Below are 112,663 nucleotides of genomic sequence, written 5' to 3' on the forward strand. Positions count from 1 at the left end.
ACCTGACGCGAGGGCGCTCACGACTTGGGGTGTGCGGGTGAGCTGGTCGACGGCGGTCATGATGAGCTGGGTCGCCTTGTGCACCGACACCCCGAGCCGGGGTGCGACCAGCTCGGGGGCGTCGATGCGTTGGTGGCCCAGGCCGCGGTGTTCTTCGACCTCGGTGCCGTCCTCGAGCAGGCGCGGTTCGCGTGCGGACAGGTGGGCCAGGGCGATGGTGCGCAGTGCGACAGCGGTGTCGATCTCGCGTTGGAAGCCTTCTGCGAGGTCGAGCAGCTCGTCACTGGTGAGGGTGCTGGCGGCCTCGGCCAGCGCGGCACAACGCCCCTGGAGGGCGTCGGTGCCGGTGCTGGTGGTCATGCTCCCATGATACACGAACACCAGTTCGAGGCAAGGGTTTGTGGTGGTGAATTGTGTTCTGCTGCAAGCGAACTCGCGTATACATGATGGGTCTGACAGTGGCGGTTGGGGTGAACGAAATTGGCAATCAGTCCGATCGGAGTGGTCGAGACGAAGGTGCACCAGTGGGATGATGGCTTCAGGGGCAGGCGTTCCTGAACCTGATATTCGCCGGCGTGATGCCGGTCCTACTTCTGCGGGAGATGCACGGTGGTTGACACTGGTGAGTTGGGAGCCGCCGCGTGGTGGCCTGCGAAGCGATTCACTATCGGGCTCCCGGCTGAACGGGTTGACGGCGCGACCTTGGCCGACGTCTTCGACCACGTCGCGGACCGCCTGAAAGCCAATGACGCGATTGCCCTCGAGGATGTCGTCGCAGTCACGTTCGATGGTGAGGACTTCACGATCGTGTGGGACGACAGCGACGGTTCATGACTCGTCTAGGTGCGACACCGTTGGCCCCTGCATGCGCACTGAGCCCAATGAGTGGTGGGGCGGGGGTGAACGGAATCGGCAATCAGTGGTGGGACGGGAGCGCGGGATGGGCTGACGGCATACGAACGACGCATGCGAACTGTGCGCAATCAGGGGGGCGGTGAACGGAATCGGCGATCAGCGGTGGGGCGGGAGCGCCACGTGGGCGGACGGCCTACGAACGACGGAGGCGAGCTGTGCGCAATCAGTGGGGGGGCGGTGCACGGAATCGGCAATCAGTCGAGGAGTGTGGACGATCCTGACCGAGACCTGACTCGGTCCTGACCGTTTGCAGAGATTTCTTGGCATAGACAGAGAGGACGTGCCCGACAACCGGCACGAGTCCGAATCCCCTCAGGAGAAGAGGAACCCTCATGTCCATGCTTCGTCGCACTCTGGCCGCCGCTGCGGCAGCTGCTGCCGCTGTCACCGTGACGGCCGCCGCACCGACGGCGTCCACCGCCGCCCCGTCCACGGCGACCGTCGACACGGCAGCCGAGCGCTCGGCATACCTGCCGGGTTCGCTCGACAAGGAGACGAACGCCCGCCTGCAGGCCGCCATCGACAAGGCGATGGCCGAGGCGGTCAAGAAGGCGCAGAGCGGCGAGCGCAAGCCCGGCTCCCCGACCGCCGCTGCCGTCATCTACTACGACGACACGCGCGCCCCGACCTACGACTCGCTCATCGACCAGGGCGCCGCGATCTGGAACTCGCGGGTGAGCAACGTCCAGCTCGTCGAGCGCGACGGCAGTGCCGACCTCACCTACACCGAGGGCTCGGGCAGCGGCTCGTACTACAGCCCGCGCCAGAACCTCATCTTCCTCGACTACGCGCAGATGCAGCAGTACGCGCCGCTGCGGATCGTCACGCACGAGACCGGCCACGCGCTCGGCCTGCCGGACCGCTACACGCAGCCGTGCAGCAAGCTCATGTCCGGCGGTGGCCCCGGCCCGTCGTGCACCAACGCCTACCCGGACTCGGTTGAGGCCGCCGAGGTCGACGCCCTCTGGGCGGGCCGCTGACGCGCGCCTGACGAGCGGCTCACCAGAGCCGGCCACGACGTATGCCGCCCGCTCCCTCCTCGGGGAGTGGGCGGCATACGTGTGCGCGGCAAATGGCAGTCGGGCGCGCCGATAGCATTGGCGCGTGAGCGATACCCCGCACCTGTCCGATCGTCCGGTCCTCGTCGTCGACTTCGGTGCGCAGTACGCGCAGCTCATCGCCCGGCGGGTGCGTGAGGCCAACGTCTTCAGCGAGGTCGTGCCCTCGACGATGGCGGCCGACGAGATGCTCGCCAAGGAGCCGGCAGCCATCATCCTCTCCGGCGGGCCGAGCTCGGTCTACGAGGAGGGGGCGCCCTCGCTCGACCCGGCCGTCCTCGACGCGGGGGTACCGGTCTTCGGCATGTGCTACGGCTTCCAGGCCATGGTGCAGGCGCTCGGCGGCACGGTGGAGCGAACGGGGCTGGGGGAGTACGGCTCGACGCCCGCCCAGGTCTCCGACACGTCCTCGACGCTCTTCAACGGCCAGCCGAGCGAGCAGTCGGTGTGGATGAGCCACGGCGACGCGGTGACCGAGGCGCCCGACGGGATGCGGGTCACGGCCTCGACGTCGGGGGCGCCGGTCGCGGCGTTCGAGGACGACGAGCGGCGGCTCTACGGCGTGCAGTGGCATCCCGAGGTGATGCACTCGACTTTCGGCCAGCGGGTGCTCGAGAACTTCCTCCTGCGCGGTGCCGGCCTCGACGGGGACTGGACGGCGCACAACGTCGTGGAGGCGCTCGTCGAGCAGGTCCGCGAGACCGTCGGCGACAAGCGGGTGCTCTGCGCCCTCTCCGGTGGCGTCGACTCGTCGGTCGCGGCGGCACTCGTGCAGCGCGCCGTGGGCGACCAGCTGACGTGTGTTTTCGTCGACCACGGGCTGCTGCGCTCCGGCGAGGCCGAGCAGGTCGAGAAGGACTTCGTCGACGCGACCGGTGTCGACCTCGTCGTCGTCGACGCGCGAGAGCAGTTCCTCAGCGCGCTCGCCGGGGTGAGCGACCCCGAGACGAAGCGCAAGATCATCGGCCGCGAGTTCATCCGCGTCTTCGAGCAGGCCGCCCGCGACGTCGTCGGGTCGGCCGAGCGCGAGGGTCATCCGGTCGAGTTCCTCGTCCAGGGGACGCTCTACCCGGACGTCGTCGAGTCCGGCGGCGGCACCGGCACCGCGAACATCAAGTCGCACCACAACGTCGGCGGCCTCCCCGACGACCTCCAGTTCAAGCTCGTCGAGCCGTTGCGGCTGCTCTTCAAGGACGAGGTGCGCCAGGTCGGCCTCGAGCTCGGCGTGCCCGAGGAGATCGTGTGGCGCCAGCCGTTCCCCGGTCCCGGCCTCGGCATCCGCATCGTCGGCGAGGTCACGGCCGAGCGGCTCGACATCCTGCGCGCCGCCGACCAGATCGCCCGCCGCGAGCTGTCGGCTGCCGGTCTCGACCGGGAGATCTGGCAGTGCCCGGTCGTGCTGCTCGCCGATGTGCGGTCCGTCGGCGTCCAGGGCGACGGCCGGACCTACGGCCACCCGGTCGTGCTGCGCCCGGTGTCGTCCGAGGATGCGATGACCGCCGACTGGACGCGCGTCCCCTATGACGTGCTCGCGAAGATCTCGACCCGCATCACCAACGAGGTGCCCGAGGTCAACCGGGTGGTGCTCGACGTGACGAGCAAGCCCCCGGGCACGATCGAGTGGGAGTGACGCGGGAGTCATCTCGGGAGTGATCTCGGGAACGGGACCGGGCGCCGCATACAGTTGACCGGTCCGCCGACCACCGACTGACGCCCAAGAACTGAGGTCCCCCACGCATGAGCGGCATCGCCGGCCACCACGGACCGAGCGCCTCCGAGGCGCTCCTCGCGACGATGAACGCGGCGCAGGCGCACCGCGGCCCCGACGGCGAGGGCATCGTCGTCGACGGACCCGCCGGTCTGGCGCAGCGCGCAGGCGAGCCCTTCACGAGCGCCGACGGCCGCTTCGTCGTGGTCGTCGACGGCGAGGTGGACGCCCAGGGCGTCGCGGAAGCATTCGCGCGTGACGGGCGTGCGGCGTTCGCCGCGTTGGTGGGCGGGTTCGCCGTCGCGATCTGGGACCGCGATCAGCAGCGGCTCACCCTGGCGCGCGACCCCTTCGGGATCGCGCCCCTGCACGTATGCCGGGTGCCCGCCTCCGCGGGCAGCGATGCGGTCGCCGAGACACTCCTCTTCGCGAGCGAGATCGGCCCGATCCTCGAGTGCGGCCTCGTCGAGAAGCAACCGAACGAGCGCGTCATCCACCGCTACCTCACCTCCGGAGCGGTCGACGACGGCCCCGAGACGTTCTTCGAGGGCATCGAGCGACTCCAGCCGGGAGAGGTGCTCGAGGCCGACGCGGACGGCATCCGCCGCAGCATGTTCAGCCGGCTGCGTGAGGAGCTGGTCGAGCTCGCCCGTGAACAGCGTCCGTATGACCGCTCGGTCGCCGCGGAGCTGCGCGACCGCCTCGCCGAGGCGGTGCGTCGCAGGGTGCCGTCGGGCGCGCCGGTCGGCACCGACCTGACCGACGGGCTGGCGAGCGCCGTCGTCGCCGGGCTTGTCGCCGAGACCGCGAGCTCCGTTGGGGCACAGCCGAACTCGTTCGACGTGACCTTCCCTGAGGAAGGCGCAAGCGCCTCCGCGGCGGACAGCGCCGCCACCGGTGGCGCCGCCGTGCACACGGTCTCGCCCACCGCCAGCGACCTCAAGGCGGACCTGCGCGACTTCGTCCGAACGCACGAGGAGCCGCTGCCGTCGGCTGAGGCGTACGTCGAGTACCAGCTCATGCGCGACGCCGCGGCGAAGGGCGTCCGCGTTCTCTTCGGCGCGGCCGGTGCGGACGAGGAGCTGGGCGACCCGACCCCGCAGGCCGGTCGTGTGGATCAGCTGCGCAGCCGCGTGACCTCGGCCGTGCGCCGCCGCAAGGACGTCCCCGAGACCTCGCTGCTCGGCCGTGACTTCCGGGGGAGGTTCGCCGGTGAGACGGCGTCGGCGGTCACGACCGACCTCCGACAGCGTCTCGTCGCCGAGCTCTTCGAGACGACGCTTCCGGCCCGCCTGCGGGCGACGGACCGCAACGCCGCGCGGTTCGGCGTCGCCGCGCGGGCGCCATACCTCGACCGCGATGTCGTGCGCCTCGTGTTCGGCCTCGCCGACGACGCCCTCACCGACGACGGCGCGACCCAGCGCGTCCTGCGCGACGCCGCCGAGGGTTTGGTGCCCGAGGCCACCCGACGTCGCCAGGACGCGAGCGGCCCGGCCGCACCGCAGGCCGAGTGGTTCATGCGCCTGAAGAACCACTTCTACTCGATCTTCCTCAGCGAACCGTTCGCGAACCGGCCGTACGTCGACCAGACCGAGGTGCTGCACGCCTTCGAGGGCTGGATCAAGGGCACGAACACCACTGACGCAGAGACGTTCTGGCGGCTGGTGAACCTCGAGCTGTGGCTCGAGGAGTTCTTCGACGAGGGGCCGGTCGTCGACAAGGCCACCGTCCAGGCCGCGCCCAAGGCCGACACCGACGCCAATGCCGGCAAGCAGCTCGACCTCACGACCGAGCTCGGCGAAACCGTCCGCCGCTACCCCCTGCGCACCGAGCTCTTCGCCAAGGGGGACGACCTCGACGCCAAGGTGCTGGCCCGCATCGACGAGTTCTTCGAGACCCTCCCCGCGGCCGGCCCCGAGCACGACGCAGCAACGCAGGGACGCTGGTACCTCTTCATCTCCGAGAAGATCATCGCCATCACCCAGGGCCGTTCGTACTTCATCTGGGACATCAAGGTGGGTCGCCCGGCGCGTGTCCTCTCCAAGTACGTCACCCGCACGCCCGCGGGCATCGGTCTCGGGTCGCCCTTCACGATGCAGCTCGCCATCCAGGAGGCCGGCCTGCCGCGCGTCCTGTATGCCGCGGCCGGCGGCGCCGTGGGCAAGGCGATCGGTCGCAAGGGGCTCTTCTACGAGCTCGTCGGCAACCAGATCGCCGCCATCGACGGCCCGACCGAGTACTCCGCCTACCCGAGCAACGTCTCCGCGAAGCTCGCGCCCAAGGACCCCGACGAAGTGGCTGCACGCCTCTCGGCGGGCATCCGCGACCGGGTGCCCTCGGCATACAAGGACACCTTCGCCGGCACGATCGTCATGGACGCCAACGACATCGGTCGCAACGTCCTCGGCAGCGACGTGCCCGACGACGGCACGCGGTTCGAGGCGATGTTCGCCGACAACCCGCTCGGTCAGGGCAGCGAGCAGACGCCGATGGCGCTCGTTTTCATCCAGGACACCTGAGTCGGCCGCGCGGCGGCGCGGGGTGAGTTGTCCCTCGCTGCGCGGCGGCGCGTGGTGAGTCGTCCCTCGCTGCGTGAGTCGCCCCCTCATGGAGGGACGACTCACCAGGCAAGGTGCGACTCACCACGATGGGGACGAGCCAGACCTCCTAGGCGGGCGTGGCCTCGATCTCCTCGGGACTCGCCTTGGGGCTCATCGACCACACGAGCCACCCGAGGGCCCCGAGCGGAACCTCCATGAGGTGGGTGAAGATCGAGAAGAGGATCGCTCCGGTCAGCGCCGCGGTCCCGTCCGCACCCCACCCGACCAACGCGATGACCGTCGCCGACTCGGTCACGCCGAGCCCACCGGGAGTCACCCCGACGGCGGTGAGCAGGCGCCCGATCGCGAACGCTGCGAAGAGGATGCCGAGCGGCAGGAAGACGTCGACCGTGTGCATGATCAACACGAACAGCAGGTAGTAGAACCCGAAGAACCCGATCATCCCGAGGGTCATCTGGACCCAGCCGGTGCGCACGACCTCGTTGATGCGGACGCGCATGTCGGTGACGAGCTCGGCGACGCTCATCGTCCGTTCCCGCCGACGGAAGACCGGCGCGAGCAGCCGGTCGAGCCAGCGCCCGATGGACTGTGCCGCGCGCTCGCTCGCGAGGATCGCAACGAAGACGGCGAAGATCGCCACGCCCGACACCGTCGCCGCGATGGCCGCGTTGGTGAGCGCCGGCGGCAGGCCGTCGTGGCCGAGCCACAGCATCGCGATGGCCACGATGGGCAGGGCGATGCGCGAGAGGGTGTTCCAGACGCCGGTGACGATCGCGGACGTCGAGACGTCCCGGTTCGTGAAGCCCCACGAGCGCAGGATCGTGTAGGTCGCCGCGAGCCCGACGGCGCCACCACCGGGCAGCAGCTTGCTCACCGACGAACCGCAGATGTTGACGATGAAGGCCCGCCAGTGGCTCAGCCCCGGCAGCGACCCGGTGAACGTGAACGTGTAGCAGCCGAGCCCGAGCAGGACGAGCCCGCCGAACTCGAGCGACTGCCACCACGTGACCTTGCGCAGCTCGGCGAACACCTCCGTCCACGTCGTCTGTGCCAGGAGCGGGAAGCCCCACCCGAGCAGCACGACGGCCAGCCCCAGCCCGATGACGGTCCGCAGGACCTGCTTCGTTCGCCTGCTCACTCCAGCCCCTCGAAGACGTCGCTGCGTATGCCGTCCGCGGCCTTCGCGGCCGGGTCGCGGAACCACTCGCGGCCGAAGACGACGTCGAAGATCGGACGCGGGATGCGCAGGAACGCGGCGAGGGTCCGGGCCTCGCCCGGGGACCCGTCGCTCGACGCCTGCGGGGCATGCGCCCGCATCGAGGCGCGCTTCGCCGCGGCATACCGACGCACGTCGATCCGGTGCGTGATGTCGGCCCGCCGGGTGAACGCCCGCTCGAAGGTCGTCGGGTCGAACCCCGGTGGAGGGCGGCGGAGCGTGCCGACGAGGCGCACGACGCGGGCGAGGGTGTCACGGGGGACGGTGGCCTCGAGGACGCGCGCGGTGCCGGCGATCTGCGCCGCGCGAGCCCCGACCTCGTGCACGCGGACGTGGTCGCGGTGGCCGTAGCCGCCCTGGGCGTCATGGGTGAGGAGGACGTCGGCGCGTTCGGTGCGCAGGATCGCGGCGAGCCGTTCGGCGGCCTCCTCCACTGGTGCCCGTACGAACCGCATCCGCCCCGGCGGGTCGGGCGGCACGTCCCCGTCGAGGCCCGAGTCGGCGTAGCCGAGCCATTCGACCCGCGCGACCCCGAGGGCCTCGGCGGACGCCCGCGCCTCGTGGAGCCGCACGGCGGCGAGCCCATCCCCGTCGCGGTCGTCCCCGGTGACGTCCGCTGACGCGAGCCCGAGCGCACCGTCGGTCGCGATGACGAGGACGACGCGGTGCCCTTCGGCGGCGGCACGCGCCATGGTCCCGGACGTGAGGAGGGCCTCGTCGTCCGGGTGGGCGTGGAAGGCCACGAGCGTGCGCGTCATCGGGCCCATCCTGTCGCATGGCAGGCTGGGCGCTCATGAGGGTCGCCCTGTTGTCGGACTGCTACCTGCCGCGGCTCGGCGGGATCGAGGTCCAGGTGCACGACCTCGCCGGGCACCTCGCCGCGGCCGGGCACGACGTGGAGGTCTTCACCGCGACGCATGCCGACACCCGCGCGTGGACGCATGAGTACGAGGACGGTGTCCTCGTCCACCGGCTGCCGCTGCCGGTTCCCGGTGCGCCGCCGGTGAACCCGTTCGCCAGGGACGAGGTCCGGCGTCGTCTCGCGGCCGGCGGGTTCGACGTGGCCCACGGCCACATGGGCGTCGTCAGCCCCTTCGCCACCGACCTCATCGGCGTCGCGCTGGACGTGGGGCTGCCCACGGTGGTGACCTGGCACAGCGTCGTCAACCGCACCGCGCCGCTCTTCCGCGCCCTCGGTCACGCCCGGCGGTGGGGGAGGGCCGGCGCTGCGCTCACCGCGGTGTCGTCGATGGCGGCCGGCTGCATCGCGCGCATCAGCGACGGGGTGCCTGTGGAGGTGCTCGGCAACGGGATCGACGTCACCCGCTGGCAGCCGCCGGCCGGTCGGGTGCGCACGGCGGCGGACGAGGACGGCGTCGTCCGGGTCGTCGGCGCGATCCGTTTCATTCGCCGCAAGCGGCCCACCGCCTTCGTCGACGTGCTGCGCGACGTGCGGGCGCGGCTCGACGAGACGGTCCCCGGAGTGAGGCTCGAGGCGTCCCTGCTCGGTCTGGGGCCGCAGCGGCGGCTCGTCGAGGCCCAGCTGGCACGGCACGGCATCGACTGGATCTCGCTGCCGGGCCGGGTGAGCCGGGACGAGCTGCGCGAGCTGCACTGGCGCAGCGACATCTATCTCACGACGGCACGCAGCGAGGCCTTCGGCATCGCCCCGCTCGAGGCCCGCACCGCGGGCCTCGTCGTCGCGGCCTTCGCCGGTACCGGCGTGGACGACTTCATCACCGACGGCGTCGACGGCATCCTCGCTGAGAGTGACACCGGCCTCGTCGACGGCATCACGGCGCTCGCCGCCGACCCCGAACGGCTCGCGCGCATGCGGGCCCACAACGCGACGACCCCGCCGGCGCAGTCGTGGGACCGCATCGTCGAGGCGACCCTCGACGAGTACGAGCGGGCCCGCCACCTCCGTGCGGCGGCGCGATGATCGAGGTCGTTGCCAGGGATGGGGACCGTGAGGTCGCGCGGTTCGCGCTGGCCCATGGCGCCGACCCGACCGCGCAGCTCGCTCGGCTGGGCTGGACCGGTTCGCCGCGGTCGGCCGTGCGCACCTCATCGGACGACCTGCGGATCACGTATGCCGTCCGCGCGGCCGCCGCGCGGCCGGCACCGCACGAGGTGGACAGGTCCGTCGAGGTGCCGCGCGACGACGACCTCACGGCAGCCGACCTCGCGAATGTCGTTCCCCACCAACGTATTGCCGCGTATGCCGTCGTGCGCTCCTCGCGCGGCATCCTCCTCACCGAGCTCTCGTCGCGCACGAACGCGGCCGGGATGTGGAACCTGCCCGGTGGTGGTCTCGACCCCGGCGAGGAGCCCGTCGACGCCGTGGTGCGAGAGGTCCACGAGGAGACGAGCCAGCACGTCGTCGACGTACGCCTGTCGAGTGTGGCGACCCGTCACTGGGTCGGTCGAGCACCGCACGGACGGGCCGAGGACTTCCACGCCGTGCGGCTGTTCCACACGGCCCGCTGCCTCGAGCCGAGCGACCCGGTCATCCTCGACGTCGGTGGGTCGACGTCCGCGGCCCGGTGGGTGGACGAGACCGAGCTCGCGAGCCTGCCCCTCGCGAGCTCGGTCCCCGAAGCCCTCGCCGTCGCCGGCGTGCCGGTGTGAGCAGTCAGCCCCTGAACTGCTGCCCACGCAGACCCGCCAGTCCGAGGACGACGAGGAGGACGCCGGCGCCGACGACGGCGACGGGTCCGACGACACCCCAGCGGATGTCGAGATCGGTGGCCTGCCCGACGATGACCGCGATCGCGGTGAGCAGGCCGAGGAGGCCGATGACCGAGGTCGTCGGGGCCGGGCCCGACTTGTAGGCGGGCGCAGCGACGGCGGGAGGCTGGGCAACCGGAGGAACGGGAGCGGTCGGTTCCGGCGACGGGGCGGACCGGTGCTCCTCGGTCGGGATGACCGTCGTCTCGCCGCTGTCGCGACCGGTCTCGTGGTCGGCCTCGCCCGCGGGCAGAACCTGCGTCCGGTCCGGTTCGGGAGTGGGGTTGTCGTGCTGGCTCATCGCTCAGCCCTCCTTGATGGTGATCTCGCCGAAGCGGAGCTCGGCGTCGACGACGATGGTGGGTGCGCCCGCGCCGATGGAGACGGTGCGCTGCAGGCCGGGGCCGTTGCGGTCGGACTGGTCGTTCGCGAGGCCGGCGCCGGGCAGGCTGTCCTGGATCTCGATGTTGCCCATGCGGACCTCCGCCTCGACCCGCGCGTTCGCCGTGGACGGGACGATGACGGTGAGCTCACCGACCGTCTGGTCGACCGAGATCTGCTGCGGCGTGGCGACAGCTCCGGGGGCCGCCAAGCTCGCCGCGAGCGGGCGCAGGTCGAGGGTCACGTCGCCGCCACCGTGCTGGAACCTCTGTGGCTGCGACGAGATCGCCGGGGTGAAGGTCCGCGCGCCGCGCTGACCGTCCTCCCAGAGCCGGTCACCGACCGAGGCGCCCACCGTGCCGAGACCCAGCAGGACGACGAGGGCGGCGGACAGCAGGCTCCGGCGCCCGGAGAGGCCGATGGCCAGGGTCGTGAGCGCGGACGCCGAGAGCGCGACGATCATGCCGAGGAGCTCGGCCGACCCGCTGAACCCGACCGGCCCGTCGAGGAGGAAGCCCACGCCGTAGCCGACGGCGGCGATCCCGAGGGTGAGGGCCAGGCCCGCGAAGCCGGCCGTCCGACGACGGGGACGCGGCGGCGGCGGGGGAGCGAGCGGCATACCGGCCTGCGGCGGGAACGACGGCGGAGCCGGCGGCTGCCACTCCGGTGCCTGGCCGGGTACTGCCTGGTCCCCCGAGCCCGGATGCGGTGCGACGGTCGGCGCGGGTGCGCTCACGGCATACATCGAGCCGTCCGACTCCTGCGCGACCTGGCTCCGCTGGTCACTCGACTGGGTCCTGCGCCACACGAGCCAGCCGACGACGGCGATGGGCACGAGGACCCAGCCGGCGAGGAACCCGTTGTCGCCGAAGACGATGAGCGAGAACACGACGAGAGCGAAGACCACGAGGACGATCGCTCCCGTCGCCTCCGAGCCGCCCTGGCCCGAGACGGCGCTGCGGGCGAGGATCGTGCCGTCCTCGTCCGGCATGAACAGCCACGCGAGGATGTAGAGCATCACCCCGACCCCGCCGAAGATCGTCAGCGCGATGACGGCCGCGCGGATGAGCACCGGGTCGACGTCGAAGCGGCGGGCGAGGCCGGAGCACACGCCGGCGAACCACTGGCGCGATCGGTCGCGGCGGACGCCGGTGCGGAGGATGTCGTCCCACATCGAGTGCGCGGCGGCGCCGCTCGGCGGGGGAACGCCCGGTGTCTGGGTGGAGTCGGAGGTCTGCGTCATGCCATCCACACTGGTCCAGCGCGCCGGCCGCTGCCATGAGGGTCGACCCTGACGACCCCCTGAGGGGACCCCCACGCCACCCCGGCGACGGCCCGAACCCACGCGCGCTTGCGTCAGGATGGGGGTGTGCCGACTCCGTACGAACGCCCAGCGCTCGCAGACGCCCCCGTCATCGAGGGTCGTCCGCCGCTGACCCGACCCCGCCGGGGCCGGATGGTCGGCGGCGTGTGCATCGGCACCGCCAAGCACCTCGGCATCCCGGTGAAGTGGGTGCGGGTCCTCACGCTCGTGCTGCTCGTCGCGGGTCCGGGGCTGGTGATGTACCCGTTCATCTGGGCGGTCACGCCGTCCGGGCCGAAGGCCCACGTGGACGCCGCGTCGGACGCGAGCCGGCGCCCCGGCGCCGTGCGGGCGATGAGCACCCTCGACGAGAGCCCCTGGGGTCTGGTCATCGCCGGAGGCGCGGTGCTCGTCCTCCTCGGCCTCGTCGTCGGGCTCCAGCTCGCCGGCGTCGACGTGCGCGCCGGCGTCCTCATCCCGCTCCTGCTCATCGCCGCAGGAGTCACCGTCGCGTGGTCGAACCTCGACGACGCCGAGCGCACGAAGTGGCTGGGCGGCAGCCGCAGCGGCCGCGGGGCCATGCTCGTCCGCCTCGGTCTCGGCATCGGCCTCGCCGTCATCGGCATCCTCGTCCTCACCGTGCGCGGCGAGTCCATCACCGCCATCGGCGACGCCCTCCTCGCCACAGCGGCCGTGCTCCTCGGGGCGACGTTCATCGCGGCGCCGTGGGTCGTGCGGCTGTGGCGCGACTACCGCGACGAGCAGGAGGTGGCCGCCCGCGCCAACGAGCGTGCCGACATCGCCGCGCACCTGCACGACTCGGTCCTGCAGACCCTCGCGCTCATCCAGCGCCGCTCCCACGACCCGGCGTCGGTGACCCAGCTCGCCCGCGCCCAGGAGCGCGAGCTGCGCTCGTGGCTGTATGCCGGCCCGTCCGGTTCCGATGAGACCCTCGCCTCCGCGGTCACGGCCGCGGCGCACGACGTCGAGGACGTGAGCGGCGTCGTCATCGACCTCGTCGTCACCGGCGACCGGCCCCTCGAGGAGCACGGGACTGCCCTCGTGCGCGCGATGCGCGAGGCGATGCTCAACGCGACCCGCCACGGCAGGCCACCCGTGACGGCATACGTCGAGATCGGTCCCACGGGTGTCGAGGCGTTCGTGCGAGACCGCGGTGACGGGTTCGAGGTCGACGACATCCCCGAGGACCGGCTCGGGGTGCGGGCATCGATCCTCGGCAGGATGGAGCGACACGGTGGCACGGCCCGCGTCCGCCGCCGCGAGGACGGAACCGAGGTGGAGCTCACGCTGCCACCGCTCGAAGGAGACGAGTAGATGTCGCAGTCCCAGCCCGAGGCCCAACCGCCGACCCCAAGGGCGTCCGTCCGGATCGTCCTCGTCGACGATCACCGGATGTTCCGGGCGGGTGTCCGAGCCGAGCTCGCCGAGGAGGGTGGACCCGGCATCGAGATCGTCGGCGAGGCCCCCGATGTCGACACCGCAGTGAAGGTCATCCGCGACACGCGCCCCGACGTCGTCCTGCTCGACGTGCACCTGCCCGGCGGCAACGGCAACGGCGGCGTCGACGTCATCCAGGGCTGCGTCGGCGTCGAGACCGAGGCGGGTGCGCCCGTGCGGTTCCTCGCGCTCTCGGTCTCGGACGCGGCCGAGGACGTCATCGCCGTCATCCGGGCCGGCGCGCGCGGCTACGTCACCAAGACGATCACCGCCCGTGACCTCGGCACGGCCATCCGACGTGTCGCCGACGGGGACGCGGTCTTCTCGCCGCGGCTCGCGGGGTTCGTGCTCGACGCGTTCGGCGCGGCCGCCGGCGAGATTGCCGAGGTCGACGAGGAGCTCGACCGGCTCTCGGCGCGCGAGCGTGAGGTCATGCGGCTCATCGCCCGCGGCTACCAGTACAAGGAGGTCGCGAAGGAGCTCTTCATCTCGGTGAAAACCGTTGAGACACATGTGTCCTCGGTGCTCCGCAAGCTGCAACTGTCGTCGCGCCACGAGCTCACGGCGTGGGCCATGGGTCGCCGTCTCGTCTGAGGCCTGCGACAGAACCCGAAACGGCTCGCGAGCCGCCCCGTCATTCGCCAGCCGGATCGATCCGGCTGGCGAGTGATGACATGGCTCACGAGCCGTGCTGGGCCAGATAGCCTCTCGGGCATGGAGTTCCTCACGAACGTCGTCGTCCTGCTGCACCTGCTCGGCCTCGCCGCGATCGTCGGCAGCGCTCTCTTCGTCGCCCGCGGTGTGCCGACCCCGGCGCTCGTCTGGGGCGCCCGCGCCCAGATCCTCACCGGGCTCCTCCTCGTCGGCCTCAACCAGGCCGGTGACGACGAGGTCAACAACACCAAGATCGGCGTCAAGCTGCTCATCGCGCTCGCCGTCGCCGCCTGCGCCGAGATCGCCGCGGCGAAGGAGCGCAAGGGTCAGGGCAACCCGCAGCTCGTCACTGCCGCCGGGGTGCTCGCGGTCGTCAACGCCGCCGTCGCCGTCCTCTGGACCTGACCGCCCCCAGCGCCGCTCAGGGGACGAGCAGCAGCTTGCCTTGCGTGCGGCGTCCTTCGAGGTCGTCGTATGCCGTGCGCGCGTCGGTGAGCGGGTAGCGCCCGCCGATCGTCACCTCGACGTCGCCGGACTCGATCCAGCCGAACAGCTCGGACGCCCGCGCCCGCAGCTCCTCCGGCGTCGCGACGTAGGCGCCCAACGTCGGCCGGGTGACGTAGAGCGACCCGCCCTTGTTGAGCTCCTGGAGGTCGAAGGGTGGGACCTGACCGCTCGCGGCGCCGTAGACCACGAGTAGGCCGCGCGGCCGCAACGACCCCAGCGAGGCCTCGAAGGTGTCCTTGCCGACGCCGTCATAGACGACATCGACGCCGCGGCCGTCGGTCACGTCGCACACGGCTGCGGCGAGGTCGTCGACCTCGGCGTAGTTGATCGTCTCGTCGGCGCCGCGCTCACGAGCGGTGGCGAGCTTCTCCTCCGAGCCCGCGGTCGCGATGACGCGGCCGCCGAGGAGCTTGACCATCTGGGTGAGCAACTGGCCGACGCCGCCGGCGGCGGCGTGGACGAGGGCCACGGTGCCCTGCTGGACGGCATACGTGCTCGTCGCAAGGTAGTGCGCGGTGAGGCCTTGGAGCATCGCCGCCGCGGCAGTCTCGAGCTCGATGCCGGCGGGGACGTGGACGACGTTCGTCGTGTCGACGGCCGCGTAGGCGCGCGCTGAGCCGAGGCCCTGGCCCCACGCGACGCGGTCCCCGACGACCACGTCGCTCACGCCGTCACCGACCGCGACGACCTCGCCGGCACCCTCGTTGCCCGCGACGAACGGGGTGTCGATCGGGTAGACGCCCTCGCGCTGGTAGACGTCGATGAAGTTCACGCCGGCCGCGGCGACGCGCACGAGCACCTGGCCCTCGCCGGGCTCGGGGGTCGGCTCGTCGCGGACCTCGAGGACGTCGCTGCCGCCGTGGCGCGGGACGACGAGGGCTGGTGCGGACTCGGGCAGGGCGGAGTCGGAGGTCATCACCTCAGGCTAGAGGTCGGTGCCGGTGACGTGCAGGTGCACCTCGGTCGCCTTGACCGACAGGACAACGGCACTGCCGCGACGCAGGCCGAGCTCGGCGGCGGCGCCGGGCGTGATGTCGGCCGTGAGGGTGTCGGTGCGGACGCGCACGAGGTGGCCGTGCGGTTCGAGGTCGGTCACCGTCGCCGTGAGGGCGTTGCGCGGGCTGCCGTGTGGGTGGGTCAGGTGCACCCCGACGGCGGTGGGGGCGACGACGGCGGTGAGTCGGGCGCCGTCGTGGATGGGCACCGGTGGGTCCTCGCGCTCCTCGGCGAGGCCATGGAGGAGGCGACCGTCCGGCATACGCAACGCACCGGACTCGGCGACGCCGCGCACGAGGTTGAGGCCCGCGAAGCGCGCCCCGAAGTCGCTGCGTGGCCGACCGAGAACCCGTGCGGCCGGGCCCTCGTCGACGACGCGCCCGTGCTCCATGACCGCGACCCGGTCTGCGAGCAGCGCGGCGTCGACGACGTCGTGGGTCACGACGACAGCCGTGCGGTCGGCGAGGACCCGTCGCAGCAGGTCGCGCACGTCCGGAGCCGCCTCGACGTCGAGCGCGGAGAGCGGTTCGTCGACGAGGAGCACCCGCGGCTCGGTCGCGAGGGCGCGGGCGACGGCCACCCGCTGCTGCTGGCCGCCGGAGAGCTCGTGGGGCCGGCGGTGTGCGTATGCCGTTATGCCCACTTCCGCGAGCCAGCGCTCGCCCGTGGCGCGGGCACCCCTGCGCCCCGCGCCACGGGCCCGCGGGCCGAAGGCGACGTTGTCGAGGACGCTGAGGTGGGGGAAGAGCCGGGCGTCCTGGGCGAGCAGGGCGATGTCGCGGTCGTGCGCCGGGACCCACGTGTCGCCGGCGAGCACGCGGCCGTCGAGGGTGACGTGACCGGCGTCGGGACGCACGAGCCCAGCGAGGGCCGCGAGGACGCTCGACTTGCCGGCACCGTTGGGGCCGAGGAGCGCGAGGGTCTCGCCGTCGGCGACGGAGAGGGAGACGTCGACGGCGCGGTCGTCGAGGCGCACGGTGGCGTCGAGGGTCATGGCGTGCCTGCCGTGAGCGAGCTGCGGCGCGCTCGGGTGAGGCCGATGACGAGGACAGCGACGGCGACGAGGACGAGGGACAGCGCCACGGCGGCACGCGGGTCGCCCTCGCGTTGGAGGTAGATCTCGAGCGGCAGCGTGCGCGTCGTACCCTGGAGGCTGCCCGCGAAGGTGATCGTCGCCCCGAACTCCCCGAGACAGCGGGCGAAGGCGAGGATCGTCCCGGAGACGAGACCCGGCAGGGCGAGGGGCAGGGTGACGCGCCGCAGGGTGAGCGACGGCGCGGCGCCGAGGGTGGCCGCGACGTCCTCGAAGCGGGTACCCGTGCTGCGCAGCGCGCCCTCGAGGCTGAGCACGAGGAACGGCATGGCGACGAAGGTCTGGGCGATGACGACGGCAGTCGTCGTGAAGGCGATGTCGACGCCGAGGGCGGTGAAGCTGCCGCCGAGCAGGCCGCGGCGACCGAACGCCTGGAGCAGGGCGATCCCGCCGACGACGGGCGGCAGTACGAGGGGGAGAAGGACGACCGAGCGCAGGAGGGTCGCGGCTCGGCCGTGGGAACGGGCGAGCACGAGCGCGAGCGGGACGCCGAGGACGAGGCACAGCAGGGTGCTCACCGTGGCGGTGCGCAGGCTGAGCCACAACGCATCCCGCGACGGCTCGGACGTCACGAGCGACCAGAACTGGGACCACTCGACGGTGAGGGCCATCGCCACGACGGGGAGCGCGACGAGCGCCGTGCCGAGCGCCGCGGGCACGAGCAGCCACGGCACCCCGGCGACGCCGAGCCGGGCACCCCTCATGGCGTCGCCGGTGAGAACCCGGCATCACGCAGGACGCGCTGGCCGTCGGGGCTCGTGACCGCGGCGACGAACTTGATTGCGAAAGAGGCGTTCTCGCTGCCCTTGAGTGTGGCGATGGGGTAGGTGTTGACGGCCTTGGCGGCCTCGGGGAAGTCGATGCCGCGGACGGAGTCGCCTGCTCCGCGCACGTCGGTCACGTAGACGAGACCGGCGTCGGCCTCGCCGGAGCGGACCTTGCCGAGCACGTCGGTGACCGACTGCTCCTCGCTCACCGGGGTGATGTCGATGCCGGCGGCCTTCTCGACGGCGAGGCTCGCGGCGCCGCAGGGGACGGCGGGTGCGCAGAGGACGACCTTGGTCGCCGGGTCGGCGAGGTCGGCCAGGGCGTCGACCCGGCGTGGGTTGTCGGCGGGGACGGCGATCTGGAGGACGTTCGTCGCGAAGGGCCGAGGGGTCCCCGCGAGCAGCCCCGCCGACTCGGCCGTGGTCATCGTGGCCTCGTTCGCGGTGGCGAGGACGTCCGCGGGCGCGCCCTCGGTGAGCTGGGCGACGAGCCCGGACGACCCGCCGAAACCGAACCGCACCGTCGTCCCCGGGTTGGCCTCCTCGAAGGCCGCGCCGATCGCCTCGAACGGCGTCTGGAGGGAGGCCGCCGCGAAGACCGTGAGGGTGGTGTCTGCGGAGGTGGTGGCGGCGCCCTCACCGCTGGACGCGGGACCCGAACAGGCGACCAGCAGCGTGAGGCCGGTGACCGCGGCGCCGGCGCGGACGGCATACGACCGAGTGCGCGCCCACCGTGCGCTCACGGGGTCTCCACGATGACCGTCGTCGACTTCACGACGGCAACGGCAACGGAGCCGGGCTCGAGGCCGAGTTCCCGCACCGCTTCGCTCGACATGAGGGAGACGACGCGGAAGGGTCCGCACTGCAGTTCCACCTGGGCCATGACCGTGTCCAGGGTGATGTCGGTGACGAGGCCGACGAACCGGTTGCGGGCCGAGCGGCCCACCGACGACGGGTCGGCCGCGGCGCGGGACTGCTCGCGGGCGAGGAGGGCGACGGCGTGCCCGTCGACGACCTTGCGTCCGGCGTCGTCGGTCGTGGCATCGAGCGCGCCGCTGTCGACCCAGCGGCGCACGGTGTCGTCACTGACGCCGAGGAACCCGGCAGCTTCGGAGAGTCGCAGATGCGGCATGAGCGCAACAATACCGCCGCATCTGCGACTACCAGCCTGTCAAGGGGTGGTGCGGTCCAGCGTCAGGTGGCGTCCTTGCCCCACAGTCCGGTGACGGACTGCTCGTTGCCGTTGGCCGGGAACGAGCACGCGCCGCCCCCGAAGACGACCCACTTGGCCGTCATCCGCAGCTTGGTGGCACCGATGCCGGTGACGGTGTCGATCGACCACGTGACCTCGGTGCACGAGCCCACCGCGATCGGGGTCGTCGTGGTGATGGTGTAGGTCCGCGACGTCACCGGCCCGTCGGGGTTGAGGGTCACCGGATCGGACGGTGTCACCGTCGCCCCCGTGCTGGTCGGTGACGAGACGGCGATGTTCTTGTCGCCGCCCGGGTCGTTGGGGGACTTCTCGGCGGAGAGGACGACGGTGTACTGCGTCCCGACCGGGATGGGCAGGGTGCCGTTGTTGCAGATCCGCAGGGTGAACGTCCCGACGGTGTGTCCGTTGGTGCTCGTGGTGGTCGTGCTTCGGATCTGGAGGTCGGCGCTGTAGTACTTGCGGTCATCGACCGAGCAGGTGGTCGGCTCGGCGGGAACGGCGGCGACAACGGCGGGGATGGCCCACGCGCTGCCGACGACGAGATCACGTCGCTGGAGCGACGAGGACGGGAGGCTACCGGTGTTCAGGGGTCCCATGTCTCACGAACGTACGGAGGAGCGCAGCAGGTCGCGACCCGAGCGGCAAAGATGGTTCGGATGGGCTACCGATAGGAAACTTCTGGCCTAGTCATCCGACCTCAGGTCCTCGAGCAGGTCGTCGAGCATCGCCGGCGTGAGCTTCTTCGTGTACGTGTTGTGCGGGCTCACGTGGTAGCAGCCGACGAGCCGCACGGGGTGGCCGGTGGGCGTGTGCAGGGTCGCCTCGGCGCCGTGGCCGAACTTCGGGCGCGGTCGGGGGACGGTCCAACCGAGCGACGTCGTGGCCGCGAGCACCCCCTTCCAGCCGATCTCGCCGAGCGTCATGATGACCCGCAGCCGGTCACCGAGGAGGTCGAGGTCGCGTCCCAGCCAGGTCGCGCAGGTCGCGCGCTCGGCCGGGGTGGGCGCGTTCGCGGGCGGCGCGCAGCGCACGGCGGCAACGATCCGTATGCCGGTGAGGGCCAACCCGTCGCCCGCGCCGACCGAGGTCGGCTGGTTCGCGTACCCCGTGCGGTGGAGCGCGGCATACAGGAAGTCGCCGGAGGCGTCCCCGGTGAACATCCGGCCGGTGCGGTTCGTGCCGTTGGCCGCGGGCGCGAGGCCGACGATGAGGGTGTCGGCGTCGGGGTCGCCGAAGGACGGGCCCGGCCTGCCCCAGTAGGGCTGGTCGGCGAAGGAGGCCCGGCGCCCTTCTCGCGCAACGGTTTCGCGCCAGTCGACGAGGCGCGGGCAGGCGCGGCAGACGGAGACGCGGGCATCGAGCTCGGCGAGGGTTGGGGCGGTCGCGGCGAGCTCGACGACCTCGGCCGCGTCGTGGGCGATGGGGGTGTCCCGGGAGCCCGGGTCGGTGGGCCAACCGCTGCCGGGCGGGACGGGTGAGGGGAACAGCTGGCCCGTCACCGGGTGGGGGTCGAGGGGCTCGCCGGTCATGAGTGGCCGGTCACGCGTCGTCCGGCTCGGACTCGGGCTCGGGCTCGGGTGGCGGCTCGGCACCCTTGGCCTCGTCGCGCTCGGCCCACTCGAGCAGCGGCGTGAGGTCGAAGACGTGGTCGTCGATGTCGGCGTGCAGGTCGCCGAGCTCGGCGAAGCGCGCCGGTACGGTGGCGATGGTCAGCTCGCGCGGCTCGACGTCGTCGACCTCGTCCCAGCGGATCGGCGTCGACACCGTCCCGGCAGGGTTGCCGCGGACCGAGTAGGCGCTCGCGATCGTGTGGTCGCGCGCATTCTGGTTGAAGTCCAGGAAAACCGCGGCGGGGTCGCGATCCTTGCGCCACCACGTCGTCGTGACGTCGTCGGGGGCGCGCCGCTCGACCTCGCGGGCGAAGGCGAGGGCGGCGCGGCGCACGTCCGCGAACTCGTGGTCGGGCTCGATCCGGACGTAGACGTGCAGGCCACCCCCGCCGCTCGTCTTGGGGAACCCGGTCGCGCCGAGCTCGTCGAGCACTTCGTGGGCGACGTGCGCGACCCGGCGCACCCGGTCGAACGGCGCGTCCGGCATCGGGTCGAGGTCGATGCGCCACTCGTCGGGGCGGTCGACGTCGGCGCGGCGGACGTTCCAGGGGTGGAACTCGACGGTGCTCATCTGCACGGCCCAGACGATCTCGGCGAGGTTCGTCGGGCACAGCTCGTCGGCGTGCAGCCCGTAGCGCGGGAAGTGCAGCCGCACGGTCTCGACCCAGGGCGGGGCGCCCCGGGGGAGGCGCTTCTGGTGGACCTTCGGCCCGTCGACGCCGTCGGGGAACCGGTGCAGCATCGTCGGCCGCTCGCGCAGGGCATTGACGATGCCGTCGCCGACCGCGAGGTAGTAGTTCGCGAGGTCGAGCTTGGTCTCGCCGCGCTCGGAGAAGTAGGGCCGGTTCGGGTTGGAGATCCGCACCTCGTGCCCCGCGACGTCGAGGAACACCGGTTCGCCGAACTCACCCTTCTTCGAGGCCATGGAGTCACCGTATGCCGTCCGCGCGCCGACTCGTGGGCGACGTCGGGCGTCAGGCTGCGGATGCCGTGTCGTTCCGATGCTCTGATCTTGCGTCGTCCTTTGGGCCACGGGCTGGTCCAAAGGACGACGCAAGATCAGAGCACTGCGCACCGGGACTACGGCCGCCCACTAGTTGACATTGCTATCTAGGTTGCGCAACGATCGAGCCGTGCCACGCAGCAGGGGAACGCGCGAGGACCGCCAGAGCCAGTGGCTCAAGGGCGTCCTCGACCTCGCGGTGCTCGCGGCCCTCGCCCGCGAGCGGACGGCATACGGTTACACGCTCATGGCCGCGCTCGCCGACCGCGGCTTCGACGGGCTCAAGGGCGGGACGATCTACCCGCTCCTCGGCCGGCTCGAGGACGACGGGCTCGTCGAGAGCACGTGGGGCGACGGAGACGCCGGCCCGCGCCGGAAGTACTTCTGGCTCACCGACGCCGGGCGAGCTGAGCTCGCGGCCGGACGCGAGGGCTGGCGCGCCTTCGCCAAGAGCATGAACGACGCACTGGAGACCGACTGATGCCTAGCCTCCTCAGAAGGAGATGACGATGTCCGACACCAGCCCCGGGCCTGCTCCCATGCCGCCGCTGCGCCTCCCCGACAGCGACTACGGGTCGGTACTCGCCGACCAGCTCCGCCTCAACGGGATGCCGGAGGCGAAGGTGCGCGAGGTCGTCGCGGAGGTCGAGGACCACGTCGCGACGACCGGGCAGGACCCCGTCGAGGCCTTCGGACAGCCGGTCGACTACGCCGCCCAGTGGCAGCCCTTCAGCTGGCGCCACGGCCTCACCCAGATGGCCGTCGGCATCGGCGTCGCGGCCGCCGGGGGGTCGGTGTTCGCTGCGGTGTTCACCGGGGTCCTCGAGCCGGGCCCCTGGACCAACCCGGTCCTGCTGAACAGCACGACCCTGCTCCTGTTCGGGCTCCTCGCCCTCAACCTCGGCGTCATCCCGTGGACCCTCATGGCCCTGGCCGTGCGACGCGAAGGCCGCTGGCTCGGCACCGGCCGGCCGAAGTACGACTGGACGCTCCGACTCGGCGGCGGCGTGCTTGCCGGTGTGGGGTTCGGCCTGTTCGTGTGGTGGGCGGGGTCGTGGGACGTGGGATCGGTGCACGGACCGCCCCGGTGGTTGACCCTCGTGGCCGGCCTGCTCCTCGCCCCGCTCGCGCTGAGGCTCGGTCCCAAGCCCGGTGACCGCCGGCGACCGTCACCACCGGGGATACCGCCGCAGCCGTGGTGGCGTCAGGCGTGGCGGGCCCTCCGCGGGAGAGGATGACGCCATGGAAGTTGTCATCGTCGACTCACCCGAGCAGATCGGCGTCCTCGGCGCGCAAGCGGTCGCCGACACCGTCACCGCCAAGCCCGACGCCATCCTCGGCCTCGCCACCGGCTCCAGCCCGCTCGCGATCTACGACGAGCTCGGGCGCCGCGTCGCCGCCGGCGAGCTCACTCTCAAGGACTGCACCGGCTTCAACCTCGACGAGTACGTCGGCCTGCCCGACGACCACCCTCAGCGCTACCGCAACGTCATCGAGGACGAGTTCGTCACCAAGACCGACATCGACACCGCCAACGTCCACGGCCCCGACGGGTCCGCAGCCGACATTCCCGCCGCCTGCGCGGCATACGAACGCGCCATCACCGACGCCGGCGGCGTCGACATCCAGATCCTCGGCATCGGTAGCGACGGGCACATCGCCTTCAACGAGCCCGGGTCCTCGCTCGCGTCACGCACGCGCCTGAAGACCCTGACCCACCAGACGCGTGTCGACAACGCCCGCTTCTTCGACGACGACGTCGACGCGGTCCCGGTGCACTGCATCACCCAGGGCGTCGCGACGATCATGGAGGCCCGGCACATCGTCCTCGTCGCCGCGGGCCGCCACAAGGCGCAGGCCGTGCACGAGCTCGTCGAGGGACCGATCTCGGCGATGTGGCCGGCGACCATCCTGCAGATGCACCCGAACGTCACCGTCATCGTCGACGAGCCGGCGGCCTCCCGGCTCCAGCTCGCGGGCTACTACCGCGAGACGTATGCCGCGAAGCCGGCTTGGCAGGGCTTCTGACGCGAGCTCCGACGCACCATTTCTGCGCCGTTGGCGCCACCGGCGCAGAAGCTGGTCAGGGGCGCATCGATGGCCGCGCCCCTGGTCACGCTCTGCGCCGCTGGTAGCGAGAGTCAGCGGGCGGCGATGCCCTGGACGATGAGGATCACCCCGAAGACGAGGAACGCGACGGCCGCGCCGTACTTGATGACCTTCTCGGGCAGCTTCTTGCCGAGCAGGGCGCCGACACCGATGGCGAGCGCGTCGGCGAGGACCATTCCGAGCGTCGAGCCGACCCACGTGCCGAACCAGCCCTCCTGCGTGGCGAGGGTGATCGTCGCGAGCATGGTCTTGTCGCCGAGCTCGGCGAGGAAGAACGCGACACCGACGGCGACGATCGCCTTGCCGGTGCTGCGGCGGGCCTTGTCGGCCTCCTCCTCGGTGAGCTCGTCACCGCGCAGGGTCCACGCCGCGAAGATGAGGAACGCGACGCCGGCGGCGATCGAGATGATCCACTGGCTCTGCGCGAAGCTGTTGCCCACCCACGCGCCGATCGCGACCGAGAACAGGTGGACGATGGCCGTCGCGATGGTGATGCCGATGAGCACCTGGCGCACGGTGTAGCGAGTGGCGAACGTCATCGCCATGAGCTGGCTCTTGTCACCGAGCTCGGCCACGAAGATGACCGCGGTGCTGAGCAGGAACGCGTACATGTGGAGCTTCTCCTCGCTGCCTGACCGAGGAGCGCCGGGGGACGTCCTTCGACCAGGACGCCGGTTGATGGGTCGTCGTACTGGTCGAAAGTCTCGTCCGCCACGCCTGTTCGCTCGAACTGCGGTGGCCGGCCGCACCGGACCCGGAGGTCAGTGTGTCGATGCGGCTGTTGGGGACTACTCCCTTTCGCGTCCGCAAGGTTACCGGTATGCCGTCCGCGCGCCGAATCGGGTCCGTCACCCGGACGTCGGGCCCGTCCCTGTAGGGGGCATGACGGGCTCGGGGCTGTGGGTGCCACGACGTAGGGTTGAGGCAACCATGAGCACCCTCTTCGACGGCCTTCCGCTCGGCGAGCCGCACGCCGACCCCGCCACCCACGACAGCGCCCACGCGGCGCTCGTCAACGCTGCCGGCGTGCCGACGTGGGCGACGTCCGACGACGCCGACGGCGCGCCTGCTCCGGCGTGGGGCCCGGGCAGCAGCGAGGGCGCGGCCGTGCGTTCGACGGACCCCGATGTGCTCCTCGAGGGCCTCAATGACGAGCAGCGCGAGGCGGTCCTGCACGAGGGCAGCCCGCTCCTCATCATCGCCGGTGCCGGCTCGGGCAAGACCCGCGTCCTCACCCACCGCATCGCCCATCTCCTCGCTGCGCGCGGGGTCCAGCCCGGGCAGATCCTCGCGATCACCTTCACCAACAAGGCCGCGGCCGAGATGCGTGAGCGCGTCGAGGCCCTCGTCGGCCCGCGCGCCAAGGCGATGTGGGTCATGACGTTCCACAGCGCGTGCGTGCGGATCCTGCGCCGCGAGGCCGACAAGGTCGGCATGAAGTCGACGTTCTCCATCTACGACGCCGCCGACAGCCAGCGCCTCATGTCGATGGTCATCCGCGACATGGACCTCGACCCCAAGCGCTACAACCCGCGCACCTTCAGCCACCAGGTGAGCAACCTCAAGAACGAGCTCGTCGACGAGGAGACCTACGCCGCGCGTGTCGGCGGCGAGCCGAGCGCCGAGAACCCCGGCGGCACGCATACGGAACGCCTTCTCGCACAGGCCTACACGGCATACCAACGCCGGCTGCGGCAGGCGAACGCCCTCGACTTCGACGACATCATCATGCTCACCGTGCACATGTTCCAGGCGTTCCCCGACGTCGCGGAGCACTACCGGCGACGGTTCCGGCACGTCATGGTCGACGAGTACCAGGACACGAACCACGCGCAGTACCAGCTCATCCGTGAACTGGTGGGTACCGAGCCCATCCAAGCCGAGAACGAGACGTATGCCGTGCCGCCGAGCGAGCTCGTCGTCGTCGGTGACGCGGACCAGTCGATCTATGCCTTCCGGGGCGCGACGATCCGCAACATCATCGAGTTCGAGGAGGACTACCCCGACGCGCGCACGATCCTCCTCGAGCGCAACTACCGCTCGACCCAGACGATCCTCACCGCCGCCAACGCCGTCATCTCGCGCAACGCCTCACGGCGCAAGAAGAACCTCTGGACCGACTCCGGCCAGGGTGCGCCGGTCGTCGGCTACGTCGGTGATAACGAGCACGACGAGGCGAGCTTCGTCGCCCGCACCATCGACACGCTCGGCGACGAGCACGGCGTGCGCCCCGGCGACGTCGCCGTCTTCTACCGGACCAACGCGCAGTCGCGTGCCCTCGAGGAGGTCTTCGTCCGGGTCGGCCTGCCCTACAAGGTCGTCGGCGGCACCCGGTTCTACGAGCGGCGCGAGGTCAAGGACGCGCTCGCCTACCTCCGCGTGCTGTCCAACCCGGCGGACACGGTCAACCTGCGCCGCATCCTCAACGTGCCCAAGCGCGGCATCGGCGACCGGGCTGAGGCGGTCATCGCCGCGCTCGCCGAGCGCGAGCGGATCCCGTTCGTCGCGGCGCTCGGCCGGCCCGAGGACGCCCCCGGCATCGCGACCCGCTCGGTGACCGCGGTGAAGGGCTTCACCGCGCTCCTCGAGGAGCTCGGCAAGGTCCGTGACGACGAGGACGCCGGCGTCGCCGATCTGCTCGAGGCGATCGTCGAGAAGTCGGGCTACCTTGCCGAGCTGCGCGCCAGCCACGACCCGCAGGACGAGACCCGCATCGAGAACCTCGCCGAGCTCGTCGCCGTCGCGCGCGAGTTCGACGAGAGCCGCGCCGCGACGGGTGAGGTCATCAGCCTCGAGGACTTCCTCGAGCAGGTCTCCCTCGTCGCCGACGCCGACGAGATCCCCGACTCGGCCGAGGCCGAGGAGCAGGGCGTCGTCACGCTCATGACGCTGCACACCGCGAAGGGCCTGGAGTTCCCGGTCGTCTTCCTCACCGGCATGGAGGACGGGACCTTCCCGCACCTGCGTTCGCTCGGCGACCCCAAGGAGCTCGAGGAGGAGCGACGGCTCGCCTACGTCGGCATCACCCGTGCGCGCGAGCGGCTGCACCTGTCGCGGGCCGCGGTCCGTTCGGCCTGGGGTGCTCCGCAGTACAACCCGCCCAGCCGCTTCCTCGACGAGATCCCCGGCGAGCTCGTCGAGTGGGAGCGTGAGCTCAGCGGTGCCGCGGCGATCGGCCACCGCGGTCAGCGGCCGGCGGTCGCGACCTTCGCGGCCCGGCCCGGGGTGCGCTCGCCCGGCAACCGCCCGATCATCGCGCTCTCGCCCGGTGACAAGGTCACCCACGACACCTTCGGGATGGGGTCGGTCGTGCGCACGATGGGCGAGGGCGACAAGACGCAGGCCGAGGTCGACTTCGGCGGCGACACCGGGGTCAAGCGCTTCCTGCTCCGGTTCGCGCCGCTCGAGAAGCTCTGACGGACGAGCGGCTCGCCGGCGACCACACGGCATACGCAGGACACACGGCATACGCAGGACACGGCATACGCACGAAGCGGCACCCCGATCGGGGTGCCGCTTCGTCGTGGGTGTCCCTGGGATCAGGTCCCGGCCGTCAGGCCAGGCTCACTGCAGGCCCTTCTTGCGCAGCCACGGACCCGGGTTGATCGGGTTGCCGCCGCCGGGCGGGGTGATCTCGAGGTGGAGGTGCGGGCCGGTCGAGTTGCCGGTGTTGCCGGAGCGGCCGACGATGTCACCGGGCATGACGGTCTCGCCCTCGTAGGTGGAGAAGCTGTTCATGTGCGCGTAGGACGACTGCGTGCCGTCCCAGTACTCGATGACGACGTTCTTGCCCTTGTTGCCGTTCCAGCTGGCGAGCTTGACGACGCCCTTGGACATCGCGCGCAGCGGGGTGCCCGTGGGGACGCCGAAGTCGTTGCCCCAGTGCATCCGGCCCCAGCGCATGCCGTAGCCGGAGGTGAAGCGGGCGCCCTCGATGGGCTGCACCCAGCGCTTGCCCTCGCGGCGGGCCTTCTCCGCGGCGGCGGCCTCGGCAGCGGCCTTCTCCGCCTCGGCCTTGGCCTTCGCGGCGGCAGCGGCCTTGGCGGCCGCCGCGGCACGAGCCTTGTCCCGGGCGATGCGCTGCTGCTCGGCGACGCGGCCCTGGAAGGCGGCGGTCTGCATCGACGCCTGCTGGCGGCGCGAGGAGAGGTCGGCCTGCTGGGCGGTCTCGGTCGCGGCCTGCTCGCGGGCCGTCTGGGCCTGGGCGGCGGTGAGGTCCAGCGTCAGCGGCGCGGACTCGGCGACGGAGGCGCCGGTGGCGGTGACGACCAGCGCCGCAGCGGCGGCACTGGGCAGGACGAAGCCCGGGTGGAGGGCGCGCGGGACGCGGTTCGCAGCAGGCTTGCGGTGCTTGCCACGGTGGCGCCCTTGATACGAAGAGCTCAAGGGAGGAGAACCTCACGTGCAGGGGACACGGGAGGCACCACCGTAGCGTGACCTGACCGTTATACAAAGCCGATCGTGGAAATTGCCACCGAGGTCGGGTGGGTATGCCGTCCGCTCGCCTCCCGCGCTCGGGCGCGTCGCGGGCCCGGGATCAGCATGTTTGCCGGGTCGCCCCGCCGCGCGGGCGTCGCGTTGGCGCGCGCCGTGTGAAGCGGGTCACACGGGCGGGCGGGACCGGCCGATCGAGGTGACCCCACGGGTCACCGTGAGGCCGTCCGGGTCGAGCTCGGCGAGCGCCGTCGAGATGCCGTGGACGACGTCGCCGACCATCGCGAGCGAGATGTGGCCGACCCCGTGGAGGCGGATGTTGCGCACCGAGAGGTCGGGGTGGCGCAGGGCGCCTCCGGTCTGCGGGACGATGAGCAGGTCCGTGTCGGACCAGTAGCAGATGAACCGGGTCGAGCACCCCGGCGCCGGCTCGTCGAGCTCGCGCAGGAAGCCGCTGCCGGGACGCATCTGGCTGATGAGGCGCGTCGGCGCGGCATACGAGACGTACGTCCCCTGGTGGGGCGTGCCGAGGGTGACGAGCGTGTGCACGTGCTCGTCGCCACCGAGGCGGGTGACGTAGTAGCGCGCGATGAGGCCGCCGAGGCTGTGGCCGACGACGTGGATCTTCTCGTAGCCGGTCTCCTCGACGATCGCCTCGATCTCGGCGCCGAGCTGCGCCGCGGCAGTGCGCACGTCCGCGGTGAAGGGCGAGTAGTTCATCGCGTAGACCGAGTCGAAGCCGCGCCGGCTCAGCCCCCGTCGCAGGAGCGTGAAGATCGACCGGTTGTCGACGAGCCCGTGCACGAGCAGGATCGGTGTGCCGGCTGCCTCGACATTGGAGATGAGCAGGCCACGCTGCACCGGCGCCAGATGCTCGATGCGATAGCCCCGCTCGCCGCGAGCGCGGTCCTGGAAGATGCCGAGCGGGTAGGTCGCGAGGTGGGTGGTGAGCCACGCGCCCTCGATCGCCATGCCGGCGACCGCGCGCGCCGTGAAGAGCGGCTTCAGCCCCTGGACGACCGTGGCGCCGGCCGCGACGGCGCGGGACATGCGCCCGAGCCGAGAGCTGCCTCCGGTGGCTCGGGCGGCGGCTGTGGCAGTGGCGCGGGCGGCCGTCGAGCCGGACGGTCCGCCGGCCGGGGTGCGTCCCCGTCGCGAAGGATGCGTGCGCGTCGGACCGTCCATGGTCTCGTCACGGTATCTCGGCGCCTGTCGCCCCGCCTGTCGTGACGCGTGGTGTCGCCAGAATCACGGGGCTCGGGACTGTCGCTGCCACGGCCCGCGGGTGTGGGGTGGTGGAGGCAGGGCTAGGCTCGGCCCGACGGACCACCGGTCATCCGAAGCGATGGCGAAACGAACAACGTGAGGACGGAACGAATCCGTGGATCTTTTCGAGTACCAGGCACGCGACGTGTTCGAGAAGCACGGGGTTCCCGTGCTCGCCGGCGCGGTCGCCGCGACGCCGCAGGAGGCCCGCGCGGCCGCTGAGACCATCGGCGAGAAGAGCGGCGGCGTCACCGTCGTCAAGGCGCAGGTCAAGACCGGCGGTCGCGGCAAGGCCGGCGGCGTCAAGGTCGCCAAGAGCGCCGACGAGGCCGAGCAGCTCGCCGAGCAGATTCTCGGCATGGACATCAAGGGCCACACCGTCCACCAGGTGATGATCGCCCAGGGCGCGCAGATCGCCGAGGAGTACTACTTCTCGATCCTGCTCGACCGCACGAACCGCTCCTACCTCGCCATGTGCTCGAAGGAGGGCGGCGTCGACATCGAGACGCTCGCCGTCGAGCGGCCCGAGGCGCTCGCGAAGATCGAGGTCGACCCCAACGTCGGCATCGACGAGGCCAAGGCGCAGGAGATCGTCGACGCGGCCGGCTTCGACGCCGAGACCGGCGCCAAGATCGTCCCGGTCCTGCAGAAGCTCTGGGACGTCTACCAGGGCGAGGACGCGACCCTCGTCGAGGTCAACCCGCTCGTCAAGAGCGAGGCCGGCGACATCATCGCCCTCGACGGCAAGGTCACCCTCGACGGCAACGCCGACTTCCGCCACCCCGACCACGAGGCGCTCGAGGACAAGGCTGCCGCGGACCCGCTCGAGGCCAAGGCCAAGGAGAAGGACCTCAACTACGTCAAGCTCGACGGCCAGGTCGGCATCATCGGCAACGGCGCCGGGCTCGTCATGTCCACGCTCGACGTCGTCGCCTACGCCGGCGAGCAGTTCGGCGTGAAGCCCGCGAACTTCCTCGACATCGGTGGCGGCGCCAACGCCCAGGTCATGGCCGACGGTCTCGACGTCATCCTGAACGACGAGCAGGTCAAGAGCGTCTTCGTCAACGTCTTCGGCGGCATCACCGCCTGCGACGAGGTCGCCAACGGCATCAAGGGTGCACTCGAGATCCTCGGCGACGAGGCCACCAAGCCGCTCGTCGTCCGCCTCGACGGCAACAACGTCGAGGAGGGCCGTCGCATCCTCGACGAGCTGAACCACCCGCTCGTGACCCAGGTCGACACGATGGACGGCGCTGCGGCCAAGGCCGCCGAGCTCGCCGCCAAGTGACCCGCTGACAGCAGACGAACCAAAGGACCAGCACACCAATGTCAATCTTCCTCAACGCTGACAGCAAGATCATCGTCCAGGGCATGACCGGCGGGATGGGCTCCAAGCACACCGCGCTCATGCTCGACGCCGGCGCCAACATCGTCGGCGGCGTCAACGCCCGCAAGGCCGGCACCACGGCCACCATCGGCGGCAAGGACCTGCCCGTCTTCGGGTCGGTCAAGGAGGCCATGGAGGCCACCGGCGCCAACGTGTCGGTCGCCTTCGTGCCGCCGAAGTTCGCCAAGGACGCCGCGATCGAGGCCATCGACGCCGAGATCCCGCTGCTCGTCGTCATCACCGAGGGCATCCCGGTCAAGGACACCGCGGAGTTCTACAACTACTCCAAGGGCAAGTCGACCCGGATCATCGGCCCGAACTGCCCCGGCATCATCACGCCGGAGGAGTCGCTGGCCGGCATCACGCCGCACACCATCGCCGGCAAGGGCCCGATCGGGCTCGTCTCGAAGTCGGGCACGCTGACCTACCAGATGATGTACGAGCTGCGGGACTTCGGCTTCACCACCGCGATCGGCATCGGCGGCGACCCGGTCATCGGCACGACGCACATCGACGCGCTCGAGGCGTTCGAGGCCGACCCCGACACCAAGGCGATCGTCATGATCGGCGAGATCGGCGGCGACGCCGAGGAGCGGGCCGCGGCCTACATCAAGGAGAACGTCACCAAGCCGGTCGTCGGCTACGTCGCCGGCTTCACCGCCCCCGAGGGCAAGACGATGGGCCACGCCGGCGCCATCGTCTCCGGCTCGTCCGGCACCGCGCAGGCCAAGAAGGAGGCCCTCGAGGCCGCCGGCGTGAAGGTCGGCAAGACGCCGTCCGAGACCGCGCAGCTCATGCGCGAGATCATGCAGGGCCTCGACTCCTGACCCGAGCGAGAACCGCAGCGCGAGAGCGCACCGCGAGCGGGCGGCATACCGGATGGACTCGGTATGCCGCCCGCTCGCGTGTGTGCTCGTGCGCGCCCTTCGGTGCGGTCACCGCTGCGCGGCGGCGTCCATGAGGCGCCCGAGCTGGTCCCACGCCGCTGCGGTGGGCGTGCCCTTGCGGGCGTTGAGGGAGATGGTGGCGGTGTTGCGGTCACCGCGCATCGCCACGTACCCGAGGTAGTCGGTGAAGCGGCCGTAGCCGTAGTCGAAGACCACCGCGACGGTGCCGGGGCGGGGCCCCTCGACGCGGTCGACCACGCCCCGGTCGGCGCAGGAGCGGTCCGCCAGGGTGGCACGGACGGCGGCGTCCGGCTCGGAGTCGTTGGTGTCGCCGTCGGAGGAGAAGTTCGACGTCTGGATCCGCTGGCTGCCGACGAAGTCGTCCGTCGTCGTGTCCTTCAGGTGGGTGATCCCGGCGTTGTCGACGTCGGCCTTGACGTCGCAGGCGCTCAAGGCACCGAACTCCGCCTCCGGCGGCCACTCCGAGACGATCTCGTGAGTGCCGGCCACGCCCGCGTCCTGCCAGACCGAGGCCGGGAGGAACCGGCTGGCGGGCAGCTCGCCGGATCCGCGCCAGTGCACGACCGGCAGCGCCTCACCGGGCGGCGACGATGGTTGCGATGTCGGCGAGGGTCGAGCGCTCGGCCGGCCCGTGCTCGTGGTGGGCCGCGGTGAGGTCGGGGTCGGGGTCGAGCTCGCGGTGCGGGTCGGTCGAGACGGGGTGGTCGTCGGGCTTGGCGAGCTCGTCGTCGGAGTCGGGGTCGGCGTCGGTGACGGGTTCGTCGACGTCGGGGTCGGCGACTGGGTCGCCGGCAGCGGTGGGGGAGCGGCGTCCTCGCGCCCGAGCCCGCGGAACCCGAGGGCGGCGACGATGATCGCGGCGGCGGCGACGGCCGCGGTGTAGGCGATCGCCCGGCGGCGACGCAGGGAGTCCCCTCGGACCCGGACCTGCTCCGGGTGGGGCAGCGGTGCGGCCTCGACGTCGGTGCGGAGGGTGAGCAGGGCACCCCGGAGGAACGCGTCGTCCTCGGGTGACCACGAGCCGGGGGTACGCAGGTCATCCATGACGGTTCTCCTTCCTTGAGGTGCTGGCTGGTCTCATGACGGGTGTGCTCTCCGGGGGGCGGTCGGGGCCGCGGAGCAGCTGCGCGAGCTGGTTGCGGCCCCGGTGCAGCCGGGCCTTGACCGTGCCCGGCGGGACGTCGAGCTCGGCCGCGATCTGGTCGATGCTGCGGTCGGCCAGGTAGTGCAATGCGAGGGTCTCGCGCAGTGGCGGGCTCAGGGTGCGCAGGGCGGCGACGACGACGGCGCGGTCCTCGTTCGGTGGTGGCTGGGTCTGGACGAGACCGTGCCTCGCGTGGGCGCGGCCCCGGGACTCGCCGCGGCGCCACTCGGAGATCGCGATCCGGCGGGCGACGGTGCGCACCCAGGCGAGCGCGTCGTCGTGGCCGGACACCCGGTCCCAGTCCCGCCATGCCCGGGCGTAGGCCTCCTGCGTGGCGTCCTGGGCCACGGTGAGGTCGCCCGTCGTGGCGTAGACGAGGTGGACCACCCGGGACGCGGTGGTGCGGTAGAAGTCGTCGAAGGCATCCTCGGCCTTCCTCCTGTCTCGCACGCGACCTCCCCGGGTGTCGACGCCGTTGCCCATCCTGTCACTCCGGCAGACGCATCCGGCCGGTTCCGAGGTTGCATCCGGGTCGGGCGGAGCGACTGGCCGCGTCTCAGCCCGGCGTCACCCCCGCCTCACCGTGGCTCGTGTGCGGTCCCCGTGCGGGTCGCCAGGACGTAGAGCTGGGTCTCGGCCCGGTCGTCGAGCAGGTGCGTGTGCGCGACGAGGTTCTCGACGTCGAAACCGGCGCCCTCGACGACACGGCGCAACCCGTCCCTGGTGTAGCCGGACACGACGAGGGTCTCGCCGAGGAAGTCCACCGGCACGCTGTCGGCGTCGAGCTCGACCATCGCCAGCGAGAGCAGGCCGCCCTGCGGGAGGTGCGCGGCCAGCGCGCGGAGCACGGACTCGATGTCGTCGCGCGAGAGCATGAGGAGGGAGAAGTGAGCCACCGCACCGGTCACGCCGGGCGGCCAGGCCGACGTGTCGCGCAGGTCCGCTCGACGGAACAGTGCTCGCGCACGCCCGGTGGCCCGAGCGAGGTCGAGCATGACCTCGCTCTCGTCCACCCCGACGTAGTCGCGCCCCCCACCGGTCACGACGTCGGCCGCGGGCCGGCCCGTGCCGCAGCCGAGGTCGAGGACGACGCCGCCATCCGGGAGCCGCGCAACGAGGTCCTCAAGTGCCTCGAGCTGTGCCGGGTTGTCGGCATGGATGTCGTCGTAGGTGGCGCCGACCCGGTCGAAGACGGCCTCCGGCGCCCCTCGTGCCCCACGGTCCCCGCTCATCGCACTCACCCTAGCGATGTCGGGAACTCGCAGCGATGTTGTGAACCGGGCTGCTGTCGGCGTGTGCTTCGCGGTGGCGGCGGGTGTGAGGGGGAGACTGGGCGCGATGACGGTCATGGATCTGCTTCGGGGGGTGCGCCCCGCCAGCGACGAGGCGCCCGACGACGGCGCGCCCGGCGATGGTCCGCGCGAGGTCGCCCCATGGCTCCCCGGACCGTTGCGTGACGTGCTCGTGGGGCTGCTCACGGGCCTGCTCTCGCTGCTCGTCGTCGTGGTCGTGACGGTGCTCGGCTGGATGCTCGACCCGCGTGACGGTGGGTCGCTCGCCGAGCCGCTCGGAGCGGCGTCGTCGCTGTGGCTTCTCGTCCAGGGTGCGCACCTCGGGGCCGGTGCGGCGACCATCGCCTTCGTCCCTCTCCTTCTCGGCGCCATGACCGTGCTCGTCGCCGCCCGTGGCGCCGCGCGTGCCCTCGAGGACGCCGACCCCGACGACGAGCTCGTGGCCGATGCGCTCCCGCGGTCGGTCGTGGCCGTCGCCAGCCGCTGGTGGGTCGGGTATGCCGTCGCCGTCGCCCTCGCGGCCGCGCTCACCCTCGCCGGGTCGCTTCCGTTGCGCTGGGTCACCCTCGTCCTGCCGGCCGTCGTCGTCCCGGCGTTGGGCCTCGTCGTCGCGCTGCGGCGGCTGTCGGCGTCCGGCGACGTCCTCGGGTCCCGGCTCGACGGCTCGGCGATCCCCGAGAGTGTCCGTCGCGCATGGTCGCCGGCGCTGCGGGGCCTGCTCACCCTGCTCGGGCTGGGGGCACTCCTCGTCCTCGTCGCGGTCGTGGTCCGCTGGGAGTCCGTGGCGGGCCTGCAGGCGGAAGTCGGCGGCGGGTTCTTCGGCGGGCTGCTGCTGCTCGCCGCCCAGGTCGGAGCGCTCCCCAACCTCGCCCTGTGGGCGCTGTCCTTCCTCGCCGGGCCCGGGTTCTCCGTCGTCGACGGGGCCCACGTCTCGCTCAACGGGTCGAGCACCGGGCTCATGCCGCTCATCCCCGTCCTCGGTGCCGTGCCCGAACCGGGGGAGTACCCGTGGTTCGCGTGGCTCCTCACCCTCGTGCCCGTGCTCGTCGGTGGCCTCATCGGCCGCAGGTCCCTGAAGGCCGTCGCGCGGCTGTCCTCGATGCGCACGAAGGTCTCCGTGGCGGCTGTGGCGTCCCTCATCGTGGCGCTCGCCGTCGGGGTGCTCGACGCCGTCGCAGGCGGCTCGCTCGGCGCCTACCGGCTCGCGGACGTCGGAGCCCCGGCGCTGTGGCTCACCCTCGCACTGGGGGCGGAGCTGCTCGTCGGAGCCCTGCTCGTCGTCCTCTGGGACGCGTGGCGGCTGCGCCGCTGAGGAGGGTCCTCAAGGCCGGCGGGGTTCTCAGGGCCGGCGGAAGCGCTCCGGGCCGAGGTCGAAGGACAGCTCGTGCCGGTCGGCCGGGAAGACCGCGCGAGCGAACTCGACGGGGGTGTCGCGCACCGTCGCCCGGCGGGTGAGTCGCAGTACCGGGCGGCTCGTGGAGATGCCGAGCAGGTCCGCCTCGTCCTGTTCCGGCAGGTCGGCCCGCACGGTCTCGTGCCCCGAGTCGGGCAGGAGGTCCGCCGCCGCGAGGTGGTCATAGAGGCTGCCGCGGGCGGCGTCCTCGTCGAGGTCGGGGACGAGGGTCCGGGGCAGCCAGGCTTCTTCGAGGGCGAGTGGGAGGTCGTCACCGAGGCGCAGTCGGCGCACGAGCACCGCGGGCAGCCCGGCGGCCCCGAGGTGGTCGGCCACCTCGCTCGGCGGGTCGGCGTCGTCCTCGAGGCCGAGCAGGCGGGTGTGTGGCTGCATGCCCGTGGCCCGCACCGCCTCGGCGAAGGATCCGAGATGGACGCGCAGCGAGAACGGCGGCGTGGTCCGCAAGCTGCCGGAGCCGTGCACCGTCCGGACGAGGCCCTCGCGGGCGAGTGCGGCGATGGCGCTGCGTACCGTCATCCGCGCGACTCCCCACTCCTCCGCCAGGGCGCGCTCGGCGGGGAGGCGGCCACCCGGCGGCAGCGCGAGCACGCGCGCGCGCAGGTCGTCGCGCCAGGTGGTGACGGGTTCGGCGGACATTCGCCCATGATGCCCGACGGAGGGTGGTGATCCTGCGCAGTTCGAGTGAGCGTTCCGTTGACACATCGAGGGATTGCCGCCACAGTGGCACCACTGGCTGGTCTAGACCATTGGAGCAACGATGCTTTCACCTCGCCGCGCGACCGCTGCCGGAGGGCTGCTCGCCCTCGTCCTCGCCGGGACCGCTGTCCCGCTCACGGCGCAGGCCGCTCCCGCGCCGACCCCCCTGCCCACCGTCACGCCCACGCCGCAGTCGATCTCGCGGGCCGGTGCCGACATCGCGCTCCCCGGCAACGTCGAGGTCGTCGTCGACGCGAGCACCGACGCCGCGGCCCGCACCGCGCTGCGCGAGCTGCTGGCCGAGCACGGTGTCGGCAAGGTCACCGAGCGGGCGAGCACCAGCGGCCGGGCGCCCCTGACGATCCACCTCGGGGCCGCGACCCGCGCCGACGTCACCTCCGCGCTCGGTGCGACCGGCGTCCCGACGAAGGCCGAGGGGTATGCCGTGCGGGTCGACGGCTCGGGCCGCAAGGTCGGCCGGATCGCCCTCGGTGGTGCCGACGGCGCCGGTCAGTTCTATGCCGTCCAGACCCTCGACCAGCTGCTCATCCCGCAGGACGACGGCGGTTTCAAGGTCGCGGGTGCCTCGGTGAACGACTTCCCCGCGATGCCGCTGCGCGGTGCCACCGAGGGGTTCTACGGCAACCCGTGGACGCATGCCGAGCGGCTCGACCAGCTGAAGTTCTACGGGGACATGAAGGCCAACACCTACATCTACGCCCCCAAGGACGACCCGTACCACCGCGACCGCTGGCGTGAGCCGTACCCCGCCGACAAGCTCGCCGAGCTCACCGAGCTCGTCAAGACCGCGACCGCGAACCATGTCCGGTTCACGTTCGCGTTGTCGCCGGGCAACACGGTCTGCTACTCGAGCGAGGCGGACTACCAGGCGGTCGTGACGAAGTTCGAGCAGATGTATGCCGTGGGCGTGCGTGCCTTCAACGTCGCCCTCGACGACATCAACCTCAGCCGGTGGAGCTGCGCGGCCGACCAGGCGAAGTACGGGTCCGCCAACGCGACGATCGCCGGTCGCGCCCAGGCCGAGCTGCTCACCCGCCTGCAGAAGGAGTGGATCGAGACCAAGGACGGCACCTTCCCGCTGCAGATGGTGCCGACGGAGTACTACAACACGACGGAGTCGGGCTACAAGCGCGCCCTGCGGACGATGGACGAGGACGTCGTCGTCATGTGGACCGGCAACGACGTCGTCCCGCAGTCGATCAGCATCGCCCAGGCGCAGCAGGCCGCGACGGTCTTCGGCGGCCCGACGTTCCTCTGGGACAACTACCCCGTCAACGACTACGGCAACACCTCCGGGCGGCTGCTCCTCGGCAAGTACGTCAAGCGCGAGCCGGGTCTGTCGCAATACCTCGCCGGGATCGTGTCGAACCCGATGAACCAGGCGGCCGCGAGCAAGATCGTCGAGACGGCGATGTTCGACTTCTCGTGGAACGACACGGGCTACGACGCTGACGAGGCGTGGGTCGAGGCGATGCGCTACCTCGCCGGTGACGACGAGGCCGCGACGGCCGCGCTGCGGGTCTTCGCCGACCTCAACGCCATGGCGCCGACGTTCGGTCAGCCGTGGCAGCCGCAGGCGCCCGAGCTCAAGGCGCGCATCGACGCGTTCTGGGCGACGTGGGAGTCCGGCGACAAGGCCGGCGCCATCACGACGCTGCGGGCCTACGCCGAGGCGATCCTCGCCGCGCCCACGACGATCCGGGCCGGTGCCGTCGACCCCGGCTTCGTCTCCGACGCGAAGCCCTGGCTCGACGCGACGCTCCTCTGGGGTCGGTCGACAATCGACATGCTCGACGCACTCCAGGCCCGCCTCGACGGTGACAAGGCGACCTCGGACGCGCAGCGAGCCTCCTCGGCCGAGCTGTCGAAGCAGGCCGCGGCGGTGCGGGTCCTGCCGGCGGACAACACGTGGGGTGAGGCCCGCGTCAAGATCGCCGACGGCGTCCTCGACACCTTCCTCGCCCGCGCCGGGCTCACCCTCGACATGTGGGAGATCGGCGACGCGGTCAACATCGCGCCGCAGGGCACGGCGTCCGCATCGAGCGTCGAGCAGGACCTCGCCCGGTTCCAGCCGCGCTACGTCAACGACAACGACAACGGCACCCGCTGGGCGTCCGGCTACACCGACGGCGAGTGGGTCCAGGTCAAGCTCGCCGAGCCGACCGCGGTCTCCGCGGTGACGGTCAAGTGGGAGCCTGCGTGCGCGACGGCATACAAGGTCCAGACCTCGGTCGACGGACAGACGTGGACGACCGTCAAGGACGTCACCGACACGACGTGCAACTTTGACATCGTGACGTTCGACCAGACCGCCCCGGTGAACTACGTGCGGATCCAGGGCGTCGACCGGGCCTCGACCTGGGGCTACTCCATCTGGGAGATCGGCATCTACGCCGCCAAGTAGGGTGAGCGCGTGAGCGCCCCGATCCGGACCGTCGTCCTCGTGTCCGGGTCGGGCACCCTGCTCCAGGCGCTGATCGACGCGAGCCGCGACGCGGCATACGGCGTCGAGATCGTCGCGGTGGGTGCGGACCGGGACGGGATCGAAGGGCTGGCGCGCGCGCAGCGCGCCGGCATCGAGACGTTCGTATGCCGGGTGCGCGACTTCCCGGACCGCGGTGCCTGGGACGTCGCCCTTGCCGACGAGATCGCCTCTCGCACACCGGATCTCGTCGTCTCGGCCGGGTTCATGAAGATCCTCGGGCCGGCCGTCCTCGCGGGCGTGCCCGTCGTCAACACGCATCCGGCGCTGCTGCCGAGCTTCCCCGGGGCGCATGCCGTGCGGGACGCGCTGGCGCACGGCGTCAAGGTCACCGGCACGACAGCGCACTACGTCGACGCCGGGGTCGACACCGGGCCGATCATCGCCCAGCGGGTCGTGGACGTGCGCGAAGACGACACCGAGGAGACGCTGCACGAGCGGATCAAGGTGGTCGAGCGCGAGCTCATCGTCGACGTCGTCGCCGGATTCGGCTCCTCGCTGCCGCGTCGATAGACTCGGGCCGACGACTGGCGCGGGTGGACCACCACCGGGGAGTCAACTGGGATCGCATCGCCCGCCTGGGTGCGACCGCCGCTCAACCGGCACACCCCGCCGCACCGTGAAGGAGCCCGCCAGCATGGCCGTGTCCGTCAGCAAGCCCGGACCCACCCAGGACCGCCGCCCGATCCGCCGGGCGCTCATCTCCGTCTTCGACAAGACTGGACTGGAGGAGCTCGCCCGCGGACTGCACGAGGCCGGCGTGACCATCGTGTCGACCGGCGGTTCGGCGAAGCTCATCGAGGGCCTCGGCATCCCCGTCACGGAGGTCGCCGACCTCACCGGCTTCCCGGAGTGCCTCGAGGGGCGGGTCAAGACCCTGCACCCGATGGTGCACGCGGGCATCCTCGCCGACACCCGCAAGCCCGACCACGTGTCCCAGCTCGGCGAGCTCGGCGTCGAGCCATTCGACCTCGTCGTCGTCAACCTCTACCCGTTCCGCGAGACCGTGGCCTCCGGGGCGTCGCCCGACGACATCGTCGAGAACATCGACATCGGCGGCCCGTCGATGGTCCGCGCGGCGGCCAAGAACCACCCGAGCGTCGCCGTCGTCACCGACCCCGCGGCATACGGTGCGGTCCTCGACGCGGCACGCGGCGAGGGCTTCACGCTCGAGGAGCGCAAACGCCTTGCGGCACAGGCGTTCGTGCACACAGCCGACTACGACACGGCCGTCGCGTCGTGGATGGGCAACGCCTACGTCAACACGAGCGACGGCTCGGGCTTCCCGGCGTGGGCCGGCGCGACGTGGCAGCGCTCGGCCGTCCTGCGCTACGGCGAGAACCCGCACCAGCGCGCCGCGCTCTACGTCTCCGGCGCCCCGGGTGTCGCCGCCGCCGAGCAGCTGCACGGCAAGGAGATGTCCTACAACAACTACGTCGACACCGACGCGGCATGGCGGGCCGCGCACGACCAGGGCGACCAGCCGACCGTCGCGATCATCAAGCACGCGAACCCCTGCGGCATCGCCGTCGGCGACTCGATCGAGCAGGCGTATGCCGCGGCACACGCCACCGACCCCGTGTCCGCCTTCGGCGGCATCATCGCGGCGAACCGCCCGGTGAGCCGGGCCATGGCCGAGCAGGTCGCCGACGTCTTCACCGAGGTCATCGTCGCGCCCGGTTATGAGGACGGCGCCCTCGAGGTGCTGCAGGGCAAGAAGAACATCCGCATCCTGCGCCTCGACGACGCGGGTTCCGGCGGCGGCCGCGGAGCCGACGTCGAGACGCGGCCCATCAGCGGCGGCCTGCTCATGCAGTCGGTCGACCGTGTCGACGCCGAGGTGAGCGGCGAGGACGGTGCGGTCACCGGTGGCGACGACCCGTCGCGCTGGACCCTCGTGTCCGGTGACGCCGCCGACGAGGTGACCCTCGCCGACCTCGCCTTCGCGTGGCGGGCGGTGCGCGCGGTGAAGTCCAACGCCATCCTGCTCGCCCGAGACGGGGCCGCCGTCGGCATCGGTATGGGTCAGGTCAACCGGGTCGACTCGTGCCACCTCGCCGTGAGCCGGGCGAACACCGGCGGCGCCGACCGGGCGCGTGGTGCGGTCGCGGCGTCGGATGCGTTCTTCCCCTTCGCCGACGGGCTCCAGGTGCTGCTCGATGCCGGGGTGCGCGCGGTCGTGGCGCCCGGCGGGTCGATGCGCGACGCTGAGGTCATCGAGGCGGCGAAGGCGGCCGGGGTGACGATGTACTTCACCGGCACCCGACACTTCGCGCACTGAGCCGCCGGGCGTGACCGGAGCGAGGAGGTGAGCGTGATGACGTCGAGCACCGCACGACGGCCGAACATCGCGTTCGTCCTCACCGACGACCACGGCGCGGGCGCGGTCGGCGCCTACGGCTCGGTGGTCAACCGCACGCCGCACATCGACGCGATCGGTGCCGCCGGGGTGCGCTTCGAGAAGTGCTTCGTGACGAACTCGCTGTGCGCGCCGAGCCGGGCGTCGATCCTCACCGGCACCCACAGCCACGTCAACGGCGTCCGCACGCTGCGCACCTTCATCGACGCCTCCCAGCCGACGTTCGTCTCCCTGTTGCGGGAGGCCGGCTACCGCACGGCGATCGTCGGCAAGTGGCACATGGGCGACGGCTCGACCGACGGGGTCTCCCACGATCCGCAGGGGTTCGACCACTGGGACGTGCTCATCGACCAGGGCGAGTACGTCGACCCCCGCTTCCTGTCCGAGGCCGGGCTGAGGGTCGAACCCGGGTACGCGACCGACGTCATCACCGACCTCGCCTTGGGCTGGCTCGAGTCGCTCGACGACGAGGCGCCCTGGTGCCTCCTCGTCTGCCACAAGGCGCCGCACCGGCCGTGGGAGCCGGACGAGGCCCAGGCCGGGCTCTACCGTGACCCGATCCCGGTGCCGGCGACCTTCGACGATGACTATGCGACCCGGTCGGAGTCCACCCGGCGGGCCGCGATGCGCGTCGCGGACGACCTCACGGAGAGCGACCTCAAGGAACCGGTACCCGCCGGGCTGTCACCTGAGCAGGAAGCGCGCTGGAGGTACCAGCGCTGGATGGAGGACTACCTCGCGTGCGTCGGCTCCGTCGACGACAACGTCGGCCGTCTCGTCGACGCGCTGCGCGAGCGGGGCGAGCTCGACGACACGGTGCTCGTCTACTCGTCGGACCAAGGCTTCTTCCTCGGTGACCACGGGTGGTTCGACAAGCGGTTCATGTATGAGGAGTCACTGCGAATGCCGTTGCTGCTCAGTGCCCCCGGTCGTGTCCCAGCGGGCAGCGTGCACGATGGGATCGTGACGAACGTCGACTTCGCCCAGACGCTGCTCGAGGCGGCAGGGGTACCACCGCATCCGCGGATGCAGGGGCGCAGCTTCTGGGGTGACATCACCCGTGGTGGTCGTGACGTCGGGGCGGGCTCGGAGCCGGAGTCCTCCGGCATGTACTACCGCTACTGGGAGAACGACGACCCGAGCCACCGCGCTCCGGCCCACTACGGCTACCGGAGCGATCGGTACAAGCTCATCTACTTCTACAACGACGGCATGGGCCTGCCCGGCTGCGGCCCCGCGGTCTACCCGCCGGAGTGGGAGCTTTACGACCTCGCGGCCGACCCGCACGAGCTGCGCAACGTCTGGGCCGACCCGGCCTACCGTGACGTGCGCGACGACCTGACCCGGCGCCTGTGGCTGGAGCAGCGGCGGCTCGGGGACACGCCTCACCCGAGCCAGCCCGTGCCCACCGGACTCGAGGAGGAGCCGTCATGAGCGGCGGGTCGTGCTGCGGGCCGGGACGCGACGCCCTGGGTGGGGACGGTGACGTCTCGCTCCCGGAACCCGCGGCGAGCGGGCCGGAGGAGGCGCGCGGCCGGCATACGGTCGCCCAGGTCGCCGTCCCCGCAGGGACGTTCGCGATGGGTGACGCCCACGGCGACGAGAACGTCGGCGACGGCGAGACGCCGGTACACGACGTGACCATGTCGGCCTTCGAGATCGACGCGCACTCGTTGACCAACGACGACTTCGCGCGGTTCGTCGAGGACACCGGCTTCGTCACCGAGGCGGAGCGGTTCGGCTACTCGGCCGTCTTCCACCTCGCGCTGCGGGCCCGTCACGACGAGGTCATGCAGCCGGTGCCGGGCACGCCGTGGTGGATGGGCGTGCGCGGGGCGGACTGGCGTCACCCGGGCGGGTCGCAGTCCGACCTCGACGGGCTCGGTGACCACCCGGTCGTCCACGTGAGCTGGAACGACGCGGTCGCCTACTGCGAGTGGGCCGGTCGCCGGCTGCCGACGGAGGCGCAGTGGGAGCGCGCTGCGCGCGGCGGTATGCCGTCCGCGCGCTTCCCGTGGGGCGACGACCTCCTCGACGCGGCGGGGGAGTGGCAGTGCAATATCTGGCAGGGCGAGTTCCCGACGCGCAACGACGAGACCGATGGGTTCATCGCGACGGCGCCGTGGGATGCGTTCTCTCCCAACGGGTTTGGCGCGCACCAGATGGTGGGCAACGTGTGGGAGTGGTGTGCCGACTGGTTCAACCCAAGGACCTACGAGCTGCGGGTGCGCTCCGGGGCGACGACGGACCCGACGGGCCCGAAGTTCGGGCAGACCCGGGTCATGCGCGGTGGGTCCTACCTCTGCCACGACTCGTACTGCAACCGCTACCGCAACGCCGCCCGCACCGGCAACACCCCGGACTCATCGACCGGCAACACCGGTTTCCGCACCGTGGGCATGGACCCGTTCTAGGCTCCCCGGCGTCTACTCCGGTCCATATGTCCCGCATCAGAAATGTTCAGCTTTAGTGGTGTTCCGAACCAGGTGGCCGCCGACCCCGCGACCACCGCTTCCGCTCTGCGCTGAGCTGCGCGCGAGTCACGTTCCAGGGCCCACGTCACTGGTCGCCACAGTAATGCGCTCAGAGGGTCTCCCAGTCGACCTCGATGAAGGACGAGTGCCAGGAGCCACACTTGGCCTGTCGCCAGACATAGCCAGAGAGCTCCCGCAAGCATCATCCAAGAAACTTGGTCGCCGTGGAAGACAGAACCCAGCACACCAGCCGGAATGAGGATCCAGACCGCCAAGCGAGACAACTGCAAACGCCACGGGTGTTCGGTCAGTGCGCCGTACGCCTGCACCCACGTCAGATAGCCGATCCACAGACTAAGACTTACGAACGTCGCCGTTCTTGCGCTGAGACGGAGGAACGCTGTTGGTTGCACTACGTCGTGCGGCGACAGGGCAGCCACAACAGTCAACAATCCTGTTGCGAAAAGCGTTGAGGCGCCCCAAAGAACCACAACCCACGCCACCGCCGAGAGTGCAGTTGAGTACCATCGGGCGTCCCAAGAGATGGGCGCCAGTATCCGGCTTCTAGCATCTGCGATCCGCATCTCGGCCCGTTGCGCTCGTTTGACGGACTCGTCCTTGAGCATGCTTATCTCGGCCGGTGTCTTGTCTTGCCCGATGAGGACGGCTAGGCCTACAGCAACGAAGCTCATGAGCACCAAGAGTGTTCCTCGTCCCGGCTCGGCAAGCGTGACGGCACACGCCACCGTGACACTCGCCGCTGCGCTGAAGTTCGCCAAATGAGTCATGCCATTGCGCCAGACGCTGAATCTAATCTGCGCCAGTTCCGTCACCTCGGTATTGCGATGGGATGATGTCGCCACGGCGATGGAGATGGCGGCCACCAAGGTGACACAGGCGATCTGCGTTGAAAGTGCTGATGATGCATCTAGTGCCTCGCCCCAGACCATATTCCACCCGCGTGCATCGTGGGACGTCAATTGTGCACCTGCGGACCAGGCCACTAGGCCGGCGAAGATGAGGACCCCGGCCTGTATGAAGGCGGTCTTAATCCAGTGCCGCCGCATGACGTTAAGTTGGGCCGGTGTCATTCCTCCGGCTACTGTGTCCTGAATCCGGCTCGTCATGATCCGATGGTGACATCGAGGTCGGACAGTCAGCTTCTGCCGGATCCACCGCTTGCGGTACACCGTGGCGGTACGGCGGGTGAACTACAACTTGCGGTAGCGGGCGTGCCGCGCCGACATCCGGCCCGTCGGGTCGAGCGGCTCGAGCGTGGTCAGCTCGTGCCGGATCGCCTGCGCCATGCGGCGGCAGAAGTCCTCGGGCTCCTCGCTCGCGTCCGGGTGCTCGGCGACGATCCGGTCGATGATGCCGTCCTCGAGCAGGTCGAGGGACCTCACGCGCTGCTGGGTGGCGAGCTCGGGTGCCCGGTCGGGGGTGCGGTGCAGGATCGCCGAGGCGCCCTCCGGCGGGAGCGGTGAGAGCCACGAGTGCTGCGCGCTGATGACGCGGTCGGCCGGCATGAGGGCGAGCGCTCCACCGCCCGTGCCCTGGCCGAGCAGCACGCACACGGTCGGCACCTCGAGCATGACGAGCTCGGAGAGGCAGCGCGCGATCTCGCCGGCCATGCCGCCCTCCTCGGCCTCCTTCGACAACGCGGCTCCCGCGGTGTCGATGATGCTCACGAGGGGCAGGTCGAGCTCGGTCGCGAGCCTCATCCCGCGCCGGGCGACGCGCAGCCCCGACGGCCCGAGCGGGGCCTCGGCCTGCTCCCCGCGCCGGTCCTGCCCGAGGACGACGCAGGGTGTGCCCTCGAACCGCGCGAGCGCGAGGAAGAGCGAGGAGTCCCACTCACCCGCGCCCGTGCCGAAGAGCGGCAGGACGTCGGTGGCTCCGAGCTTGAGCAGGGCCCGCACCCCGGGGCGGGAAGGCTTGCGGGACAACGTGATCGACTCCCAGGCCGGCAGGTCGGGCACCGGATCGTCCGGCACCTCGGGCGCCGGCGTCGTGTCGTGGGGCGCGAGCACGAGGTCGAGGAAGCGACCGGCCGTCTCGGTGAGCAGTTCCACGGGAAGAACGGCGTCCAGCAGGCCGTGGGCGAAGAGGTTCTCCGCCGTCTGCACGCCCTCGGGGAACGGCTGCCCGTACAGAGCCTCGTACACGCGCGCGCCGAGGAAGCCGATCGTCGCGCCCGGCTCACCGACGGTGACGTGCCCGAGCGAGCCCCAGGACGCGAAGACCCCGCCGGTCGTCGGGTGCCGGAGGTAGGTGATGTAGGGCAGGTGCTCGCGCTTGTAGGCCGCGACCGCCGCCGAGATCTTCACCATCGTCACGAAGGCGGGCGTGCCCTCCTGCATCCGGGTGCCACCCGAGGCCGGCGCGGCGAACAGCGGCAGGCGCTCCCGCGTCGCCCGCTCGAAGGCTTGCACGATCCGCTCCGCGGCGGCCACCCCGATGGACCCGGCGAGGAACCGGAACTCGCCGGCGATGACCGCGACCCGGTGACCGCGGATGCGGCCTTCGCCCGTGACGATCGCCTCGTCGGTGCCGGCCTTCTCGGCCGCCGCGGCGAGGTCCGCGGCATACGGGCTACCGGGGGCGGCCACCGCGAGCGGCGCCTCGTCCCACGACTGCCAGCTGCCCTCGTCGAGGACGGCGTCGATGAGCTCGCGCGACGTCGGCCGACTCGGTGCCTGGCCGGGTGCCTCGCTGCGTGCGCTCATGCGTTCTCCTCCTCGTCGAGCCACGCCCGGATCGACGCGTCGTGCTCACCCAGGGTCGGCGGCGCCAGGTGGTTCTCGCGTCCACCGGCGAAGGCGTTGTCGTCGAAGCGGATCGGCGGTCCCGGAATCTCGATGGGCCCGAGCACCGAGTGGTCGACGTCGAGGACGAGACCCTGCGAGCGGGTCTGGTCCCAGTCATAGACGCGGTCGATGGTGCGGACCTCGCCCGACGGGATGCCGAGCTCGGCGAGCCGGGGGAGCAGGTCGTCGAGACGCCACGTCGCGAAGGTCTCGTTGAGCGCGGCGACGACGGCGTCCCGGTTCTCGGTGCGCTGCCGGTTCGTCGCCATGCCGGGTGCTGCGGGATCGAGGCCGAAGGCGTCGGCGAGCTTGACCCACAACGGTTCCGAGCCGCAGGCCACCTGGATGTCGCCGTCGGCGCAGTGGAAGAGGCCGTAGGGCGTGAGGCTCGGGTGGTGGTTGCCCTGGGCGCGGCCGACGTGACCCGCGACCGTGTACGCCGTGCCCTGGAACGCGTGCGCGCCGACGATCGCGGCGAGCAGGCTCGTGCGGACGACGCGACCCCGGCCGGTGCGGTCGCGTTCGTGGAGCGCGGCGACCACGCCGTACGCGCCGTACATGCCGGCGAGCAGGTCGCCGATCGGCACCCCGACCCGCTGTGGGGTGTCCGCGTCGGGCCCGGTCACCGACATCAGCCCCGCCTCGCCCTGCGCGATCTGGTCGTAGCCGGCGCGGCCACCCTGTGGCCCGTCGTGGCCGAAGCCGCTGATGGCGAGGACGACGAGCCGCGGGTTGAGCTCGTGCAGGTGCTCGACGGGGAACCCGAGCCGGTCCAGCACCCCGGGCCGGAAGTTCTCGACGAGGACGTCGGCGCGGCGCACGAGCCGGGTGAGGACGTCGCGACCGTCGTCGGACTTGAGGTCGAGTGCGATCGACTCCTTGTTGCGGTTCGCCGAGAGGAAGTACGTCGAGACCGGGTCGTCCTCGGGTCCGACGAATGGCGGTCCCCAGCCCCGGGTGTCGTCACCGGTGCCGGGTGACTCGACCTTGATGACGCGAGCGCCCATGTCTCCCAACATCATTGCCGCGTGTGGCCCGGCGAGGGCGCGGGACAGGTCGACGACGGTGATGTCCTGCAGCGGACCCTGTGGTGCGTCGGTCACGGTGGACCTTCCTCGTGGTGGTCGCGGGTGGTGGTCGTGTCGGCAAAGGCGGGCGAGCGGTCCGTATGCCGCCCGCGCGAGGCGCGCGGACGGCATACGGTCAGCGGGTGTCGGTGAGCATCCCGGTCACCGAGAGGGCGGCACGCGCGGGGTCGTCCGCGAGGATCGCGGTGGCGAGCTCGTCGAGGTGACGGCGCATCGCGGGGGTGTCCTCGGGCGTGACACTCGCTGCGACGAGGGTGTCGTCGAGATCGGCGAGGACGGGGGATGACGCGAGCCGGCGCACGCAGCGCCACGTGTCGACGAAGGTGCGCGGGGTGCCGTCGTCGGCGAGGAGGGCGAGCTTGAGGCTGGCCTGTCCGTTGCTCGCCGCGGCCCGGGCGAGGCCGGCGAGGATCGCCTCGCGGGCGAGGAGGACCTCGTCGCGCTCGCGCACCTCGAGGCCGAGGGCGACGGCGGTCGTCGCCGCGAGGGAGGTGTCGCGCACGAGGGCGCCGACGCCGTGGCGGACCTCGATGCGGCCCTTGGTCTCGAGTGCCGCGAGAGCGCGGGAGAGCGTGGCGCGGGAGACACCGAGCTCGGCCGCGAGCTCGCGCTCGGGAGGGAGGCGGTCCCCGGGTGTGAGCCCCTGGGCCTCGATGAAGTCGGAGATGTGCGTGGCCAGGCTCTCGTAGAGCCGCTCTCGCCGCAGGGGCTGGAACCGTCGCCCGCGCTCGTCCGCACCGTTGCTCATGCCGAGGATTCTAAGTGGCATGGTTGTCAGGTGGCTAGTCCACTGGCATGATCTCGCTCACTCCCTCGTCGCCGTCGACCAGAAGGAAGCGGGCCCATGTCCCACGAGATCATCGCGTTGGCCGTCCTCGTCATCGTGTTCCTCATCGCCACCCTGCGCGGCGTCAACATGGGTGCGCTCGCGCTCGTGGCGGCGTTTGTCGTCGGCCTCACCGTCTACGGGATCGAGGTCGACGAGATCCTCGACGGCTTCCCCGCGGGGCTGTTCGTCATCCTCGTCGGCGTGACCTATCTCTTCGCCCTGGCGAAGAACAACGGGACGGTGGACTGGATCGTCCACGGCGCGGTCCGGGCGGTCGGCGGACGGGTCGCGCTCGTCCCGTGGGCGATGTTCCTCGTCTGCGCGATCGTCACCGCCATCGGCGCCGTCAGCCCGGCCGCGGTCGCCATCGTCGCCCCGGTCGCCATGGGGTTCGCCCTGCGCTACGAGATCCACCCGGTGATGATGGGGATGATGGTCGTCCAGGGCGCCACCGCCGGCAGCTTCAGCCCCATCGGAATCTTCGGGTCGATCACCAACGGCGTCGTCGAGTCGAACGACATCCCGGGCAACCCGCTCCTGCTCGCCGTCTCGGCCTTTCTCGCGTCCACCGTCATCGCCGCGGCGGCCTACTTCGCCTTCGGCGGTCGTGAGCTCATGTCCCGAGGACGCGACACCGCCGCCCTCGCCGCCCTCGACGAGACCGCGGGCGGCGCGGCCCGCGAGGGCCTGCGGGCCGACCAGGGGTGGGGCGAGCCGCACTCGGCAACCGAGGCGCAGCGCACCGTGACCAACCCGGCCCTCCCCGAGGGCGACACCCACCGGCTCAACGCACAGCGCACGCTCACCCTGCTGGGCCTCGTCGCGCTCATCATCGGGGCCCTCGGCTTCGACCTCGACGTGGGCTTCGTCGCGCTGACGATCGCCGTGCTCCTCACGCTGGCCTTCCCCGCGTCGGCCAAGGGCGCCGTCGACAAGATCTCGTGGGGGACGGTGCTCCTCGTCGGCGGCATCGTCACCTACGTCACGCTGCTCCAGAACCAGGGCGTCGTCGACTGGCTCGGCGAGGGCGTCGCCAGCGTCGGCGCGCCGCTCGTCGCGGCCCTGCTCATCTGTGTCATCGGTGCCGTCGTCTCGGCGTTCGCGTCGACGACCGGCATCATCGGCGCGCTCATCCCCCTCGCGGTGCCGTTCCTGCTCACCGACCAGGTCAGCGCCGTCGGGCTCATCGCCGCACTCGCGATCTCGAGCTCGGTCGTCGACTGCAGCCCGTTCTCGACGAACGGTGCCCTCGTCGTCGCCAACGCCGAGGCCGACACGCGCGAGATGGTCTTCCGCAAGCTCATGGTGTGGGGGATGAGCATCGTGGTCATCGCCCCGCTCGTGACGTGGCTCCTCTTCGTCGTCCCGACGGCCTGAGCCGGAGGTTGCCCCTCGGCTCAGTCCTTGTGCTGGTAGAGGTCGTCGACGCCGTCCTCGTCGCCGTAGACGCGGTCGCCGATGACGACGGCGCCGTGCGCGGCGTCGGCCCGCTCGCGCAGGACGGCCGGGGCGATGGCGCGGGCGAGGTGGTAGGCGCCGATGGCGACGATCGTGCCGAGGGCGATGCCGCCGAGGGAGAAGCCGTCAGTGATCCTCAGCTGGACGTCGCCGATGCCGATGATGACGCCGGCTGCGACCGGGACGAGGTTGACCGGGTTGGCGAAGTCGACCCCGTTCTCCTTCCAGATCTTCGCGCCGAGCAGGCCGATCATGCCGTAGAGGACGACGGTGATGCCGCCGAGGACGCCACCGGGCACCGACGACACGAGCGCGCCGAACTTCGGTGACAGGCCGAAGAGGATCGCGACGAGCGCGGCGACGTAGTACGCCGCCGTCGAGTAGACCCGGCTCGACGCCATGACGCCGATGTTCTCGGCATACGTCGTCGTGGGCGGGCCGCCGACCGCGCTCGAGATCACCGTGCCGACGCCGTCGGCGGCGATGGCGCGCCCCATGTCGGCGTCGAGGTCGGAGCCGGTCATCTCGGCGACGGCCTTGACGTGGCCGGTGTTCTCGGCGACGAGGGCGATGACGGCGGGCAGGACGAGGAGCACCGCGGCGAGCGAGAACGTCGGGGTGTGCAAACCCGCGACCTCCTTGCCGTCCGCGGCCACCGACGTGACCGGCGGGAAGCCGAACCACGCCGCCTCACCCACGGAGGCGAAGGACGTCCGGAAGTGCTCGGTCGCCTCGGTCGCACCACCGAGCACCGACGTGATCGGCCCGAGCAGGCGGTCGAGCACCCAGGACAGCGCCGTCCCGAAGACGAGGGCGAGGAAGACGGCGATGCGCCCGACGAACCCGGTGAACGCGACCGCGCACACGATGGTGAAGAGCATCGTCGCGAGCGCGACCCACTGGTCCTGTGGCCAGTACGTGTCGGCGACGACGGGCGCGAGGTTGAAGCCGATGAGCATGACGACGGCGCCGGTGACGACGGGCGGGAGGATGCGGTGCAGGGCTCGCGTGCCGAGCAGGTGGATCGCGGCGCCGATGGCGACGAGGACGACACCGCAGACGAGGATCGCGCCGGTGACCTCGGCCGAGTCGCCGCCCTGCGCGCGGATCGCGGCGACGCTGCCGACGAACGACGCCGAGCTGCCGAGGTAGGACGGCACCCGCCCGCCGACGATGAGCAGGAACGCGATCGTCGCGATGCCGCTCATCATGATCGCGAGCTGCGGGTTGAGCCCCATGAGCAGCGGGAAGACGAACGTCGCCCCGAACATCGCGACGACGTGCTGCGCCCCGAGGCCGACGGTCCGGCCCCAGCCGAGCCGCTCATCGGGAGCGACGACGTCGTCCGGGACGAGGGTGCGCCCGTCGCCCTTGACCGTCCAGCCCAGACCCAGTGACCGCAGTGGCATGCGTGCACTGTTCCACAGGTTCGGGCGGGTCAGGGGCGACGTCGCCGGGCTAGGACCGCGCGTCGAGGGTGAGCTCCGGTGCGGCGGCGAGGAGGGTTGCGTCAGATGTCAGCAGTGGCATCGCCTCGACCTGCGCCTGGGCCAGGAGCATCCGGTCGAACGGGTCATGGCGCACGAGCGTCGGGAAGAGTGCGATCGCAGCGCCATGCGTCGCCGTCAGCGGAAGCTCTGCCAAGCCTGCACGCAGCGCTGCCTGCTCGACGTCACCCGAAGGCAGCTTGCCGATCGCTGCCTTGATGGTCACCTCGGTGACCGACACCGCCGAGAACCACACTTTCGATGCCTCAATGCGTCCCCTGGCCTGCGGCCCGAGCAAGGGCGAGTCCTCGAAAAGCCACAGCAGTGCATTCGTGTCGAGGATCACCGGTCCCAGTCCTTGCCGTAGAACATCTCCTGGATGTCCGGGTCGATCCCGTCGAAGAGCTCCGGGTCATGCCTCATCCCCACCCAGCCCTCGACGCCGAAGACGATCTTCGGCTCCTCGTGCACGACGAGGTCGACGACGGGTTTGCCCGCGCGGGCAATGGTCACCTGCTCTCCGGCAAGGACCTTCTCGATGAGCTTGGAGAGCTGCGACTTCGCCTCGTGGACGTTGACCTGCGTGGGCATGGGCCCATCGTAGACCACATGGCTAGGCTTGGCTAAGCCACTAGCCAGGTGTCGAGGAGGGCGTCGACGGCGGTGGCGCGGGCGCCGACGAGGGGTGCGTCGTCGGTCACCTCGGCGGGTGCGACGGTGGCCGTGACCCCGCCCGCGTCACCGAGCGTGGTGGTCACTGCGTCGACGATGCGGGTATGCCGTCCCCAGCCTCCGCTGAGCACGACCAGTTCCGGGTCGAGCAGGTAGGCGTGGGCACGGGCGACGCCGGCCACGGCCTCGGCGACGGCGAGCGCCGTCGGGCGGTCGGCGTCGAGGTCGGCGACGAGCCGGGTTGTGTCAACGGCCCGACCCCGAGGCTGGAGGTAACCGAGGGCCTCGACGCAGCCGATGAGGGTGTCGCTCACGGCCCGGCGCGAGCCGCGAGCCGGTGCATGGGCCTGCGCGTAGGCGATCTCACCGGCGAGCCCGCGCGAGCCGTGGAGCAGCCGGCCGCCGGTGAGGATCGCCGCACCCATGCCGTCGTCGAGGTAGAGCTGGAGGACGTCGTCGACGCCCGCCGCCACGCCCCGGGCCTGCTCGGCGAGGAGCGCCCAGCTCACGTCGTTGTCGACGACCGGGCGCACGGGCACGACCCCCTCGAGCAGGTCCACAACATCGAGCTCGCCGACGAGGAACGGGCTCTCGGGAAGCTCGACGACCCGGCCGGTGCGCCGGTCGACAGGGTCGGCCACCGACACGGTGACCACGCGAACCGGCCCCGGCGAGTCGGAGGCGAGCGCACGGCATACCTCGACGAGGGCGCGGCCGAGCGCTCGCGAGGTGACCGGGACGCTCACGGCGCGGCGGCGGGTGGCGAGGATGCGGCCATCGAGGGCGACGAGCTCGCCGACGACGCCACCCGGCCCGGCCTGGACGGCGAGGGCGCACCCGGCGGCGGCGTCGACGGTGAGGGTGGTGCCGGCCCGGCCGCGCCCGCCCGTGGTGCGCTCGCCCTCGGCGAGCACCCCGGTGTCGAGGAGGCGGGCGACGCTCTGCGAGACGGTCGGTTTGGACAGGCCCGTGGTGGCGGCGACGGCCGCGCGGGTGACGCCGGGGGAGGACGCCACGGCCGCGAGGACATGCCGGTCGCTGAGCGATCGGAGTAGGTCGAGCGAGGGAAGGTCGACGGACACCGGGCGCCTTTCGTTAGGAGTCCTTGCAAAGTAGCAGATGACGGCGCTATGGTGGGGCCACAGGCTTTAGTCAGGAGTCCTCACCAAGCGGATGGAAGGGTCGACGATGACCACCACGGCAGACAGCACCCAGCAGAGCCAACCTCTCCCGCACTGGGAGACCAAGCCCACCGACGTGTCCGGGGCGATCCGTGAGATCAAGGGCGCGCTGCGTGCCCGCATCGCCGAGAGCGGCCGCACGGTCGAGGAGCACTTCGCCGACCTCGAGGCCCGGATCAGCGCCAAGGTCGAGAACATCCGCGCCGAGCGCGAGGCCGGTGAGGAGGTGTGGCCGGTCATCGACTTCGCCGACATCGCGAACGGGACCGTCCCCGAGGAGCTCGCCGCGAAGGTCAAGGAGCGCGGGTGTGCCGTCGTCCGTGGGACGTTCCCGCACGAGCAGGCGCTCGACTGGGACCAGCAGATCGTCGACTACACGACGCGTAACCGGTTCTTCGAGACCTACACCGGCCCGGCCGACGACTTCTTCGCCAGCGTCGACAGCGTGCCGGAGATCTACCCGATCTACTGGTCCGTGCCGCAGATGGAGGCGCGGCAGAGCCCGCGCATGGCCGCCGTCCAGGGGTTCCTCAACGGCATGTGGAAGCACGACTCGCAGGGTCAGCAGTGGTTCGACCCCGAGCGCGACTCGATGTACCCCGACCGCATCCGTCGTCGCCCGCCGGGCACCGACTCCGCCGGGCTCGGGACGCACCTCGACACCGGCTCGATCGACCTCTTCATGACGCAGGGGTACCAGCAGGTGTTCCGGCACCTCTTCTCCGGTGACGTCGAGAGCTACGACCCGTGGGACGCGGCCTACCGGACCGACGCCGTGAACTACCCCGCGTCGACGATGTGCTCGGCCTTCCGCACCTTCCAGGGGTGGACGGCGCTCTCGGACATGGGTCATGACCAGGGCGTGCTGCACACGGTGCCGATCCCCGAGGCGATGGCCTACCTCATGCTGCGGCCGCTGCTCGACGACGTCCCCGAGGACGAGCTCTGCGGGGTCGCGCACAACCAGACGTTCCCCATCACGTGGAAGTGGCACCCGCTGCTCATGGAGGCTGTCTCCGGGATCCCGGACGTGCGTGCCGGTGACACCGTGTGGTGGCACTGCGACCTCATTCATTCGGTGGCCGAGGTGGAGGACCAGGTCGGCTGGGGGAATGTCATGTACATCCCCGCCGCGCCGTGGTGCCCGCGCAACGAGGCGTATGCCGCGAGCGTGCGCGAGGCGTTCTTGTCGGGTTCCAGCCCCGCGGACTTCCCCGAGGAGCACTACGAGCGTGAGTGGGAGGGCCGCTTCCAGCCCGAGCAGCTGAACACGATCGGCCGCCGCGGTCTCGGCATGGAGGACTGACGCGGCCGCACGTGCCTGGCGGCGGCTGAGCCCGCGAAGGTGCGCTCACGAGAGGTGCCTTTGCTCCGGCATACGGGAGCAAACAACGCTAGTGCTCCGGGATCCTGGAGCAAACAACGCTAGTGCTGCGGGATCCTGGAGCAAACAACGCTAGTGCTCCGGGATCCTGGAGCAAACAACCACATTTGCTCCGAGATCTTGGAGCAAAGGCACCTCTCTTGCGCGGGGGGTGCACGGCGGCGCCGCGTGAGCGCGTGGTCGGCGGGCTCGGTCGCGTCTGGGAGAATCGACCCGTGACGGCACAGACTCTCGACGGCAAGGCCATCCTCGCGACGATCAAGGAGGAGCTGCGCGGCCGGGTCGCTGCCCTCGCCGAACGCGGCATCACCCCCGGGCTCGGTACCGTCCTCGTCGGCGACGACCCCGGTTCGACGTGGTACGTCAATGCCAAGCACAAGGACTGCGCCGAGATCGGGATCGCGAGCATCCGTCGCGACCTGCCCGCCGACTCCACTCTCGACGACGTCCTCGGCGTGGTCCGCGAGCTCAACGAGGATCCGGCCTGCACCGGCTTCCTCGTCCAGCAGCCGACCGGTCTGGACGAGAACCGCATCCTCGCGACCGTCGACCCGGCCAAGGACGTCGACGGTCTGCACCCGATGAACCTCGGCTGGCTCGTGCTCGGCCAAGACGCGCCGCTGCCGTGCACGCCCGTCGGTTGCATCGAGCTGCTCCGCCGCTACGACGTCCCGATCGCCGGTGCCCGGGTCGTCACCGTCGGCCGCGGCATCACCGTCGGTCGTCCGCTCGGCCTCATCCTCACCCGCCGCTCCGAGAACGCGACTGTCGTGCAGTGCCACACCGGGACCATCGACCTCGCGGCCGAGGTCCGCCGCGCCGACATCGTCGTCGCGGCAGCCGGGGTACCCGGCCTCATCACGGGGAACATGGTCAAGCCCGGTGCCGCGGTCCTCGACGTCGGCGTGAGCCGGGTCGTCGAAGACGGCCGCTCCGTCATCGCCGGCGACGTCGCGCCCGACGTCGCCGAGGTCGCCGGCTGGGTCAGCCCGAACCCCGGAGGCGTCGGCCCCATGACCCGCGCGATGCTCCTCACCAACGTTGTCGAGATCGCCGAGAAGCAGGCCGCCGCGCGCGAGGCTGCCTCGCCCCACACCGGCGGGAAGGGCTGATGGCTGCAGCAGCCGCGCCCACGAACAAGCTCCACTGGACCACGGTCGTCCCGGTCCTCGCTCTCGTCGCGCTCGCGCTGACGTGGGGCCGCTCGATCTCGGGCGTCGTCGTCGGGATCGTCGCCGTCCTCCTCGGCGGCGCGGTCCTGGCCGCCGTCCACCACGCCGAGGTCGTCGCCCATCGGGTGGGCGAACCGTTCGGTTCTCTCGTCCTCGCCGTCGCCGTCACCGTCATCGAGGTCTCGCTCATCGTCACCCTCATGCTCAGCGGGGGAGAGGGCACGGCGACCCTTGCACGCGACACCGTGTTCGCCGCCGTGATGATCACCGTCAACGGGATCCTCGGGATCTCCCTGCTCGTCGGCGCCCGCCGCTTCAACACCGTGCAGTTCAACGCCGAGGGCACCGGCGGCGCCCTCGCCACCGTCGCCACGCTCGCCACCGTCTGCCTCGTGCTGCCAACCGTGACCACCGGCGAGGTGGGGCCCGAGTTCACCAGTGGCCAGCTCGCCTTCGCGGCCATCGCCTCCCTGCTGCTGTATGCCGCGTTCGTCCTCACCCAGACCGTGCGCCACCGCGACTTCTTCCTCCCGGTGGCCCGCGACGGCGGCCCGGTGACCGACGACGAGGACGAGCACGCCGACCCGCCGAGCAACGCCCAGGCGTGGCTCTCGCTCGGGTTCCTCGTCCTGTCCCTCGTGGCGGTCGTCGGGCTCGCCAAGGTCGAGTCGAAGTCCATCGAGGCCGCCGTCGACGCCGCCGGCCTCCCGCACTCCTTCGTCGGCGTCGTCATCGCCCTGCTCGTGCTGCTGCCCGAGACGATTGCCGCCGTCAATGCGGCCCGACGCGAGCGCATCCAGACGAGCATCAACCTCGCCATGGGTTCGGCGATGGCCTCAATCGGCCTGACGATCCCGACCCTCGCGGTGGCGACGCTGTTCATCGACACCCCGCTGCACCTCGGGCTGGGGCCGACCCAGATCGTCCTGCTCGCGATCACCATCGTCACGGCGGTGCTCACGGTCGTCCCGGGGCGGGCGACCCGTCTGCAGGCGAGCGTGCACCTCACCCTCTTCGCGGCGTTCATCTTCCTCGCGGCGAGTCCCTGAGGTGACCGCGCTCATCCCGCGACGGCGGCTGAGCGGACGGCATACGACGAAGGCCCGCACCCCGGGAATCGGGATGCGGGCCTTCGTCGGCGCCCGGCGTCGGCCGGGCCCAGTGTGGACCTGAGGGCTCAGGTCACGGGGTGACGGCCTCGAGGGCGTCGACCAGTCCGGCACCGTAGTAGCCGGAGCCGGTCTTCTTGCCCTCGCAGGTGGCGTCGTTGACGCCGTCCTTGTCGGCGTCGTAGAACGCCGGGCACGGCAGCTGGTCGGCCTCACGCTTCAGCGTGGAGATCGCCTGCTTGGCGTTCAGGCTCGTGTCGGTGCCGCGGATGAGCGCGACGACACCGGCGGCGTGCGGGGACGCCATCGACGTGCCCTGCGCGTAACCCCACTTGCCGTCGAGGACGGTCGAGAGGATGCGGCCGTTCTTGTCCGGGGTGTCCGCCGGGACGCGCGAGTCGCCACCGGGTGCGGCGACATCGATGACGTTGCGGCCGTAGTTGCTGTAGAAGGACTTCACCGCCGTCGGGCCCACCGAGGAGACCGTGACGGTGTTGCCGATCTCGGTCGGCATGTCGTAGCAGCGCTGGTCGGTCTCGCGGACCACGGGCGTCTCACCCTCGGGCAGGTTGTTCGGGCTGCCCGTGTCGGTGATCGGCTTGGACAGGTCCCAGCCGGAGTTGCCGGCAGCGGCGACGTTGACGACGTCCTTCTTCTCGCTGTACTTCAGCGCACGCTGGACGGCGAGGATCGTCGCCTGCTCGTCACGGTTGGCCTTGCACCACAGGTAGTACGGGTCGATGAAGTACGAGTTGTTCGTGACCTCCATGCCCTTGTCCGCAGCCCAGACGAAGCCACAGATGGCGTACTCGGGGTAGATGTATCCGTCGTCGTCGACGACCTTGACGGAGGCGAGCTTGACGTTCGGGGCGACGCCGACGATGCCGACACCGTTGCGGGCGGCGCCGATCGAGCCGGCGACGTGCGTGCCGTGCATCGAGTTCGTGGGCTGCCACGCCTTCGGGTCGGTGTTCGGCACCCCGCGGTCGACACAGCTCACCGACTGCGAGGCGTCGACGTTCGGCGCGAGGTCCGGGTGGTCGGCCTCGATGCCGGAGTCGAGCACGCCGACGGTGATGTCACGGTTGCCGTCGGTGATGAGGTGCGCCTTGTCGGCACCGATCTGGCGCATGTCCCACTGGTTGGCGTTGAGCGGCTCCTTGGTGTCGTCACCGCCGGAGGTGCCCGGGCCGAGGCCCTGGACGACGCCGTCGGGGGTGATGCCCGCCGTGGGCTGGTAGGCCCGCATGTTCCGGGTCGGGCCGGCGGCGACGATGCCGGGCTCGGTCCGCGCCTCGTCGTCGAAGGTGTCGTCGTTCGCGGTGGCGATGACGACGCCGATCTGCGGCCACTCCTGGACGACGGTTCCGCCGGCGGCGTCGATCGCGGCGACGGCCTTGTCGGTGCCCGTCCTGCCCTGGACGACGACGAACGACGTCGGTCCCTCGGTCGGGGCGGCGGTGGCCGGCACGGCCACCGCGCTCGCGGCGACGGCGCAGCCGAGGGCGGCACCGAGCACCCCGGCCTTCTTCATGAAGGTCGTTCTCACGCTCTTCCTCCTGGTCGTGGGCCGCCACGTCGCGACCCCACGCCGAACCCTGCCAGCGCGATGCGCGAGAGTCCATAGATCACACAGGAGATTGTGCAGAAATTCCTGACGTTGTTCGTGACGTCCGGACCCGGGAAGGCGAGAGGGCCGGTATGCCGCGCGCGCGGCATACCGGCCCTCTCACCGAAGGTGACCCGAAGGTCAGGTGACGCTCACCGCTCAGATGAGGCCCAGTCCCTTGACGGCGTCGCGCTCCTCGGCGAGCTCGGCGACCGAGGCGTCGATCTTGCCGCGGGAGAAGTCGTCGATGTCGAGGCCCTGGACGATGCTCCACTGGCCGCCGGAGACGGTGACGGGGAACGAGGAGATCAGCCCCTCCTCGACACCGTAGGAGCCGTCCGAACGGACCGCCATCGAGACCCAGTCGCCGTCGGCTGTGCCCTCGACCCAGGTGCGGGCGTGGTCGATCGTCGCGCTCGCGGCGGAGGCGGCCGAGGACGCGCCGCGGGCCTCGATGATCGCGGCGCCGCGCTTCGCGACGGTCGGGATGAAGGTGTTCTCGAGCCAGTCCTGGTCGTTCACCGTCTCGGCCGCGTTCTTGCCGCCGACCTCGGCGTGGAAGAGGTCGGGGTACTGCGTCGCGGAGTGGTTGCCCCAGATCGTCATCTTGCGGATCTCGGTGACCGGCACGTCGAGCTTGGCCGCGAGCTGGCTGATCGCGCGGTTGTGGTCGAGGCGGGTGAGCGCGGAGAAGCGCTCGGTGGGGATGTCGGGCGCGTTGCTCATCGCGATGAGGGCGTTGGTGTTCGCCGGGTTGCCCGTGACGGTGACGCGGATGTCGTCGGCAGCGACCTCGTTGAGTGCCTTGCCCTGCGGGGCGAAGATGCCGCCGTTGGCCTCGAGCAGGTCGCCGCGCTCCATGCCCGGGCCGCGCGGGCGGGCGCCGACGAGGAGGGCGTGGTTGACGCCGTCGAAGACCTTCGTCGCGTCGTCGCCGATCTCGACCTTGGCCAGCGTCGGGAAGGCGCAGTCGTCGAGCTCCATGACGACGCCCTCGAGCGCCTTCAGGGCCGGGGTGATCTCGAGGAGGCGGAGCTCGACGGGGGTGTCCGGGCCGAGGAGCGCACCGGAGGCGATGCGGAAGAGCAGGCTGTAGCCGATCTGGCCGGCAGCGCCGGTCACGGCCACCTTGACGGGGGTCGAGCTCACGATGGGTACCTCTTCTGGCGATCAGGCGGGCGAGTGTGGTCGTTCGTGACGCTATCAGCGGGTCCGGTGCCGTGGGTGGGCGCCTCCGACGGTGTCCCGGGCGGCGGCTCTAGGGTGGGGGCCATGCGCGTTCTCGTCTCCGGCGGTGCCGGGTACATCGGCTCCCACACCGTCGTCCAGCTCGTCGCTGCCGGGCACGAGGTCACCGTCGTCGACTCCTTCGCCAACGCCAAGCCGTCCGTCGTGGGCCGGCTCGAGGCGTTGACGGGTATGCCGCTCGACGTACGCTCGTTCGACCTCACCGACCGGGACAAGACCGAGGCCGTCTTCGTCGACACCCCCATCGACGCGGTGATCCACTTCGCCGGGTTCAAGGCCGTCGGGGAGAGCGTCGAGCAGCCGCTCGACTACTACGAGAACAATCTCGACACGACGATGTCGCTGCTGCGGGCCATGTCGCGCCACGGGGTGAAGAAGCTCGTCTTCTCCAGCTCGGCCACCGTCTACGGCGCCGAGCCGGTCGTGCCGATGACCGAGGACGCGCCGACGTCGGCGACCAACCCGTACGGCTGGACGAAGGTCATGAACGAGCAGGTGCTGCGCGACATGGCCGTCGCCGACCCGTCGTGGCGGATCGCGCTGCTGCGCTACTTCAACCCCGTCGGGGCGCACGCCAGCGGCACGATCGGCGAGGACCCGAGTGGCATCCCGAACAACCTCATGCCGTTCATCGCGCAGGTCGCTGTCGGACGCCGGGACAAGCTCATGGTCTTCGGCGACGACTACCCGACCCCGGACGGCACCGGCGTGCGCGACTACATCCACGTCGAGGACCTCGCCGCCGGGCACGTCGCCGCGCTGCACAAGCTCGGCGCCACCGACGACGCCGTGAGCACGTGGAACCTCGGCACCGGCCGCGGCACCTCGGTGCTTGAGCTGCTGCACGCCTTCGAGCGGGCGGTGGGACGCGAGCTGCCCTACGAGATCGTCGCCCGCCGGCCCGGCGACATCGCCGCCTCGTATGCCGACCCGTCCCGCGCCGAGGCCGACCTCGGCTGGCGGGCCACCCGCACCATCGACGACATGTGCGCCGACACGTGGCGCTGGCAGAGCACCAACCCCAACGGTTACCCGTGACGGAGGACCCTGCCGGGCCGCGAGTTCGGCGGGCGACCCGTCAGGACGTGCCGGCGATCGTCGCCCTCCTCGCCGACGACCCGCTGGGTGCTGCGCGCGAAGACACCGGCGACCTCACGGCATACCTCGACGCCTTCGAGCGGGTCGACGCCGATCCCGCTCACGAGCTCGTCGTCCTTGACGACCGGGGCGAGGTGGTCGGCACGCTCCAGCTCACGCTGCTGCCGGGGCTGTCGCGTCGTGCGGCGCTGCGGGCGCAGGTCGAGGCCGTGCGGGTCGCGTCGTCACGGCGCGGACAGGCGCTCGGCGAGCTGCTTCTGCGCTGGGCCGTCGAGCGGGCCCGCGAGCGTGGTGCCGTGCTCGTCCAGCTGACGACCGACGCGAGCCGCGACGACGCCCACCGCTTCTACGAGCGGCTGGGCTTCGCCGCGACCCACGTCGGCATGAAACTCGACCTGATGCGCGACTGATTGCGCACAGTTCGCCTCCTCGCTCCGCGTCGGAGGCGAACTGTGCGCAATCGGTCGGTGGTCAGCGCAGGGTGGCGAGGGCCTCGTTGAACGTCGCCGACGGGCGCATGACGTCGTTCGTCTTGTCCTCGTCGGGGCGGTAGTAGCCGCCGATGTCCGCGGGCGAGCCCTGGACGGCGAGCAGCTCGTCGTTGATCTTCTGCTCGTCGGCGGTGAGCTTCTCCGCGACGGGCGCGAAGGCGGCGGCGAGGTCGGCGTCGTCGGTCTGCTTCGCGAGCTCCTGCGCCCAGTAGAGGGCGAGGTAGAAGTGGCTGCCGCGGTTGTCGATCTGGCCGACCTTGCGCGCCGGGGACTTGTTCTCCTGGAGGAGGGTCTCGGTCGCGCGGTCGAGGGTGTCGGCGAGGACCTGCGCCTTGGCGTTGTCGGTGCTCGTCGCGAGGTGGCGGAAGGACTCGGCCAGCGCCATGAACTCGCCGAGGCTGTCCCAGCGCAGGTAGTTCTCAGAGGTGAGCTGCTGGACGTGCTTCGGGGCCGAGCCGCCGGCGCCGGTCTCGAAGAGTCCGCCACCGTTCATGAGCGGGACGACGCTGAGCATCTTGGCCGACGTGCCGAGCTCGAGGATCGGGAAGAGGTCGGTGTTGTAGTCACGCAGGACGTTGCCGGTGACGCTGATCGTGTTCTCGCCCTTGCGGATCCGCTCGACGGAGAGCTTCGCTGCGTCGACGGGGGAGAGGATCTGGATGTCGAGGCCCTCGGTGTCCTCGTCCTTCAGGTACTCCCGCACCTTGGCGATGAGGTTCCGGTCGTGGGCGCGCTTCTCTTCGAGCCAGAACACGGCCGGGTCCCCGGTGGCGCGCGCGCGGGTCACGGCCAGCTTTACCCAGTCGCGGATCGGAGCGTCCTTGGTCTGGCAGGCGCGCCAGATGTCGCCCTGCTGAACCTCGTGGTCGAGCAGGACCTCGCCGGCGGAGTTCACGACCTGGACGCGGCCCGGCTCGGTGATCTCGAAGGTCTTGTCGTGGCTGCCGTATTCCTCGGCCTTCTGCGCCATGAGGCCGACGTTGGGGACCGAGCCCATCGTCGTCGGGTCGAACGCGCCGTTCGCGCGGCAGTCGTCGATGACGGCCTGGTACACACCGGCATACGAGCTGTCCGGGATGACCGCGAGGGTGTCGGCCTCCTCGCCGTCCGGGCCCCACATGTGGCCCGACGTGCGGATCATCGCCGGCATCGACGCGTCGATGATGACGTCGCTCGGGACGTGCAGGTTCGTGATGCCCTTGTCGGAGTTGACCATCGCCAGGCGCGGGCCGTCCTCGAGCTCGGCCTCGATGGACGCGCGGATCTCGTCGCCATTGTCGAGCGCGGAGAGACCGTCGAGGATCGAGCCGAGGCCGTTGTTCGGTGACAGGCCCGCCTCGGCGAGGTCGGCGCCATACCGCTCGAAGGTCTTCGGGAAGAAGGCCCGCAGGACGTGGCCGAAGATGATCGGGTCCGACACCTTCATCATCGTCGCCTTGAGGTGGACCGAGAAGAGGACGTCCTCGGCCTTCGCGCGCGCGATCTGCTCGGTGAGGAAGGCGTCGAGCGCGGCAGCGCGCATGACGGTGGCGTCGACGACCTCACCGGCAAGGACCTTGAGGCCGTCCTTGAGGACCTTCGTCTCGTCCTCCCCGACCCACTGGATGACGAGGGTGTCGTCGGCGGGCATGACGACGGACTGCTCGTTGCTCGCGAAGTCGTCCCGGCCCATCGTCGCGACTTCGGTCTTGCTGTCGCCGCTCCACGCACCCATCGAGTGCGGGTGCGCCTTGGCGTAGTTCTTGACGGCGGCGGGGGCGCGGCGGTCGGAGTTGCCCTCGCGCAGGACGGGATTGACCGCGCTGCCCTTGACCTTGTCGTAGCGGGCGTTGGCGTCCCGCTCGGCGTCGGTGCTCGGCTCGTCGCTGTAGTCCGGCAAATCAAAGCCTTGCGCGCGGAGTTCTTTGATGGCGGCCTTGAGCTGCGGCACCGAGGCGCTGATGTTGGGCAGCTTGATGATGTTGGCCTCGGGCGTCGTCGCAAGCTCACCGAGCTCGGCGAGCGCGTCGGCGGTGCGCTGGTCCTCAGGCAGCTGGTCGGCGAACGCCGCGAGGATGCGGCCCGCCAGCGAGATGTCGCGGGTCTCGACGTCGACGCCCGCGGTGGAGGCGAAGGCCTCGATCACCGGGAGGAGCGAGTGGGTTGCGAGGAGCGGTGCCTCGTCGGTGAGGGTGTAGATGATCTTCGCCATGCGCCCGAATCTATCGTGCGCGGGTGGTTGCCTCTCAGGTCGCCCGTATGCCGCCCGTATGCCGTCATCGTCCAGCGTCAGGTCCACCGACGTGTCAACGTCACGGCGAAGCTGATCGGGGTCCACCCGTGGGGTCCGTCGCGCTCGGGCGATGAGCTCATCGGGGGGTAGAGCGTGAGACGTCCGGACGCTCCGCGGTCGCGGACCGTCCGCTCGTGGGCGTTTCTCGATGCTCATGCTTCACGGTACGCCGCGGATGGCCGGAACAAGCGGATTGCTTCGGGCCTCAGCGGTGCAGGCGCGGGGCGTCGGGGTCGACGCCCTCGGGCACGACCTCGTCCTCGCGGCGGACCGAGCCGGTGATGTCGCGGTCGCGGCGGTCGATGCCGGTGATGAGGTGGAACGTCGCACCCGCGATCGCGGCACCGATGATCGGTGCGACCCAGAAGAGCCACAGCTGCCCGGGGGCACCCGCACCGTTGAAGAACGCCACCGCGGTCGAGCGGGCCGGGTTGACCGACGTGTTCGAGATCGGGATGGAGATGAGGTGGATGAGCGTGAGGCAGAGGCCGATGGCGAGCGGGGCGAAGCCGGTCGGGGCGCTCTCGCGGGTCACGCCGAGGATGACGTAGACGAAGAACATCGTCAGCAGCACCTCGGCGCACAGCACCGCGACCATGTTGTAGCCGCCGGGGGAGTTCGCGCCGTACCCGTTGGCGGCCATGTTGCCGGTGGCGTCGAAGACGTCCCGGCCGTGAGCGATGGCCCACAGGGCGCCACCGGCGGCGAGGCCGCCGAGGACCTGGGCGGCGACGTAGCCCGGGACGTCCTTCCACTCGAAGCGCTTGGCGATGGTCACGCCGATCGTCACCGCAGGGTTGAAGTGACCACCGGAGACGTGCCCCACGGCATACGCCATGGTCAGCACGGTCAGGCCGAAGGCGAGCGCGACGCCGAGGAAGCCGATGCCGAGGTGGACCGGGTTGCCGGCGCCGAGGGTCGGGGTCGACATGAAGCCCGCGGCGAAGATCGCCGCGCCGCAGCCGCCGAAGACGAGCCAGAAGGTGCCGACGAACTCCGCGAGCAGGCGCTTGGTCATCTCAGGGGTCTGCATGGCTGCCATTGTGGCCCACGGAACGGCCGCGGTGGGCGATGCGACACAGCCGACCGGTAGCGTGACCGCCGTGAAGATCTCCGTCGTGGGTCTGGGCTATGTCGGTCTCTCCAACGCAGTCATCCTCGCCCAGCACCACGAGGTGGCCGCCGTCGACCTCGACGCCGAGCGCGTCGCCCAGGTCAACCGGCGCGAGTCGCCGCTCGTCGACCCCGAGCTCGAGGAGTACCTCTCCGGGAGCGACCTCGCCCTCACGGCGACGACGTCGGCGGACGAAGCCCTCCCCGGGTCGGACTACGTCGTCATCGCGACGCCGACCGACTACGACCCCGACCGCGACTTCTTCAACACGTCGTCGGTCGAGTCGGTCATCGCCTCCGTCGTGACGCTCGCGCCCGGGGCCACCGTCGTCGTCAAGTCCACGGTGCCGGTGGGTTTCACCGAACGGATGCGGACGGCATACCCCTCGCTCGATGTGGTGTTCTCGCCGGAGTTCCTGCGCGAGGGGCGGGCGCTGCACGACAACCTGCACCCGAGCCGCATCGTCATCGGCGGGCGCTCGGACGCGGCCCGGCGGTTCGGGGAGCTGCTGCTCGAGGGTGCGCTCGACGATGACGTGCCGCTGCTCGTCACCGACCCGACTGAGGCGGAGGCGATCAAGCTCTTCGCCAACACGTACCTCGCCATGCGCGTGGCCTACTTCAACGAGCTCGACACGTATGCCGTGTCGCACGGTCTCGACACGCGCGCCATCATCGACGGGGTCGGGTTGGACCCGCGGATCGGGTCGCACTACAACAACCCGTCGTTCGGGTACGGCGGCTACTGCCTGCCGAAGGACACCCGGCAGCTGCTCGCGAACTACAGCGACGTGCCGCAGAACCTCATCCGCGCCATCGTCGACTCGAACACGACGCGCAAGGACTTCATCGCCGCGGACATCCTGCGTCGGCAGCCGCGGGTCGTCGGGATGTACCGGCTGATCATGAAGGCCGGCTCGGACAACTTCCGGGTGTCGAGCATCCAAGGGATCATGAAGCGCATCAAGGCCAAGGGCATCGAGGTGGTGCTCTTCGAGCCGGCGCTCGAGGAGGAGCGGTTCTTCAACTCCGAGGTGATCCGCGACCTCGACGAGTTCAAGAAGCGGGCCGACGTGATCGTGGCGAACCGGGTGAGTGACGTGCTCGACGACGTGTCCGACAAGGTCTACACGCGGGACCTCTTCGGCCGCGACTGAGCGAAAGTCAGCCCCGCAGTGCCGCAGTCACGGTCGGGAGGGCCCCGCCGATCTCGGCGGCCATCCGGTCGAAGACCTCACCCCGCTGACGGTAGGGGTCGATGATGTTCGCTTGGTCCGGCGGGCGGGGCGCCACGGCGGTGCGCTTCGCGAAAGCGGCGGCGGCGATCGCGGCGACGCGGTTGTCGGCGGTGGTCGCGGCGAGGTCGTGCTCGTCGACCACGCCGAGAAGGTCTGCGAGGTCGAGCAGGGCAAAGGAGTAGCGCCACGCCTTCGGGTGCAGGGACACGACCGACTGGAGGTGCTCGCGGGTTGCGGTGATGACCAAATCGGACGCGGCCATCATGCGACGGGTGACCTGTCGCGCCGTGAACCCGTCGGCAGGCGCTCCGGCGCTGTCGAGCCGGACCGAGATGTGCGGGTCCATGGGCGAGCCCACGAGGGCCCCGGTGCCGGCACTCGAGACGCTGATGCCGGTGCCCCGGAGGTCGCGCTCAAGGAGCCGCTCGATGTAGGGCGAGCGACACACGTTGCCGGTGCAGACGACGAGGACGTGGCCACCGCCCCGGGCGTCGGCCGGAGCGGCGGTGTGGGAGACCGGCTCGTCAGCAGCCATGTCGTCACCCTAACCGTCGCACCGTTAACCTCATGCGCGATGCGACTCATCTCGGCCAACGTCAACGGAATCCGCGCTGCCGCACGACGTGGCGGATTGGCCTGGCTCGTCGACCAGCACGCCGACGTCATCGCGCTCCAGGAGGTTCGCGCCTCCGACGACCAGCTGCGGACGACGCTCGCCGACCATGGCCTCGGTGACTGGCACGTCACCCACGCACCCGGTCGCGCCAAGGGCCACGCCGGCGTCGCCGTCCTCACCCGCCAGCCCCCGAGCCGCACGAGCAGTGACATCGGCCCTGTCGAGTTCACCGACGCCGGCCGCTGGGTCGAGGTCGACGTGCAGGGCCCGCACGGCCCCGTCACCGTCGTGTCCACCTATGTCCACACCGGCGAAGCCCGCACCCCGAAGCAGGACGAGAAGCTGCGCTTCCTCGATGCCGTCGGCGCGCGCCTGTCGGCGCTTGCCGAAAGTGGTGGGTATGCCGTCCTCACCGGTGACCTCAACGTGTGCCACAGCGCCGACGACCTCAAGAACTGGAAGGGCAACGTCGGCAAGGCCGGGTTCCTCCCGGAGGAGCAGGCCCATCTCGACCGGTGGGCCGCCGATCACGGCTACGTCGACGTGCACCGCCGCCTTCACGGTCCGGGGCCGGGCCCGTACACGTGGTGGTCCTGGCGCGGGAAGGCGTTCGACAACGACGCGGGCTGGCGCATCGACTACCAGATCGCGAGCGGCCCCCTCGCCGAGCTTGCGACGCGCGCGGAGGTCGGCCGCGCGGCGGCATACGACCAGCGGTGGAGCGACCACGCGCCGCTCACCGTCGACTACGAGCTGACGCTCGCCTGACTCACTCGTCCCTTGTGGCCGCGCGAGAAGCGGTGGCGGAGAACGACATCGGCGCAGTGAGGTGCCCGTCAGCGAACGCCGTCGCGATCGCCGACGTCACCCGCTCCACGTCACCGGTGCGGACGAGCGCGATCGCCGAGCCTCCGAACCCGCCGCCGGTCATCCGCGCCCCGAGCGCACCGGTGGCCATGGCTGTGTCGACGACGAGGTCGAGCTCGGTGGCGGACACCTCGTAGTCGTCGCGCAGCGACTCGTGCGAGGCGACGAAGAGCCGCCCGACCTCGTCGAGGTCGCCCGCTTCGAGCGCCGTGACGACGGCGTCGACCCGCTCGATCTCGGTGACGACGTGCCGCGTCCGGCGGCGCAGCAGGTCGTCGGGCAGCTGCGCGAAGGTCTCGTCGAGCGGCCGTCCCACGACGTCCCTGAGCAGCTCGACCCCGAGGATCTCCGCGGCCCGCTCGCAGTCCTCGCGCCGCGCGCCGTACTGGCCGTCGGCGAGGGCATGGCTGGCTCGCGTGTCCGTGACGAGCAGGACGACGTCGCGTGACTCGAGGTCGAGCGGCACCTGGGAGTGGCTGAAGTCGCGGCAGTCGAGGCGCAGGGCGTGCCGCTCGGTGCAGTGCATCGCGGCGGCCTGGTCCATGCCGCCGGTCGGGGCGAGCGCGATGTCGTTCTCGGCGCGCTGGCACGCGGTCGCCAGCACCGTGCGCCCGTCTTCGGTGTCGAGCAGGCCGAGCCCGAAGAGATCCGAGGCGGCCGCGGCCACCGAGCACTCGAGCGCCGCCGAGCTGGACAGACCGGCACCGAGCGGCACGGCACCGTCGACGACGACGTCGAGGCCGCGGACGGCATACCCACCCTCGCGAAGTGCCCACAGGACTCCGGCGACGTATGCCGCCCAGCCGGCCGGGGTGCCGCCTGTCACCTCGTCGAGGCTCACCTCGACGACGGCGTCCTCCTGCAGGGAGCGCAGCCGCAGCAGGTCGTCATCGCGTGCGCTCACCGCGGCGCGGGTGCGCTGGGGGAGGGCCATGGGCAGGGCGAGCCCGCCGTTGTAGTCGGTGTGCTCGCCGATGAGGTTGACCCGGCCCGGTGCGGACCACACGCCGGTGGGGGCGTGGCCGAAGGCGGAGAGGAACGCGTCGTTCAGCGAGGGCACGCTCGCGAGTCTATGGGCAGCGGTCGGCTCCGTGACGTGCCTGACAGAATGGCGGTCATGACCTCCGACGCTCCCCAGGGGCAGCCCCGGATCCTCTCCGGCATGCAGCCCACCAGCGACAGCCTCCACATCGGCAACTACCTCGGGGCGCTGGTCAACTGGGTGAAGCTCCAGGACGAGTTCGACGCGTACTACTTCGTCGCGGACCTGCACGCCCTCACCGTGCCGACCGACCCCGAGGTGCTGCGTCGGCGCACGCGCGTCACCGCGGCGCAGTTCATCGCCGGTGGCGTCGACCCGGAGCGCTCGGCGGTCTTCTGCCAGAGCCACGTCACCGAGCACGCCGAGCTCGGCTGGGTCATGAACTGCCTCACCGGGTTCGGCGAGGCGAGCCGGATGACGCAGTTCAAGGACAAGACCGCCAAGGGGCAGAACGCCAACGTCGGCCTCTTCACCTACCCGATGCTCATGGCGGCCGACATCCTCATGTACGACGCGGCCTACGTCCCCGTCGGTGAGGACCAGCGTCAGCACCTCGAGATCACCCGCGACCTCGCCGAGCGGTTCAACACCCGCTTCGGGGAGGCGCTCGTCGTGCCCGAGCCCTACATCGTCAAGGAGTCCGCCAAGGTCATGGACCTCCAGGAGCCGACGGCGAAGATGAGCAAGACGACGTCGAGCCCCAAGGGACTCATCGACCTCATGGAGGACCCGGCGAAGATCGCCAAGAACATCCGGTCCGCCGTCACCGACACCGACACCGAGGTCCGCTACGACGTCGAGAACAAGCCCGGTGTGTCGAACCTCCTCGTCATCCACTCCGTCCTGTCGGGGACCCCGGTCCAGCAGGTCGCGGACTCGTTCGCGGGCAAGGGCTACGGCGACCTCAAGAAGGAGGTCGCCGACGTCGTCGTGACGGCCATCGAGCCCTTCCAGAAGCGGATGACCGAGCTCCTCGACGACGAGGCCGAGCTCGACCGGATCCTCGCTTCGGGCGCCGAGCGGGCCCGCGAGGTGGCGCAGGCGACGATGGCGCGCGTGCGCGACCGTGTCGGCCTGCTGCCCGCCGCGGCGCCCACCGCCGTGCCCACCGCCGGCCGCTAGGGTCGAGCCCATGCCCACTCATGGCGTGGCAATCACGATCCCCGAACCGTGGGGGTCCACGCTCCAGGACGCGCGCGAACGCTTCGGTGACCCGATGGCGCGGTTCATCCCCCCGCACGTCACGCTGCTCCCGCCGACCGAGATCGACGAGGCCGCGCTCGGGGAGTTCGAGTCTCACCTCGACGAGGTGGCTCGGGCCCACTCACCGTTCCAGATGACGCTGTCCGGCACCGGCACCTTCCGCCCCCTCTCGCCGGTGGTCTTCGTCCAGGTCTCCGCCGGCATCTCCCAGTGCGAGCTCCTCGAGACCGCGGTGCGCAGCGGACCGGTGACGCGCGAGCTGGAGTTCAACTACCACCCGCACGTCACCGTCGCCCACCACCTTCCCGAGGAGCGGCTCGACGTCGCGTATGCCGAGCTCGCGGACTTCCGGTGCTCGTTCGAGGTCGCCTCGTTCGAGCTCTTCCACCAGAGCGACGACGGGATGTGGCGCCCGCTGACGCCGTTCGTCCTCGGGGCGTGAACGTCTGACAGGCTGAGGTCCATGGACCGACTCAAGGACCTCTGGGCCCGGGTGCAGCGAACGCGGTTGTGGCAGGCGTGGCAGCGCTACAGCACCTCGCGCGGCAGTCTCCTCGCCGGGGGCGTGACGTACTTCGCGTTCTTCTCGATCTTCCCGCTCATCGCGCTCGCCTTCACCGTCTTCGGTCTCGTGCTCCAGGGCAACGACGGCCTGCTGACCCAGATCAAGGACTACCTCAACGAGACGCTCCCGGGCTTCGTCAAGGAGGGCGATGAGGGCCTCATCCCGATCGAGGCCCCGTCCGGGGACACCCTCACGCTCACCGGCCTCGTCGGTGTCGCGGGTCTGCTGTGGGCGGGGCTGGGCTGGCTCAGTGCACTGCGCGAGGGGATTCGCGGGGTCTTCGGCGTGACCGGGTCGGTCGGCAACTTCGTCGTCGCCAAGCTGCGCGACCTCGGTGTGCTCCTGCTCATCGGTCTGGCCATCGTCGCGTCGGCCGCCGTCACCGGCATCGCGAGCGCGGCCACCGGCTGGATCGCCGGGCTCATCGGCCTCGGCGACCAGCAGTGGCTGCTGCGCGGCCTCGCGCTCCTCATCGGCGCGGTGCTCGACGGCGTCGTCGTCCTCGTCATGCTGCGCCTCCTCTCAGGGGTCGACGTGCCCCGGCGCGGCCTCATCGGCGGGGCGGTCGTCGGCGGCATCGGACTTACCGTGCTCAAGCTGCTCGGCACGACCCTCATCGCGAGCACGACCGGCAACCCGCTCTTCGCGTCCGTGGCACTCGTCATCGGCCTCCTCGCGTGGCTGAACTTCATGTCGCGAATCGTGCTGCTGTCCGCGGCGTGGGCGGCGAACTCCCTCGACCCGATGCTCGAGGAAGACCTCACCGAGGGCCAGCGGGCCAAGCTGCTCGAGGGTCCCGCGACCCCGCAGGAGACGGCCCGGGACACGGAGACGGCAGCGCCCGCGGCGCAGGACACGAGCGGACGTGCCGCAACGAGCGGGTACACCGGCGACGGCCGACACACCGACGTCGTGCGCGCGCCGGTGCGCAAGCGGGCTGACGACCGGGTCACCCTCGCCCTCGGCGCCACGCTCGGCGCGGCAGCCGCGACCGGTCTCGCCGCGGCGGCCGGGATCCTGCGCCGGGTCACCGGCCGGCGCTGACCGGCCGCCGCTGACCGGACGTGCCGACCGGAGGCGCCGACCAGAGCGGTCAGCGCCGAGGCGAGGCCCCCGGGCACGAGCCGCACGACGCATCGGCCCTCCTCGATCGACGGCTCGCCCGAGACGGGACCGGCGCCGAGAGGTGCCTCACCTGTTCATGCGACGTCATGCGGCCCGCCGGAACCGGGCGTCGCTCGCCGCCCGGTAATGGCCGACGAGCTGCTCGGTGAGGCACTCCCACGAGCGACCGCGCACGGCGGCCTCGGCCGCCTCGCCCATCCGGACCCGCCAGTCGCCGTCGCCGACGAGGGCGTCCACGTGGTCGTGCAGCGACCCTGGCCGGTCGGGGTCGAAGAGCAGCCCGGTCCGGCCGTGGTCGACGAGGTCGAGCGGCCCCCCGCGTGCCGGCGCGACGACGGGCAGCCCGAAGGCGGCTGCTTCCTGGAGCGTCTGCCCGAACGTCTCGCGGGTGCCCGTGTGCACGAAGACGTCGAACGCGGCATACGCGCGGGCGAGGTCGTCACCGCTCTGGCGACCGAGGAAGACCGGCGAGCGGTTCGGGCGGCCCGGCATCGAGGCGACGGCCTCGGTGAGCTGGGCGCCGATCTGCGACCGGCTCGGCCCATCCCCGACGATGATTAGCCGCGTGCCGGGGATCTGGGCGACCTCGGTGAGCCGCCACAGCTCCTTCTCGGGCGCGAGCCGGCCGACGTAGCCGAGGAGCACCTCGCCGCCGGGCGCGAGCGCCCGCTTGAGCTCGGCGGTGCCGGGGTCGGTACGCCAGCGCGGCGAGAAGAGCGCGGTGTCGACGCCGCGCCGCCACAGGGCGGTCCGCGGGACGCCGTGCTGGCGCAGCTCGGCGAGCGTCGCCGTCGACGGCGCGAGGGTGAGGTCGGCGTGGGCGTGCATCCGGCGGATCCAGCGCCATGCAGCGTTGGCGGCGCCGGAGCCGATGCGGCCGGGGCCGTGCTGCTGGATGTAGCTCGGCATGTCGGTCTGGTAGATGGCGACCGACGGCGTCCCGGTCCGGTCTGCGAGCTGCAGTGCCCGGGCTCCGAGGATGAACGGCGACGCCGCGTGGACGACGTCCGGCTCGAAGTCCTCGAGCGCGTGTCGCAGTCCCGGGGTCGGCACGCCCGTCGGGAACTGCCGCACCGACACCGACGGGAGGCTGCGCACCTCGAATCCTTCGTAGCGTTCGGGTGCCGGGGCGGGGGCGATGATGAGCGCCTCGTGACCGAGGGCGCGCAGCGACCGCGCCACCCGGCATACGCTCGTCGTGACGCCGTTGAGCGTCGGCAGGAACGACTCGGTCACCATGGCGACTCGCATGCCTCCACGGTCCTCGCTCCGGCTGCTGCGTCGGCGTCGAGCGGTGGTGTGTCAGGTGAGCGTCGGGTGAACGTCAGACACCGGGCAGGGTCACGAGGTAGACCTCGCCGCTCCCGGTGACGGTGACCTCGCGGTCGCGGGCGCCGACGTATGCCGCCCGCACCGGTCCCAGCGTCAGGCTCGCCTCCGCGCTCGCGAGCGTGACCTCTCCGTAGAGGCAGAACGCGATCCGGGGGGTGCCGTCGCCCGGCACGACGACCCCGTCCGGGGAGTGCAGCCGGCGCAGCGCGAACCGGTCCGAGCTGCTCGGGAAGGACTCGACACCCGACAGCTCGGGGTCGGGGGTGGCGTGCCCGGCGCTGCCGTCGGCGTCTGCGTCGACGATGCGGAGCAGCTCGGTGACGTCGACGCGCTTGCTCGTGAGCCCGGCCCGCACGACGTTGTCGGAGTTCGCGAGGACCTCGACGCCGAGACCGCTGACGTAGGAGTGCAGCACCCCCGCGGGCACGTCGATGTAGTCGCCCGGCTCGAGGACGCGGTGGTACATGAGGAGGAGGACGGCCAGGCCGATGTCGTCGGGGTGGTCCTCGGCGACGCGCACGACCGCGGCCGCCTGGTGGCCGTCGTCGTCGGCGCTCGCAGACACGCGCACGCACGCGGCGACGAGCTCGCGCACGAACCCGGCGTGCTCGGCCGCCGGCACCGCGAGGACCGCCGCGAGGAGGGCGTGCGGCGGGTCCGGCTCACCGCTCGTCCCCTCGACGAGGCCCGAGAAGCGCGGGACGCCAAGACGCTTGGCGAGGGCAGAGACCTCGTCATGGGTCCGCATACCGACGAAGACCGTGAACGGCGAGACCGCGACGAGCAGCTCGGGCTTGGCCCAGTCGTCGACGTAGGTCGCGTCGGGGTCGCCCGCGGCCCGGTCGTGCTCACGGATCTCGCGCGCCTGCTCGGCGGTGGGGTGCGCCTGGATCGAGATCGCGCGCCCGGGCGCGAGGACCTTGAGGAGGAACGGCAGGCGGTTCTCGTATGCCGCGGCGCACCGTGCGCCCATCTCGCCCTCGGGGTCGGCGCGGATGACGTCGGCGAGGGTCGTCGGTGTGCCGTCGCGCACGATGCCGCTGGGGCCGCTCTCGTGGGCGCCCATCCACAGCTCCGACTCGGGTTCAGGGCTCGGGATGGGTCGGTTCTGGAGACTCGCGATGGACACGTGCGATCCCCAGGGGTCGGTGAAGAGCACCGGCTCCAACAGGTCCATGCGTCGGATCCTATGTCGCGTCGGTGGCTACTCTGGCCCGCATGTCTGAGACTGGTGCTGGCGAGATTCCCGGGTTCTGGGCGGTCGTGCCCGCAGGAGGCGCGGGAACACGGCTGTGGCCGCTGTCGAGGCGGGGCAACCCGAAGTTCCTCCACGACCTCACCGGAGCGGGCGCGAGCCTGCTCCAGCAGACCGTGGAACGCGTCGCCCCGCTGGCCGGCGACCGCGTGGTCGTCGTCACGGGGGCGGGGCACGCCGCGGCGGTGCGCGAACAGCTGCCGCGGCTCGGGGATGCGCAGGTCCTCGCGGAGCCGTCGCCGCGGGACTCGATGGCGGCGATCGGTCTCGCGGCCGCGGTCGTCGAGGCGCGCGACCCCGAGGCGATCATCGGGTCCTTCGCCGCCGACCACGTCATCCCTGACGGTGACGCGTTCCGGGCCTGCGTGGCCGAGGCCGTCGAGGTCGCGCGTGGGGGGCGGGTGGTGACGATCGGCATTGAGCCGACGCACCCGTCCACGGGGTTCGGCTACATCCAGATGGGTGCGCCGATCGCCGGTGTGGCCACGGCCCGCCGGGTGCGGCAGTTCGTCGAGAAGCCGTCCGCGGAGCGAGCCTCGGCCTACCTCGCGACGGGCGAGTTCCGGTGGAACGCAGGGATGTTCGTCGTGCGGGCCGCGACGCTGCTCGACCTGCTCCAGCGCTGGCACCCCGCTCTCGCCGAGGGGGTGCGAGCCATCGCGGCGGACCCGTCGCGGCTCGAGGAGCTGTGGCCGTCACTGGAGAAGATCGCCATCGACCACGCCGTCGCGGAGCCGGCGGCGGACATCGGCGTCGTCGCCGTCGTGCCCGGTGACTTCGCGTGGGACGACATCGGCGACTTCGGCAGCCTCGCCGCTCAGCTGCCCGAGCCGGGGGAGGGGCCGCGGGTGCTCGGCGACGCCGACCTCGTGCGGGCGGTGGGGTCGACCGGGCTCGTCGTGCCTCGGGGAGGGCGGCCCATCGCGGTGGTCGGGCTCGAGGACGTCGTCGTCGTCGACACCGGCGACGCGGTGCTCGTGACGTCGCGGGAGCGGGCGCAGGAGGTCAAGAAGGTCGTCGAGGGGCTTACCGAACAGGGGCGCACCGACCTCACCTGACGCAGTCGTCCGTGTCGGGGTGACATTCCTGGCTACCGACTATCGACTACAGGCGTAGAAGCGCGTAGCGTCGGCGACGTGAACGCCATCGACACGTCGTCACCGGGTCCTGTCGCGCTCGTCGAGCCGCCCGTGCCCCTGGGCCGATGGGTCGCCATGCGCGAGCTGGGTCGTGACGCGCTGGCCACCTTGGAGAAGATCTGGCGCAGCCACGGTGACGTCGTCATGCTCCACGTCGGGCCGCGCTCGGCGAAGCTCGGGCTCATGGCGTTCAGCAGCCCCGAAGCGGCGGCCCAGATCTTCGGCGGCTCGACGTGGCGCAGCTTCGACAAGAACGACAGCGCCTACCGCGAGCTGCGCCGCTGGATCGGCGAGGGGTTGCTGTCGGCGCAGGGCGAGGAGTGGACCCGGCAGAAGCGGTTCGTCCAGCCCGTCTTCACCAAGGGCGCCGTCGACGGCTACACCGACCTCATGGTCGCCGAGATCGCCGACGTCCTCGAGACCCTGCCCACGTCGGCCTCCGGTGACGAGGCCGACATCGACCTCGGCGACACGATGATGGCGCTCACCCTGCGCGTCGTCGTGCGGGCGCTCTTCGGCGAGTCCGGCGACGATGCCGTGCCCGTGGTGCGTCGGTCCTTCCCGCCGATGGCCGACACGATCATCCAGCGTGGGCTCTCACCGATCAAGGAGCCGATGACGTGGCCGACGCCGCGCAACCGGCGGGGGCTGCGGGCGCGCGCCGACCTGTGGGAGGTGTGCGAGCAGCTCATCACCGAGCGCCGGGCGAGCGGGGACTACGAGCGTGGCGACCTCCTCGGCCGGCTCATCGCGGCCCGAGACAACGGAGAAGCGTTGTCCGACACCGAGATTCGCGACCAGGTCCTCGTCTTCATGCTCGCCGGTCACGAGACCACGTCCACAGCGCTGACGTTCGCACTCCACCTGCTCGGACGGCATACGGACATCCAGGACGCGGTGCGCGCAGAGGTGGCCGAGGTCATTGGTGACCGCACACCCACCGCCGCCGACGCCGCGAACCTCACCCTGACGAACGCCGTCCTCAAGGAGGCGATGCGGCTCTACCCGTCGGCGCCGATGATCGGGCGGGTGGCGACCGAGGACACGACGGTTGCCGGAGCGCCGGTGCGGCGAGGGATGGCGGTCGTGGTCTCGGTACGCAACATCCAGCGCCACCCTGACCTGTGGCCGGACCCGCTGCGGTTCGACCCGTCCCGCTTCCTCGGCGGCGCGGAGAAGGAGCGCCACCGCTATGCATGGATGCCGTTCGGGGGCGGGCCGAGGGCGTGCATCGGGCAGTACTTCTCGATGACCGAGGCGGTGCTCGTGCTCGCGATGCTGCTGCGCGAGCACTCGGTCACGGCGCTCGCCGACACCGACCATCTGCCAGTGACGGCGACGATCACCCAGGCGCCGGTCGAGCCCGTCCGCGTCCGCCTCCACCGCCTCTGAGGTCAGGCCACATCGCGGGCGCGGTATGCCGCGAAGGCGGCTGCCGTGATCGCCGCCGCGACCGCGGTGGTCACGAGAACCGGGGTCCACGTGAACTCGCCGCCCGGCAGCTGCGGGACGTGCGCGAACGGCGAGACCTTGACGAGCCAGTCGGGCAGGCCGATGGTCGCGCCGAGCTCGCCGAGGGCGAACGCGACCGCGAGGGCACCCCACCCGATCGCCGGAGCCCATCGCGGCAGGGCGGCCGAGGCGAGGAGCGCGACGGCGACGAGGACGAGCACCGCCGGGATGCGTGCGGCCGCCGCACCGAGGATCGAGCTCACGCCGGGCACCTCGCCCTGCCCGCCGGCGCCGAGACCGACGACGAGGGCGAGCACGAGGAGCAGCACCGTGGGCAGCGCGAACGCGATGAGGGCGTGAGCGCCCAGCCACGACGATCGTGACGTCGCCGTCGCGAGCACCTCCTCACCACGGCCGGAGCGCTCCTCGCTCGCGACGCGCAGGGCGATGCCGATGCCCGCTGCCGCGGCAGCGACGCCGACGAAGGCAAGCTCGGTCGCGAGGAAGATGTCGGTGATCGACCCGGCGCTGCCGCCGAGCTTCCTGAGCATGTCGACGACGGCCGGGTCGGACGCCATGTCCGCGACCGAGGTGACGAGGCTGCCGAGGACGCCGCCGAGGACGACGAACGCCGCGAGCCAGCCGACGACCGACGGCCGGGTGAGTCGCCAGGTCAGCCCGGTCGGGGTGCCGAGCGAGGGCCGGGCGCTCGCCGGTCCCGGACGCGAGGGGAGCAGCCCGGCGCCGACGTCGCGACGGTCGAGCAGCGAGTAGGCGAGCCCGACGAGCACGGCCGCGAGGGCGACGGCGAGCCCGAGGACCCAGAACCGGTTGGGGCCGTAGGCGCCGACCTTGTTCGCCCAGCCGAGCGGGCTGGCCCAGGACAGCACCTGCGCGCCGCCGCCTGCGGTGTCGCCGACCGCGCGCAGGACGAACATCACCGCGAGCACGCTCAAGGCGATGCCGGCGCAGGCGCGCGCGCTCGTCGTGAGCTGCGCCGCGACGGCTGTCACGCCGACCATCGCGATGCCGGCGATGACCCAGGCCACGCCGAACCCGACCGAGCCGGCGGCGTCGAGACCGATGCCGATGAGCCCGAGGGCCGAGAGCAGCCCGGCCGCGACGACGGCGATCCCCGCGAGCAACATCGCAGCGGTGAGCGGTGCGCGCCTGCCGACGACGCCGGCGCCGACGAGCTCAAGGCGACCCACCTCCTCCTCGACGCGCGTGTGCCGCCGCACCACGGCATACGCCAACAGGGCGACGAAGACGGCACCCATGACGACGGTCTTGAAGACCGCCAGGGCGCCGAGGTTCTCGGCGGCGATCGGGCCGTACATCGCCTCGACGGCCGGGTTCGCGAGGACCGATCCGAGGCCGGCCTTGGCCGCGGCTTCGGTCGGGTAGAGGTCGAGGGTCGCCTGCGCGGACCCGACGGAGAGTGCCGTGAGAGCCAGGAGGGCGACGGGGATGAGGACGCGGTCGCGCCGCCACGCGAGGCGGAGCAGGGTGCCGGTGCCGGTGAGCTCGCTCATCAGACCGTCACGCTCTCGGGCGCCTGCGCATAGTGCGCGAGGAAGAGGTCCTCGAGGCTCGCCGGCTCGCAGGTCAGGTTCGTGATGCCGAGGCGGTCGAGGCGGCCGACGGCGTCGCCGACATGCTCGGCGTCGACGGAGAAGCGGATGTCGGTGCCGGCCTCGTCGACGACGACGTCCTCGATGCCCGGCCAGCCCGAAATGTCCTGTCCCACAGGGGTTCTGACGACGGCGTGCACCGTCGATCGGGACAGGTGACGCAGCTCGGTCAGGGTGCCGGTCTCGACGATCCGGCCGGCGCGCACGATGCTCACCCGCTCGGCCGCGTGCTCGACCTCGCTGAGAATGTGGCTCGAGAGCAGCACCGAGTGGCCGCGCTCACGCGCGGCGCGCAGCTCGTCCTGGAAGACGCGCTCCATGAGCGGGTCGAGGCCCGAGGTCGGCTCGTCGAGGATGAGCAGGGGAGCGTCGGAGGCGAGGGCCGCGACGAGGGCAACCTTCTGCCGGTTGCCCTTGGAGTAGGAACGGGCCTTCTTCGTCGGGTCGAGCTCGAAGCGCTCGATGAGCTCGGCGCGGCGGCGCTCGTCGATGCCGCCGCGGAGGCGGGCGAGGACGTCGATCGTCTCGCCGCCGGTGAGGTTGGGCCAGAGGGCGACGTCGCCGGGGACGTAGGCGACCCGGCGGTGCAGCTCAGTCGCGTCACGCCACGGGTCCCCGCCGAGGAGGCGGGCCTCGCCGGAGTCGGCCTTGGTCAGGCCGAGCAGGATGCGGATGGTCGTCGACTTGCCGGCGCCGTTGGGGCCGAGGAAGCCGTGGACCTCACCCTCGGGGACGGTGAGGTCGAGACCGTCGAGCGCCACGGTGGGGCCGAAGGTCTTGCGGAGGTCGCGGGTCTCGATGACGGTGTTCACGGGAACGACCATACACGCTTTTCACAAAAACGTGAATGTTCTAAAGTGGCGCGTATGCCGTCTCGCTCACCTGCCGCCTCGCGCACCACCGCGCCCGCGCGCGCCGCCGCACCCCGGGGCCGCCGCGGTCCGTCGCACGCCACGTCGCACGCCGTGGTCGAGAAGCTGGGATCGGCGCTGTCGGCCGCCGGCTTCCCGCCGATGCCGTCGCGCGTCTTCGCCGCGCTCCTCGTCGACGAGGACGGGCGGATGACCGCCTCCGAACTCGCCGAGGAGCTGTCGGTCAGCGCGGCCGCGGTGTCAGGGGCGGTGCGCTACCTCTCGCACATCGGCCTGCTCCGCCGGGAGCGGGAGCGCGGCAGCCGCAAGGACGTCTTCGTCGTCCAGGACGACGCCTGGCGCGGCGCCCTGACGAACACCGGCTCGACCTATGCCCCGATCATCGCGGCGCTCGCCGATGGGGTGGAGCACCTCGGGGCCGACACCGAGGGCGGGGAGCGGCTCCAGATGTCGCGGGAGTTCCTCGAGTTCGTCACCGCCGAGATGGACGGGATGCTCGAGCGCTGGGAGGCGCACAAGCGCACTCGGTGAGCGGCCGGCATACGGCACGAGGCGGCCCAACGGCCGACTACCATGGAACTTCTGATGACTGACACCCTCTCCACCATCTCGGCCGGCGTCGAGGCGGCGCTTCCCGAACTCCTCGCCTTCCGGCGCGACCTGCACCAGCATCCCGAGCTCGCCCGTGACGAGCACCGCACGACCAACGCCGTCGCCACGCGCCTCGAGCAGGCCGGTATCCGCGTGCGCCGACTCCCCGGGACAGGGCTCGTCGCCGACATCGGGCCGGAGCAGCCGACCTACCGGGTTGCGCTGCGCGCCGACATGGACGCGCTGCCCGTGCAGGAGCGCACCGGGCTGGAGTTCTCGTCCGTCGTCGACGGCGTCACCCACGCCTGCGGGCACGACGTCCACACGACCGCACTGCTCGGTGCCGTCCTCGCGCTCGCGTCCGTCGAGGAGGACCTGCGCGAGCGGGGCACCGCGGTGCGCGCCATCTTCCAGGCCGCCGAGGAGGTCATCCCCGGCGGGGCGCTCGAGGCCATCGCCGAGGGCGTGATGGACGGGGTCGACGCGATCTTCGCGCTGCACTGCGACCCGTCGCTCGACGTCGGCCAGGTCGGCCTGCGCGAGGGCCCGATCACGGCCGCGTGCGACCACCTCACGGTCCAGCTCAGCGGGCGCGGGGGGCACACGTCGCGCCCGCAGCTCACCGAGGACCTCACCTATGCCCTCGCCAAGGTCGTCACCGACGTGCCGGCCGCCCTGTCACGCCGACTCGACCCGCGCGCCGGTGCCGCGCTCGTCTGGGGCGTGGTGCGGTCCGGGACCGCGAGCAACGTCATCCCGAGCTCGGGGGAGTGCCGCGGGACGCTGCGGATGCTCGACGCCGCCGCGTGGCTCACCGTCGGACCGCTGCTGGAGGAGATCGTCCAGGGCACGGTCGCTCCCTATGGCGTGCAGGCCACCCTCGACCGGGTCAAGGGCGTGCCACCGGTCGTGAACCAGCCCGACGCGATCGACGCCTTCCGGCTCGCGTGCCTCGCGGTGGGGCTGCAGGTCGCGCCGACGGGACAGTCGCTCGGTGGCGAGGACTACTCGTGGTACCTCTCGCACGCCCCCGGCGCCATGGCGCGCCTCGGGACGCGGACGCCGGGCGGGCGGACGTTCGACCTGCATCAGGGCGACGTCGTCATCGACGAGGACGCCATCGGGATCGGGGCCCGACTGCTCGCCTCCGTCGTCGTCGCCCACACCGTCAAGGCCGGCGGCGACACGTTGGCCATCGAGGGAGTCGAGGTCGTCGAGCGTGCCTGACGTCGACTGGGAAGCCTTGCGCGAGAAGGCTGTTCGTATGACGCAGCGCGCCTATGCGCCGTACTCGAACTTCGTCGTCGGCGTCGCCGGCCTCGTCGACGACGGTCGGGTCGTCGCCGGCTGCAATGTCGAGAACGCGGCCTACGGCGTGACGCTGTGCGCCGAGTGCGGCATGGTCTCGGAGCTGCACGCGACCGGGGGCGGACGACTCCTCGCGGTGTTCTGCGTCGGCGGGGACGGTGAGGCCCTCATGCCGTGCGGGCGGTGCCGACAGCTGCTCTGGGAGAACGGCGGGCCGTCGTGCCTGCTCATGACACCGGAGGGTGTGCGGACGATGGAACAGATCCTGCCGCAGGCCTTCGGTCCCGAGAACCTGCGCGGTTGACATGATGACGCCATGAGCGAGTCCTTCGACGCCGTCGACGTCATCACCACCAAGCGAGACCGGCGGGAGCTGAGCGACGAGCAGATTCGCTGGGTCATCGACGCCTACACGCGCGGCGTCGTTGCCGACGAGCAGATGAGCTCGCTCGCCATGGCGGTGCTCCTCAACGGCATGAACCGGCGCGAGATCGCGACGTGGACCGCCGCGATGATCGCGAGCGGAGAGCGTATGGACTTCTCCTCGCTGTCGCGCCCGACCGCCGACAAGCACTCCACCGGCGGGGTCGGCGACAAGATCACCCTGCCGCTCGCCCCACTCGTCGCCGTCTTCGACGTCGCCGTGCCGCAGCTCTCCGGACGCGGGCTCGGACACACCGGCGGCACCCTGGACAAGCTCGAGTCGGTCGCCGGGTGGCGGGCCGACCTCACCAACGAGGCGATGCTCGCCCAGCTCGACGACGTCGGCGCTGTCATCTGCGCGGCCGGGGCCGGGCTCGCCCCCGCGGACAAGAAGCTCTATGCCCTGCGCGACGTCACCGGCACCGTCGAGGCGATCCCGCTCATCGCGAGCTCGATCATGAGCAAGAAGATCGCCGAGGGCACCGGCGCCCTCGTCCTCGACGTCAAGGTCGGCTCCGGCGCGTTCATGAAGCAGCGCGAGGACGCCGCCGAACTGGCCCGCACGATGGTTGCGCTCGGCACGGATGCCGGCGTCAACACCGTCGCCCTGCTCACCAACATGCAGACCCCGCTCGGCCTCACCGCCGGCAACGCCCTCGAGGTCCGCGAGTCCGTCGAGGTGCTCGCCGGCGGCGGCCCGGCAGACGTCGTCGAGCTCACCGTGACGCTGGCCCAGGAGATGCTGGCCGCCGCCGGTCGTGACGGTGACGACGTCGCCGCAGCGCTGAAGGACGGGCGCGCCATGGACGTCTGGCGCCGGATGATCTCCGCCCAAGGCGGCGACCCGGACGCGCCCCTGCCCGTGGCGAAGCACACCGAGGAGGTCCTCGCTCCGGCCGACGGTGTCCTCACCGAGCTCGACGCGTATGCCGTGGGCCTCGCCGCGTGGCGGCTCGGCGCCGGACGTGCGCGCAAGGAGGACCCGGTCCAGGCGGGCGCGGGCATCGAGCTGCACGCCAAGCCGGGCACGAGCGTGCGGGCGGGGGAGAAGCTCATGACGCTGCACACGGACACCCCCGATCGGTTCGAGCGGGCCAAGGCAGCGCTGGACGGCGGGTTCACCATCGCGCCCGACGGCTCGCGCCCGGACCTGCTGCCCCTCGTCATCGAGCGGATCGCCCGATGACCGACGACGGTTTCGCTCCCGCTCCCGCGCTCTCGCCCGATCTCGTCCGGCGCGCACCCAAGGCGCTGCTCCACGACCACCTCGACGGTGGCTTGCGGCCGCAGACAATCATCGAGCTCGCCGCCGAGGCCGGCTACGACGCACTGCCGTCGACCGACGCCGAAGAGCTCGGCCGCTGGTTCCGTGACAGCGCCGACTCCGGCTCGCTCGAGCGCTACCTCGAGACGTTCTCCCACACCGTCGCCGTCATGCAGAGTGCCGACCAGCTGCGCCGCGTCGCCCGTGAGTGTGCCCTCGACCTCGCTGCCGACGGCGTCGTCTATGCCGAGTCGCGCTTCGCTCCCGAGCTGCACGTCGAGGGTGGCCTCTCCCTCCCCGAGGTCGTCGAGGCCGTCCTCGCCGGGCTGCGCGAAGGTGAGGCCGAGGCTGCGGCCCAGGGCACGCCGATCCGGATGGTCTCGCTCCTCACCGCGATGCGGCACGCCGCGATGAGTGACGAGATCGCCGAGCTGGCCGTCCGCTACCGCGACCAGGGGGTCGGCGGCTTCGACATCGCCGGTGCCGAGGCAGGCTTCCCGCCGAGCCGGCACCTGTCGGCGTTCGAGTACCTGCGCCGCGAGAACGCCCACTTCACCATCCACGCCGGCGAGGCGTTCGGGCTGCCGAGCATCTGGGAGGCGATCCAGTGGTGTGGCGCGGACCGGCTCGGCCACGGCGTCCGCATCGTCGACGACATCACCGGCCCGACCGGCACCGGCGGTGACGAGCCCACGCTCGGTCGCCTCGCGGCATACGTGCGGGACCGCCGGATCCCCCTCGAGATGTGCCCGACCTCGAACCTGCAGACCGGTGCCGCCGAATCAGTTGCGGCACACCCGATCTCGCTCCTCAAGGACCTGCGCTTCCGCGTCACCGTCAACACCGACAACCGGCTCATGTCGGGGACGTCGATGTCGCGCGAGATGCAGCTGCTCGTCGACGAGGCCGGCTGGACGCTCGACGACCTGCGCTGGGCGACGATCAACGCGATGAAGTCCGCGTTCATCCCCTTCGACGAGCGCCTCGCGATCATCGAGCGCGTCGTCAAGCCGGGGTATGCCGCCCTCGCGGCGGCGACCTGAGCGTTCAGCCCCAGCGCGGCGGCTCGAGCGGGTCCGGGGGCAGAAGCCGGGCGGACCGGGCGCCCTCGGCGTGCATGCGGTCGAGGTCGCGGCGGCGGCGTTCGGCGAGGACGGCGCGCAGCACCCACTCGGGGTGCACTCCCGGCGGCGGTGGCGGAGACACGTGCTGCAGCGCCTGGGCGCCGAGCTGTTGCCCCAGCTGGTGACGTGACTGCGGCGTGAGGTCGACCGTGCGGGTGAGGAACTGGCGGATGCCGACCGTGAGCGAGGCCGGCATGGCGCCGATGTCGGCGCTGCGCACCCAGTGCTCCAGTGCGGGCGGGGCCTCCGGGGGCGACGTGAGCTGGAGCTTGTGCCGCAGGGACATGACGTACGTCCCGGCGGCCATGTCGCCGAGCCGCTTCGCCCGCGGGTGGATCATGGCCGCGACGATCGCCGGGGCGCCCTGCAGCAGATAGAACTCGACGAACCCCACGAGCTGACGAATCACGCTGTGGCGCACCGTGATCGGGCCTCCATCGTCACGGACGGTCGTGAGGCCGAGGGCGTACTTGCCCGGGCTGCGGCCCCGCGTGACCGTCTCGAAGACGACCGGGAGGATCACCGTCAGGGTCACCAGGGTGAGGATCGAGAACGCCATGGCGACGGCGTCGGACGCGAACCCGACGAGCATCCCGAGGACGAAGAACCCGAAGAGCGCGAGCACGAAGGTGATGAGGAGGTCGATGAGCCGGGCGGCCACCCGGCTCGGCACGCTCGCGACGGGAACCTCGACCGAGACGCCCTCGCCGGTGACGACGTCCTCGCCGGCGTAGGTCTGGTAGCCCCCGTCCATGCTCATGATCGCGAGCGTATCCCGGCGGCCTCGGGGATGGACGGAGTGCCTAGAGTGTCTGCGTGGACCTCGACGCCTTCATCGCCACCCACGTGGGGCAGTGGCGCCGCCTCGAGGACCTCGTCAGACGCCGGCGGCTCAGCGGCGCCGAGGCCGACGAGCTGCTCGACCTCTACCAGCGGGTGTCGACGCACCTGTCCGTCGTGCGCTCGGCGAGCCCGGACCCGTCGCTCGTGTCCTACCTCTCCGCGCTGCTGGCGCGCGCACGGCATACGGCCACAGGAACGCGACCCACGACGTGGCGGACGTTCACGCGGTTCTTCACCGAGACCTTCCCGGCGGCGCTCTACCGGACCCGCGCGTGGTGGATCGCGACGGCGGTGCTCAGCGTCCTCGCAGCCCTCGCCGTCGGGGCGTGGTCGGTGCGCAACCCGGAGATCTTCGCGCAGCAGATGACGCCGGCCGAGATCGACGCCTACGTCGGCACCGACTTCGAGAACTACTACTCGGAGTTCCCGGGGGCCGAGTTCGCCGCGCAGGTGTGGACGAACAACGCGTGGATCGCGGCGCAGTGCATCGCGCTCGGGGTGCTCGGGCTGCCGGTGCTGTGGATCCTCGCGCAGAACGTCCTCAACATCGGCATCGCCGGCGGGCTCATGGCGAGCCACGGGCGTGCGTCGCTCTTCTTCGGGCTCATCCTGCCGCACGGTCTGCTCGAGCTCACCGCCGTCTTCATCGCGGCCGCGGTCGGTCTGCGGCTGTTCTGGTCGTGGATCGAGCCGGGGCCGCGAACCCGGTTGCAGTCCCTCGCGGCGGAGGGGCGGACCGGCGCAGCGATCGCGCTCGGCCTCGTCGTCGTGCTCTTCGTCGCCGGCATGATCGAGGGGTTCGTCACGGGTACGGACCTGCCGACGTGGGTGCGGGTCGGGATCGGGGCCGTCGTCGAGGCGGCCTTCCTCGCCTATGTCTTCGTCGTCGGTGGGCGGGCGGCGCGCCGCGGCGTCACCGGCGATGTGGCCGAGTCCGACCGAGAGGCGAGCGCTCCGGTCGCCGCGTGACGCGCCCGCGACCTCGCTCAGAGCAGGCCGCGGCGCTTGAGCGCGAGGTAGTGGTCGACGAGCGCGAGCGGCAGCTCCTCCGGCGGCTCGTCGAGGACCTCGACACCGAGCGCACGGAACGCCTCGGCCGTGCGCCCCCGCAGGGACTCGGTCCGCTCGGCCGCGGCCGCGGCATACACGTCCGTCGCGGACCCGCGCCCGCGCGCGAGCCGCTCGACGGCCGGGTCGGCGACCGAGGCGACGACGACGCGGTGCCGCGCGGCGAGCGCGGGCAGCACGGGGAGCAGTCCCTCCTCGAGCGCGGACGACTCCAGCGGCGTGACGAGGACGACGAGGGCGCGCTGCGAGACCGTGCGCGTCACCTCGGCGGCGAGCGTGCGCCAGTCGGCCTCGACGAGGCGGGCGTCGATGGGGGCGAGCTCCGAGATCGCGTCGTGCAGCAGGCCGACCCGGTCGTGCCCGGTGACGTGGGCGCGCACGGTGCGGTCCCCGGCGATGACGTGGACGCGGTCGCGCGCGTGTCCCGCGATGGCGGTGAGGAAGAGCGCGGCATCCATCGCGGCGTCGAGACGGGGCGCGTCGTCGATGCGGCCGGCGCTCGTGCGTGAGGTGTCGAGGACGATGACGACACGGCGGTGCTGTTCGGGCTGCCACGTCCGCACGACGAGGTCGCGGCGGCGCGCCGTGGCCCGCCAGTCGATGGAGCGGACGTCGTCACCCTCGACGTAGTCGCGCAGCGAGTCGAACTCCGTGCCCTGCCCGCGCACCCGCATCGCGGCGCGCCCGTCGAGCTGGCGCAGCACCGCGAGCCGGCTGGGAATGTGCCGCCGCGACGGGAACGGGTGCAGGACGCGGACCTGCCCGGGCACGACGAGCGAGGCCTGTCGGGCGGCGACACCGAGGGGGCCACGGAGCCGGACGGTCACCGGCGCGGCGACGCGGTCGCCACGCCGGGTCGGGGTGAGCGGTGTGCTCACCCGGGTGCGTTCGCCGGCGGGGATGCGGAGCGTATGCCGGGTGCGCGCCGCTCCTGCCGACGGCGGCCACGCGTCGCGCAGCACTCCGACCGCGCGTCGCGGGCCCGGGTTCGTCACGAGCAGCGTCGAGTCGGTGCTGTCGCCGAGACGGAGAGACGGGGTGACGGTGCGGCCGATCTCGAGCCGTCGTGGGTTCGGCGCGAGCCACCAGTCGATCCCGACGACGACGGCGCACAGGAGCAGCCACAGCCACACCGTCGACGCGGTGGGCCGGAGGACCACCGGGACGATGCCGAGGAGGACGAGCCAGATCGCTCGCGAGGTGAGGGCCATGGGTGCGTGTGGGTGTGGGTGTGGCGCGGGGTCAGCGCGGGACGGGGACGGAGCCGAGGGCGCTGTCGAGGACGGCGGCGACGTCGACTCCTTCGAGCTCGGCCTCGGGACGCAGCGCGAGGCGGTGGGCGAGGGTCGCGTGGGCGAGGGCCTTGACGTCGTCGGGGGTGACGAAACCTCGACCGCCGAGCCACGCCCACGCGCGGGCCGTCGCGAGCAGGGCGGTGGCGCCGCGGGGGCTGACCCCGAGCGAGAGCGACGGCGACTGACGGGTCGCGCGGGCGATGTCCACGACGTAGGCCGCGACGTCGTCGCTCACCTCGACCCGGCGGACCGCGTCGGCGCCGGCTTCGAGGTCGGCGGCGGACGCCACGGGACGCAGGCCAGCGGCATCGAGGTCGCGGGGGTCGAACCCGTCGGCGTGCCGGCGCAGGACCGACACCTCGTCGTCGCGCGGCGGCAGCGGCAGCGTGACCTTGAGGAGGAACCGGTCGAGCTGGGCCTCGGGGAGGGGATAGGTGCCTTCGTACTCGACCGGGTTCTGGGTCGCGGCGACGAGGAACGGGGAGGGGAGCGGGTGCGGCTCGCCGTCGATGCTCACCTGGCGCTCCTCCATCGCCTCGAGGAGCGCGGACTGGGTCTTCGGGGGCGTCCGGTTGATCTCGTCGGCGAGCAGGATGTTCGTGAAGACCGGGCCCTGCCGGAAGGTGAAGTCACTCGTGCGCGCGTCGAAGACGAGCGAGCCGGTGAGGTCGCCCGGCATGAGGTCAGGCGTGAACTGGACACGCTTGGTCTGCACGTCGAGCGCCTGCGACAGGGCTCGCACGAGCAGGGTCTTCGCGACGCCGGGCACGCCCTCGAGAAGGATGTGGCCGCGACAGAGCAGGGCGACGAGGAGGCCGGTGACGGCGGCGTCCTGGCCGACGACGGCCTTGGCGACCTCGGCCCGCACCCTGATCAGGGCGTCGCGGGCGTCGGGGGCGTGGGCGGCGGGTGCGGTGTTCTCGGTCATGGGCGGTGCGCCTTCTCCTCGAGGTCGGACAGGTCCTGGGCGAGCCGCACGAGCGCGGCGTCGTCGGTGGGTGGGGGGCCGGCGACGAGGTCGAGCACCTCGTGTACCGGGCGTCCGGTGGCCGCCGAGGTCGCGCGCGCGACGGCCTCGACCGGGTCGCCGCGACGCAGCCCCAGGCGCTGCCTCAGTCTGGTCAGGCTGGCCTGACGCAGCACGGCGGCGGCCCGCGGGCGGTCCTGGGCACGTCGGTAGAGGCGCCCTCGCGCCTCGGTCGTCTCGACGGCGCGGATGACGACGGGCAACGGCTCGCGCACGAGGGCACCGAGCCGTCGACCCCGGACGAGGGCCAGCACGACGACACCGGCGCAGACCAGTCCGACCGCGGGCAGGAGCCAGCGCGGCAGCAGCCCCGACCCGCCCGCGCCGCCGTCGCTCGACGCGAGGTCGGCCACTCCCGGCTGGTACCAGAGCAGTCGCGGTGAGCCGCCGAACAGCCGCAGCGCGAGGGCGGCATTGTCCTCGTCGGTGATCCCGCGGTTCGTGAACCCGGCGGTGGTGCCGACGACGGTCACGGGTGCGTGCTGCGGCGTCGACGGGAGGTCGACGAGCCCCGACCCGTGGTCGCCTTCCCCCTCCTCGCCGCCGTCCTCGGACTGGACGAGCAGCGGGAAGCAGGTGCGCACGCCGGCCGCCTGGCCACGCGCCTCGTAGCGCATCGTCACGTCGTCGAGCGTGTCGCCACGGTCGACCGGACCGATGTCGCAGCGGCTCTCGACCGGGATCGACGCCCCGATCGGCAGGGCCGTGACGTCGGTGCCCATCGCGTCGAGCTGGTCGCTCGAGGGGGCCAGCAGGACGACGCGGCCCACGCCGAGCGACGCCTCACGCAGTGTGGCGGCCGCGTCGACGCCGAGGTTGCGGGTGCTCGGCACGACGACGGTGACGTCCTCGTCGCGTTGGCGCAGTGCGTTGCTGACGTCGGTGATCGACGTGACGACGTCGACGGCGATGCCCTGCTGTTCGAGGACGGCGAGCAGTGCCGCGCCACCGGTGGGCCCGGTGTCCTCCGGATCCATGGCCTCGCCCGACGGCGCGGTCGCGATGGCGATGGCCGCGAGTGCGCCCATGCCCACGAGAACGGCGAGCAGCCAGGCCCCGACGCGCCTCACGACGCTGCCTCGGCGAACACGGGCCGCGACTGGGCCAGCCGCGCATCGAGGTCGAGCACGGCGCGAGCCTCGGCCTCGGTCGCGTGGCCCTCCCCGTAGCGGACGTCGTCGAACCGGTCGGCGGCGGTGCGCAGGCCGTCACGCTCGGAAGGGAAGCGGGCGCCGAGCTCGAGAGCGGCCTCGTACGCCGTGCGTCCGGGAAGGTCGTCGAGGATGGTGCGTTCCACGGACCCCGCGACCACGGCGCGGTACCCGTCGAGCACGACCGCGTCCCAGTCGCCTTGCGCTGCAGCGGCTTTCGCGCGCTGCCGGTATGCCGCCGCGTCGACTCCACGGTCGTCGAGGACGGATCCGCCGGTCCCGGAACGCCTCGCGCGAGCCTCGGGACGCAGCAACGCGACCATCACCGCCGCGACGATCGCCAGCACGACAGCGAGGACGACGAGGATCAGCCACGGCGGCAACCCCGGGCCCGTCGTCTCGAAAAGCCCGAACAGCCACTCCCGGAAGCGGTCCCACAGACTCGGCTCCACGGCATACCGCGGCTTGGACAGCTCCTCCTCGAGAAGGCGACGTCCCTCCTCGCGCGAGGGGTCGAGCGGCGCGTCCGCGAGCAGCGCGGCGAGGGTCATGCGGTGGCGCGCGGCCACGGCGGCGGGGCTGTGCCTTGGGTGGTCTGGATGAGCTGGACGTCGAGGCCCTCACGGCGCATCCGGTGGTCGACGAAGAGCAACGCGTCGAGCCCGGCGGTGATCGGCGTCGTCAGGGCGCCGGAGATGACCGCGGAGATGCCGGTGATGACCGTCTGCCAGACATAGACCTGGTCGGCGGGCATGCCCGTGAGGATCAGGCCGACGCCGGCGACGGCGAGCGGGGCCGTGATGAGCGAGGCGATGAAGCCGATCGCGATCGCGGCAAGGAGCCGAATGCCGAGCAGACGCCAGAACAGCGGTGTGCCGGTGAGCCGCCAGGACCGCGCGAATGCCCGCCCGACACCGACACCCTCGAGAACGATGGCTGGAGTGACGAACGCGAGCCGGGTCCAGAGGAAGAGGAGCGCGACGATCGCGACGAGGCCGCCGGCGAGAAGACTGACCACGCCGATCGCGATGCCGGAGTCGGACTGTGCCAGAGCGAGGATCCCGATGGGCAGCCCGATGCAGATGGCCGCCACGCCGATGATGATCGCTGACGTCAGCAGAGTCGCGCCGATGAGGGGCAGGATGCGGCGCCGCGTGCCCGCCCAGGTCTCACCGGCACTGACCTTGCGGCCGAGGACGGCCTGCCCGATGACGTAGGCGAGGAAGCCGGCGAGCAGGATCGTCGAGAGCGACGTGCCGATCGAGGGGAGGGCCGAGCCGATGGTGCCGACGAGCCCTGCCGTCTCGCTCGACATCGACTCCTCGAGGCTCACCGACGCCTCCTGGCTCGAGACCCACGCCCCGAGCGCGGTGAACGGGACGAGGAACGCGAGCGAGGTGAGCGCGGCGAGGCCGACCGTGGCCGCGACGTTGCCGCGGACGGCCCGGAAGACGGCGCCGAAGAGGTCGTTCAATGTCAGCGGCCGCAGCGGGATGATTCCCGGCCGGAAGTCCATGCGTGGTCGCCAGCCACCCATGGGCGGCTGCGGCGGATAGCGGTATGCCGGGTTTGTCGTCTGCGCGTACGGCGGCTGTGCGTAGGGCGGCTGTGCGTACGGCGGCTGTGCGTACGGCGGCTGGGAAGGGTGGCCGGGCTGCGCGTACGGCGGCTGGGCGTAGGGCGACTGGGGCGGGTGGCCAGGCTGCGGGTACGAGGGCTGCGTCGGCTGCGGCGCGGCCTCCTGTGAGGGGCCCGTGGGCTGGCTCGGGCTCGGCGGCTGCTGGCCCGGCGCGGTCCACCCGTGCTCACTCATGTGCTTGCCTCCCCATGGCGGTGACTGGTCGAAACCCTAACCGAGACCTCTGAGTCCTCACCGGCCGATGGGGAGTGCTCCGCATCGCGATGCGTGGACGGCTGTGCCACGGTGGGGCGGGCCAAGGACCAGAGAGGGGTGGCCATCTTCGTCCTCAGTGATTGTCGAGACGGGGACGGGGCTTCTGGTCGGGGTGGGACTTGCCGCTGCGGGAACGGCGCTGGTGATCGGTGGCGCGCCGGTGATCGCCGTGACCGCCGGTGTGGTCGTCACCGGAGCGGTGGTGACCGCCGCCGCGGGCTGGGCATATGAGACGTTTGTCCCCCAAGCCACTCGGGAGAAGATCGACGAGGGCATCAGGGACACGTGGAACGGCGCCAAGGACAAGATCGGAGATGCGTGGGACGCAGTGTTCTGACCAGTGAAGAACCTTCCCGGGCTGAGGTGACGGGCCAGCCCACACCGAGACAGGCCGGTCCAGTCTTGGCTGCCGTAGTCGCCGGTGTCGTCGTCGTGATGGGGGCGGCTGTGAGCCTCGTCGCATGGCGGGCCGAGCAGCCCACGTGGGCAGTCCTGTTCATCGTTGTGACGGCACTCCTGGCGCTGCAGCTCGCCGGGATGGTCCTCGTGGCCATGCCGCGACGCCGGGGTCGGCTGGTCGTCCACCATCGTCGTGGGGAGTCAGACCTCGTCATCGCGGGGTCGCCGTGGCCTCGTCGGGCCGATGTCCTCTCCGCGGTCGTGTCCTGGGTCGGTCTCATTTCGGGTGTTCTCGTCCTGGCGGCCCAGCCTTCGGCAACACTCGACGCCCTCGGACCCGTCCTGGTGCTCTTGGCCTTCGCCGTGGGCTGCTCCTGGGCCGCTGGTCGCTACCTCGCTGGGCTGCGGCCACACGACCGGATCACGGTGTCGCGACATGGCTTCGAGGTGCGCGGCTCCGGAACCACGGAAGGGTTCACCTGGGGTGACGTCGTGGGGTTCGGCGTTGGCCTCAATGGCCTCACGGTGTTGGCGAGGGGGCTTGTCGACACCTCCGTGCCCATTCCCGCGCTTCAGCTGCCGTCGGATCCTGTGCTGATCGGCGAGGCCCTCGAGTTCTACCGTGCCAACGAACGCCTCCGCGGCGAGCTCGCCAACGGGGCCGCGCTCGACCGGATCCGCGAGGGAACGTTTCGGCCTCACGCCAGCTGAGCCTCGACCTCGCCAGCCCGTGCGCTCACCGCGCCGAGTGCCTCCTGCCGGCGCACGACCTCGGGTTCGGCGCGCATCAGTCCCCACCCGCGGCGAACGAGGACCATTGGCGGCTTGCGGTGTTCCCTGAGGTCGCGCACGAGGCGCCGGACGAAGGTCACGCTCGGGCGGTGATGGATGCACCACGCACTGTGCAGGACCCCTGCCTCGCGGAGCCGCCCGATGATCTCGGCCGCGAAGATGCCTTCGGCGAGCACGAGGTCGTCGGCTCCGGCCGTGACGGTCGTCGTCCCCACAGCACGGCTGGTCGACAGGTCGTAGACGGGGGTCTGCGTGGACCCGGTGTCGACGAGCTCGACGAGTGCGGCGACGGCTGCCGCCGAGTGCCATGAGTCAGGGTCGTCCCAGTCGATGATCCCGAGCCCCTCTTGGCGTGGCATCGGCGGCGCGTCGGTGTCGTCCTCGTCTCGGTAGAAGTCGTCGAGACGCACGATCGGCCAGCCGTGCTGCTGGTGGAGGCGTTCGGCAAGGCGGGACTTGCCGGCGCCACTGGGTCCGGCGAGGACGACGACGCGCGCCCGCGTGACCGTCGCAGCCGAGTCGGGCGGGGTCACCGGCCCTTGGGGTGCCAGACGGTCTTGGTCTCGAGGAACGCTTGGAGTCGCGACAGGTCCGGCGTGTCCGTCCAGTCCGGCTCGACCGCCGCGGTGCCCGTGCCGGCGGGACGCAGGACTCGCTTGAGGTTGTCGGCGCTCGCCTCCTCGAGGGCGCCCCAGTCGACGCCATCGGCTCCGGCTGCGCCGGAGAGGTCGATGGCGTTGACGTCACGGTGGCTCGCGAGCCACGGCGCGATCTCGGCGGCACGCCCCGTGATGATGTTGACGACGCCGCCCGGGACGTCCGAGGTTGCGAGGCACTCGGCGAGCGTGATCGCCGGCAGCGGCCGCTCCGCGCTCGTCACGACCACGCACGTGTTGCCGGAGACGATGACCGGCGCGATGACCGAGACGAGCCCGAGCAGGCTCGACTCCTGGGGCGCGAGCACCGCCACGACACCGGTCGGCTCGGCCGCTGAGATGTTGAAGTACGGCCCGGCGACGGGGTTGAGCCCACCGAGGACCTGGACGAACTTGTCGGACCACCCGGCATACCAGACCCATCGGTCGATCGCCTGCGAGACAACGGAGTTCGCGGCCGCGGCAGTCAGACCTTCGGCGTCGCGCACCTCCTGCACGAGCTGCGGACGACGGCTCTCCATGACCTCGGCGACGCGGTAGAGCACCTGGCCGCGGTTGTATGCCGTCGCGCCCGCCCAGCCGGGCAGTGCGGCGCGCGCGGCGACCACCGCGTCTCGCGCGTCCTTGCGGGACCCCTGCGCGGCGTTCGCGAGGAAGGTGCCCTTCTGAGCCTTTCCCTTCGCGGCGGCATACACCTCGTAGGAGCGACCGCTCTCGCTGCGCGGGAACTTGCCCCCGATGTAGAGCTTGTAGGTCTTCTTGACGTCGAGTCGCGCCATCGCTCAGGCACCGGTCCTCACGTAGGGCTCGAGTCCGTGGCGGCCACCCTCGCGACCGTAGCCGGACTCCTTGTATCCACCGAACGGGCTCGTCGGGTCGAACTTGTTGAACGTGTTCGCCCACACGACACCGGCCTTGAGCTGGTCGGCCATCCAGAGGATGCGCGAGCCCTTCTCGGTCCAGATGCCGGCGGACAGGCCGTAGGGGGTGTTGTTCGCCTTCGCGACGGCCTCCTGCGGCGTGCGGAACGTCAGCACGGACAGGACGGGACCGAAGATCTCCTCCTGCGCGATGCGGTGCGTCTGGGTCACGCCGGTGAAAACCGTTGGCCTGAACCAGAATCCGCTGCTCGGCAGCTCGCACCCGTTGTCCCAGCGCTCCGCGCCCTCGCTCTCGCCGGCCTCGGTGAGGGCGATGATCCGGTCGAGCTGCGCGCGGCTGTTGATCGCGCCGATGTCGGTGTTCTTGTCGAGCGGGTCGCCGACGCGCAGGGTGCCGATGCGGCGCTTGAGCCGGCGGGTGACCTCGTCGGCGACGGACTCCTGGACGAGGAGGCGGCTGCCGGCGCAGCACACGTGACCCTGGTTGAAGAAGATCCCGTTGACGATGCCCTCGACAGCCTGGTCGATCGGCGCGTCGTCGAAGACGATGTTCGCGGCCTTGCCGCCGAGCTCGAGCGTGGCCTTCTTGCGGGTGCCGGCGATGGAGCGGGCGATCATCTTGCCGACGCCGGTCGAGCCGGTGAACGCGAGCTTGTCAATGCCGGGGTGGTCAACGATCGCCTGGCCGGTCGCGCCCGCGCCGGTGACGATGTTGACCACGCCCGGGGGCAGGTCCGCCTGCTGGCACACCTCGGCGAAGAGCAGCGCCGTCAGGGGAGTGGTCTCCGCCGGCTTGAGGACGACGGTGTTGCCGGTCGCGAGGGCCGGGGCGATCTTCCACGACAGCATGAGCAGGGGGAAGTTCCACGGGATGACCTGGCCGACGACGCCGTGCGGGCGTGGGTTGGCGCCCAGCGAGGCGTACTCGAGCTTGTCCGCCCAGCCGGCGTTGTAGAAGAAGTGCGCCGCGGCGAGCGGGATGTCGACATCGCGGCTCTCCTTGATCGGTTTGCCGTTGTCGAGGCTCTCGAGGACCGCGAACTCGCGGGCGCGCTCCTGGAGGATGCGCGCGATCCGGTAGAGGTACTTGCCGCGGTCGGCGCCGCTCATCCGCGACCAGACGCGGGTGTATGCCGTCCGCGCGGCCTTGACCGCAGCGTCGACATCCGCGTCGGTCGCCTCCGAGACCTCGGCGAGGACCTCCTCGCTGCTGGGGCTGATCGACTTGAACGACTCACCGTGGCCGTCGACGAACTCCCCGTTGATGAAGAGTCCATAGCTCGTCTCGAGGTCGACGACGGAGGTCGACTCGGGTGCCGGTGCGTACTCGAACTTGGGCATGTCGCGATCCCTTAGTAGGCCGTCGAGGGGGAGTCGTCGGCGATGTAGCTCGCCCCGGAGTAGGCGCCGGTCGTGAGCCGCTGGCGCTGGAGGAGGAGGTCGTTGAGCAGGCTGCTCGCGCCGAACCTGAACCACCGGTTGTCGAGCCAGTCGTCGCCGGCGACCTCGCTCACGGTCACGAGGAACTTGATCGCGTCCTTGCTCGTCTTGATGCCGCCGGCGGGCTTGACGCCGACCTGGTCGCCGGTGAGGTCGCGCCAGTCGCGGACGGCCTCGAGCATGATGAGCGTGACGGGGAGAGTCGCGGCGGGCTGCACCTTGCCGGTGCTCGTCTTGATGAAGTCGCCGCCGGCGAGCATCGAGAGCCAGCTGGCCCGGCGGACGTTGTCGTAGGTGACGAGCTCGCCGGTCTCCATGATGACCTTGAGCCGCGCGTCGCCACAGGCCTTCTTCACCTCGGCGATCTGGTTGAAGACCGTGAGGTAGTCGCCGGCGAGGAACGCCCCGCGGTCGATGACCATGTCGATCTCGTCGGCTCCGGCCTTCACGGCGTCACGCGTGTCGGCGAGCTTGACGGCCATGCTCGCGCGACCGCTGGGGAACGCGGTGGCGACGGCGGCGACCTTGACCCCGGAGTCGGGGCCGAGCGCCTGCTTCGCCGTGGTGACCATGTCGCCGTAGACGCAGACCGCTGCCGGGCGCGGCGTCGAGAGGTCACTCGGGTCGGGGACGAGTGCCTTGGCGGCGAGGCCGCGGACGCGACCCGGGGTGTCGGCACCCTCGAGCGTGGTGAGGTCGATCATCGAGATCGCGGTGTCGATGGCCCACTGCTTGCTCGTCGTCTTGATCGACCGGGTGCCGAGCGAGGCGGCGCGAGCCTCGCAGCCGACCTGGTCCACGCCGGGGAGGCCGTGCAGCCACGTCGTCAGGGCCTGGTTCGTCAGACGGGAGACGCCGAGCAGGTCACGGGCGCGAGCCGTGGCATCGACGGATGCGCCGACAGCCGTGTCAGTGGGGGTGCTCACCCGGCGAGTCTAAGCCGTGTGCGCGAGGGCTCGTACCGGACGAGCCCTCGCGCACGACAGTTCACGCGACGTCACCGATGCCGTCGACGTACCGCCACAGTTCCAGGGGTGGATCGAGGTCCTCGTCCGGTGGGTGCGGGTCAGGTGGCACCGGTGGGGGCTCGTCCGGGTCGAGCACCGGGGTCCACCGCCCGCCATCGTCAGGATCGGCGTAGTGCTCAGCGGGCGCACGGGCCGCAGCCCAGCCCTCACCGAGGATCGGGGGTGCGGTCGCCTCGTACGTTCGCCGTGTCGGCGTGGTGATCCGAAGGGTGTGTGGTCCAGCTCCGTCGAGTCCGGTCGCGGTGACCTGGACGTGCCAGCCGTCGTGCTCCTTGACGAGATTGTGCCGAGCACACGCCCCGCCGCCGTTCGCGGCCGAGGTCGTGCCCCCGGCGTGGACGGGCTCGACGTGGTCGGCGTGCACCGCCGGTGCGTCGCACCACGGAACCCGGCACACCGGGTCGCGCAGCTGGAGGAACATCCGCAACCCACCGTCGAAGAGCCGGCGACGGGAGTCCAGGGCGACGAGGTCGTGCCCGGTCGGGTCGGTGAACAGCCGGCGCAGCCAGACACCAGCCTCATCGTCGGCGTCGACTCCGGTCCGGTCGAGGCAATCTTCGACGTGGGCGCGCGCCTGCGCACCTGGCACCGGACCCCAGCCGGGAACGTGCGCGACGTCATCCTCCGGCACGACCCCGCCGAAGGCGGCGGGCAGCATCGTCCGGTCCGTCATGACGAGGCCCACCTCGACCGGCTGAACCTGCCCGCTCGCGCGTCCCGACAACAGTTCCAGTGCGGTGTCGGCCATCCACGCGCCCTTGCCGCGGGTGTCGGCTCGCGCGGCGTCGGCCGCCGCCTCCCACTCTGCGCCCGACAGTGAGGGGTCGAGCACCCGGCGACGGGACTCCGCAGCCGTCAACGCGGCATACGCACCGACGGCGTCGACCATCGGCCCGAGGATCGACAGCCATGCCATCCCGTCCGGGGCGGGTCGAAGTGTCACCCGTCGGGACGCCACGGCGCGACGGTTGCGCTCGGCGAGCGACGCCGCGTCCAGTGCCGCGCCGGCTCGCTGCGCCGCAGCCGTCAGCGCCCGGTCACCGAGCGACCCCAGCCGATCCGCGAGGAGCCGGTCGACCTCCGAGCGGTCCTCCGACGAGAGGCACGCCGTCTCGCGGACCATGATCCGTGCCCGGTACTCACCGATCTCGCCCGCGGTCAGTGCAGCCAGCGTGTGTGGCATCTCGGACACGAGCGCCTTGGCCACGCCGACGTGCTGGTCCATCAGCGTCGGTGAGCACCTGCGCGCGAGCGCGAGGTCGGCCCGGACACTGCGCGAGTCCTCACCCAGGGCCTCCCGGTCCTCGACTGCCGCAGCGGTCAGCCGCACCTGGGCCGCGGCCGCAGCGCCCTTGAGCTCTTCGAGAGCCGCGACGGCCGCGACCCGGTCCGCCTCGGTCACGCCCTCGGCAACGACCCCGGCGAGCGCGGACACCATGGCACGCACCCGCGCCTCGGGCGTCACAGCCTCGGGCGTCGTCGCTTCCGGTGTCCCCTCCATACGAAAGAACCTAGACGCGACCACTGACAGCCCTCCCGGACAGCGCTCCCGCCCGGGCCCGCGACCGCGGCGCGACTCACCCCCGCGCCCAAAACCTCCACCACGGTCGCCGCAGCTCGGTCGCCTCGTCCGCGGACGGCATACGGTCCTCCGCAGCCTCGGCACGCACGGCCCGCAACGTCCGCCACCGGCCGACCATCTCGTCGACGTCCACCGTCGGTGCCCACACGGGCGACCCCCGCCCGAACGCCGGGCGGCGCCGGTCGTCGAGCACCCGCGCGTTGTAGTCGCGCAGCACCTCGCGCACGCCCTCCTCGGAACGCACGTCGGCCAGCGACTCCGGAAAGCTCGCGTACTCGCGCCGCAGCAGCATCACCGGCGGCAGGGCGTCCGACATGGACAGCCCCTCGCGCGCCATCATCTTCTTGACCCACCAGTTCGGGTCTGGGTCGTCGAGGCCGCGCAAGGGCTGGCCGGAGCCGGGGAGGTCGTCGAACTCCCCGCGCTCCTGCGCCTCACGGATTTGCTTCTCGACCCACGACTCGTGGAACGTCATGGCTCCATTGTGCGAGGCAGCCCGTCGCTGCGACAGGGCCGCCCGCGCGGCTCAGCGGGCGTCGCGGGGGGCGCTCGCCTGCTCGACCGTGGCGTCCCCGTCGCCGAGCGCGGATCGTCCGAACGCCCACCAGAAGCCCGTGATCACGCCGGGGATGGCGATCGTCCAGGTCGGGATGCTGTCGACGTTGCTGGCGACGAGGGCCCAGATGACGAGGACGAGGGTCAGGGCCCAAGCGATGGTCGTGTAGCGGCGTTCCATGGAGTTCTCCCCTGCTCGGTGTTCCGTGCTGACCTCACCATCGTGAGGGTGCGCGCGGGCGCTGCGCCTCCACCGGACGGTGGACCTTCGCGGTATGCCGCTCGCGCGTCGCGCGCTGCCGCGTCGCCGGCCGGGTCGAGGGTGATGCGGATGCTGAGCAGGTCGGCACCCAGGTAGAGGACCATGACGGCATTGAGCCAGCGCAACGGGTTCCAGCCGAGGATGCGGCGCTGGCGCGCATACGGGTCGTCGCCCTCCAACACGTGCGCCGTTCCTGCGACCCAGGTATGCCGTCCGCGCACCCGGGTGCGCACGCGCACCTGGGGTGTGCGCGCGAGGTTGCGGACGTAGCCGGCTCGGTGGCCGTGTTCGGCGATGACCCAGATGACCCCGTCTCGCGCCCGGCTGGCGCCCACGGGGGTCACCCGCGGCGCACCGCTCACCCGCCCGCGCGTCTCGAGGAGGACCACGCCGAGAGGGTTGATGCCAACGCGGAGGAGGCCGACGACAACGGGGTTGATGATGTGCCGTTGCAGCCGGCGGACGGCGGCGACCTTCCACGCGGGACGCCAGGCGGTGACCGCGAGGTTGACGACGGAGAGCACGACAGCGGCGATCGGGGCCGCGACACCCGGCCACGCGGACGGGTCGAGCAGGTAGGTCGCCCACGTGAGTGCGACGACGACGAGAGAGGCGGTGAGGTTGGCGACGAGGCGTCTCATACGATCGTATGGTTCCATACAGTCGTATGATGGGGCAATGGTTGACCGCAAGGCCCGACGTGACGAGCTCATCGACGCCGCCCTGGACATCGTGGCCGAGGACGGGTTCGGCGCCCTCAGCGTGCGGACCGTGGCGGCCCGCACCGGAGTGTCGATCGGGACCGTGCAGTACTGGTTCCCCACCAAGGAGAGCCTGCTCGTCGCGGCCTTCGAGTCCGTGGTGGAGCGGGTGACGGCTCGCCTCGTGGGCGGGCGCGGCCGGTCCGGGGAGGATGCGGTGCGCACGTTCCTTGCGGCGCTGTTGCCGCTGGACGCGACGCGGACGGTCGAGGCGCGCGTCATGGTGGCCTTCGCCGCCGCGGCCGTCACCGATCCGAGCCTCGCCGCGGTCCAGCACCGGACCCTCAGCGGCGTGCGGGAGGAGCTCAGCGCCTGCCTGGCCGGGCTGAAGGGTGAGGCTCGTCCGTCGGCGGCCACGCGTCGGCGCGCCGCACTCGTGCTGGCCGCTGTCGACGGCCTCGCCTTGCACGCGGTGAGCGCCTCCGCGGGCACGACCGGGGCCGAGCTGCGACGTCAGCTCGACGCCGTGGTGGCCCTCGCCGTCGACCCCGCACCCTGAGTGCGGGCGCACCACCCGGACCGCGGCGAGCAGCGCGGCCGTCCGCGCAGCTCAGAGGCGGGTCGCGGCCTCGAACTCGCGCCTGATCCCGGCCAACCGTTCGGCCGCGCGCGACTGGGCTGCGGCCAGGCCGTCGTCACCCACCGGCTCGATGACCTCGAGGTAGACCTTGAGCTTCGGCTCGGTCCCCGACGGGCGCACGATGACGCGCGACTCGTCCTCGAGGTAGTAGCGCAGCCCCTCGGTCGGCGGCAAACCGCCGTCACCACGCGCCAGGTCATCGACGCGCGAAACCCGAACTCCCGCAACGGATTCCAGCGGTTCGGCACGCAGGCGGGCCATGATCGCGCCGATGAGCGAGAGGTCCTCGACCCGCACCGAGAACGCGTCCGTCGCGTGCACGCCGTGGAGCGTCGCGAGCTCGTCGAGCCGGTCCTGGATCGAGCGACCCTCCGCCTTGAGGCTCGCCGCGACCTCGGCCACGACGAGCGCGGCGGAGACGCCGTCCTTGTCGCTCACCTGCGCCGGGTCGACGCAGTAGCCGAGCGCCTCCTCGTAGCCGTAGCGCAGCCCCGGCACGCGGGAGATCCACTTGAACCCCGTCAGGGTCTCCTCGTGCGCGACGCCGCGCACCCGGCACACGGTCGCGAGCATCCGCGAGGAGACGATCGAGTTCGCGAAGACCGCGCCCTCCGGCACGTCAGCACGGTCGAGCAGGTGCGCACCGAGCAGCACCCCGACCTCGTCACCGCGCAGCATCCGCCACCCGCCCGGCCCGGGCACGGCGACGGCGCACCGGTCGGCGTCGGGGTCGTTCGCGATGACGACGTCCGGCCCGGTCTGCTCGGCCAGCTCGAGCGCCGCGTCCATCGCACCCGGCTCCTCCGGGTTCGGGAACGACACCGTCGGGAACGCCGGATCCGGCTGCGCCTGCGACGGAACCGGCAGCGGGGCGGCATACCCCGCCTGCACGAAGGCGCGCTCCACCGTCTCCGCACCGACGCCGTGCAGCGAGGTGTGCACGACGACGAGGTCGCGCGGGCTGTCCGGCGACACGACACGGACCACATCCGCGAGGTAGGCGTCGAGCAGCGAGTCGTCGAGCGTCTCCCAGCCGTCCTCGGCGAGCGGCACGTCCGCGACGCGCGCGACCCGGTCGATCTCCGCGGCGATCTCCGCGTCGACCGGCGGCACGATCTGCGAGCCGTCGCCGAGGTAGACCTTGTAGCCGTTGTCCTGTGGCGGGTTGTGGCTCGCGGTGACCATGACGCCGGCGTCCGCGCCGAGGAAGCGAATCGCATACGCGAGAACCGGCGTCGGCAGCGGACGCGGCAGGACGGCAGCCCGCCCGCCAGCCCCGACGACGACCGCGGCGGTGTCGCGCGCGAAGACATCGGAGTTCGTTCGCGCATCGAAGCCAACGACGACAAAGGGTTGCGACACAGTCGTTTTGAGGTATGCCGTGAGGCCGGCTGCCGCGCGGATCACCACCGCGCGGTTCATCCGGTTCGGGCCACCGCCGAGCGCTCCGCGCAGGCCCGCGGTGCCGAATTGAAGCAGTCCGGACATGCGGTCGAGCAGGTCCTCGACAGCCGCCGGCTCACCGGACTCCGCTGCGGCAGTGACGGATTCGAGCTCGGTCCGGGTGTGAAGGTCGGGGTCGTCCGCGGCCCAGGCGCGCGCCGCCTCGATGGCCGCGACGAGCTGGGGAGTGAGGTGCTCACCGCTGGCCGGTGAGCCGAGCGGACCGCCGCTGCGCGTCATACCGACTCCTCCGCTCAGATCTTCGCCACGACCGCGGCGAGGAGGCGACCACAGCGATCGGCGGCGGCCTTGCCGGCCTCGATGACCTCTTCGTGCGACAACGGCGTCTTCGAGATGCCGGCCGCGGCATTCGTCACGAGCGAGATGCCGAGGACGTCGAGACCGCTCTGCCGGGCCGCGATCGCCTCGAGCGAGGTGGACATGCCGACGAGGTCACCACCGATGACCTTGGCCATCTGCACCTCGGCGGGGGTCTCGTAGTGCGGCCCGCGGAACTGGACGTAGACGCCCTCGTCGAGGTCACCGTCGACCTCACGGGCGAGGTCACGCAGGCGGGGCGTGTAGACGTCGGTGAGGTCGACGAAGTTCGCGCCCTCGATGGGGGAGTGCGCGGTGAGGTTGATGTGGTCGCGGATGAGGACCGGCGTGCCCGGCGCCCACTCCTCGCGCAGCCCGCCGCAGCCGTTGGTGAGGACGATCGTGCGGCACCCCGCGGCAGCGGCGGTGCGCACGCCATGGACGACGGCACGCACGCCCTTGCCCTCGTAGAAGTGGGTGCGCGTCCCGTAGACGAGCGCGCGCCGGCCGGTGTCACCGATGGCGACCGAGCGCATCGTGCCGGAGTGTCCCTCGACGGCGGCCTTGCCGAAGCCCGGGACGTCGGTGTTCTCGATCGTCGTCATCGTCTCGCCGATGAGGTCGCCGGTCTGGCCCCACCCGGAGCCGAGGACGAGGGCGACGTCGTGGGTCTCCACACCGGTGCGCTCACGGATGACGGCAGCGGCGGCCTCGGCCACGGCATACGGGTCGGTCTGCGGGTCGGAGAGGTCGAGGTTCGCGGCGTTGTCGGTCACGTGAGGAGGGTAACGGGCGCATGGTTGGATGGCCGGTGTGAATGCGCGAACGACTCGGGTGGTCATCCTCGGCGGCGGACCGGGAGGCTACGAGGCCGCTCTCGTCGCCGCACACCTCGGGGGGGAGGTGACGATCGTCGACCGTGACGGCCTCGGTGGCGCCGCGGTCCTCACCGACTGCGTCCCGAGCAAGGCGCTCATCTCGACCGCCGACTACATGTCCGAGTTCGAGACCGCGGCAGACCTCGGGGTGCACCTCGAGGACCCCGAGGGGGACGAGGTCAGCGACGCCGTCGCCGAGCTCGGCGAGGTCAACGTCCGCGTCAAGGACCTCGCCGCGGCGCAGTCGCGTGACATCACCGACCGCGTCGAGGAGGTCGGGGTCCGCATCGTGCGCGGCACCGGCCGGCTCGTGTCGGCGACGCGCGTCGAGGTCGCTGTCGAGGGCGACGACTCGGGTGCCACCGAGACCGTCGACGCCGATGTCGTCCTCATCGCCACCGGGGCGACCCCGCGCGTCATGGACACCGCCCAACCGGACGGCGAACGGATCCTCACCTGGCAGCAGATCTACGAGCTCGACGCCCTCCCGGAGCGGCTCGTCGTCGTCGGCTCCGGCGTCACCGGCGCCGAGCTCGCGCAGGCCTACCTCGGACTCGGCTCCGAGGTCGTCCTCGTGTCGTCGCGTGACCGGGTCCTCCCCGGCGAGGACCCCGACGCCGCGACGGTCATCGAGGACGTCTTCACACGCCGCGGCATGGAGGTCCTCGGCCGCTCCCGCATGGCCGGCGTCGAGCGCCGCGGCGACGGCGTCGTCGTCCGCCTCGAGGACGGCCGCGAGGTGGAGGGGTCGCACGCACTGCTCGCCGTGGGCTCCGTCCCGCAGACCGCCGGGCTCGGCCTCGAGGAGGTCGGGGTCGAGCTGAGCCCGTCCGGTCACATCGCCGTCGACCGGGTCTCGCGCACGTCCGTGCGAGGTGTGTATGCCGCGGGCGACTGCACGGGGGTCCTTCCCCTCGCGTCCGTGGCGGCCATGCAGGGACGCATCGCGATGTCGCACGCGCTCGGCGACGCGGTCGCCCCGCTGCGCCTCGGCGATGTCTCGGCGAACATCTTCACCGACCCCGAGATCGCGACCGTCGGCATCTCGCAGAAGGCCCTCGACGAGGGCACCGTCGACGCGGACGTCGTGATGATGCCGCTCTCGCGCAACCCGCGCGCGAAGATGATGGGCATCACCGACGGCTTCGTGAAGCTGTTCGCGCAGAAGGGTTCCGGCGCCGTCATCGGTGGCGTCGTCGTTGCGCCCAGGGCGTCGGAGCTGATCTTCCCGGTGACGCTCGCCGTCCACCACCGGCTCAACGTCGACCAGGTCGCGAGCACCTTCACGGTCTACCCGTCGCTCACGGGCTCGATCGCCGAGGCGGCCCGGCGGCTGCACACGACCGCGCCCTGAGGTCACCTTCGACTGCCGGTCCACGCTTCGGCTTCACGAGGCGCGAACCCCCACGCGCCGTGCGTGCGCTCTACGTTGGGAGCGTCCGAACCCGACTGACGTGGGAGAGATGCACCGATGAGTGACCAGAAGCAGCCGATCACCGGCCAGGAAGCCTTCGACAAGGCGAAGGACCTCGCCAAGGACAACCCTGATACGGCCCGTAGCGCCATCGACAAGGTCGAGGACTTCATCGACAAGCAGACGGGTGGCAAGTACACCGACGCCATCGAGAAGGGCGGCGACTACGTCGAGGGTCAGCTCGGTCTCCCCAACAACAGCGGTGAGGCGACCGACCCGAACGCTCCCGGGACCCCCGCCCCGCCGGCTCCTCCCGGTGGCCCGACCACGCCAGCTCCGGCCCCTGGCGAGCCCGCACCCGCGCCCGGCCAGCCCGCACCGGCACCCGGTCAGCCCGAGCCCGCTCCCGCCCCCGCCCCCGCACCGGCCGAGCCCGCCGAGCCGAGCGCGCCGCCGGCCGACCCGGGTTCGACGCCGACGACCCCCACGACGCCGAGCCAGCCCACGACCCCGGGCGAGCCGACGACGCCCGCGCAGCCGACCGAGCCCACGAGCCCGTCGCAGCCGAGCGAGCCGACGAGCCCGTCCCAGCCGGACGCGCCGACGGCTCCGACTCCGGAGCCGAACACCGGCGACCCGCAGCTCCCGACCGACCCGACGGCACCCAGCGACCCGACGGGCCCCGGCGGCAACCCGGACACGACGGCCGACCCGTTCCCGAGCCCGGACACCACGGGCACGACGAGCGACTCCGGTTCGACCAGCGGCTCTGGTTCGACCGGGGGCAGTGACTCGTTCGGTTCGAGCTCGGACTCGACCGGCAGCACGGAGAGCCACACCGGCACCGGCAGTGCCACGCCGGGCGAGTCGGGTGGCCTGACCGAGGGCGGCCCGACCCAGCAGGGCGACCCGGGCTCCGCGACGCAGCCCGGTGGCAGCCAGCCCGCCGACGGTGGCGAGACCCTCGACCTCGGCCAGGACGACGGCGGGACGAGCACCGCCCGCTGACCTCTCCGACTGATTGCGCACAGTTCGCATGCGCCTGCATGCGAACTGTGCGCAATCAGTGGGTGGAGCGGGGGTGGGCGAGGGTCAGAGCCAGGGGCCGAGCCGGGGCGGCTCCGCCGCGCGCCCGGTGAGCCAGGCCGCGAGTGCCGGGCCCTCCGAGGCCGACGCTCGCGCCCCCGCGGCGTCGACCAGCAGCGCGCCCACGACGTCCTCGGGAAGGTGCGCGGACGGCATACCGAGGTCGAGCGCGTGCACCCACACCTCCCGGGAACGCATCCACGGCACGTCCGCGACGGTGATCTCGCGGCCCTTGGCCGAGCGCAGCGGCGTCGCGAGGTCGGACGACGTCACGGCGTCGAGGCCGGCGAGCAGCCCCTCCGCCGACTGGCCGACCGCGGCCCGCAGCCGCGCAGGACTCCACGTCGCGCCGTCCTCGACCTCGGCGTCGCGCTGACCCGGTTCGTACATGGGGTGCGGCTCCCCGGTCCTGGCCCAGGTGAGCAGCCGCTGCAGCGCGAGCGCGTTGAAGTGGACGTGCGCCACGACGTGGGCGACTCTCCACCTTGGCAGGAGGGTCGAGCGACCGAAGTCGTCGTCACCGATGCCCGCGACCGTCTCGAGGAACGCCGACGTCCCGGCTCCGACGCGCGCGAGGCCGCCCGCGTCGAGTGCGCTCACGCGCCTGATCCTGAACCGTGCGGCTCCAGCCCGAGGACCCGCACCGTGCTCTCGCCGAGCCCGGTGATCCGGGTCGTGAGCAGCGACCCCGGGGTGAGGTAGCGGGCGGGCTTGCGGGCATGCCCGACACCACCCGGCGTGCCGGTCGCGATGACGTCACCGGGATTGAGCGTGAGGATCGTCGAGACGTAGGACACGAGCGCCACCGGGTCGAAGACGAGGTCGGAGGTGTCGGCCTTCTGCACGACCTCGCCGTCGACGAGCCCGGTGAGCTCGAGCCGCGGCCGCACGCCGCCGTCGAGCTCGTCCGGCGTGACGAGCCACGGCCCGAACGGTGTCGTCGCCTCGAACGTCTTGCCCTGCAGCCACTGCGGGGTGCGGTACTGCCAGTCGCGCATCGTCACGTCGTTGAGGACGGCGAACCCGGCGATGGCCTCAGCGGCCTCGTTCTCGCCTGCACGACGCACCGGCGACCCGATGACGACGGCGAGCTCGGCCTCCCAGTCGACATCCGTGCTCTCGGGCGGGAGGACGAGCGGGTCGTCGGCGCCGATGAGTGCCTCGGGGTACTTGCCGAAGAGCGTCGGGTGCTCGGGCAGCTCGCGCCCCATCTCACGGATGTGGTTGGCGTAGTTGAGGCCGACGCAGACGATCTTGCCGGGGTTCGGGACGACCGGCGCGTATGCCGTGTCGCCGAGCTCGCCGGTCCGCCACCGCTTCGCGTCGGCGGAGTTCGTCTGCACGGCCCCGGCGAGGCCGCCGGGTGCCCGCAGGGCCTGCCCGAGGTCGCCGAACCCGAGGTCGACGAGCTCGTCGCCGTCGACGAGGACGGCACGAGTGCCGCCGTCGACCCGGATGGTTGCGAACTTCATGAGGTGGCCTCCTTGACCTGGACGCGGTCCTGGCGGAGCCGCTCGAAGATGGGGGTGTCGCTGAAGCGGAAGAGGTCGACGTCCTCGTCGGCGCCGATGGTGAGCTCCTGCCACGACGGGACGACGAAGAGGTCGCCGGTGCCGAGGGTCCACGTGGCGTCGCCGACGGTGACCGTCGCGGTGCCGGTGAAGACCTGCCAGACCGCAGAGCCGACCTCGCGGCGTGGAGCGGTCGAGGCTCCGGCGCGCAGCCGGTGGAACTCGGTGCGGATCGTCGACATGACGTCGCCGCCGGTGGACGGGTCGGTGAACCGGATCGCGGCATGACCGGGCTCGACGACGCCGCGGTGACCCGCGTCCTCGAGGGCGAGCTGGTCGGCGAGCGCTCGGTCGGTGTGCTCCCAGCGGTAGGCCGCGAGTGGCGAGGCGGCTCCGCCACGGTCGACCTCGGACAGCGGCGCGATGCCGGGGTGTCCCCAAAGTCGCTCTGCCCGTGAGCGATCCGGCGTCTGCGTCGAGGTCACCGTCTCGGGACCGAACTCGAAGAAGGCGGTTTCGGTGGCGTGGACGAAGGGGATGTCCAGCCCGTCGAGCCAGGCCATCGGCTCGGTCGCGATGTTGTGGTGACCGTGGAAGTGCCACCCCGGCGTGAGGAGCAGGTCCCCGCGGCGCATCGCCACGGGGTCGCCGTCGACGACCGTCCACACGCCCTCGCCCTCGACGACGAACCGGAACGCGTTCTGGGTGTGCCGGTGCTCGGGTGCGACCTCGCCGGGGCAGAGGTACTGGATGGCGGCCCACAGCGTCGGCGTCGCGTAGGGCGCACCACCGAGGCCGGGGTTGGCCAGGGCGATGGCCCGCCGCTCACCGCCGCGGCCGACGGGGACGAGCCGGCCCGACTCCTCGGCGAGGGGGAGCAGGTCGCTCCACCGCCACGCGTGCGGCTGCGCGGCCGAGCGCGGCGCCATCGGCATGAGGTCGCCGATCTCGGTCCACAGCGGCACGAGGCCGGCCTTGTCGAAGTCGCGGTAGAGCATGTCCAGCTCGAGGCTGGGTTCGGGCTGTGCGCTCACGGCGTCGCCTCCTGCGTGGAGCGGGTGGTGGGGGAGGTGGCCGGCGCGACGGGCGCAGCGGGCTCCTCGGAGTCCACCCGGCTGCGCGCTGCGACGATGAGGAGGAAGAGGCAGGACACGGCGGCGACTCCCGCGAAGACGAGGAAGTTTTCGTCGACCCCGAGACCCATCGCGAGCAGCCACCCGCCCACCTGCGGCGCGACGACGGCGCCGATCCGGCCCACTCCGAGGGCGAAGCCGAGCGCCGACCCGCGCACGGCGGCAGGGAAGCGGTCCGCGATGGCGGCGAGGGTGAGGCACTGCGTGCCGTGGGTGCCGATCCCCGCGAGGACGAGGACGGCATACGTGCCGAGCTGCCCGGGCCGGGTGAGCATGAGCAGCAGCGCACCGGCGGCCACTGCCGCCGCGACGGCGGCGACCCGCGCGGGACCGAAGCGCACCCCGGCATACGCCGTGAGGAGCGAGCCGAGGACGGCGCCGACGTTGAGCGCGACGAGGAACGTCAGCGCCGAGCCGAGGGCGAACCCACTCTGCCGCATGAGCTGGGGGAGCCACGTGCCGAGGCCGTACCAGGTGAACAGCGTGGTGGCCGTCGCGAGCGCGAAGAGGATGCTCGGCACGAGGTAGCTGCCGGTGAGAACCGTTGTGGCGCGGGCCTTCTCGACGCGGCCGTCGGCTCCGGCCGCCTGGGCCTCGAGCCACGCGGGCGACTCCGGCAGCCGCATCCAGGCGACGGGAACGACGACGACGAGGGCGACGAGCGCGATGGCGAACATCGCGCGCCAGCCGACGTTCGGGATGACGCCGATGCCGACGAGCGCGGCGATGGTGCCGCCGATCGGCACACCCGACATCATCAGCGTCGACGCGAGTGATCGGGTCCGCGGCGTCGCGAACTCGGCGACGAGCGCGTTGGCCGACGGGACGAGCCCGCCGAGCCCGAGACCGGCAAGGAAACGGAACGTCCCGAACTGTCCGGGGTTCTGGGCGACCGCGCACAGCGCGGTGAGCAGCGAGAACCAGATCGTGCAGCCGAGGATGGTGCGGCGGCGACCGACCCGGTCGGCGAGTGCGCCGGCGCCGAGGGCGCCGAAGAGCATGCCGAGGAACGCGAGGGAGCCGAGGGTGCCGGCGCCGGCCTTGGTGAGGTTCCAGCCGGGTTCGGTGAGCAGGGACGGCACGACCGTCCCGTAGACGATGAGGTCGTAGCCGTCGAAGTCGACGAGCAGCCAGCACAACGCGGTGACGAGCACCGCGGCGCTGCGGCGGGGGGAGTCGGTGTGAGGCATGCGCCAGAGGGTGCCACCCTTCCCGGTCTGCGGGATAGCATGTTCTGGTCAGCAGAACTTTGCTCCCGGTGGGGCGAGAAGGCGAGGCGGCATCGTGCGCAACAGGCCGGCATACACGGTCGAGTCGGTCGACCACGCCCTCCAGCTCGCGATGCTCCTCCGCCAGGAGGGCACGGTCCGCGTCACCGATGCCGCCGCGGCGCTCGGGGTCTCACGCTCGACCGCCCACCGGCTGCTCCAGACCCTCGCCTACCGCGACTTCGCCGAGCAGGCGCCGGACCGGTCGTACCGACCCGGGTCGCTCCTCGCGACCGGTGAGCACACGAGTCATCCGTATGCCGCGCTGCGCCGCGTCGCGCGACCTCACCTTCACGAGCTGGCCACTGCCACAGGCGAATCCGCGAACGTCCAGGTCCTCGGCGGCGAGAACGCGCACGTCGTCGTCTATGTCGAGGGGGCGGCGTGGCCCTCGGTCGGGGACCGGTTCACCCGCGAGTGGCCGGCCCGGCTCACCTCCGGCGGTCGGGTACTGCTCGCGCACCTCGGTGCCGCCGAGCTCGACGCGACCCTGCCCGACGTGGACGACCGCCTCCGCGGGGAGCTCGAGCTCGTGCGACGGCGCGGCTACGCGGTCAACGACCAGCTCACCGAGGAGGGCGTGACGGCCGTCGGCGTGCTCGTGCGTGCGCCGGGGACGATGGCCCCGCTCGCGGCGATCGCCTTGGCGATGCCGAGTGAGCGCTTCGACGTGCAGCAGCTGCCCGGCTGGGTCGGGTCGCTCACGGCGGCGAGCGCCCTCATCACGCGGGACCTCGCCGCCGAACCCGACGGCTGACCGGTTGAGAACCAGTCGAGAGTAGACAAAAGCAGGAGTCGCGCCAGCGCACTCCTGCTTTTGTCTACTCTCGACTGCGGGGAAGGTGGGGCTCAGGCGTCCTTGATCTCGCAGAGGACGGCACCGTTGGTCACGGTCGCGCCGACCTCGGCGGTCAGGCCGCTGATGACACCGGCCTTGTGCGCGGTGATCGGCTGCTCCATCTTCATCGCCTCGAGGACGATGACGAGGTCACCCTCGGCGACGGTCGCGCCGTCCTCGACGGCGACCTTGACGATCGTGCCCTGCATCGGCGCGGTGAGGGAGTCGCCCGAGGCCGCGGCGCCGGACTTGCCGCCGCCGGAGCGCTTCGGGGCCTTCTTCTTCGCGGCGGCACCACCGCCGCCACCGCCGAGCGCGAGCCCGGCCGGGAGGACGACCTCGAGCCGGCGACCGCCGACCTCGACGGTGATGCGCTGGCGCTCACCGGCGTCCTCGGCGTCGTCCGCGGAAGGCGCGCCACCGGCATACGGCTCGATCTGGTTGTCGAACTCGGTCTCTATCCAGCGCGTGTGCACGGTGAAGGCGTCGTCACCCTCGGGCGCGAAGGCCGGGTCGTCGACGACCGCACGGTGGAACGGCAGGACGGTCGGCATGCCGTCGACCTCGAGCTCGGCGAGCGCGCGGCGGGACCGCTCGAGCGCCTCCTTGCGAGTGCGGCCGGTGACGATGAGCTTGGCGATCATCGAGTCGAACGCCCCGGCGACGGTGTCGCCCTCGACGATGCCAGCGTCCCAGCGGACGCCCGGGCCCTGCGGCACGACCATACGCGTCACGGTGCCGGGAGCGGGCATGAAGCCCCGACCGGCGTCCTCGCCGTTGATGCGGAACTCGAAGGAGTGCGCGTGCGGCGTCGGGTCGTCGAAGCCGAGCTCCTCGCCGTTCGCGATGCGGAACTGCTCGCGGACGAGGTCGATGCCGGTGACCTCCTCGGTGACCGGGTGCTCGACCTGGAGGCGGGTGTTGACCTCGAGGAAGCTGATCGTGCCGTCCTGCGCGACGAGGTACTCGCACGTGCCGGCGCCGACGTAGCCGGCCTCCTTGAGGATCGCCTTGGACGCTCGGACGAGCTCGGCGCGCTGCTCCTCGGTGAGGAACGGCGCGGGGGCCTCCTCGACGAGCTTCTGGTTGCGGCGCTGCAGCGAGCAGTCGCGCGTCGAGACGACGACGACGTTGCCGTGCTGGTCGGCGAGGCACTGGGTCTCGACGTGACGCGGTTTGTCGAGGAACTTCTCGACGAGGCACTCGCCGCGGCCGAACGCCGTGACGGCCTCGCGCACGGCCGAGTCGTAGAGCTCGGGGATCTCCTCGATGGTGCGGGCGACCTTGAGGCCGCGACCGCCGCCGCCGTAGACCGCCTTGATGGCGATGGGCAGGCCGAACTCCTTGGCCAGCTCGACGACCTCGTCGGCGTCCTTGACCGGATCCTTCGTGCCGGGGGCGAGGGGCGCGTCGGCCTTGACGGCGATGTGCTTGGCCTTGGCCTTGTCGCCGAGCGCGTCGATGGCCTCGGGACCCGGGCCGATCCAGGTCAGGCCGGCGTCAATGACCTTCTGCGCGAACTCGGCGTTCTCGGCGAGGAAGCCGTAGCCGGGGTGCACGGCGTCCGCGCCGGCCTCCTTGGCGACGTCGATGAGCTTGTCCTGCAGCAGGTAGGAGTCACCCGGGGTCGTGCCACCGAGCGCGTAGGCCTCGTCGGCGACCTTGACGTGCAGGGCGTCGCGGTCCGGGTCGGCGTAGACGGCGACGGAGCCGATGCCGGAGTCCTTGCACGCGCGAGCGATGCGGACGGCGATCTCGCCCCGGTTGGCGATGAGGACTTTGCTGATGGCCATGGACCGGACTGTAGTGGGTGCCCCCACGTCAGGACGAAAGGCCGGGGACGTGACGGTGCCCGCATCCGTCGAGGTGGGGGCTCATGCGGGAGGCGCGCACCCGGCATACGGTGGGTCCATGACCGTCAACGAGATCCCCCTGAAGTCCGTCGACCGGCAGGTCGACATCCCGCAGCTCGGCTTCGGCGTGTGGCAGGTGCCCGACGACGAGGTGGACGCGGCCGTCGCCAAGGCGCTCGAGGTCGGCTACCGGCACATCGACACCGCCCGGATCTACGGCAACGAGTCCGGCGTCGGCCGGGCGCTGGCGCAGACTGACGTCCCGCGCGAGGAGATCTTCGTGACGACGAAGGTGTGGCCGGAGGACTTCGGCAGCCAAGAGACCGTCGACGCGTTCAACGGCTCGATGGACCGCCTCGGCCTCGAGACCCTCGACCTCATGCTGCTGCACTGGCCGTTCCCCGAGCAGGACCGCTACGTCGACGCGTGGAAGGCGCTCCAAGCGCTGCGCGACGCCGGCCGCGTGCGCGCCATCGGCGTGTGCAACTTCCACCCCGACCACCTGCAGCGGCTCTTCGACGAGACCGGCGAGTGGCCCTCGATCAACCAGATCGAGCTGCACCCCTACCTGCAGCAGCGCGAGCTCGTCGAGTTCAACGGCGAGCACGGCATCGTCACCGAGGCGTGGAGCCCGCTCGCGTCCGGCAAGGAGGTCATGGACGACCCGGTGATCGGCGAGATCGCCGAACGGCTCGGTGCCACGCCTGCGCAGGTCATCATCGCGTGGCACCTCGCCCGCGGGTTCGTCGTCCTGCCGAAGTCGGTGACGCCGTCGCGCATCGAGGAGAACTTCGCCGCCGCCGACGTCCAGCTCACCGAGGCCGACATGGAGGCCATCGCCGGGCTCGACCGCGGCATGCGCACCGGGCCCGACCCCGACGAGTTCAACGGCTGATCACGGGTCGGGTTTCCCGCCCGTCACACGGGCAGCAGGCGGCTCACGAACTCGCGCAGCTGCGCGACGTTGCGGCACTCGTGCATGTCGACGATCTCGCTGTAGCGCAGGGCGAGTGAGTCGCCGCTGCCCCACATGCGGTGCGGCTCGGGGTTGAGCCACGACACGTGCCGCGCCCGGCCGGCGATCTCGCGCAGCATGTCGAACTGCGGGTCGGTGTTGTTGGAGCGAGCGTCGCCGAGGATGAGCACCGCCGTGCGGTGGCCGATGACGTCGAGGTGGTGCTCGACGACGTCGGCGAAGACCGCGCCGTAGTCGCTGTTCCGGTGCCAGCGCGTCATCCGCGACAGGTCGTCGAAGGCGTGGCTGAGATCGCTGCCCGGCGGCGCGCCGATGACGTCGTCGGTGAGGTCGTCGACCCGGTTGACGAATCCGAGGATCCGCACCCGCCGGAACTGTGCGGCGAGCGCCTGCACGAGCAGGATCGTGAACCGCGAGAACCCCGCGACCGACGCCGACAGGTCGCAGAGGATGACGAGGTCGGGGCGGTGCGGGCTCGCGTGCTGCAGCGCCGGCCGGAGGGGT

The 112,663-nt window shown here is 71.5% G+C and carries 106 protein-coding genes, 1 pseudogene and 1 riboswitch (1 of these 108 cut by a window edge); of the genes and pseudogenes, 47 read left to right on the forward strand and 60 right to left on the reverse strand.

Annotated features, from left to right (window positions below):
* Window positions 1-360: pseudogene (locus BCF74_RS06255) on the reverse strand (HNH endonuclease signature motif containing protein); the annotation flags it as partial.
* Between the two features lie 342 nt (window positions 361-702).
* Between BCF74_RS06255 and BCF74_RS17875 the strand changes: the two are divergent.
* The 4 genes from BCF74_RS17875 to BCF74_RS06270 all read left to right on the forward strand — a co-directional run bounded on the left by BCF74_RS17875 (window position 703) and on the right by BCF74_RS06270 (window position 6,200).
* The gene (locus BCF74_RS17875) at window positions 703-834 is read left to right on the forward strand and encodes a hypothetical protein (RefSeq protein WP_281257176.1); all 132 of its coding nucleotides are present in this window, start codon (window positions 703-705) and stop codon (window positions 832-834) included.
* A 419-nt stretch (window positions 835-1,253) separates the two neighbouring features.
* Window positions 1,254-1,895 (forward strand): snapalysin family zinc-dependent metalloprotease, encoded by a 642-nt coding sequence (locus BCF74_RS06260; protein ID WP_106297209.1) that lies wholly within the window; start codon window positions 1,254-1,256, stop codon window positions 1,893-1,895.
* A 124-nt stretch (window positions 1,896-2,019) separates the two neighbouring features.
* Window positions 2,020-3,603 (forward strand): glutamine-hydrolyzing GMP synthase, encoded by a 1,584-nt coding sequence (gene guaA, locus BCF74_RS06265; protein WP_106297102.1) that lies wholly within the window; start codon window positions 2,020-2,022, stop codon window positions 3,601-3,603.
* Between the two features lie 107 nt (window positions 3,604-3,710).
* Window positions 3,711-6,200 carry an asparagine synthase-related protein gene (locus BCF74_RS06270; protein WP_106297103.1) on the forward strand — a complete coding sequence of 830 codons (2,490 nt, stop codon included), beginning with the start codon at window positions 3,711-3,713 and terminating at the stop codon, window positions 6,198-6,200.
* Between the two features lie 148 nt (window positions 6,201-6,348).
* Here the strand turns inward: BCF74_RS06270 and BCF74_RS06275 are convergent, their stop codons facing one another.
* Window positions 6,349-7,380 carry a lysylphosphatidylglycerol synthase transmembrane domain-containing protein gene (locus BCF74_RS06275; protein WP_106297104.1) on the reverse strand — a complete coding sequence of 344 codons (1,032 nt, stop codon included), beginning with the start codon at window positions 7,378-7,380 and terminating at the stop codon, window positions 6,349-6,351.
* Window positions 7,377-8,225: a PIG-L deacetylase family protein gene (locus BCF74_RS06280; RefSeq protein WP_106297105.1), complete on the reverse strand. Its 849-nt coding sequence runs from the start codon at window positions 8,223-8,225 to the stop codon at window positions 7,377-7,379. Before BCF74_RS06280 ends, BCF74_RS06275 begins: the two co-directional genes overlap by 4 nt.
* A gap of 26 nt (window positions 8,226-8,251) precedes the next feature.
* On the opposite strand from BCF74_RS06280, the gene BCF74_RS06285 reads away from it, so the two are divergent.
* Window positions 8,252-9,400 (forward strand): glycosyltransferase family 4 protein, encoded by a 1,149-nt coding sequence (locus tag BCF74_RS06285; protein ID WP_245889245.1) that lies wholly within the window; start codon window positions 8,252-8,254, stop codon window positions 9,398-9,400.
* Window positions 9,397-10,089, forward strand: coding sequence for an NUDIX hydrolase (locus BCF74_RS06290; RefSeq protein WP_106297107.1), 693 nt, complete (start codon window positions 9,397-9,399; stop codon window positions 10,087-10,089). Before BCF74_RS06285 ends, BCF74_RS06290 begins: the two co-directional genes overlap by 4 nt.
* A 4-nt stretch (window positions 10,090-10,093) precedes the next feature.
* Here BCF74_RS06290 and BCF74_RS06295 read toward each other — a convergent pair whose 3' ends face one another.
* Complete coding sequence (locus tag BCF74_RS06295) at window positions 10,094-10,489, reverse strand: hypothetical protein (protein WP_106297108.1); 396 nt, start codon at window positions 10,487-10,489, stop codon at window positions 10,094-10,096.
* Window positions 10,490-10,492: 3 nt separating this feature from the next.
* Window positions 10,493-11,812 carry a PspC domain-containing protein gene (locus BCF74_RS06300; RefSeq protein ID WP_106297109.1) on the reverse strand — a complete coding sequence of 440 codons (1,320 nt, stop codon included), beginning with the start codon at window positions 11,810-11,812 and terminating at the stop codon, window positions 10,493-10,495.
* Between the two features lie 126 nt (window positions 11,813-11,938).
* Here BCF74_RS06300 and BCF74_RS06305 point away from each other — a divergent pair, with 126 nt between their 5' ends.
* From BCF74_RS06305 to BCF74_RS06315, 3 genes are all read left to right on the forward strand, one after another.
* Entirely contained in the window at window positions 11,939-13,207 is a 1,269-nt protein-coding gene (locus BCF74_RS06305) for an ATP-binding protein (protein ID WP_245889246.1), read from the forward strand.
* A complete protein-coding gene (locus tag BCF74_RS06310; protein WP_106297111.1) occupies window positions 13,208-13,924 on the forward strand; it encodes a LuxR C-terminal-related transcriptional regulator in 717 nt (238 codons plus the stop codon).
* Between the two features lie 120 nt (window positions 13,925-14,044).
* Window positions 14,045-14,389, forward strand: coding sequence for a hypothetical protein (locus BCF74_RS06315; protein WP_106297112.1), 345 nt, complete (start codon window positions 14,045-14,047; stop codon window positions 14,387-14,389).
* Window positions 14,390-14,405: 16 nt separating this feature from the next.
* Here BCF74_RS06315 and BCF74_RS06320 read toward each other — a convergent pair whose 3' ends face one another.
* From BCF74_RS06320 to ligD, 8 genes are all read right to left on the reverse strand, one after another.
* On the reverse strand, window positions 14,406-15,407 hold the full coding sequence (locus BCF74_RS06320; RefSeq protein WP_106297113.1) for a quinone oxidoreductase family protein: 1,002 nt from the start codon (window positions 15,405-15,407) through the stop codon (window positions 14,406-14,408).
* A gap of 9 nt (window positions 15,408-15,416) precedes the next feature.
* Entirely contained in the window at window positions 15,417-16,481 is a 1,065-nt protein-coding gene (locus BCF74_RS06325; protein WP_106297114.1) for a sulfate/molybdate ABC transporter ATP-binding protein, read from the reverse strand.
* Window positions 16,478-17,284, reverse strand: coding sequence for an ABC transporter permease (locus BCF74_RS06330; protein ID WP_106297115.1), 807 nt, complete (start codon window positions 17,282-17,284; stop codon window positions 16,478-16,480). The genes BCF74_RS06325 and BCF74_RS06330 overlap by 4 nt, the downstream gene beginning before the upstream one ends.
* Entirely contained in the window at window positions 17,281-18,090 is an 810-nt protein-coding gene (modA, locus tag BCF74_RS06335; RefSeq protein ID WP_106297116.1) for a molybdate ABC transporter substrate-binding protein, read from the reverse strand. Before modA ends, BCF74_RS06330 begins: the two co-directional genes overlap by 4 nt.
* A complete protein-coding gene (locus tag BCF74_RS06340) occupies window positions 18,087-18,479 on the reverse strand; it encodes a TOBE domain-containing protein (RefSeq protein ID WP_106297117.1) in 393 nt (130 codons plus the stop codon). The genes modA and BCF74_RS06340 overlap by 4 nt, the downstream gene beginning before the upstream one ends.
* 62 nt (window positions 18,480-18,541) lie before the next feature.
* The gene (locus BCF74_RS06345; protein WP_106297118.1) at window positions 18,542-19,156 is read right to left on the reverse strand and encodes a hypothetical protein; all 615 of its coding nucleotides are present in this window, start codon (window positions 19,154-19,156) and stop codon (window positions 18,542-18,544) included.
* 87 nt (window positions 19,157-19,243) lie between these two features.
* A complete protein-coding gene (locus tag BCF74_RS06350; RefSeq protein ID WP_106297210.1) occupies window positions 19,244-20,089 on the reverse strand; it encodes a uracil-DNA glycosylase in 846 nt (281 codons plus the stop codon).
* A gap of 10 nt (window positions 20,090-20,099) precedes the next feature.
* On the reverse strand, window positions 20,100-21,095 hold the full coding sequence (ligD, locus tag BCF74_RS06355; RefSeq protein WP_106297119.1) for a non-homologous end-joining DNA ligase: 996 nt from the start codon (window positions 21,093-21,095) through the stop codon (window positions 20,100-20,102).
* Window positions 21,096-21,303: 208 nt separating this feature from the next.
* Between ligD and BCF74_RS06360 the strand changes: the two genes are divergently transcribed.
* Genes BCF74_RS06360 through nagB form a run of 3 tightly spaced genes read left to right on the forward strand, consistent with a single transcriptional unit; the run spans window position 21,304 to window position 23,201 of the window.
* Entirely contained in the window at window positions 21,304-21,654 is a 351-nt protein-coding gene (locus BCF74_RS06360) for a PadR family transcriptional regulator (RefSeq protein ID WP_106297120.1), read from the forward strand.
* Window positions 21,655-21,682: 28 nt separating this feature from the next.
* On the forward strand, window positions 21,683-22,411 hold the full coding sequence (locus BCF74_RS06365) for a hypothetical protein (RefSeq protein ID WP_146132887.1): 729 nt from the start codon (window positions 21,683-21,685) through the stop codon (window positions 22,409-22,411).
* 4 nt (window positions 22,412-22,415) lie between these two features.
* On the forward strand, window positions 22,416-23,201 hold the full coding sequence (gene nagB / locus BCF74_RS06370; protein ID WP_106297122.1) for a glucosamine-6-phosphate deaminase: 786 nt from the start codon (window positions 22,416-22,418) through the stop codon (window positions 23,199-23,201).
* Window positions 23,202-23,314: 113 nt separating this feature from the next.
* Here the strand turns inward: nagB and BCF74_RS06375 are convergent, their stop codons facing one another.
* The gene (locus tag BCF74_RS06375; RefSeq protein WP_106297123.1) at window positions 23,315-23,893 is read right to left on the reverse strand and encodes a TMEM165/GDT1 family protein; all 579 of its coding nucleotides are present in this window, start codon (window positions 23,891-23,893) and stop codon (window positions 23,315-23,317) included.
* A 319-nt stretch (window positions 23,894-24,212) separates the two neighbouring features.
* On the opposite strand from BCF74_RS06375, the gene pcrA reads away from it, so the two are divergent.
* Window positions 24,213-26,699, forward strand: coding sequence for a DNA helicase PcrA (pcrA, locus tag BCF74_RS06380; RefSeq protein WP_106297124.1), 2,487 nt, complete (start codon window positions 24,213-24,215; stop codon window positions 26,697-26,699).
* A gap of 147 nt (window positions 26,700-26,846) precedes the next feature.
* Here the strand turns inward: pcrA and BCF74_RS06385 are convergent, their stop codons facing one another.
* Both BCF74_RS06385 and BCF74_RS06390 read right to left on the reverse strand, forming a co-directional pair.
* The gene (locus BCF74_RS06385; protein ID WP_106297125.1) at window positions 26,847-27,668 is read right to left on the reverse strand and encodes a M23 family metallopeptidase; all 822 of its coding nucleotides are present in this window, start codon (window positions 27,666-27,668) and stop codon (window positions 26,847-26,849) included.
* 216 nt (window positions 27,669-27,884) lie between these two features.
* On the reverse strand, window positions 27,885-28,766 hold the full coding sequence (locus BCF74_RS06390; RefSeq protein ID WP_106297126.1) for an esterase/lipase family protein: 882 nt from the start codon (window positions 28,764-28,766) through the stop codon (window positions 27,885-27,887).
* Between the two features lie 331 nt (window positions 28,767-29,097).
* Between BCF74_RS06390 and sucC the strand changes: the two genes are divergently transcribed.
* Window positions 29,098-30,270, forward strand: coding sequence for an ADP-forming succinate--CoA ligase subunit beta (gene sucC, locus BCF74_RS06395; protein WP_106297127.1), 1,173 nt, complete (start codon window positions 29,098-29,100; stop codon window positions 30,268-30,270).
* A 38-nt stretch (window positions 30,271-30,308) separates the two neighbouring features.
* Window positions 30,309-31,196: a succinate--CoA ligase subunit alpha gene (sucD, locus tag BCF74_RS06400; RefSeq protein WP_106297128.1), complete on the forward strand. Its 888-nt coding sequence runs from the start codon at window positions 30,309-30,311 to the stop codon at window positions 31,194-31,196.
* A 108-nt stretch (window positions 31,197-31,304) separates the two neighbouring features.
* Here the strand turns inward: sucD and BCF74_RS06405 are convergent, their stop codons facing one another.
* From BCF74_RS06405 to BCF74_RS17285, 3 genes are all read right to left on the reverse strand, one after another.
* Window positions 31,305-32,321: a hypothetical protein gene (locus BCF74_RS06405; protein WP_106297129.1), complete on the reverse strand. Its 1,017-nt coding sequence runs from the start codon at window positions 32,319-32,321 to the stop codon at window positions 31,305-31,307.
* Window positions 32,314-32,871 carry an RNA polymerase sigma factor gene (locus tag BCF74_RS06410; RefSeq protein ID WP_245889247.1) on the reverse strand — a complete coding sequence of 186 codons (558 nt, stop codon included), beginning with the start codon at window positions 32,869-32,871 and terminating at the stop codon, window positions 32,314-32,316. The genes BCF74_RS06405 and BCF74_RS06410 overlap by 8 nt, the downstream gene beginning before the upstream one ends.
* Window positions 32,872-32,999: 128 nt before the next feature.
* On the reverse strand, window positions 33,000-33,653 hold the full coding sequence (locus BCF74_RS17285) for a class I SAM-dependent DNA methyltransferase (RefSeq protein WP_170070154.1): 654 nt from the start codon (window positions 33,651-33,653) through the stop codon (window positions 33,000-33,002).
* A 106-nt stretch (window positions 33,654-33,759) separates the two neighbouring features.
* Here BCF74_RS17285 and BCF74_RS06420 point away from each other — a divergent pair, with 106 nt between their 5' ends.
* Window positions 33,760-35,025: a cell division protein PerM gene (locus BCF74_RS06420; RefSeq protein WP_170070155.1), complete on the forward strand. Its 1,266-nt coding sequence runs from the start codon at window positions 33,760-33,762 to the stop codon at window positions 35,023-35,025.
* A 27-nt stretch (window positions 35,026-35,052) separates the two neighbouring features.
* Here the strand turns inward: BCF74_RS06420 and BCF74_RS06425 are convergent, their stop codons facing one another.
* A complete protein-coding gene (locus BCF74_RS06425) occupies window positions 35,053-35,763 on the reverse strand; it encodes a GntR family transcriptional regulator (RefSeq protein WP_170070156.1) in 711 nt (236 codons plus the stop codon).
* A 121-nt stretch (window positions 35,764-35,884) separates the two neighbouring features.
* Here BCF74_RS06425 and BCF74_RS06430 point away from each other — a divergent pair, with 121 nt between their 5' ends.
* The 5 genes from BCF74_RS06430 (at window position 35,885) to BCF74_RS06450 (ending at window position 43,099) form a co-directional block, all read left to right on the forward strand.
* Window positions 35,885-38,248: a glycoside hydrolase family 84 protein gene (locus BCF74_RS06430; RefSeq protein WP_106297134.1), complete on the forward strand. Its 2,364-nt coding sequence runs from the start codon at window positions 35,885-35,887 to the stop codon at window positions 38,246-38,248.
* A 9-nt stretch (window positions 38,249-38,257) separates the two neighbouring features.
* Complete coding sequence (purN, locus tag BCF74_RS06435; RefSeq protein WP_245889248.1) at window positions 38,258-38,839, forward strand: phosphoribosylglycinamide formyltransferase; 582 nt, start codon at window positions 38,258-38,260, stop codon at window positions 38,837-38,839.
* Window positions 38,840-38,917, forward strand: a riboswitch (ZMP/ZTP riboswitch). It abuts the gene before it with no gap.
* A 46-nt stretch (window positions 38,918-38,963) separates the two neighbouring features.
* A complete protein-coding gene (purH, locus tag BCF74_RS06440) occupies window positions 38,964-40,607 on the forward strand; it encodes a bifunctional phosphoribosylaminoimidazolecarboxamide formyltransferase/IMP cyclohydrolase (RefSeq protein WP_106297135.1) in 1,644 nt (547 codons plus the stop codon).
* Between the two features lie 36 nt (window positions 40,608-40,643).
* The gene (locus tag BCF74_RS06445) at window positions 40,644-42,119 is read left to right on the forward strand and encodes a sulfatase family protein (RefSeq protein ID WP_106297136.1); all 1,476 of its coding nucleotides are present in this window, start codon (window positions 40,644-40,646) and stop codon (window positions 42,117-42,119) included.
* Window positions 42,116-43,099, forward strand: a complete 984-nt coding sequence (locus BCF74_RS06450; protein WP_106297137.1) for a formylglycine-generating enzyme family protein — start codon at window positions 42,116-42,118, stop codon at window positions 43,097-43,099. Before BCF74_RS06445 ends, BCF74_RS06450 begins: the two co-directional genes overlap by 4 nt.
* Here BCF74_RS06450 and BCF74_RS17060 read toward each other — a convergent pair.
* From BCF74_RS17060 to BCF74_RS06465, 4 genes are all read right to left on the reverse strand, one after another.
* Complete coding sequence (locus BCF74_RS17060) at window positions 43,096-44,286, reverse strand: hypothetical protein (RefSeq protein ID WP_146132888.1); 1,191 nt, start codon at window positions 44,284-44,286, stop codon at window positions 43,096-43,098. The genes BCF74_RS06450 and BCF74_RS17060 overlap by 4 nt on opposite strands.
* An 84-nt stretch (window positions 44,287-44,370) precedes the next feature.
* Window positions 44,371-45,885 (reverse strand): carboxyl transferase domain-containing protein, encoded by a 1,515-nt coding sequence (locus tag BCF74_RS06455; RefSeq protein WP_106297138.1) that lies wholly within the window; start codon window positions 45,883-45,885, stop codon window positions 44,371-44,373.
* On the reverse strand, window positions 45,882-47,069 hold the full coding sequence (locus tag BCF74_RS06460) for a CaiB/BaiF CoA transferase family protein (protein WP_245889249.1): 1,188 nt from the start codon (window positions 47,067-47,069) through the stop codon (window positions 45,882-45,884). Before BCF74_RS06460 ends, BCF74_RS06455 begins: the two co-directional genes overlap by 4 nt.
* A 100-nt stretch (window positions 47,070-47,169) precedes the next feature.
* The gene (locus tag BCF74_RS06465) at window positions 47,170-47,802 is read right to left on the reverse strand and encodes a FadR/GntR family transcriptional regulator (protein WP_106297140.1); all 633 of its coding nucleotides are present in this window, start codon (window positions 47,800-47,802) and stop codon (window positions 47,170-47,172) included.
* Between the two features lie 96 nt (window positions 47,803-47,898).
* Here BCF74_RS06465 and BCF74_RS06470 point away from each other — a divergent pair, with 96 nt between their 5' ends.
* On the forward strand, window positions 47,899-49,260 hold the full coding sequence (locus BCF74_RS06470) for an SLC13 family permease (protein WP_106297141.1): 1,362 nt from the start codon (window positions 47,899-47,901) through the stop codon (window positions 49,258-49,260).
* 20 nt (window positions 49,261-49,280) lie between these two features.
* Here BCF74_RS06470 and BCF74_RS06475 read toward each other — a convergent pair whose 3' ends face one another.
* The 4 genes from BCF74_RS06475 to BCF74_RS06490 are packed head-to-tail and all read right to left on the reverse strand — an operon-like array spanning window position 49,281 to window position 52,582.
* Entirely contained in the window at window positions 49,281-50,750 is a 1,470-nt protein-coding gene (locus BCF74_RS06475; RefSeq protein ID WP_106297142.1) for a uracil-xanthine permease family protein, read from the reverse strand.
* A gap of 49 nt (window positions 50,751-50,799) precedes the next feature.
* Window positions 50,800-51,174: a type II toxin-antitoxin system VapC family toxin gene (locus BCF74_RS06480; protein WP_218279211.1), complete on the reverse strand. Its 375-nt coding sequence runs from the start codon at window positions 51,172-51,174 to the stop codon at window positions 50,800-50,802.
* The gene (locus BCF74_RS06485; protein WP_106297144.1) at window positions 51,171-51,419 is read right to left on the reverse strand and encodes a type II toxin-antitoxin system Phd/YefM family antitoxin; all 249 of its coding nucleotides are present in this window, start codon (window positions 51,417-51,419) and stop codon (window positions 51,171-51,173) included. The genes BCF74_RS06480 and BCF74_RS06485 overlap by 4 nt, the downstream gene beginning before the upstream one ends.
* A 32-nt stretch (window positions 51,420-51,451) precedes the next feature.
* On the reverse strand, window positions 51,452-52,582 hold the full coding sequence (locus BCF74_RS06490; protein ID WP_106297145.1) for an ROK family transcriptional regulator: 1,131 nt from the start codon (window positions 52,580-52,582) through the stop codon (window positions 51,452-51,454).
* A gap of 106 nt (window positions 52,583-52,688) precedes the next feature.
* Here BCF74_RS06490 and BCF74_RS06495 point away from each other — a divergent pair, with 106 nt between their 5' ends.
* The 3 genes from BCF74_RS06495 to BCF74_RS06505 all read left to right on the forward strand — a co-directional run bounded on the left by BCF74_RS06495 (window position 52,689) and on the right by BCF74_RS06505 (window position 56,286).
* The gene (locus tag BCF74_RS06495; protein ID WP_106297212.1) at window positions 52,689-53,987 is read left to right on the forward strand and encodes a DUF1479 domain-containing protein; all 1,299 of its coding nucleotides are present in this window, start codon (window positions 52,689-52,691) and stop codon (window positions 53,985-53,987) included.
* Between the two features lie 293 nt (window positions 53,988-54,280).
* The gene (locus BCF74_RS06500) at window positions 54,281-55,177 is read left to right on the forward strand and encodes a bifunctional methylenetetrahydrofolate dehydrogenase/methenyltetrahydrofolate cyclohydrolase (protein WP_106297213.1); all 897 of its coding nucleotides are present in this window, start codon (window positions 54,281-54,283) and stop codon (window positions 55,175-55,177) included.
* A complete protein-coding gene (locus BCF74_RS06505; protein ID WP_106297146.1) occupies window positions 55,177-56,286 on the forward strand; it encodes a calcium:cation antiporter in 1,110 nt (369 codons plus the stop codon). Before BCF74_RS06500 ends, BCF74_RS06505 begins: the two co-directional genes overlap by 1 nt.
* 133 nt (window positions 56,287-56,419) lie before the next feature.
* On the opposite strand, the gene BCF74_RS06510 is transcribed toward BCF74_RS06505, so the two are convergent.
* Both BCF74_RS06510 and BCF74_RS06515 read right to left on the reverse strand, forming a co-directional pair.
* On the reverse strand, window positions 56,420-57,895 hold the full coding sequence (locus tag BCF74_RS06510) for a S8 family peptidase (RefSeq protein WP_218279212.1): 1,476 nt from the start codon (window positions 57,893-57,895) through the stop codon (window positions 56,420-56,422).
* 219 nt (window positions 57,896-58,114) lie between these two features.
* Window positions 58,115-59,104 carry a malate dehydrogenase gene (locus tag BCF74_RS06515; protein ID WP_106297148.1) on the reverse strand — a complete coding sequence of 330 codons (990 nt, stop codon included), beginning with the start codon at window positions 59,102-59,104 and terminating at the stop codon, window positions 58,115-58,117.
* 123 nt (window positions 59,105-59,227) lie between these two features.
* Here BCF74_RS06515 and galE point away from each other — a divergent pair, with 123 nt between their 5' ends.
* Both galE and BCF74_RS06525 read left to right on the forward strand, forming a co-directional pair.
* Window positions 59,228-60,241: a UDP-glucose 4-epimerase GalE gene (gene galE / locus BCF74_RS06520; protein ID WP_106297149.1), complete on the forward strand. Its 1,014-nt coding sequence runs from the start codon at window positions 59,228-59,230 to the stop codon at window positions 60,239-60,241.
* Entirely contained in the window at window positions 60,238-60,711 is a 474-nt protein-coding gene (locus BCF74_RS06525; protein ID WP_106297150.1) for a GNAT family N-acetyltransferase, read from the forward strand. The genes galE and BCF74_RS06525 overlap by 4 nt, the downstream gene beginning before the upstream one ends.
* A 61-nt stretch (window positions 60,712-60,772) precedes the next feature.
* Here the strand turns inward: BCF74_RS06525 and BCF74_RS06530 are convergent, their stop codons facing one another.
* The gene (locus BCF74_RS06530) at window positions 60,773-62,983 is read right to left on the reverse strand and encodes an NADP-dependent isocitrate dehydrogenase (protein ID WP_106297151.1); all 2,211 of its coding nucleotides are present in this window, start codon (window positions 62,981-62,983) and stop codon (window positions 60,773-60,775) included.
* Between the two features lie 286 nt (window positions 62,984-63,269).
* Window positions 63,270-64,106, reverse strand: coding sequence for an aquaporin Z (gene aqpZ, locus BCF74_RS06535; RefSeq protein WP_106297152.1), 837 nt, complete (start codon window positions 64,104-64,106; stop codon window positions 63,270-63,272).
* Window positions 64,107-64,167: 61 nt separating this feature from the next.
* On the opposite strand from aqpZ, the gene BCF74_RS06540 reads away from it, so the two are divergent.
* Window positions 64,168-65,334 (forward strand): nucleotide sugar dehydrogenase, encoded by a 1,167-nt coding sequence (locus BCF74_RS06540; protein ID WP_106297153.1) that lies wholly within the window; start codon window positions 64,168-64,170, stop codon window positions 65,332-65,334.
* Window positions 65,335-65,341: 7 nt separating this feature from the next.
* On the opposite strand, the gene BCF74_RS06545 is transcribed toward BCF74_RS06540, so the two are convergent.
* Window positions 65,342-65,950: an arsenate reductase/protein-tyrosine-phosphatase family protein gene (locus BCF74_RS06545; protein ID WP_106297154.1), complete on the reverse strand. Its 609-nt coding sequence runs from the start codon at window positions 65,948-65,950 to the stop codon at window positions 65,342-65,344.
* Window positions 65,951-65,989: 39 nt separating this feature from the next.
* On the opposite strand from BCF74_RS06545, the gene BCF74_RS06550 reads away from it, so the two are divergent.
* Window positions 65,990-66,799 (forward strand): exodeoxyribonuclease III, encoded by an 810-nt coding sequence (locus BCF74_RS06550; RefSeq protein WP_106297155.1) that lies wholly within the window; start codon window positions 65,990-65,992, stop codon window positions 66,797-66,799.
* Window position 66,800: 1 nt separating this feature from the next.
* Here the strand turns inward: BCF74_RS06550 and galK are convergent, their stop codons facing one another.
* On the reverse strand, window positions 66,801-67,958 hold the full coding sequence (galK, locus tag BCF74_RS06555; protein WP_106297156.1) for a galactokinase: 1,158 nt from the start codon (window positions 67,956-67,958) through the stop codon (window positions 66,801-66,803).
* A gap of 57 nt (window positions 67,959-68,015) precedes the next feature.
* On the opposite strand from galK, the gene trpS reads away from it, so the two are divergent.
* The 3 genes from trpS to BCF74_RS06570 are packed head-to-tail and all read left to right on the forward strand — an operon-like array spanning window position 68,016 to window position 70,752.
* Window positions 68,016-69,062 (forward strand): tryptophan--tRNA ligase, encoded by a 1,047-nt coding sequence (gene trpS / locus BCF74_RS06560; protein WP_425432806.1) that lies wholly within the window; start codon window positions 68,016-68,018, stop codon window positions 69,060-69,062.
* A 25-nt stretch (window positions 69,063-69,087) separates the two neighbouring features.
* The gene (locus tag BCF74_RS06565; RefSeq protein WP_342747554.1) at window positions 69,088-69,585 is read left to right on the forward strand and encodes a 2'-5' RNA ligase family protein; all 498 of its coding nucleotides are present in this window, start codon (window positions 69,088-69,090) and stop codon (window positions 69,583-69,585) included.
* A gap of 21 nt (window positions 69,586-69,606) precedes the next feature.
* Window positions 69,607-70,752 (forward strand): YihY/virulence factor BrkB family protein, encoded by a 1,146-nt coding sequence (locus tag BCF74_RS06570; RefSeq protein WP_106297159.1) that lies wholly within the window; start codon window positions 69,607-69,609, stop codon window positions 70,750-70,752.
* Window positions 70,753-70,917: 165 nt separating this feature from the next.
* On the opposite strand, the gene BCF74_RS06575 is transcribed toward BCF74_RS06570, so the two are convergent.
* Both BCF74_RS06575 and manA read right to left on the reverse strand, forming a co-directional pair.
* Window positions 70,918-72,084, reverse strand: coding sequence for a glycosyltransferase family 4 protein (locus tag BCF74_RS06575; protein WP_170070157.1), 1,167 nt, complete (start codon window positions 72,082-72,084; stop codon window positions 70,918-70,920).
* Window positions 72,085-72,157: 73 nt separating this feature from the next.
* Window positions 72,158-73,342, reverse strand: coding sequence for a mannose-6-phosphate isomerase, class I (manA, locus tag BCF74_RS06580; RefSeq protein WP_106297160.1), 1,185 nt, complete (start codon window positions 73,340-73,342; stop codon window positions 72,158-72,160).
* 41 nt (window positions 73,343-73,383) lie between these two features.
* Between manA and BCF74_RS06585 the strand changes: the two genes are divergently transcribed.
* Entirely contained in the window at window positions 73,384-74,478 is a 1,095-nt protein-coding gene (locus BCF74_RS06585; protein WP_106297161.1) for a mannose-1-phosphate guanylyltransferase, read from the forward strand.
* A gap of 78 nt (window positions 74,479-74,556) precedes the next feature.
* The gene (locus BCF74_RS06590; protein ID WP_106297162.1) at window positions 74,557-75,951 is read left to right on the forward strand and encodes a cytochrome P450; all 1,395 of its coding nucleotides are present in this window, start codon (window positions 74,557-74,559) and stop codon (window positions 75,949-75,951) included.
* 2 nt (window positions 75,952-75,953) lie between these two features.
* On the opposite strand, the gene BCF74_RS06595 is transcribed toward BCF74_RS06590, so the two are convergent.
* Both BCF74_RS06595 and BCF74_RS06600 read right to left on the reverse strand, forming a co-directional pair.
* Window positions 75,954-77,546: an ABC transporter permease gene (locus tag BCF74_RS06595; RefSeq protein WP_106297163.1), complete on the reverse strand. Its 1,593-nt coding sequence runs from the start codon at window positions 77,544-77,546 to the stop codon at window positions 75,954-75,956.
* The gene (locus BCF74_RS06600; protein ID WP_106297164.1) at window positions 77,546-78,469 is read right to left on the reverse strand and encodes an ABC transporter ATP-binding protein; all 924 of its coding nucleotides are present in this window, start codon (window positions 78,467-78,469) and stop codon (window positions 77,546-77,548) included. Before BCF74_RS06600 ends, BCF74_RS06595 begins: the two co-directional genes overlap by 1 nt.
* 42 nt (window positions 78,470-78,511) lie before the next feature.
* Here BCF74_RS06600 and BCF74_RS06605 point away from each other — a divergent pair, with 42 nt between their 5' ends.
* Genes BCF74_RS06605 through BCF74_RS06625 form a run of 5 tightly spaced genes read left to right on the forward strand, consistent with a single transcriptional unit; the run spans window position 78,512 to window position 83,146 of the window.
* Window positions 78,512-79,048 (forward strand): GbsR/MarR family transcriptional regulator, encoded by a 537-nt coding sequence (locus BCF74_RS06605; RefSeq protein WP_106297165.1) that lies wholly within the window; start codon window positions 78,512-78,514, stop codon window positions 79,046-79,048.
* A gap of 54 nt (window positions 79,049-79,102) precedes the next feature.
* Window positions 79,103-80,335 (forward strand): amidohydrolase, encoded by a 1,233-nt coding sequence (locus BCF74_RS06610; protein ID WP_106297166.1) that lies wholly within the window; start codon window positions 79,103-79,105, stop codon window positions 80,333-80,335.
* Window positions 80,328-80,720, forward strand: a complete 393-nt coding sequence (locus tag BCF74_RS06615) for a cytidine deaminase (RefSeq protein WP_106297167.1) — start codon at window positions 80,328-80,330, stop codon at window positions 80,718-80,720. Before BCF74_RS06610 ends, BCF74_RS06615 begins: the two co-directional genes overlap by 8 nt.
* Window positions 80,721-80,732: 12 nt before the next feature.
* On the forward strand, window positions 80,733-82,025 hold the full coding sequence (locus tag BCF74_RS06620; RefSeq protein WP_106297168.1) for a thymidine phosphorylase: 1,293 nt from the start codon (window positions 80,733-80,735) through the stop codon (window positions 82,023-82,025).
* Window positions 82,022-83,146 (forward strand): adenosine deaminase, encoded by a 1,125-nt coding sequence (locus tag BCF74_RS06625; protein ID WP_106297169.1) that lies wholly within the window; start codon window positions 82,022-82,024, stop codon window positions 83,144-83,146. Before BCF74_RS06620 ends, BCF74_RS06625 begins: the two co-directional genes overlap by 4 nt.
* Window positions 83,147-83,150: 4 nt before the next feature.
* Here the strand turns inward: BCF74_RS06625 and BCF74_RS06630 are convergent, their stop codons facing one another.
* A complete protein-coding gene (locus BCF74_RS06630) occupies window positions 83,151-83,987 on the reverse strand; it encodes an RDD family protein (RefSeq protein ID WP_245889252.1) in 837 nt (278 codons plus the stop codon).
* Window positions 83,988-84,043: 56 nt separating this feature from the next.
* On the opposite strand from BCF74_RS06630, the gene BCF74_RS06635 reads away from it, so the two are divergent.
* The gene (locus BCF74_RS06635; RefSeq protein ID WP_106297171.1) at window positions 84,044-85,039 is read left to right on the forward strand and encodes a stage II sporulation protein M; all 996 of its coding nucleotides are present in this window, start codon (window positions 84,044-84,046) and stop codon (window positions 85,037-85,039) included.
* A gap of 17 nt (window positions 85,040-85,056) precedes the next feature.
* Here the strand turns inward: BCF74_RS06635 and BCF74_RS06640 are convergent, their stop codons facing one another.
* From BCF74_RS06640 to BCF74_RS06660, 5 genes are read right to left on the reverse strand one after another with little or no spacing between them, the layout of a single operon-like run.
* Complete coding sequence (locus tag BCF74_RS06640) at window positions 85,057-86,349, reverse strand: DUF58 domain-containing protein (protein ID WP_106297172.1); 1,293 nt, start codon at window positions 86,347-86,349, stop codon at window positions 85,057-85,059.
* A 31-nt stretch (window positions 86,350-86,380) separates the two neighbouring features.
* Window positions 86,381-87,361: an AAA family ATPase gene (locus tag BCF74_RS06645; protein ID WP_106297173.1), complete on the reverse strand. Its 981-nt coding sequence runs from the start codon at window positions 87,359-87,361 to the stop codon at window positions 86,381-86,383.
* The gene (locus tag BCF74_RS06650; protein WP_106297174.1) at window positions 87,358-88,530 is read right to left on the reverse strand and encodes a DUF4350 domain-containing protein; all 1,173 of its coding nucleotides are present in this window, start codon (window positions 88,528-88,530) and stop codon (window positions 87,358-87,360) included. Before BCF74_RS06650 ends, BCF74_RS06645 begins: the two co-directional genes overlap by 4 nt.
* Window positions 88,527-89,180 (reverse strand): DUF4129 domain-containing protein, encoded by a 654-nt coding sequence (locus BCF74_RS06655; RefSeq protein WP_146132889.1) that lies wholly within the window; start codon window positions 89,178-89,180, stop codon window positions 88,527-88,529. The genes BCF74_RS06650 and BCF74_RS06655 overlap by 4 nt, the downstream gene beginning before the upstream one ends.
* Window positions 89,159-90,424, reverse strand: a complete 1,266-nt coding sequence (locus BCF74_RS06660) for a DUF7847 domain-containing protein (protein WP_146132890.1) — start codon at window positions 90,422-90,424, stop codon at window positions 89,159-89,161. Before BCF74_RS06660 ends, BCF74_RS06655 begins: the two co-directional genes overlap by 22 nt.
* A 157-nt stretch (window positions 90,425-90,581) precedes the next feature.
* Between BCF74_RS06660 and BCF74_RS06665 the strand changes: the two genes are divergently transcribed.
* Window positions 90,582-90,842 (forward strand): hypothetical protein, encoded by a 261-nt coding sequence (locus tag BCF74_RS06665; RefSeq protein WP_106297177.1) that lies wholly within the window; start codon window positions 90,582-90,584, stop codon window positions 90,840-90,842.
* Between the two features lie 65 nt (window positions 90,843-90,907).
* The gene (locus BCF74_RS06670; RefSeq protein ID WP_146132891.1) at window positions 90,908-91,615 is read left to right on the forward strand and encodes a hypothetical protein; all 708 of its coding nucleotides are present in this window, start codon (window positions 90,908-90,910) and stop codon (window positions 91,613-91,615) included.
* On the opposite strand, the gene BCF74_RS06675 is transcribed toward BCF74_RS06670, so the two are convergent.
* The 8 genes from BCF74_RS06675 to BCF74_RS06715 all read right to left on the reverse strand — a co-directional run bounded on the left by BCF74_RS06675 (window position 91,603) and on the right by BCF74_RS06715 (window position 98,741).
* Window positions 91,603-92,229, reverse strand: a complete 627-nt coding sequence (locus BCF74_RS06675; RefSeq protein WP_106297179.1) for a uridine kinase family protein — start codon at window positions 92,227-92,229, stop codon at window positions 91,603-91,605. The genes BCF74_RS06670 and BCF74_RS06675 overlap by 13 nt on opposite strands.
* A complete protein-coding gene (locus BCF74_RS06680) occupies window positions 92,226-93,131 on the reverse strand; it encodes an aldehyde dehydrogenase family protein (protein ID WP_106297180.1) in 906 nt (301 codons plus the stop codon). Before BCF74_RS06680 ends, BCF74_RS06675 begins: the two co-directional genes overlap by 4 nt.
* A gap of 3 nt (window positions 93,132-93,134) precedes the next feature.
* The gene (locus BCF74_RS06685) at window positions 93,135-94,574 is read right to left on the reverse strand and encodes an aldehyde dehydrogenase family protein (protein WP_106297181.1); all 1,440 of its coding nucleotides are present in this window, start codon (window positions 94,572-94,574) and stop codon (window positions 93,135-93,137) included.
* Window positions 94,575-94,585: 11 nt separating this feature from the next.
* Complete coding sequence (deoC, locus tag BCF74_RS06690) at window positions 94,586-95,599, reverse strand: deoxyribose-phosphate aldolase (protein WP_106297182.1); 1,014 nt, start codon at window positions 95,597-95,599, stop codon at window positions 94,586-94,588.
* A 61-nt stretch (window positions 95,600-95,660) separates the two neighbouring features.
* Entirely contained in the window at window positions 95,661-97,202 is a 1,542-nt protein-coding gene (locus BCF74_RS06700; protein ID WP_245889253.1) for an HNH endonuclease, read from the reverse strand.
* A 76-nt stretch (window positions 97,203-97,278) separates the two neighbouring features.
* Window positions 97,279-97,758 carry a DnaJ family domain-containing protein gene (locus tag BCF74_RS06705; RefSeq protein ID WP_106297183.1) on the reverse strand — a complete coding sequence of 160 codons (480 nt, stop codon included), beginning with the start codon at window positions 97,756-97,758 and terminating at the stop codon, window positions 97,279-97,281.
* A gap of 51 nt (window positions 97,759-97,809) precedes the next feature.
* Complete coding sequence (locus BCF74_RS06710; RefSeq protein WP_106297184.1) at window positions 97,810-98,019, reverse strand: hypothetical protein; 210 nt, start codon at window positions 98,017-98,019, stop codon at window positions 97,810-97,812.
* Window positions 97,983-98,741: a nitroreductase/quinone reductase family protein gene (locus BCF74_RS06715; protein ID WP_106297185.1), complete on the reverse strand. Its 759-nt coding sequence runs from the start codon at window positions 98,739-98,741 to the stop codon at window positions 97,983-97,985. Before BCF74_RS06715 ends, BCF74_RS06710 begins: the two co-directional genes overlap by 37 nt.
* 37 nt (window positions 98,742-98,778) lie before the next feature.
* On the opposite strand from BCF74_RS06715, the gene BCF74_RS06720 reads away from it, so the two are divergent.
* Window positions 98,779-99,360 (forward strand): TetR/AcrR family transcriptional regulator, encoded by a 582-nt coding sequence (locus tag BCF74_RS06720; RefSeq protein WP_106297186.1) that lies wholly within the window; start codon window positions 98,779-98,781, stop codon window positions 99,358-99,360.
* 51 nt (window positions 99,361-99,411) lie between these two features.
* On the opposite strand, the gene BCF74_RS06725 is transcribed toward BCF74_RS06720, so the two are convergent.
* Window positions 99,412-101,124: a phospho-sugar mutase gene (locus BCF74_RS06725; protein ID WP_106297187.1), complete on the reverse strand. Its 1,713-nt coding sequence runs from the start codon at window positions 101,122-101,124 to the stop codon at window positions 99,412-99,414.
* A 14-nt stretch (window positions 101,125-101,138) separates the two neighbouring features.
* Window positions 101,139-101,978, reverse strand: coding sequence for a purine-nucleoside phosphorylase (locus tag BCF74_RS06730; RefSeq protein ID WP_106297188.1), 840 nt, complete (start codon window positions 101,976-101,978; stop codon window positions 101,139-101,141).
* A 37-nt stretch (window positions 101,979-102,015) separates the two neighbouring features.
* Between BCF74_RS06730 and BCF74_RS06735 the strand changes: the two genes are divergently transcribed.
* Both BCF74_RS06735 and BCF74_RS06740 read left to right on the forward strand, forming a co-directional pair.
* The gene (locus tag BCF74_RS06735) at window positions 102,016-103,434 is read left to right on the forward strand and encodes an NAD(P)H-quinone dehydrogenase (protein WP_425432807.1); all 1,419 of its coding nucleotides are present in this window, start codon (window positions 102,016-102,018) and stop codon (window positions 103,432-103,434) included.
* Between the two features lie 117 nt (window positions 103,435-103,551).
* Complete coding sequence (locus BCF74_RS06740; RefSeq protein WP_106297190.1) at window positions 103,552-104,502, forward strand: antitoxin; 951 nt, start codon at window positions 103,552-103,554, stop codon at window positions 104,500-104,502.
* A gap of 84 nt (window positions 104,503-104,586) precedes the next feature.
* On the opposite strand, the gene BCF74_RS06745 is transcribed toward BCF74_RS06740, so the two are convergent.
* Genes BCF74_RS06745 through BCF74_RS06760 form a run of 4 tightly spaced genes read right to left on the reverse strand, consistent with a single transcriptional unit; the run spans window position 104,587 to window position 108,414 of the window.
* A complete protein-coding gene (locus BCF74_RS06745; protein ID WP_170070158.1) occupies window positions 104,587-105,180 on the reverse strand; it encodes a maleylpyruvate isomerase N-terminal domain-containing protein in 594 nt (197 codons plus the stop codon).
* Window positions 105,177-106,052 (reverse strand): fumarylacetoacetate hydrolase family protein, encoded by an 876-nt coding sequence (locus BCF74_RS06750; protein ID WP_106297192.1) that lies wholly within the window; start codon window positions 106,050-106,052, stop codon window positions 105,177-105,179. The genes BCF74_RS06745 and BCF74_RS06750 overlap by 4 nt, the downstream gene beginning before the upstream one ends.
* On the reverse strand, window positions 106,049-107,089 hold the full coding sequence (locus BCF74_RS06755) for a cupin domain-containing protein (protein ID WP_106297215.1): 1,041 nt from the start codon (window positions 107,087-107,089) through the stop codon (window positions 106,049-106,051). Before BCF74_RS06755 ends, BCF74_RS06750 begins: the two co-directional genes overlap by 4 nt.
* A 32-nt stretch (window positions 107,090-107,121) precedes the next feature.
* Window positions 107,122-108,414, reverse strand: coding sequence for an MFS transporter (locus tag BCF74_RS06760; protein WP_106297193.1), 1,293 nt, complete (start codon window positions 108,412-108,414; stop codon window positions 107,122-107,124).
* Window positions 108,415-108,508: 94 nt separating this feature from the next.
* Here BCF74_RS06760 and BCF74_RS06765 point away from each other — a divergent pair, with 94 nt between their 5' ends.
* Window positions 108,509-109,249: an IclR family transcriptional regulator gene (locus BCF74_RS06765; protein ID WP_106297194.1), complete on the forward strand. Its 741-nt coding sequence runs from the start codon at window positions 108,509-108,511 to the stop codon at window positions 109,247-109,249.
* A gap of 92 nt (window positions 109,250-109,341) precedes the next feature.
* Here BCF74_RS06765 and BCF74_RS06770 read toward each other — a convergent pair whose 3' ends face one another.
* Window positions 109,342-111,123 carry an acetyl/propionyl/methylcrotonyl-CoA carboxylase subunit alpha gene (locus BCF74_RS06770; protein WP_106297195.1) on the reverse strand — a complete coding sequence of 594 codons (1,782 nt, stop codon included), beginning with the start codon at window positions 111,121-111,123 and terminating at the stop codon, window positions 109,342-109,344.
* Between the two features lie 118 nt (window positions 111,124-111,241).
* Here BCF74_RS06770 and BCF74_RS06775 point away from each other — a divergent pair, with 118 nt between their 5' ends.
* Window positions 111,242-112,078: an aldo/keto reductase gene (locus tag BCF74_RS06775; RefSeq protein WP_106297196.1), complete on the forward strand. Its 837-nt coding sequence runs from the start codon at window positions 111,242-111,244 to the stop codon at window positions 112,076-112,078.
* A gap of 23 nt (window positions 112,079-112,101) precedes the next feature.
* Here BCF74_RS06775 and BCF74_RS06780 read toward each other — a convergent pair whose 3' ends face one another.
* Window positions 112,102-112,663: the 3' end of a VWA domain-containing protein gene (locus BCF74_RS06780; RefSeq protein ID WP_106297197.1), read on the reverse strand. Its footprint extends 899 nt past the window's final position; only the last 562 of its 1,461 coding nucleotides appear in the window; its start codon lies off the right edge, out of view — the gene reads right to left on this strand; its stop codon occupies window positions 112,102-112,104.

It is taken from the genome of Knoellia remsis, from assembly GCF_003002895.1.
Lineage (GTDB): Bacteria > Actinomycetota > Actinomycetes > Actinomycetales > Dermatophilaceae > Knoellia > Knoellia remsis.

Coding starts and splice junctions, on each gene's coding strand:
- BCF74_RS06610 (WP_106297166.1), top strand. CDS start 79,103: ATGACTGACACCCTCTCCACCATCTCGGCCGGCGTCGAGGCGGCGCTT.
- BCF74_RS06700 (WP_245889253.1), bottom strand. CDS start 97,202: ATGGAGGGGACACCGGAAGCGACGACGCCCGAGGCTGTGACGCCCGAG.
- BCF74_RS06570 (WP_106297159.1), top strand. CDS start 69,607: ATGGACCGACTCAAGGACCTCTGGGCCCGGGTGCAGCGAACGCGGTTG.
- BCF74_RS06620 (WP_106297168.1), top strand. CDS start 80,733: ATGAGCGAGTCCTTCGACGCCGTCGACGTCATCACCACCAAGCGAGAC.
- BCF74_RS17285 (WP_170070154.1), bottom strand. CDS start 33,653: ATGAGCGGGGACCGTGGGGCACGAGGGGCGCCGGAGGCCGTCTTCGAC.
- BCF74_RS06450 (WP_106297137.1), top strand. CDS start 42,116: ATGAGCGGCGGGTCGTGCTGCGGGCCGGGACGCGACGCCCTGGGTGGG.
- BCF74_RS06495 (WP_106297212.1), top strand. CDS start 52,689: ATGACCACCACGGCAGACAGCACCCAGCAGAGCCAACCTCTCCCGCAC.
- BCF74_RS06605 (WP_106297165.1), top strand. CDS start 78,512: ATGCCGTCTCGCTCACCTGCCGCCTCGCGCACCACCGCGCCCGCGCGC.
- BCF74_RS06465 (WP_106297140.1), bottom strand. CDS start 47,802: ATGAGCAACGGTGCGGACGAGCGCGGGCGACGGTTCCAGCCCCTGCGG.
- BCF74_RS06775 (WP_106297196.1), top strand. CDS start 111,242: ATGACCGTCAACGAGATCCCCCTGAAGTCCGTCGACCGGCAGGTCGAC.
- aqpZ (WP_106297152.1), bottom strand. CDS start 64,106: ATGGCAGCCATGCAGACCCCTGAGATGACCAAGCGCCTGCTCGCGGAG.
- BCF74_RS06585 (WP_106297161.1), top strand. CDS start 73,384: ATGTCTGAGACTGGTGCTGGCGAGATTCCCGGGTTCTGGGCGGTCGTG.
- pcrA (WP_106297124.1), top strand. CDS start 24,213: ATGAGCACCCTCTTCGACGGCCTTCCGCTCGGCGAGCCGCACGCCGAC.
- purH (WP_106297135.1), top strand. CDS start 38,964: ATGGCCGTGTCCGTCAGCAAGCCCGGACCCACCCAGGACCGCCGCCCG.
- BCF74_RS06300 (WP_106297109.1), bottom strand. CDS start 11,812: ATGACGCAGACCTCCGACTCCACCCAGACACCGGGCGTTCCCCCGCCG.
- BCF74_RS06760 (WP_106297193.1), bottom strand. CDS start 108,414: ATGCCTCACACCGACTCCCCCCGCCGCAGCGCCGCGGTGCTCGTCACC.
- BCF74_RS06575 (WP_170070157.1), bottom strand. CDS start 72,084: ATGCGAGTCGCCATGGTGACCGAGTCGTTCCTGCCGACGCTCAACGGC.
- BCF74_RS06755 (WP_106297215.1), bottom strand. CDS start 107,089: ATGCTCTACCGCGACTTCGACAAGGCCGGCCTCGTGCCGCTGTGGACC.
- BCF74_RS06630 (WP_245889252.1), bottom strand. CDS start 83,987: ATGAGCATGGACGGGGGCTACCAGACCTACGCCGGCGAGGACGTCGTC.
- BCF74_RS06430 (WP_106297134.1), top strand. CDS start 35,885: ATGCTTTCACCTCGCCGCGCGACCGCTGCCGGAGGGCTGCTCGCCCTC.
- BCF74_RS06285 (WP_245889245.1), top strand. CDS start 8,252: ATGAGGGTCGCCCTGTTGTCGGACTGCTACCTGCCGCGGCTCGGCGGG.
- BCF74_RS06345 (WP_106297118.1), bottom strand. CDS start 19,156: ATGGGACCCCTGAACACCGGTAGCCTCCCGTCCTCGTCGCTCCAGCGA.
- BCF74_RS06640 (WP_106297172.1), bottom strand. CDS start 86,349: ATGGCCCTCACCTCGCGAGCGATCTGGCTCGTCCTCCTCGGCATCGTC.
- BCF74_RS06645 (WP_106297173.1), bottom strand. CDS start 87,361: ATGACCGAGAACACCGCACCCGCCGCCCACGCCCCCGACGCCCGCGAC.
- BCF74_RS06375 (WP_106297123.1), bottom strand. CDS start 23,893: ATGTACGCGTTCCTGCTCAGCACCGCGGTCATCTTCGTGGCCGAGCTC.
- manA (WP_106297160.1), bottom strand. CDS start 73,342: ATGGACCTGTTGGAGCCGGTGCTCTTCACCGACCCCTGGGGATCGCAC.
- BCF74_RS06325 (WP_106297114.1), bottom strand. CDS start 16,481: ATGACCCTCGACGCCACCGTGCGCCTCGACGACCGCGCCGTCGACGTC.
- BCF74_RS06740 (WP_106297190.1), top strand. CDS start 103,552: ATGAGTGACCAGAAGCAGCCGATCACCGGCCAGGAAGCCTTCGACAAG.
- BCF74_RS06280 (WP_106297105.1), bottom strand. CDS start 8,225: ATGGGCCCGATGACGCGCACGCTCGTGGCCTTCCACGCCCACCCGGAC.
- BCF74_RS06600 (WP_106297164.1), bottom strand. CDS start 78,469: ATGGTCGTTCCCGTGAACACCGTCATCGAGACCCGCGACCTCCGCAAG.
- BCF74_RS06425 (WP_170070156.1), bottom strand. CDS start 35,763: ATGTCCGCCGAACCCGTCACCACCTGGCGCGACGACCTGCGCGCGCGC.
- BCF74_RS06330 (WP_106297115.1), bottom strand. CDS start 17,284: ATGAGGGGTGCCCGGCTCGGCGTCGCCGGGGTGCCGTGGCTGCTCGTG.
- BCF74_RS06595 (WP_106297163.1), bottom strand. CDS start 77,546: ATGAGCGAGCTCACCGGCACCGGCACCCTGCTCCGCCTCGCGTGGCGG.
- BCF74_RS06685 (WP_106297181.1), bottom strand. CDS start 94,574: ATGCCCAAGTTCGAGTACGCACCGGCACCCGAGTCGACCTCCGTCGTC.
- trpS (WP_425432806.1), top strand. CDS start 68,016: ATGACCTCCGACGCTCCCCAGGGGCAGCCCCGGATCCTCTCCGGCATG.
- BCF74_RS06320 (WP_106297113.1), bottom strand. CDS start 15,407: ATGACCTCCGACTCCGCCCTGCCCGAGTCCGCACCAGCCCTCGTCGTC.
- galE (WP_106297149.1), top strand. CDS start 59,228: ATGCGCGTTCTCGTCTCCGGCGGTGCCGGGTACATCGGCTCCCACACC.
- BCF74_RS06405 (WP_106297129.1), bottom strand. CDS start 32,321: ATGGATGACCTGCGTACCCCCGGCTCGTGGTCACCCGAGGACGACGCG.
- BCF74_RS06470 (WP_106297141.1), top strand. CDS start 47,899: ATGTCCCACGAGATCATCGCGTTGGCCGTCCTCGTCATCGTGTTCCTC.
- nagB (WP_106297122.1), top strand. CDS start 22,416: ATGGAAGTTGTCATCGTCGACTCACCCGAGCAGATCGGCGTCCTCGGC.
- BCF74_RS06625 (WP_106297169.1), top strand. CDS start 82,022: ATGACCGACGACGGTTTCGCTCCCGCTCCCGCGCTCTCGCCCGATCTC.
- BCF74_RS06445 (WP_106297136.1), top strand. CDS start 40,644: ATGACGTCGAGCACCGCACGACGGCCGAACATCGCGTTCGTCCTCACC.
- BCF74_RS06270 (WP_106297103.1), top strand. CDS start 3,711: ATGAGCGGCATCGCCGGCCACCACGGACCGAGCGCCTCCGAGGCGCTC.
- BCF74_RS06260 (WP_106297209.1), top strand. CDS start 1,254: ATGCTTCGTCGCACTCTGGCCGCCGCTGCGGCAGCTGCTGCCGCTGTC.
- BCF74_RS06705 (WP_106297183.1), bottom strand. CDS start 97,758: ATGACGTTCCACGAGTCGTGGGTCGAGAAGCAAATCCGTGAGGCGCAG.
- BCF74_RS06770 (WP_106297195.1), bottom strand. CDS start 111,123: ATGGCCATCAGCAAAGTCCTCATCGCCAACCGGGGCGAGATCGCCGTC.
- BCF74_RS06720 (WP_106297186.1), top strand. CDS start 98,779: ATGGTTGACCGCAAGGCCCGACGTGACGAGCTCATCGACGCCGCCCTG.
- BCF74_RS06550 (WP_106297155.1), top strand. CDS start 65,990: ATGCGACTCATCTCGGCCAACGTCAACGGAATCCGCGCTGCCGCACGA.
- BCF74_RS06505 (WP_106297146.1), top strand. CDS start 55,177: ATGGCTGCAGCAGCCGCGCCCACGAACAAGCTCCACTGGACCACGGTC.
- BCF74_RS06750 (WP_106297192.1), bottom strand. CDS start 106,052: ATGAAGTTCGCAACCATCCGGGTCGACGGCGGCACTCGTGCCGTCCTC.
- BCF74_RS06310 (WP_106297111.1), top strand. CDS start 13,208: ATGTCGCAGTCCCAGCCCGAGGCCCAACCGCCGACCCCAAGGGCGTCC.
- BCF74_RS06295 (WP_106297108.1), bottom strand. CDS start 10,489: ATGAGCCAGCACGACAACCCCACTCCCGAACCGGACCGGACGCAGGTT.
- BCF74_RS06660 (WP_146132890.1), bottom strand. CDS start 90,424: ATGAGTGAGCACGGGTGGACCGCGCCGGGCCAGCAGCCGCCGAGCCCG.
- BCF74_RS06350 (WP_106297210.1), bottom strand. CDS start 20,089: ATGACCGGCGAGCCCCTCGACCCCCACCCGGTGACGGGCCAGCTGTTC.
- BCF74_RS06530 (WP_106297151.1), bottom strand. CDS start 62,983: ATGGCGAAGATCATCTACACCCTCACCGACGAGGCACCGCTCCTCGCA.
- BCF74_RS06710 (WP_106297184.1), bottom strand. CDS start 98,019: ATGGAACGCCGCTACACGACCATCGCTTGGGCCCTGACCCTCGTCCTC.
- BCF74_RS06315 (WP_106297112.1), top strand. CDS start 14,045: ATGGAGTTCCTCACGAACGTCGTCGTCCTGCTGCACCTGCTCGGCCTC.
- BCF74_RS06290 (WP_106297107.1), top strand. CDS start 9,397: ATGATCGAGGTCGTTGCCAGGGATGGGGACCGTGAGGTCGCGCGGTTC.
- BCF74_RS06545 (WP_106297154.1), bottom strand. CDS start 65,950: ATGGCTGCTGACGAGCCGGTCTCCCACACCGCCGCTCCGGCCGACGCC.
- sucD (WP_106297128.1), top strand. CDS start 30,309: ATGTCAATCTTCCTCAACGCTGACAGCAAGATCATCGTCCAGGGCATG.
- BCF74_RS06680 (WP_106297180.1), bottom strand. CDS start 93,131: ATGGCGCGACTCGACGTCAAGAAGACCTACAAGCTCTACATCGGGGGC.
- BCF74_RS06725 (WP_106297187.1), bottom strand. CDS start 101,124: ATGACGCGCAGCGGCGGTCCGCTCGGCTCACCGGCCAGCGGTGAGCAC.
- BCF74_RS06365 (WP_146132887.1), top strand. CDS start 21,683: ATGTCCGACACCAGCCCCGGGCCTGCTCCCATGCCGCCGCTGCGCCTC.
- BCF74_RS06340 (WP_106297117.1), bottom strand. CDS start 18,479: ATGCCGCATCTGCGACTCTCCGAAGCTGCCGGGTTCCTCGGCGTCAGT.
- BCF74_RS06715 (WP_106297185.1), bottom strand. CDS start 98,741: ATGAGACGCCTCGTCGCCAACCTCACCGCCTCTCTCGTCGTCGTCGCA.
- BCF74_RS06420 (WP_170070155.1), top strand. CDS start 33,760: ATGACGGTCATGGATCTGCTTCGGGGGGTGCGCCCCGCCAGCGACGAG.
- BCF74_RS06485 (WP_106297144.1), bottom strand. CDS start 51,419: ATGCCCACGCAGGTCAACGTCCACGAGGCGAAGTCGCAGCTCTCCAAG.
- BCF74_RS17060 (WP_146132888.1), bottom strand. CDS start 44,286: ATGACGAGCCGGATTCAGGACACAGTAGCCGGAGGAATGACACCGGCC.
- BCF74_RS06390 (WP_106297126.1), bottom strand. CDS start 28,766: ATGTCCCGCGCCGTCGCGGCCGGCGCCACGGTCGTCCAGGGGCTGAAG.
- BCF74_RS06455 (WP_106297138.1), bottom strand. CDS start 45,885: ATGAGCGCACGCAGCGAGGCACCCGGCCAGGCACCGAGTCGGCCGACG.
- BCF74_RS06475 (WP_106297142.1), bottom strand. CDS start 50,750: ATGCCACTGCGGTCACTGGGTCTGGGCTGGACGGTCAAGGGCGACGGG.
- ligD (WP_106297119.1), bottom strand. CDS start 21,095: ATGGCCTCGAAGAAGGGTGAGTTCGGCGAACCGGTGTTCCTCGACGTC.